Source organism: Aquitalea sp. USM4, assembly GCF_004328945.1.
Taxonomy (GTDB): Bacteria; Pseudomonadota; Gammaproteobacteria; order Burkholderiales; family Chromobacteriaceae; genus Aquitalea; species Aquitalea pelogenes.
Genome location: NZ_CP029539.1, coordinates 1662707 through 1773872 on the forward strand (window position 1 = coordinate 1662707; position 111166 = coordinate 1773872).

Below are 111166 nucleotides of genomic sequence, written 5' to 3' on the forward strand. Positions count from 1 at the left end.
CAGGGTGGTGACCCCGGCTGGCGCAGCCAGTTATTGGCGCTCTCCATGCCGCGCAGTGTGGTGGTGGGCGAGCGCTCCTTGCCTCAGCCGGGGCTGACCAGTCTTGCGCAAGATGGAGTGAGCGTGCATGTGCTGGCTGATGCCGGCCATGCCATGAGTGAAGACAACCCTGCCGGCCTGGCGGCTTTGCTGGCAGACATTCTGGAGCAAGACCATGTGGCGTGAATGCCGCTGTTACTGCTTGGTCATCTTGCTGGCTCTCGGTCTGGTGCTGCCGGTACGGGCTGCCAGTCTGCCTGCCCCTCAGGAAGTCAGCATTCCACTGCCCGGCGCCGGTCTGTTTGGCAGCACACTGGACATGCCGGCACTGCTGTACCGCCCGGCAGGGGACGGACCGTTTCCGGTGCTGCTGTTTTCCCATGGCCGTGCCGGCAGCACGCAGGAGCGCCATCAACTGAAATACCCCATGGGCCGCAGCCAGATTGCCTACTGGCTGGCCAAGGGCTTCATCATCGTGGCGCCCATCCGGCCGGGCTATGGCAGCACCGGCGGTGGCGACCCGGAATATCACAGCGCCCGCATGCAGGCTCCGGGCCAGTGCAGTGGCCATCCGGATTATCGCCATACCGCCGAGGCAGGCGGTGCGGCAGTGCAGGCTGCCATCCGCTGGATAGCGCAGCAGCCTTGGGGCGCGGGGCAGCCCATCGTACTGGAAGGCCAGTCGGTGGGCGGCCTGCTGACGGTGGCGGTGGGGGCCAGCTCACCGCCTGGCGTGGTGGCCTATATCAACTTTGCCGGTGGTGCCGGTGGCAACCCGGAAAAATCGCCCGGACAAAGCTGCGAGCCACAAGCCCTGACGGCCTTGTATGCCGACTTTGGCCGCCACACCGTATTACCCAATCTGTGGCTGTATGCCGAAAACGACCAGTACTGGGGAGCGGATGAACCCGTCGCCTGGCATCAGGCCTTCGCTGCAGGCGGCAGCCCCACCCGCTTTGTCCATGCGCCTGCGGTGGCAGATGGCGATGGCCATGGCCTGAGCCGTCACCCGGCCGCACTGTGGGCGGCAGCGCTGGATGACTTCTTGCAAAGCCTGCCGGTGCTGGCCGGGCGCATGAATCGCGTCGCTGCAATACCCTGATGTCCGGGTGCTGCCAACGTCGGCAGCAATAAATGAAAAGCCGCCAGTGGATGTTGCACTGGCGGCTTTTTTCATGCGGCAGATGGCCACGTTGGATGATCAGGGATACACGATGCGCAACAGGTTGGTGGCTCCCGGCGTACCGAATGGCACACCGGCGATGATCACCATCGGCTTGCCTTGTTCGGCCAGCCCCAGCTTGGTGGCGCAGAAGGTGGTTTTCACCACCATGTCTTCCAGGTTTTCCGCATCCGGCCCGTTATAGGCCACCACGCCCCATACCAGGGTCAGGCGGCGGGCGGTGCTCAGTCGTGGCGAGATGCCCATGATGGGGGTGTGCGGTCGTTCGCGCGCCAGGCGCAGGCAGGTGGAACCGGAGGTGGTGAAGGCGGCGGATACGGTGACCGGCAGGATGGCGGCCACCTTGCGCACGCAGGCGGCAATGGCATCGGCCTGTTCCGGGGCATCGGCGGCGCTGTAGTCCAGTGCCATCACGCGGCGGTAGTCCGGTGCGCTTTCCACGCGGCGGATCACCCGGTCCATGATCTGTACTGCTTCCACCGGGAAGGAGCCGGCGGCGGTTTCCGCTGACAGCATCACCGCGTCGGCACCTTCATACACGGCGGTGGCCACGTCGTTGGCTTCGGCACGGGTAGGGGTGGGGGCGGTAATCATGGATTCCAGCATCTGGGTTGCCACAATCACCGGACGGCCCAGGTGACGGCACTGATGCACGATGCGGCGCTGTACCACCGGCACGTCTTCCGGCGGCAGCTCCACGCCCAGGTCGCCACGCGCCACCATCACCGCGTCGGCCAGCTCGGCAATCTCGTCCAGCTGGTCCACGGCCGACGGTTTTTCAATCTTCACCACAATGCCCACGCTGCTGCCTATCATCTGGCGCAGTTCGCGTACGTCTTCAGCTGTTTGCACAAAGGACAGCGCAATCCAGTCTGCCCCTTCCTGCAGGGCGAATTCGGCGTCCTTGCGGTCTTTCGGGGTAATGGCCGACAGCGGCAGGATGGTTTGCGGCAGGTTGAACCCCTTGCGGTCGGACAGCTCGCCGCCTACCACCACGGTGGTTTCAATCACCCGGTCCTGTACACGTTCCACGTGAAACGACAGCTTGCCGTCGTTCACCAGGATGTGATGGCCGTGTTCCAGCGCGGCAAAGGCTTCAGGGTGCGGCAGGGTGACCTGGCTGGCATCGCCGTCCACCTGGTCCAGCACAAAGCGGTAGGGCTGGCCCACGCGCACGGTGACCGGCCCTTGCGGGAAGGTGCCAATGCGCAGCTTGGGGCCTTGCAGGTCCACCAGCACGCCAATGGGGCGACCAAGCTCGGTTTCGGCGGCGCGGATGGCAGCCAGCCGGGCACGGTGATCGTCGTGGCTGCCATGACTCATGTTCAGACGGAATACGTTCACCCCGGCGCGGGCCAGCGCCAGGATTTGCTGCGGGGTGCTGGATGCCGGGCCCAGCGTGGCGAGAATCTTGGTATTGCGGAGCATGTACTTGTCCTTGTCGATGCCGGCCTGCGTGGCCGTGGCGCGGTGTTGTCCGGGGACCTGATCTGCTGGCGGATTGCCAACGGCTGTCTCTTGGTTTTTGCCATGCTGCCACAACTGGCATGTAGTGGCTTTGCTACCTTGCAGGCACTTGGGCGGGGTGTTGCCACCTTGTCAGTCGGGAAATATTCCGGGTGCGTGATATGTGCGTTTTGCTTGCGTTGTCTGACGCTGGTGTTGTTATTTTGCCTCGTCCGGCGAATGGTGATGTTTGCTGCAAAGCAAGAAAATGCAAAATCCTTGTAGTGAAAGGCTTACAGACCATTTGCATTTCGGCTATCTTGCGCTGCAAAAACGGCATTGCCAGGCCGGTACGTGGTCGGAATCAGGCTGGTGGCGAAAGTTTCATGCGTATTGATTGACAGCTGAAGCGTGTTAACTAGAATGAGCCGAAAATAAAACGAACAATATAAATACAAAAAACAACATAACAAAGATTGCCCGCCCACCCCGTCTTGCGCAGGGCCTGTGGCGTTGCCGTCAAAACCAGTCAGCAAAAACGCTCGGCCAGCAACGGCCTTTGGATTGCCAAGGAGACACCTCACATGAAGAACCAGTTCATTCTGGCGCTGGATCAGGGCACGACCAGTTCGCGTGCCATTCTGTTCAACCAGGCTGGCGACATCGTATCGCTGGCGCAAAAGGAATTCCGCCAGATTTACCCCCAGCCGGGCTGGGTGGAACACGACCCGCAGGAAATCTGGGGCGGGCAGGCCGGTGTGGCTGCCGAAGCCGTGGCCAAGGCCGGTATCGATGGCCGCAGCATTGCCGCCATCGGCATTACCAACCAGCGTGAAACCACCATTGTGTGGGACCGCGAAACCGGCCTGCCGGTGTATAACGCCATCGTCTGGCAAGACCGCCGCACCGCCGCCTTCTGCGACCAGCTGAAGGAACGCGGCCTGGCCGACACCATCCGCAGCAAGACCGGCCTGCTGGTGGATGCCTATTTCTCCGGCAGCAAGATCAAGTGGATTCTGGACAATGTGCCGGGTGCACGTGCCCGTGCCGAGGCCGGCAAGCTGGCCTTCGGCACCGTGGACAGCTGGCTGATCTGGAACTTCACCCACGGCAAGGTGCACGTTACCGACGTGTCCAATGCCTCGCGCACCATGCTGTACAACATCCACACCCTGGAGTGGGATGCCGAACTGTTGGACATCCTGAGCATTCCGGCCAGCATGCTGCCGGCAGTAAAAAGCTCCAGCGAAGTGTACGGCCACACCCATGCCGCCCATCTGGGGGTGGAAATCCCGATTGCCGGCGTGGCAGGCGACCAGCAGGCCGCCTTGTTCGGCCAGCAATGCACCCGTCCGGGCATGGTGAAAAACACCTACGGCACCGGCTGCTTCATGATGATGAATACCGGTGAACAGCCGATTGAATCCACCAACAAGCTCTTGACCACCATTGCCTGGCAAGTGGATGGCAAGGTGCATTACGCGCTGGAAGGTTCCATTTTCATTGGTGGTGCGGTGGTGAAATGGCTGCGCGACGGCCTGGGCATCATCCGCCATTCGGCCGATGTCGGCCCGCTGGCGCAGGAAGTGGCCGACAGTGACGGCGTCTACCTGGTTCCGGCTTTTGCCGGCCTGGGTGCGCCGCACTGGAATCAGGATGCGCGCGGCACCATCGTCGGCGCCACGCTGGGAACCAAGGCCGCGCACATTGCCCGCGCCGCGCTGGACAGCATTGCCTACCAGACCATGGACGTGCTCAAGGCGATGGAAGCCGATGCCGGCATGGCCATTGCCGAATTGCGCGTGGATGGCGGAGCCACCGTCAACGAACTGCTGATGCAGTTCCAGTCCGACATTCTCGGTGTGGACGTGGTACGGCCGAAAATTACCGAAACCACCGCGCTGGGTGCGGCCTATCTGGCTGGTCTGGCAGTGGGTTACTGGGCCGGGGTGGAGGACATCCAGGGCCAGTGGCAGCTGGATCGTCGCTTCCAGCAAGGCATGGCGGCTGAACAGGTCGATGCCAATGTCCGTGGCTGGGTGCGCGCCGTCAATGCCGCCAAGGCCTGGGCCGACGCCTGATGACCGTCCCTCGCACGGCGGCTGTCCGTGCTGCCCGCACCAATGCCCGGGGTGTGTGCAGCTGGCCTGATGCCGCCAGCCCGGCCGTGTGAATTTCCTGTGTGATGTATGGCAGCAGCCGGTGGCCGGACGACAGCAAGATCGTCCCGCCCGGGCCTCCTGCCAGTAACTGACGCCATGAAAGAGCAGCCATCAGCCAGAGTAGCCGGTGGTAGCGGGAATCATGGCGCGGAGACCCTGCATGAACCCTTTGTTTGGTGAATTTATCGGAACGGCCCTGCTGGTATTGCTGGGCAATGGCGTGGTAGCCAATGTGCTGCTGAGCAATACCAAGGGCCATAACAGCGGCCTGATCGTGATTGCCTTTGGCTGGGCGATGGCGGTGTTTGTCGGTGTATTCAGCGTGGCGGCCATCAGTGGTGCGCACCTGAACCCTGCAGTCACCGTGGCGCTGGCGGTGGCCGGCAAGTTTGAATGGGCACGTGCTCCGGGTTACATCCTGGCGCAGATGCTGGGCGGCATGATGGGTGCGCTGCTGGTGTGGGTGATGTATCGCAAGCATTACGAAACCACCGACTGCGCGGATTTGAAGCTGGCCACCTTCTGCACCGGCCCGGCTATCCGCAGCCTGCCGGGCAATCTGCTGTCCGAGGTGCTGGCCACCTTCGTGCTGGTGTTTGCCATTCTCAGCATGGTGGCGCCCAAGCTGTCGCTGGGTGCGATGGATGCGCTGCCGGTGGCCTTGCTGGTACTGGGTATCGGTGTGTCGCTGGGCGGCACCACCGGCTATGCGATGAGCCCGGCGCGCGATCTGGCGCCGCGCATCATGCATGCGCTGCTGCCCATTCCGGGCAAGGGTTCCAGTGACTGGGGCTATGCCTGGGTGCCGGTAGTCGGTTCCTTGCTGGGTGGCACGCTGGCGGCGCTCACTTATACCCATCTGTAAACCTGTTGCTCCTGGTGCCCCGCTGCTGGCGGGGCCGGCAAGCCACCTGCGGGTGGCTTTTTTTCGTCCGCGGCATGGCTGCTCCAGCGGATGGGCGATAAATGGAATGCAAAACAAAGATTGTTGTGGTCAATACGCACATTGCAACGCACAAAACGAACATAAACGAACATTATGTGTTGAATTGATCTTCGTATGACGCTACGCTAACACCATCAACACACGCAATCCGCCTTCTTGCCCTGTAGTGACAGGCGCAAGCCGGATACAGACAAGACCGAGGATGAAACTGTGAAACCCTACGACCTGATGGTGATTGGTGGCGGCATCAATGGAGCCGGCATTGCCCGCGATGCAGCAGGCCGCGGCCTGTCGGTGCTGCTGTGCGAAAAGGACGATCTGGCCGCGCATACCTCGTCGGCCAGCACCAAGCTGATTCATGGCGGCCTGCGCTATCTGGAATATTACGAGTTCGGTCTGGTGCGCAAGGCGCTGCAGGAGCGCGAAGTGCTGCTCAAGGCCGCGCCACACATCATCTGGCCCTTGCGCTTTGTCATGCCGCACGACCAGGCCCAGCGTCCGGAATGGATGATCCGCTGCGGGCTGTTCCTGTACGACCATCTGGCCCGGCGCGAAGTACTGCCCGGCTCGGAAACCATCAGCTTTGCCAAACATCCGTCCGGCGCACCGCTGAAAGCCGCATTCAAGCGTGGCTTTGTCTATTCCGACGGCTGGGTGCAGGACGCCCGGCTGGTGGTGCTCAACGCCATGGCGGCCGCCGAGCACGGTGCGCGCATTGTCACCCGTACCGCCTGTGTGGCGGCGCGGCGCGAAGGCGAAAACTGGCTGTGCACCTTGCAACACGAAGATGGTCGTCAGGAGCAGGTGAGGGCGCGCGCGGTGGTGAATGCCGCCGGTCCCTGGGTGGAAAGCCTGCTGAAAGACACCTTGCAGCTGCCGTCGCCCAAGTCCATCCGTCTGGTGAAAGGCAGTCACATCGTGGTGAAAAAGCTGTTCGATCACCCCTATGCCTATATTTTCCAGAACCCGGACAAGCGCATCATTTTTGCCATCCCGTACGAAAACGACTTCACCCTGATCGGCACCACCGATGTGGAATACCACGGCGACCCCGGCAGCGTGCAGATTGATGGCGACGAGGTGGACTACCTGTGCCGCATGAGCAACCGCTACTTCAACAGCCAGATCGGCCCGGACGACGTGCTGAGCACCTATTCCGGCGTGCGCCCGCTGCTGGACGACGAAGCCAGCAATGCCTCCAGCGTGACGCGTGATTATTCGCTGGAACTGGACCATAACGGTGCGCCGATGCTGTCGGTGTTTGGCGGCAAGATCACCACCTACCGCAAGCTGGCGGAAGAAGCCGTGGACCGCCTGGCACCGCTGCTGGGCAATCAGCAGCCCACCTGGACGGCCGGTGTGCCGCTGCCCGGTGGCGACATGCCGAATGCCGATGCGGCGGCTTTCCTGGCGGCCAGCCAGCAGCGCTATCCATGGCTGCCTGCTGCTCTGGTGCAGCGCTATGTGAAAAGCTACGGCACGCGGCTGCATACGCTGATCGGCAGTGCCCGCAGCCTGGCCGACCTGGGCGAAGAAGTGCTGCCCGGCGTGTATGAGGCCGAATTAAGTTATCTGGTGGATCAGGAATGGGCGACCAGTGCCGAGGACATCCTGTGGCGACGCAGCAAGCTGCGTCTGCACCTGCCAGCCAATGCCAGTGTCGTGCTGACTGACTGGCTGGCCCGTTATCGCCAGTGCGCGGTGCAGCCGGACAGTACCGTAGTGCACAGCACCCAGCCGGGCTAAGCGTCACGATTTGTTGTGGTCGTATCTTGTTGTATCAGGGCTTGCGCCCATCTCCTCCCGTAGGCCCAGGCTGCTGACAAAGTGATTTGGTGCGATTGCACAGGACCCGGCAAAGCCGGGCCTTTCGACTCACAGATTGATTCCGCAGCCTTTCTATCTATTCCCGATTCCCCCGCCCTTGCCCTGCAAGGGAGCCTCGCTTTCCTTGCAGAAAGCGAGAGTAATCTGTGACCAACACCCTGGTTGGTGGGGCATTTTTTTTGTACGAACATGCACCCAGCCCCAGCCCGCCCCGCTACCATAGCCGGATGTCCCGCCATGACGACCTGTTGCTGGAGCTGCGCAGTTACCAGCAGGAAAGCCACCAGCATCAGCATGATTACCATCAGCTGGTGCTGCCGGCGCATGGCTGCCTGGAGCTGGATGTCGAGGGCCGTGGCGGCGTGGTGCAGGCCGGCCAGCTGGCGGTGATTGCCGCAGGTAACAGCCATGGCTTTGCTGCACCCGGTGACAATGCCTTCGTGGTGGCCAATGTTCCGGCCACGCTGGCACCGCAGTTGGCCAGCCTGCCTGCCTTTTTGCCGCTGGACGCCGGCATGCTGGCTTATGTGGAGTTTCTGCGCGCCGAGCTCTCCCGGCCTCATACGGGTGAAAACGGCAGGCGGCAGATGCTGCTCTTGCTCACCCAGTTACTGGCGGAGCGTGCCGGGGCCGACAGCAGGCTGGACCGGCGGGTGGCCGCTGCCCGCGCAGTGCTGGATGCGCGCTTTGCCGAGGACATCAGCCTGGCGCAGCTGGCGGCGGCGGCCCACCTGAGCGTGCGCCAGCTGTCGGAGCTGTTCCGCCGCCAACTGGGCATGAGCCCCGGCCAGTACCAGCTGGAGCAGCGTATGCAGCATGGCTGGCTGTTGCTGGAGCAGGGCAGCTTGCCGGTGCAGCAGGTGGCCGAGCAATGCGGCTATGCCAGCCTGTCCGCCTTCAGCGACCGCTTCCGCCGCCATTTCGGCATCGCGCCCAGCCATTTCCGCCATCCGGCCAAATAAGCCCGCCAGCCCGGCAAAGTCGCCGCGCGCCATCCTGCCTACACTGCGCTTTTGCTTGTCTGGGAGTATTGCCCATGCTTACCCGCCACCAGGCTACGCTGATCGGCAGCCTGTCCATCCTGCTATGGGGCAGCCTTGCGCTGCTGACCCGGCTGACGGCCGGAGTGTTTCCGCCCTTTCAGCTATTGGCCATGACCTTTGCGCTGGCCTTTGGCCTGATGCTGGCCAAATGGCTGCGCGCCGCTCAGTCGCCTATCCGTTTTCTGCGTCAGCCGCCCCTGGCCTGGGCGCTGGGAGTGGGCGGCTTGTTCGGTTATCACTTTTGCTATTTCCTGGCCATGCGGCTGGCCCCGGCGGTGCAGGTCAGCCTGCTGGCCTATTTGTGGCCGCTGCTGATTCTGCTGTTTTCCGCCTTGCTGCCCGGCCATCGCCTGTCACGCTGGCATCTGTTGGGCGGCCTGCTGGCGCTGGGTGGCTGCTGGCTGTTGCTGGGTGGCGGGCAGGGCGGTTTTGCCCGCCAGTACCTGCCCGGCTACCTGATGGCCTTGCTGTGCGCGCTGATCTGGTCGCTGTACTCGGTGGCCAGCCGTCTGGTGGCACAGGTGCCGACCGATGCGGTGGGCTGGTTCTGTGCCGCAACTGCCTTGCTGGCGGCGCTGTGTCATCTGTACGGGGAGAGCACGGTATGGACTGCACCATGGACGGCCTGGCTGGGCGTGCTGGCCCTGGGGCTGGGGCCGGTGGGTATTGCCTTCTTCACCTGGGATATCGGCATGAAGCAGGGCAATCTGCCGCTGCTTGGCGTGCTGTCCTACGCCGCACCGCTGATCTCCACGCTGTTGCTGCTGGGCGCAGGCCTGGCCACGCCCAGCTGGAGCCTGTTGCTGTCCTGCTTTGCCATTATCGGCGGAGCGGCGCTGGCGGCGCGGGCTGGCTGAGACCGGTTTAGAGCCGCTCACAAAACCTCGTAGAGCACCCGAGTCAAGGCGCGCTGACGCAGACAGTACAGTGAGTACGGCAAGTCGGCGCTACGCAGCATCGGGGAGTGTGAGCGGGTCTTAGTGCCCCGCTGCCTTCCACGCTTCCAGCGCCTTCAGCGTATTGCTGACATGCTGGTCTGGGGCCATGGCGTTATAGCTGTACCAGACTTTATGGTCCGGCGTGATGACGTAGGAGACGCGGCTGGCGTAGCTGGTGCCGGGAATCATCACCGCGTCGTAGGCTTTCATGATCTTGCGATCCTTGTCCGCCGCCACCGGGAATTTACTGCGGCATTCGGACACGGAAAAGCGTTGCAGCTTTTCGATGTCATCGCCGGACACGCCGATCACCGTGGCGCCCAGCGCCTTGAACTTGTCGGTGGCTTCGGCAAACAGGTGGGCTTCCACCGTGCAGCCGCTGGTAAAGGCCGCCGGGTAGAAGTACAGCACCACCGGGCCGTGGCTCAGCGCCTCGTTCAGCGAGTAATGAAAGCGTTTGCCGCCCAGCGAAGCTTCGGTGCTGAAGTCGCTGGCCGGGGCACCTTTGCTCAGTTCGGCCTGGGCCGTGGTGGCCAGCAGCAGGGCGGACAGGCCGATGGACAGGGTGTGGCGGGTGAATGCAGACATGGGGGGCTCCTCGACATTCGGGCTGGAACAGTTTTTGGCAGCTTGATGTGGCAGAGGTTCGCACAGCGCGGCTGGCAAAACCTCGCAGAAAATCCGGGTCAGGGCCTGCCGACGCAGACAGTACAGCAAGTACGGCAAGGCGGCTTTTTAGCAGGTCTCAGTCGGCGACAAACAGCTGGGTGCCCGCTTCGGCAATCACCGCCTGCATTTCCGGCGGCACCGGCTTGTCGGTAAACAGCGCATGCACCTGTGACAGATGGCCCAGTTCCACCAGCGCCGGGCGGCCGAACTTGGAATGGTCCGCCGCCAGCAGCACCTGGCGCGATTGCTGGATGATGGCTTCCGAAGTGCGTACTTCACGATAGTCGTAATCGCGCAGCACGCCATCGTTTTCGATGCTGGAAATGCCGATGATGCCGTAGTCCACCTTGAACTGGCGGATCAGCTGCACCGTGGCTTCGCCGGTGATGCCGCGGTCGCGCTTGCGCAGCACGCCGCCCAGCACGATGACTTCGCAATCCGGGTAGTCGCACATCATGTCGGCCACGTGCAGGTTGTTGGTGATCACCCTGAGGCCGCGATGGCGGTGCAGTGCCTTGGCCACTTCTTCAGTGGTGGTGCCGATATTGATGAACAAGGAGGCATTGTCGGGAATCTGCTTGGCCAGCAGCGCGGCCAGACGGCGCTTTTCCTCGATGCACAACACCTGACGGGCGTTGTAAGCCACGTTTTCCACGCTGGACAGCACGCTGGCACCACCGTGATAGCGCTGCAGCAGCTGGTGTTCCGCCATCAGCGCAATGTCGCGGCGTATGGTCTGGTGGGTGACGCCAAAATGGGCGGCCAGCTTTTCCACGGTGACATAGCTTTCGCGATGGACGATGCCCAGCAGTTCCTGCTGGCGCTGATTGAGAATGATCATGGTGGCGGGTCGTTTGTCAGTATGCTGCAGTGTTGGAGGCTGTCTGATTCTACATGAGCGGCGCATTTCGCCAAATGCTGTCGGCTTATGCGGTGGCTTCAATCCAGTCGGCGCAAGCGGCGGCGGAAGGCGTCGGCCATGCTCAGCTCTCGCGGGCCGGGCAGGATGCGGAAGCTTTCCCCGGCGCGCAGCGTGCCGGTTTGCAGTACCGCCAGATAAAAGCCGCAATGCCCGCTTTGCGCCATCAGCTTCACCGCCAGGCGCATGTCCATGTGTGCCTGGAACTTGAAGCAGGGCTGGCGTGGTTCGGTAATCTGCAGTCGGCAATCGGCAAATTCCAGCACATCGCCCACGTAGGCATGCTGTTCCAGCAGGCCGCTGATGGTGAGGTTTTCTCCCAGCATGCCGTGGTGTAAAGCACTGCCGGCATGGCGCGAACCATGCTGCTGGCAGGCTTGCTGCCAGAACGGGTAGTGCTCCAGCGGATAGGCGTAGATGGCCTTGGCCAGCCCGCCGTGTACGGTGGGGTCGGCCTGCTCGTCGCCCGCCAGCCCCAGCTTGCCCACCGCAATGGACTCGGGCCGTTGCAGGGTGCTGACCGGCAGCTTGTTGATGCCGCTCATGATGCGGCGGCCTTCGATCAGCATGGGGCTGACTGCCGCCAGATTGATGGAGTGCAGGGTGGGGCTGTCTGTCATGTCGGTCTCATATGTGTTGATTGGCCATGGCACCCACCAGCGCCGCCAGCGCCAGGCAACTGGTCAGGCCGGGGGATTCGATGCCGTACAGATTGATCAGCCCGGCCACGCCATGCTGTGCCGGGCCCTGGATGACAAAGTCGGCATCCGGCGCGCCCGGCCCTGCCAGTTTGGGGCGCACCCCGGCATAGCCCGGCTGCAATGCACCGTCCGGCAACTGCGGCCACCAGCGGCGGATGCTGTGATAGAAGGCAGCGGCGCGCGCCGGGTCCAGCCGGTAGTCCACGCCGTCTATCCATTCCACATCCGGGCCGAAGCGCGCCTGTCCGGCCAGATCCAGCGTCAGGTGGCAGCCCAGCCCGCCCGCTTCCGGCAGCGGGTAGATCAGCCGCGAAAACGGCGAACGCCCGCTCAGGCTGAAATACACACCACGGGCATAGTGGGCGGTCGGGATGGTTTCACGTGGAACACCGGCCATGCTGGCGGCCATGGCAGGTGCCCAGGCACCTGCTGCGTTGATGACCAATCTGGCCTTGATGGTGATGTCGGCGATTTCCAGTTCCATGCCATCTGCCACTACCCGGCCACGGCTGAGCGGGGAATGGCAGGCCAGTTGCGCGCCGTGGGCTTCGGCATCAGCCAGCAGGGCTTGCAGCAAGGCGTGGCTATCGATAATGCCGGTGGAGGGAGACAGCAAGGCGGCATGTGCTTGCAGTTGCGGCTCCAGCGCACGCACCCCGGCGGCATCCAGCCATTGCAGATCCTCCACGCCATTGGCGACAGCGCGGCGGGCAATATCCTGCAAGCGCGGCATGTCGGCAGCTGTGTTGGCCAGCAGCAGCTTGCCGATACGCTGTTGCGGGATGTGCCGCTCGGCACAATAGCGGTACAGCATGGCGCGGCCCTGCACGCACAGCCGCGCCTTCAGGCTGCCCGTGGGGTAGTACAGCCCGGCGTGAATCACCTCGCTGTTGCGGCTGCTGCAATGCTGGCCAATCTGGCCTTCTGCCTCGCAAACCAGCACCTCGCGCCCGGCCATGGCCAGTTGGCGGGCAATGGCCAAGCCCACCACGCCCGCGCCTATCACCACGCAATCCACCTGATCCATCACAGCCGTCCGGCCAGTTGTTCTGCTGCCAGCCAGCCCAGCAGGTGGATGTCCTCGGCCAGCTGGGTGGACCAGGGCTGGCCGCAGTTGATACGCAGGCAGTGGCCAAAACGCGGCTCGGCAGAAAATACCAGGCCGGGAGCAAAGCTGATGGAGCGGGAGAGCGCGGCTTCCAGCAGGGCCTGGCTGTCCAGCCCTTCCGGGCCTTCCACCCACAGCAGCATGCCACCCTGTGGCCGCCGTACGCGGGTGCCACGCGGGAAGGCGTCCAGCACGGCATCGCTCAATTGTTCCATTTGCTGTTTCAGCTGCTGGCGAATGCGCTGGCTGATGCGGGCGTAGTCGCCGCTGGCCAGCATCTCGGACAACACGCCAAGCAGGATGGCCGGGCTGACCAGGCTGCTGCTTTCGCGCAGCCGCTCCAGCGCGGCGTGGTGACGCCCGCCGGACAGCCAGCCCAGACGGAAGGCCGGGGCAAAACTCTTGGTGAAGGACGAGCAGTAAATCACGTCGCCGTCATGGTCCCAGGCCTTGAGCGGGGCCGGATGCTGGTTGCCGAAATACAGCTCGCCGAATACATCGTCCTCGATGATGGTGAGGCCGTGACGGCGCGCCAGTTGCAGCAGGCGCTTTTTGTTGTCGTCCGGCATCAGCGCCCCGGTGGGGTTCTGGAAGTTGGTCACCGTTACCAGGCATTTCACCGGCGCACCGTGGCGCAGGGCGAATTCCAGCGCCTCCAGCGACAGCCCGGCATCCGGCGTGCACGGAATCTCCAGCGCCTTCAGGCCCAGTGATTGCAGGGTTTGCAGCAGGCCGAAGTACACCGGAGTTTCCACCGCCACCACATCGCCCGGGCGGGTGAGGTGGCGCAGCGACAGGCTGATGGCTTCGGTAATGCCCTGGGTGAACAGGATGTGGTCGGCCGGAATATCCAGCTGCCAGCCAGAGGCCAGACGGCGTATTTGCTGGTACAGCTGTTGCTGGTCGGCGGTGGGCAGGTAAGCGCCAATCAGCTCCGGCTGGCGGGCCAGCCGCATTTGCATGCGTCGCGACAATTCCTGCGCCGGATACAGGCTGTGGTGCGCCTCGGCCATGTGCAGCTGCTGGCGGATGGACGAGGCCGACAGGCGGATCAGATTGCTCATGCGGCTGTCCACGTCCACCAGCGCGGCGGCAGTGGGGCCGGGCGGGGTGATATGGCCGCTTTCCGCTACATGGCGCGGCAGCGCAGCAAAGAAACCGCTGCGTGGACGCGCCACCACACGCTGCTGTTCTTCCAGATGGCGGTAGGCCGCCAGTGCTGTCAAGGTGTTGACGCCGTGTTCGGCTGCCAGCTGACGCACAGCAGGTAGGCGGCTGCCCGGCGGCCATTCGCCACTGTCCAGCCGCGCTTGCAGCTGGCGGGCGATATGCAGGTAGAGCGGAGTGTCGGTCATCGCTGTTCTATATAACAGATTCAGCCCAGTCTACGCTGTTTGCCCGCCGTGTGGGAAGGCAGACCGGCCGACATTGTTTACCCTGTGTGCATTGACGCATCCTGGAGTTCATCCATGTCCACGCTTTCCCCGCGAGAGTCTCCTGCCAGCCAGACGCATGCTGATCGTGTGCCGTTCAGCTGGTCCCATTTCTCGCCTTCGGCCGGGCTTGCCGCAGTGCTGGCACTGCTGGTGGGTTATTCCGGCCCCTTTCTTATCATTGTGCATGCCGCCCAGTCTGCCGGGCTGAGTGCCGCCCAGCTTGGCTCCTGGGTGTGGGCGGTGTCCATTGCCTCCGGCGTGGCCGGTATCTGGCTGACGCTGCGCTGGCGCGTTCCGGTCATTACCGCCTGGAGCACCCCCGGCGCGGCGCTGCTGCTGGCAGCGCTGCCCGGCGTGCCCTATGGCGAGGCAGTGGGGGCGTTCCTGGCTGCCGCCGTCATTGTCACCCTGGTGGGGGTGAGCGGTGCCTTCGACAAGCTGATGAAGATTTTCCCGGCCTCACTGGCGGCCGCCATGCTGGGCGGCATCCTGTTCCACTTTGTTGCCGACGTGGCCGCTGCCGCCAGCCAGCAGGCATTGCTGGTGGTGCCGATGACGGTACTGTTCTTCATCGGCCGCAAGCTGTTTCCGCGCTTTGCGCTGCTGGCCGCCATTGGCCTGGGGCTGGCCATTGCCAGCTGGCAAGGCATGTACGGTACGGCGGGCAGCTGGCAGGGCAGCAGCGGCCCCTTGTTCACCATGCCGCAGTGGTCGTGGACGGCTTTCGTCAACCTGGCCTTGCCGCTGGCCTTGCTGGCACTTACCAGCCAGTTCTTGCCCGGCATGGCGGTGCTGTCTGCTTCCGGTTACCACATTCCGGCCCGCTCGCCGGTCACCGTGCTGGGTCTGGCTTCAGTCATCACCGCGCCGCTGGGCGGACATGGCGTGACGCTGGCGGCTATCATCGCCGCCATCTGCACCGGGCCGGAGGCCCACCCGGACCCGCAACGCCGCTACATGGCCGGGCTGGTGTGCGGAGTGCTCTACATCGTGCTGGGCATTGCCGGTGGTGCACTGGCCGGCCTGGTGCTGCTGCTGCCCAAGGCACTGGTGGTGACTGCCGCCGGGCTGGCGCTGTTCGGCACGCTGGCGTCCTCGCTTACCGCCGCGTTGATGGACGAAGGCCACCGCGAAGCCGCCTTGCTCACCTTTGTCGTGGCAGCATCGGGTGTCACCATCGCCGGACTCGGCTCGCCGCTGTGGGCGGTACTGGCCGGTGGCAGCGTAAGCTGGCTCTTGAAAGCGCGCCCCAAAAGCACGCCGGCCAGCAAGCCGGTGATGCAGGGCAAAAACTGAGTGTTGAGTCAGACAAGACAATGGCCGCCTGCATGCGCAAGCGGCCATTTTTTATTGGTAGGACAGGGTGAAGGTGGCCGTGGAGGATAAGCTTCCAGGAGTCACAGTGCCGGTACGAATATATGAGGCGCTGAAAGGGAAGCTTTGCACGCCGGCGAGGTTGGAGTTCAGCACAATCTGGTTGGTGGTGCCGGGTTCGGCTAAGTCCGGACCAAAACTGATGATCTTACCGTTGTATTGCAATTGAATGCCCACGCCTTTGGCGGTCGATGTTGTAGCAGGGGTCAGAATATTCGTGGTTTGACCGATATTGTTGTTGTCGGTAAAGGTGATATTCAGATTGATATTGCTTGGGCAGGTAATGGTCAAACGGAAAGGGGTGGAGCCAGCAATACTATTGGTATTGGGTAAGCTGGATCGTGCTATTTGCGGGAGATTAATATTAGTAATGCTACCTGATAGCAAGCTGCAAGTGTTAACGGTCAGGTTGAATGGATTGAAATTTATGGCCATGGTCGTGATTACGTCATTAACCCCTGAACGATTTTCCCATATTATGAAATTTTTTGTGTTTATCGAAATACTACTGGCACTTTTTATTGGTCCTGTTTTATAAAATTGAATACGTACTTTGGCGTTGAAGTTGAATGCTTTTGTTGTTGTTTTACAGGTGAGAAATGGTACCCATTGCAAGGTGTTAGAGCAAAAGTTGGTTGGCTCGATGGCCAATGCATAGCCAATGCCAGGGGCAGATGTTGAGAAAATAGTTCTACCATCAATGCTAATGGCGGTTGTGGTCTGATTCCCGATATCCCGGCCGGTAACGCTGGTTCCTCCGGTATCTGTGCATTTGAAAATATCGGTTGCGGCAGAGATCAATTCGCTGCCAATTTTTCCGTTAAGCGGAATAGCGTTGAGATTAAATTGCTGATCAGGAATAGAGAAGGTAATGTTGGTGGGCGTGCATGCGGCAAATGCAGCTGATGCCGGAACGATAGTAAAGAAAATGAATGCATATAAACTGGTACTTGGTGCTTTAATGCTGAGGCGAAACATGCCAAATATCCGGGATATGGTGCTGATAATCTGCGGTGTAGTGGTAATGTATTTCATTTTCATATACTCTAAGCTAAATTTGCCTGGAAAATGTAAATAAATAAGTGAGGAAAATGTGGGGAAATCCCAATAAATATTTGGCAATTTCTTTTGCCGAGAATAGGGTGCTCGATGTAATGCATGGTGTATTAGCGACCGGCAAGGTGATATGGCTGTTGGCAAACACTCGTACCGGATAGGATGCAAGAGTATTAGGATGAAAAAATGTTTCCTGTGTCAGCAGCGGCATGTTTAATTGTTTACCGGTAAAATACTTCATATTTTTTCCTGTTAATTGAGTTTGATGAGTGATGTTGTCATTTTTATTGATGATGCGAGGAGGCTGGCCTGCGTGTCTGATTTGATCTTGTCAAGGCGGAATCAGGTTTTGAATTCTAGTTAAATAAAATAACGCTACATCAATGTTTTTTCCTGAAAATCATTGGAAATTTCCTAGTGTTACATATTGATCGGCAGTAATATGTTAAATAAGTTTTTTGGTATGGAATAAAATAATGGTCATATTTCATGCAACAAGCTGTCATATTTCAGGTGCTTGCATTGATGGAATAGCCAAGTAAAAAGCGTGGGCGATGTTGTCTGAGGGTGCCTGTCAACACTGCCGCAGCAGTCCAAGCCGGCCTGCCAGTTGTTGTTTGTCGGCAATGCTGATGCGCGAACGAACTACCTCGACAACATCTTTCCCTTTGTCAGGGTTCCCGTTTTTGCTATTTCTTTGGCCAGAACCGGCTGGGCATGAGGGTGCTCTCCGGTGGAAGTGTCAGCTGGCTCTTGAAGGCGCGACCCAAAAGCACGCCGGCCAGCAAGCCGGTGATGCAGGGCAAAAACTGAGTGTTGATTCAGACAAGACAATGGCCGCCTGCATGTGCAAGCGGCCATTTTTATTGGCAGGACAGGGTGAACGGGCTGCTGACGGGCAGCGAAGACCGCGCGGTCATTCAGGCTGCTGTGCCCAGCAACAGTACATCGACCTGCAATCTGCTGCGTCTTGAGGCAATCCGGGCGGCTCAGAGCTTCAGCAGCCCCAGTACCAGCGCAACCACGCCGCCGGCAATCAGCGGCCCCACTGCCAGCCCACGGAAAAAGCACACGCCGATGAGCGTGCCTATCATCAGTGCCGTTACCGCTTCGGGTGAAGACTTCATGAAGGGCACGCCCTGCCCGGCAATCCAGGCCACCAGCAAACCGGTCAGCACCGCGATGATGCCGGCGGGCGACTTGAACACATTGGCAATGCTGTTGCCATCCACCCGGCCGGATACCACTGGAACCAGCACGGCGGCGGTAAGGATGGCGACGCCAACATTGATGCCTTTGGATTCGATTACCGGCAACCAGCTGTCCAGCCCCAGCAGCTTGATCAGCAGCAAGACCAGCGCGGCAATGGATACCGTGAAATTGTTGCCCATCAGCGAGATGGCCAGGATGAACAGGATGGGGAGATTGTCAAAATGCATGCGTATCACTTGAGAAAGAAAGGCGTGAATCCGGCCAAATGAGCACGCTGGCAAGGCCTGCCGGGGCAGCTGCCGTGCCAGAACAAAAGCCATGCAATTATACGGCGGTCAGCCCGACAAGCTGCCGGCAATCAGCAGCTAAATATTGATTGCATGCCACTGCTGCTGGCCGTGTGCCAGCTTCTGCACAGAGAGGTTGCAGCTGTCTGCACACACCATGAGAGCTGCCTGGTGGCAATGCTGGTCATGTTCCGGCTTGCCGTGTACAGTGTCTGCTCTGTATACAATCCGCAGTTTGCGTGATTTTTCGCCATAAAATGCCAGCTGGCCGGTAGTTGTGCGGATGGCATGGCCAGATAAAGGAGTGTGAGTGATGTTTTCTGCTGCCACCTATCAGCAGCGCCGCAGCGCGCTGCAGCAGTCCATGCCGGACAGCCTGTTGCTGTTTGTCGGCAATGTGGATTCGCCGATGAACTACCACGACAACATCTTTCCCTTTGTGCAGGATTCCAGCTTCCGCTACTTCTTTGGCCAGAACCAGCCGGGCATGGCGGCGCTGATCGACACTGCCGCAGGCACTACCACCCTGTTCGGCAATGACCCGGACGTGGCCGACATCGTGTGGACCGGCCCGCTGCCAACGCTGGCCGAGCGCGCCGCCTCTGCCGGTATCAGCCACAGCCAGCCTTATGCTGCGCTGGAGCAAGCGCTGGCTGCCGCCCGTGCTGCCGGGCGCACTGTCCACTATCTGGCACCCTATCGCGGCGAGACCAAACTGGAGCTGGGCCGCTTGCTGGCTGTGCATCCGGCCGAGGTGGCGGCAGGTTTTTCCGCTGCGCTGACCCGCGCGGTGGTGGCGCTGCGTGAAATCAAGAGCGCGGAAGAAGTGGCGGAAATGGAAGCGGCGCTGGCGGTGACCGGTGCCATGCATGTGGCCGCCATGCAGGCCTCGCGCCCCGGTGTGGTGGAACATCAGGTGGTGGGCATCATGGAAGGCATCATGCGCCGTCACGACTGGCAGCTGGCTTATCCGTCGATTTTCTCGCGTCGCGGCGAAGTGCTGCACAACCATGCCCACGACAATGTGCTGCAAAAGGGCGACCTGGTATTGAACGACACCGGCTGTACTTCTGGTGGCGGCTACGCCAGCGACATTACCCGCACTTTCCCGGTGGGCGGGCGGTTCAACCAGCAACAGCGCGAGCTGTACAACATCGTGCTGGACATGCAGTTGCAGGCCATTGCCGCGATCAAGCCCGGCGTGCGTTACCTGGACGTGCACAAGCTGGCGGCGCGGGTGATGGTGGAAGGCATGAGCGCGCTGGGCTTTTTCCACGGCCCGGTGGCGGAGATTGTCGAATCCGGAGCCTATGCCATTGCCTTCCCGCATGGCCTGGGGCATCAGATCGGCATGGACGTGCACGATATGGAAGGCCTGGGCGAGGACCTGGTGGGCTATGACGACAGCGTGCAGCGCAGTCCGCTGTTCGGCCTGGGCTATTTACGGCTGGGCAAGGCATTGAAGGCGGGCATGGTGCTGACGGTGGAACCGGGCATTTATTTCATTCCGGCGCTGATTGCCGCCTGGCAGGCCGAGGGCCGTCACAGCCAGTACATCAACTATGAACGCTTTGCCGACATGAGCGGTTTTGGCGGCATCCGCATTGAAGACAATGTGCTGGTGACGGAAACCGGCAGCCGCGTGCTGGGCGAGCCCATCCCCAAAACGGTGGAAGAGCTGGAAGCCATCATGCAGATGTAAGCTGTTTTGCTATCGCTCCAGCAAAGAAACCGCCTTCACGGCGGTTTTTTCATGTCCGGCGTGGCAGGAGGGGAGGGGGTATGACCGCGATCACTGGTCGGTCGGGCAGGGATGCAGTACAAGAGGCAGGTCTGGCGGGCTGGGCTGGCCACCTTGATTTTTCAGCACGGCTTGTGACTGTATTAGCGGTTGCAGAAGCTGGCCGCTTGCGGGCAACACTTATTTGCAGCTTGGGCCATCACGATGGCCTTGCATCTGGAAAATCCTGCCTAGAATGAAATCTGGGCCGGAATAGGGGAGACAGTTCCGGTGCAACCCGTCAGCGACGTGACAGCCTGCCTGCCGCGCCACTGTGACCAGGCAACAGCCTAGCCAGACAACAACATCCATCAGCTGGAGAGTCACATGGAAACCACATTCCAAGCGCTGCCATCCATGGCCATGCCCAAACATACCGATCTGGTTCATCTGGACCAGCGCCCGCAGCGGCCCATCAATCTGAAAAGCCCGGCGCTGGAGGTGATGACCGACCTGCGCATCATCGACCCGGTGAGCATTGGCGAGGACGAAGCCCTGCGCCATGCGCACAACCTGATGATCAGCCGCGGCATTCGCCTGCTGTTTGTACAGGACGACGAAAGCAGGCTGGTGGGCCTGATTACCGCGTCGGACATTCTGGGCGAACGCCCGGTGCAGTGCATGCTGGAGCACGGCAAACGCCACGATGAAGTACTGGTGCGCGACGTGATGACTCCGCGCAGCGAGCTGGAAATGCTGTCGCTGGCCGATGTGCAGCACGCTACCGTCGGCCACATGGTGTCCACGCTGAAGCAGCAGGGCCGGCAGCATGCGCTGGTGGCCGAGCTGGACCTGAACACCGGCCATTACCAGCTGTGCGGTATGTTTTCTTCGTCCCATATGGCACGGCGACTGGGCATGCCGCTCAATTTCATGCGCGTGCCGCAGGCCTTGTCGGAAATCCAGCACGCCTTGCTGCACGAAGGCTGAACCGGTTACGGGCTGGCCCGGCTTTCAGTTGCCTTCGCCCGCCGTGTCTTGTGGCACGGCGGTACTGTACTTGGTGGTTTCCATCACCACCAGCGATTCAAACTCGCGCACATTGTCATTGCTCATGATGTGCTCGCGGCAAAAGCGTTCGTAATCGCCCATGTCGCGCACCAGTACCACCAGCACAAAGTCCGGCCGCCCGGTCACGTGGTAGCACTCCACGACTTCCGGCGCGGCGCGGATGGCCTGCTTGAAGGCATCCACCAGCGCAATGCGCTCGCGTTCCAGAATCACATTCACCACCAGCCGTAACGGGCGTCCCAGCACGGCCGGGTCCACCAGGGCCACTTCGCGGCGGATGATGCCCTCGCCGCGCAGCCGTTTGAGCCGCCGGGTAACCGCAGTGGGCGACAGGCTGACGGCTTCGGCCAGTTCGTCGTGGGTGCGGCGCGCGTCTTCCTGCAGCAGGGCCAGCAGTTTACGGTCGTAGCTGTCCAGCTGTTTATCTTCGGCCATGTCAGTTTTCCTGCATTGAATATTCAAAATCATCAGTTTGCGTGCATTCTGGCGCAGTAAAACGCATCAGTGCAAGCCAGGGGGCTGCTTAAACTGGCAGCATCCATCGGAGATGCACCATGTCGGCTTCCAGTACCACCCTCAATCCCTTCCTGTCCCGCACCACCACGTCCGCACGCTGGCTGCCCATGCTGCTGTTTGCCGCACTGGTGACGCTGTGGGCCTACAACTATGTGGTGATGAAGCAGACCTTGCAGGCCACCACGCCCATTACCCATCTGATTTTGCGTACCACGCTGGGCAGCCTGACCCTGTTTGGCGTGCTACTGGCGCGTGGTCGTGCCATCCGGCCACAGCGTCTGGCGCAGGCTGCACAAGTGGGGCTGAGCACCACCTGCCTGTACAGCCTGTCCATTACCCTGGCGCTGGTGGCGGGAGCGGCGGGGCGTACCTCGGTGCTGGTGTTCACCATGCCGTTCTGGGTGGCGCTGCTGTCACGCTGGCTGCTGGCCGAACCGTTTGGCCGGCGTACCGGCCAGGCCTTGGCCGCCGGTTTTGTCGGGCTGATGCTGATTGTGGCGCCATGGCAGCTGCATGGCGGGGTATTGCCCATGTTGCTGGCGGTACTGGCCGGTTTCTTCTGGGCCTTGGGTTCGGTACTGAGCAAGCGGGCGACGCGCTGTGGTCAGCTCGACAGCCTGAATTTTTCGGCCTGGCAGGCGCTGATCGGCCTGTTGCCGATTCTGGCCCTGTGGCCGTGGGCGGATTTTGCCCATATCCACTGGTCCGGCAGTTTTGTGCTGGGGCTGTTGTATGCCGGGGTATTGTCCAGTGCGGTGGGCTGGCTGGCCTGGTTGTGGCTGCTCAAGCGTTTGCCTGCCAGCACGCTCAGTTTCAATGCGCTGGTGATTCCACTGCTGGCGGTGGCCATGGCGGCGGTGCAGCTGGGGGAATGGCCTTTGGCGCGCGAGCTGGCCGGCATGCTGCTGGTGGGGGTGGGGATTGTGCTGATTGCCCGGCGCTGAACGCCGCTGAGCTGGGTTTGCAAAGCAAACAGGCCGCTGCAAAGCGGCCTTTTGCATGTTGACGATGCAGTTGGATGCAGACTCACACCACCAGCGAAATCAGCGTACCCACCGTCACTGCGGCTGCGGCCCAGCGGCCTGCGGTGAAATAGCTGTTTTCTGTCTGGGCGGGCACCGGGGCGGGGTCGGCTGCCGGGTCGGGCAGGTTAAGCACACCGTAGGTAAAGGATTTGACGGCGGATGGCGCGTTGTCATCCGTGCTGGCGGCATTGCTGTCGCTGCTGGCCTCATCCGCCTTGCCCTTGCTTTGAAGTTTCACGATGGTGGACGGCGAGGCGCTTGCCGCCTTGCCATCACTGTCCAGCGTGTTGCTGTCTTTACCTGCCCTGGCGGCAGTCTTGCCGCTGCTGCCCAGTGTGCTGGTTCCGCTGGTGTTCACCGAGTTTGTTTTGCTGATATCCATCACGGTCTCGCTGCATACAAATGATGATCGGATGCTTCATTATCGGCATGCCAGCGCGCAGGCATGAGGCCGCTGGATGTAAAGATCGGGTAAAGAAAGGTTAAGCGTGCCGGTTTGTACTCAGCCCAGCTGCTGCACGGTGTCACCCTCGGCCGGCTGGCAATCATCCGCCATGTCGTCCCAGCCACGGTGAGTGACCAGGGTCTTGCCACGCAGGCACAGCTGTATGCGTTCGGTCCCGGCGGCCTGCTGGCGCACAAAACCTTCGATTGCCGCGGGCAGGCTCACCTGATAGCGGTTTGCCGCCAGTTCGCTGTCCGGGTGGTCGCCATTGTGCACCAGCGGCACCACATTGGCCGCCCACACCATGTAGCGGTGTTTCACATCAACGGTATCCGGGCGGTAGCCCTGTTGTTGCAGCCAGTCCTGTGCCAGCTTGCGGCCATCGCCTGCGCGCGGTAACTGCCCCCAGGCGTGGGCCAGCAGCTCCACCAGCCACTGGTTGCAGTTCTGGTAGCGGGTGGAGAAGGGATAGGCGTTGGCGCTGTAGTCCGCACCCAGCAGTTGCAGCGACAGCTTGTTGTCCAGCGCGGCTGTTACCAGTTGTTCTTCCTGTTTTGCCGGTAATAGCAGGATGGACAGGTAGACATTGCTGCCTTGCGGCTGGTCGATCAGGAAGCCCGGCAGGCCCTGGTCGTACAGGTGCGGCCGCTGTTCCTCACAGGCGTAGTACAGCTGGCGTACCGACCAGGGCGAGTTGGCATTGTTGCGCAGGCTGATGCCAGCGTGCGACAAGCGAATGTGAAAACGCTCCAGGTCCAGCCCGGAGCGAGAGATGATGGCCGCCTGATGGCCGGATTCATCCAGCAGCTGGCGTACCTGCTGGCTGAACAGCAGCAGGTCGCTCTTGCGTGCCACGCTCTGCTGTGAGGCCTGTTCGCAGAACATCAAGGAAGATGCCGCCGCCGTGTTGGCCAGTGTGGCCGACACGGCAAACAGCCCTGCCATCAGCAGGGCTTGCAGCCATCGGCCGGTGTGACGGTGCAGCAGGATCAGGACACCACCTTGGGCTGCACTTCGGACTTCCATGCCTGATCCAGCAGCAGGGCAAACGGTTGCTGGTTGTCAGCGCGGGCAAACACCAGGCCATAGGCCTGTTTTTGTGCATGCACGATCTGGCCGGTTTCCACGCCGCTGTGCTTCACATCAGCCTGTGCCACAAACAGATTGAAAGGCTCGGTATTGTTGGCGGCGGCTACCGGCACCAGGGTGAGCCGGGTTTTGCCCGCTTGGTCGGCCTGGGCCACGGCCACCACCTTGTAGTCGCCTTCGGCGATATTGCCGATGGCCTTGGAAGAGTTCTGCAAGGAGGTGGAAATGCTGCCCACCGTGGCGCTGACACTGTCGGATACCGACAGCATGGAGACGGCGGCATTAGCCTGGGTGCATAGCAAGCCCAGCATCAGGCAGCAGGAAGAGGCTAGGGTTTTGTGCAGTGTGATCATGGTATTGGCTATGTCCATCCGGAACGGAGTCTTGCGAAGAGAAAGCGCACTGCCGCAACGGCCCTGTGCGGGTAAGCAACCTGCCGGAGTGAAGCCGTGGCAAGGTCGGGTTTGCGCCAGCCATGTATTCATGGCCTGCAGTTGGTCTGCGTGCGCAGCCGTATTGTTCCGGGCATGGCGGGCCAGCGACAAGCAGATTTACAAAATTTGATGCGTCAGCCAGCTGCCCGTGCCGGGGTGCAGTGCTCTTGTCAGTCAGCAGGCAAGACGGCAAGATCAGGCGATTGTCCCCAGTCGGAGACAGCACATGGCCTGCCGGCCATGGCTGAATACAACGATGCACCCGGAGCGGCCCGCCAGTCCTGACCCTGTTGCCCCACCCGGCCACGACAACCCTTCCAGTCGGCCGGTGTCCTTGCATGCCATTGTCACCACAGTGAATGTACTGGCCGAGCAGGGCATTGCCGCGGCCGAGGTGCTGGCCGGCAGCGGCATTCCGCCGGAGCGCCTGCTGGAACCGGCGCGGCTGATCAACCACCATCAGGAACTCACCGTCTTCGACACTGCGCGTCGCCTGTCGCAGGACGATGCCCTTGGCCTGCGGCTGGGCCATGCCATGCATACCTCCAACTACGGCATTCTGGGTTACACCATGCTGGTGAGCCCCACCTTGCGGGTGGCACTGGAAACCGCCATCCGCTTTCCCTTGCTGCTGGCCAGCTATTTCACTCTGCGGCTGGAAGAGCGGGGCAAGGATGCCTGCCTGCTGGCCGAAGGCTACCGCTACCGCGAGGATCTGCTCAGCTTCAATGCCGAAATGTGCCTGTCCTCGATGTGGACCATCGCCCGCGACTGCATGGGTGTGCGCTGGTCGCCCAAGGCGGTGCACATGTGTTTTGCCCCGCCCGCGCATGCCGGGCTTTATCCGGCCATTTTCGGTCAGGCGGGCAGCTTTGGCATGGCGGAAAACGCGCTGCTGTTTCCGGCCAAATGGCTGGACCGGCCCCAGCCGCTGGCCGATGCGGTCAGCTTTCACATGGCGCTGGAGCAATGCCAGCGCCAGCAGCAGCAATGGGCCAGCAGTCACGGCTCGGCACTGGTGGCGCGGGTGTTGCGCCTGATGCAGTCCGACCCGGTGCGCTTTGCCCGGCTGGACGAGCTGACCGCCACCTTGCACATGTCCGAGCGCACCCTGCGGCGCAAGCTGTCAGCACTGGGAACCTCCTTCCAGGCCTTGCTGGATCAGGCGCGGCACCAGCAGGCACTGCATCTGCTGCAGGAAAGCAGCCTGTCCATCGGCATGATTGCCGAGCGGCTGGGTTTTGCCGAATCCGCCAGTTTCCGCCACGCCTTTGCCCGCTGGACCGGCAAGCGACCCTCCGATTTGCGGCGCTGACGCCGCTGTGTATTCCTGCCTTTCTGCCCCTGCCGACCTTGCTGCCGGACCGTAGGGCTGCCCTGTCCTGAATGGCCTGTCCAAAGCGATAGCTGTTGTCCTAAGCGCGGTGCGCACGCTATTTTTGGCCGTATTTATCCCATAGTTGACCGCTTTGTATCTTTTCGTCGTAGCACTTGTTGGCAGAATGAATAAAAAAAAGACGGACCACTCGATGTCATTGCCAAGGCCAGTTCTCCCTCGCCAGGAGAGTGCCACGCGGCGCATGCCCGGCCTGCAGGCAATGCCATGTCCGATCACACAACACGGAGGAGAAACCATGAGCAAGCCAGGCTTTGCCGCCCGCAAGATGGCGCAGCCCCCGGCCTCGTACCAGCCGCAGTGCCCATCCGGCAGCCTGCCCGGGCGAGACCGTTTCCCGATCTGCCACGGCAGTTCCTTCCTGTGCGATGACCCGGCTGCACGGCTGATGCCGTGCGGTCATGCCCGCCCGCCCGGCGTGTAGCGCCAGGCTTTTCCTGATTCTGACAGCAACCCGACACCATCGCCGCGCGGCGTGGTGCGGGGGCGTGTTTTCACAGCATTTGCACCGGAGGACTGCCATGACCGGCAATCGTGTGGCAATTGACGTCGACCATGTCTGCAAGCGTTTTGGCCATGATGAACATGCGGTACTGGCGCTGGATCATATTGCGCTGAGCATCCGCGAGAACGAATTCTTCACCCTGCTGGGCCCGTCCGGCTGTGGCAAGACCACCTTGCTGCGCATGATTGCCGGTTTCGAGGACGTCAGCAGCGGCGACATCCGCCTGTATGGCGAATCGCTGTCCGGCAAGCTGCCCTTCCAGCGCCCGGTAAATACCGTATTCCAGAGCTATGCCTTGTTTCCACACCTGACCGTGGAAGAAAACGTGGCCTTCGGGCTGGAAATGCGCGGTGTCAAAGCCGTCGACATCAAGCCCATCGTGGCGGAAAAGCTGGAGCTGGTGAAGCTGTCCGGCTTTGCCCGCCGCCGTCCGCACCAGCTGTCCGGCGGTCAGCAGCAGCGGGTGGCGCTGGCCCGTGCGCTGGCACCGTCACCCAAGGTCTTGCTGCTGGACGAATCCCTGTCCGCACTGGATTTGAAGCTGCGCAAGGAAATGCAGGTGGAGCTCAAGCGCTTGCAACGCGAAACCGGCATCACCTTTGTATTTGTCACCCACGATCAGGAAGAAGCGCTCACCATGTCCGACCGCATCGCGGTGATGTCGGCGGGCAAGCTGCAACAGGTGGGCAGCCCGGAGGACATTTACGACCGTCCGGCCAACCGCTTCGTGGCGGACTTCATCGGCGAAACCTCCTTCCTGCAAGGCCGGGTGGCTGATGGCCTGCTGCATTTCGGTCAGGCAGGCAGCCTGCCCGGCACCGTGCTGGACCAAAGCCACGACGGCCATGCCGCGCTGGCGGTGCGGCCCGAGCGCCTGCAACTGTCCACCAGCGGTAGCGGCCTGCACGGCGTGGTTTCCGAGGTGGTGTATCGCGGTGTGGATACCGTTTACACCGTGCAACTGGCCGATGGTCAGCCCTGCCGGGTGCGCAATACCAATGACAGCGGAGCAGTGCGGCTGGCCCGGGTGGGCGAGCGCGTGCAGCTGTCGGCGCAGCCGGGTGCCTTCCACCGTTTGCAGGAGGCCGACCATGTCGCTTGATCCGCATCGGCGCTGGCGTCGTCGCCTGCTGCTGGCACCCACCACGCTCACCCTGTTGCTGTTCATGCTGCTACCCATGCTGCTGATGGCCTGGATGTCGGTGTTGGCCCCCGACACCTACGGCGGCGTGCGCTGGCATGAATGGAGTGTGGATGCCTATGTGCAATTCCTGTACGAGCGCGATCTGGACGACAGCCTCACGCTCAACAGCGATTACCTGCAAATCTTCGGTCGTTCGTTTTTGCTGGCCGGCTTTGCCACCGTGGTGACGTTGCTGATCGGCTTTCCCACTGCGCTCTACATCGCTCTGAAAGAGGAAAAAACCCGCCAGCGGCTGATCCTGCTGATTTCCATCCCGTTCTGGACCAACCTGCTGGTACGCACCTACGCCTGGATGCTGCTGCTGCGCAACGGCGGGCTGATCGACAGCAGCCTGTCCGCGCTGGGCCTGAGCCAGGGTGCGCTGGATGTGCTGTACACCCCCACGGCGGTGGCCATCGGCTTTGTCTATTCCTTCCTGCCCTTCATGGTGCTGCCCATCTACACCAGTCTGGAAAAAATGGACTGGCGGCTGGTGGAGGCGGCCTTCGACCTGGGCGCCAACCGCTGGCAGGCGCTACGGCGGGTGATTCTGCCACTGGCCATGCCCGGCATCGTGGCGGGCTGCCTCTTGGTGTTCATTCCGGCCATCGGCTCCTATTACATCCCCGAGCTGTTGGGCGGCGGCAAGAGCCTGATGATAGGCAACCTGATCCAGAACCAGTTTGGCACTGCGCGTAACTGGCCGTTCGGTGCTGCCTTGTCCTTCATGTTGCTGGCGCTGGTGCTGCTGGCGATGTGGGTTTACACCAGGCGCTTCCAGCGCCCTCCGGGAGAATGACATGCAGGCATCCAATACCTTGTGGCGCTTCCGTGGCGTCACCCCCACTGCCATGCTGGCCTTTGTCTACCTCTACCTGCCCATCGTGGTGCTGGTGGTGCTGTCCTTCAACGCCAACCGCATTGCCACCTTGTGGACCGGTTTTTCCTTCGACTGGTATCTGAAGGTGATGGACAACGACAACATCCTGCGGGCCACCAAAAACTCGCTGATCATCGCCTGCGGTGCCACGGTGCTGGCCACCAGCTTTGCCACCATGGCGGCGCTGGCCATGGCGGGCAGGCGCTTTCGCGGCCAGGCCTTCATCAATGCCATGCTGGGCCTGCCGCTCTTGGTGCCGGAAATCGTCACTGCCGTGGCGTCCTTGCTGTTTTTCCTCGCGCTGGGGCTGGACCTGGGGCTGATGACAGTGCTGATTGCCCACACCGTGTTCTGCATTCCCTTTGCCTACCTGCCCATCCGCGCCCGGCTGGAAGGGCTGGACCCACGGCTGGCGGAAGCCGCGGCGGACCTGTACGCCGGGCCGTTTGCCACCTTCCGCCGGGTGACCCTGCCCTTGATCCTGCCGGGTGTGCTGTCCGGCGCCATGCTGGCCTTCATCGTGTCGCTGGACGATTTCGTCATCACCTTTTTTGTGGCCGGTGCCGGTGCCACCACGCTGCCGGTGTACATCTTCGGCCTGATCCGCATGGGCATCACCCCGGAAGTGAATGCGGTGTCGGCGCTGATGCTGCTGGTGTCCATTGCCTTTGTCGCGCTGTCCTACTGGATGGGCCAGCGCAAGTCCTGAACCGGGTCGGCGGCTGTTCCGCCCCTCATGTTTCGCTTGTTGCACAACATACGAAGGAGAAATGCCATGAAAGTCTGCAAACTGCATTCGCTGGCCCTGGCGGCTGGCCTGCTGGTATCCGCCTCGGCCATGGCCGGGGGCGAATTGAACCTGTACAACTGGTCCGACTACATCCCGCAGGATTTGCTCAAGCGCTTCGAGAAGGAAACCGGCATCAAGGTGAACCTGGATGTGTTTGATTCCAACGAATCCCTGCTGGCCAAGCTGAAGGCCGGGGCCAAGGGCTATGACGTGGTGGTGCCGTCCGACTACATGGTGAAGATCATGCGCGACGAAGGCCTGCTGGAGAAAATCGACGTCAGCAAGATGCCCAATTTCAAGCTGGTGCAGGCTCCACTCAACAAGCCGGATTTCGACCCGCAACGCGAATACTCCGCGCCATACATGTGGGGGGTAACCGGCTTTACCTATGACGCCAGCCGTGTGCCGGGCGGCAAGCTGGACAATAGCTGGAAGAGCTTCTTCACCCCGCCGGCCGCGCTCAAGGGCAAGGTGGTGGCGCTCAATGACGTGGCCGAGCTGTACAAGGCCGCCGCCATCTACCTGAAAGTGGACCAGTGTACCGAGGACCCGAAGCAGGCCAAGCGCATCCAGGACCTGCTGGAAGCGCAAAAGCCCATGCTGGCCATGTATAACTCCGACGGCACCATCGAGCGCATGCAGGCGCAGGAAGTCATCATGCACCAGCAATGGAACGGTGCCGCCTACCGTACCCGCCAGAAGCTGAAGTCCGCCGTGTTTGTCTATCCGAAAGAAGGCATCCCGTTCTGGAACGACAATCTGGTCATCCCCAAGGGTGCCAAGAACCGCGATAACGCGCTCAAGTTCATCAACTGGATGATGGAGCCGAAGAATATCGCCGAGGCCTCCAACTTCACCGGCTACAACAACGCCATCAAGGGCAGCTCTGCCTATTTTGTCGCCGACCTCAAGGCCGACCCGGCCATCAACCCCACCGCCGCCATGCGCGCGCTGTTTGTGCCCAACAAGAACTGTTCGGCCAAGGCCAATGCCCTGCGCGACCGGGTGTGGACCAAGCTGAAGAAATAAGTGTCGCCGGCTGAGGCCGGCTTTCCCTTGCAAACACAACACAATGCCGCCGGTTCCCCACCCGCGGCAAGGAGACCTGCATGCTGACGATTTACAGTGACGACCACCACCTGCACCACGGCAATGCCGAGCTGATCGACGGCACCCTCAAACCCTGCTTCGAGATGCCCAGCCGCGCCGACATGGTGTTGCAGCGGGTAAGGCAAACCGGGCTGGGCGACATCATTGCTCCCACCGAACACGGGCTGGAGCCGCTGTTGCGCGTGCATGACGCCGGCTATGTGCGTTTTCTGGAGCAGGCCTGGAGCCTGTGGCAGGCCGAAGGCCGCAACCACGACGCGCTACCGCTGGTATGGCCGGTGCGCGGCCTGCGCACCGACCGCATTCCGCAGGACATCGACGGCCTGATGGGCTATTACTCCTTCGATGCCGGGGTGCCCATCACCGCCGGTACCTGGCAGGCCATCCGTTCCTCGGCCAATGTGGCGCTGACCGGGCTGGATACCATGCTGGCCACCGGGCACAGTACTTTTGCGCTGTGCCGTCCGCCCGGCCACCATGCGGCAGCGGATTACATGGGCGGCTATTGCTACCTCAACAACGCCGCCATTGCCGCCCAGGCCATGCTGGACCGTGGTGCCAAGCGCGTGGCCATCCTGGATGTGGACTACCACCACGGTAACGGCACACAGAGCATTTTCTATCAGCGCAGTGACGTGCAGTTTTTGTCCCTGCATGGCGACCCGACGGTGGAATACCCCTTCTTCCTGGGCCATGCCGACGAGACCGGGGAGGGCGCCGGGCTGGGCTTCAATCACAACTACCCGCTGGCCCATGGCACGGACTGGTCGCACTACGGCCCGGCCCTGGCCGATGCCTGCAGCAAGATTGCCGCCTACGCACCGGACGCACTGGTGGTGTCGCTGGGGGTGGATACCTTCGAGCAGGACCCGATCTCCCGATTCAAGCTGAAAAATGCCGACTACCTGCGCATGGGCGAGGCCATTGGCGGACTGGGCCTGCCCACGCTGTTCGTGATGGAAGGCGGCTATGCAGTGGAGGACATCGGCGTGAATGCGGTGAACGTATTGTCTGGCTTTGAAAGCGTGGCAGGCTGAGGATGACGGGGAGGCCGGCTGGCCTCCCTGACTGCTGTTTCAGGCATGGGCCGGCGCAAAGCTGCCCGCTTGCGCCATACGCCACATGCGGCCATAGAACTCGGCCTTGATGTCACTGCCCAGCAGTTCGCCCGGCTGCAAAAACACATGCAGCTGCGAGAACAGGCGGATTTCGGTATCGCTTACCCTGCGTACCAGATGGTGGGCTTCCAGTTGTTCCGGATGGGTGAGGCCGGCGGCGGCCAGCATCTCGGACAGCGCATGCAGGGTGTTGCGGTGGAAGTGATACACCCGCTCGGCCTTGTCCGGTACTACCAGAGCGCGCTGGCGCAGCGGGTCCTGCGTGGCCACGCCGGTGGGGCAGCGGTTGGTGTGGCAGCTCTGACTCTGGATGCAGCCCACGGCAAACATGAAGCCACGGGCGGAATTGGCCCAGTCCGCCCCGATGGCCAGCACGCTGGCAATGTCGAAGGCGCTGATGATCTTGCCGCTGGCACCCAGCTTGATCTTGTCGCGCAGATTCAGCCCCACCAGGGTGTTGTGCACGAACAGCAGGCCCTCGCGCAGCGGCACGCCAATGTGGTCGGTAAACTCCAGCGGAGCCGCGCCGGTGCCGCCTTCCTTGCCGTCCACCACGATGAAATCCGGCAGGATGCCGCTTTCCAGCATGGCCTTGGCAATGGCCATGAATTCCCATGGATGGCCCAGGCAAAACTTGAAGCCTACCGGCTTGCCGCCGGACAGTTCACGCAGCCGGGCAATGAAGGCCATCATCTCCAGCGGGGTGGAAAATGCGCTGTGGCTGGAGGGCGATACGCAATCCTGCCCCAGCGGCACGCCACGGGTGGCGGCAATTTCCGGTGTCACCTTGTGCTTGGGCAGAATGCCGCCGTGGCCGGGCTTGGCTCCCTGGCTGAGCTTGATTTCAATCATCTTCACCTGCGGGTTTTGCGCCTGTCGGGCAAAGCGCTCCGGGTCGAAACGGCCTTGTTCGTCGCGGCAGCCAAAGTAGCCGCTGCCCAGCTCCCATACCAGGTCGCCGCCGTGTTCCAGATGATAGGGACTGATGCTGCCCTCGCCGGTATCGTGGTAGAAGCCGCCCCGGCTGGCACCCTGATTGAGGGCGCGGATGGCATTGGCGCTGAGCGCACCAAAGCTCATGGCCGAAATATTGAATACCGAGGCCGAGTAGGGCTGCGCGCATTGCGGCCCGCCAATCTGCACCCTGAAACCGGCCGGGTCGCTGCGCGGGGCCGGGCGGATGGAGTGACTGATGAATTCGAAGCCGCTGCCATATACATCCAGCAGGGTGCCGAAGGGCTTGTCGGCCTGGGTGTTCTTGGCGCGGGCGTAAACCAGCGAGCGCTGGTCACGCGAGAAGGGCAGCTGCTCGCCATCGGCTTCCAGCAGGTACTGGCGGATTTCCGGGCGGATGGCCTCCACCAGATAGCGGATATTGCCCAGCACCGGGTAGTTGCGCCGTACCGCATGGCGGGTTTGTGTGAGGTCCAGCACGCCCAGCAGGCTGAGCGCGATGGCGGTAAGGGTGAAGGGCCACAGCCATTCGATCTGGTGCAATACCAGGCCGATCAGGCTGAGCAGGATGCAGGCGGCGAAAAAAGCATAGCGGCTGAGCAGGGACAGGTTCATGCGGGCTCCGGCAGGCGTGGGCTGAATGCGATGGGGAACAGGACAAGGCTTGAGACTTGTCCTGCCTGATCGGGTTCAGCTTAGCGCCCAGGCCGGGGCAGTGCCATGGCTGATGGCAGCGCAGTGACGGTGTTAATGAAAGCGCACGATGTCGCCGTCGCGATCGAACGCCAGATAACGCGACACATCGCCACCGGTCTGGATGGTCTGGATCATGCGCTTGAGCGCCGCTTCGATATCGGCTGCTGCGGGCGGGCCACCGGCGCTGCCGTCCAGACAGGCGACAAACACGATTTGCCACGGCTCGCCCATGCGGGCGGATTCGGCTTGCAGGCTGGCAAAGTCCACCAGCTCTCCGGCGGCGCGGTCCAGGCACATGATGGGCAGCAGGATGCCGCCCTGGCCGCGGGCAAAGCGTTCGGCCTCCTGCGGCTGGTGGTCGTCATGCAGTACTGCCTTGGCAAATACCAGCAGCAGCTGTTGCGGGACAGGCTGCTGGCGGGCGGCAGCCAGCAGGGTGTTGAAATCGTGGATATCCATGGTCAGGCACTCGACAAGGTGGGCGCACACAGTGTGGCTGCCGGCATGACAACTGGCCATTCTCCGCAGGAACTAGTCTGGCCGCGCAGTGGAATTAGACCGCAATAAAGCGGATGCGCGGGCGGGGCTGCCCCTTTATGCTGACAGCCATCACAACAAGGGAGGCGCGACGATGAATCGCGACATGGTGGGACTGGTGGTGCTGGCGGCCCTGTGGGGCGGCTCGTTTCTGTTCATGCGGGTGGCCGTGCCCGAACTGGGAGCCGTGCCATTGATCGCCTTGCGCCTGGCGCTGGCGTCCCTGGTGCTGTTACCGGTCTTGCTGCTGCGCGGTGGCCTGCCCCTGTGGCGACAGCACTGGCTGCGCATTGCCGTGGTGGGGGTGTTTCTGTCGGCCCTGCCGTTCTGCCTGATTGCCTGGGCCAGCCACAGCCTGCCGGCGGGCGTGGCGTCGGTACTGAATGCCACCACGCCGTTGATGACTGCCTTGTGGGCCATTCCGCTGGCGGGGGAGCGCATGCGTTTTGCGCGCGCGGCGGGCTTACTGCTGGGTTTGGCCGGGGTGCTGGTGTTGATGCTGGGGCGTGGCGCGGCATTCGACGTGCAGTCGCTGCTGCCGGTACTGGCCATGCTGGGGGCCACCGCCTGTTACGGTTGGTCCGGTCATATGGCGCGGCGCTGGCTGCCCGGCCTGCCGCCGCTGGTCACCGCCACCGGCAGCCTGTTCAGCGGTGCCGTGCTGGTGGCACCACTGGCCTTGTTCTCGCTGCCGGCACAGGCACCCTCACCCATGGTGTGGGGCGCGGTGCTGGCCCTGGCCGTGGGCTGTACCTCGCTGGCTTATCTCATCTATTACCGTCTGATTGACCGGCTGGGCGCGACACGCGCCAGCACGGTGACCTATCTGGTGCCGGTATTCGGCGTGCTGTGGGGGGCCTTGTTTCTGCAAGAGGCGGTCAGCTGGCCGATGCTGCTTGGCGGGGTACTGATTCTGGGCGGGGTGTTGCTGCTGGGCTGGCGACCCCGGTCCTGAGTCGCCAGTCGTTTGCCGCCGGTTTCAGGCGGTAGCGGCTGCAGTGGTGAGTGGCAACAGGATGCATACCCGGAAGCCACCGTCCGCTTCATCCACAAAGCGCAGTTGTCCGTGGTGCTGCTTTACCACGCGCGAGACGATGGCCAGCCCCAGGCCGCTGCCGCCATCGGTGCCGCGGTGTTCGGCCAGTCGTTCGAACGGTGCCAGGGCCGATTCGCGCAGCGCTGCCGGAATCCCCGCACCATGGTCGATCACACTGAGCATGGCCATATTGTCCTGGCTGGCCACTTCCACCCGGATTGGCGGTTTGCCGTAACGCCGGGCATTTTCCAGCAGATTGGACAGCAGGCGTTCCAGTGCCAGCGCATCGACATAGAGTTCCGGCTCGGCCAGACGATCCAGGTGAACATCCAGCCCGCTGCGGCCAAAGCGCGCCACCACGCTGTCGGCCAGCTCGGCCAGGGCAACCGGCTCCAGCCGGGCCGATTCCTCGGCGCGGGCAAAGTCGATGAACTGACGCACAATGCGTGACAGCTCGTCGATATCCGCCAGCATGTCCGGGGTGTCCGGGCTGCTGTCCTGCAGCTCCAGCATCAGTTTCAGCCGGGTCAGCGGGGTGCGCAGGTCGTGCGACAGGCCGGCCAACATCAGCCGGCGTTCCCGCGCAGCATTGTCCAGCGCGCTGGCCATGTGGTTGAAACCGCGCGCCAGGGCAATCAGCTCGCGCGGGCCATCTTCGGCCAATGGCGACGGAAGTTTGCCACCAGCCAGTTCGCGCGAGGCCATCACCACCTTGCTGATGGGACGGGTGATGCGCCAAGCCACCACGGATGCCAGCAGGATGGCCAGCACGGTGGCCAGCAACGCAGCCTGGATCAGCGAATAAATGGGGCGATCGCTATAGCGGCCAAACGGAATCACCAGCCAGTACGGGGTGTCCAGCACATGCACGTTCACCCACAGCTCGTTGCGGTCTTCGCGGTGCACCATGTAGCCGTGCACGGTGTCTCCCAGGCCCTTGCTCAGCCGGCTGACCAGGCTGTCGGCCACGCGGGGCAGTTCCTTGTCAAACTGTTGGCGTGGGGCAGACTCCTGCGGCAGCAGGCGTGGCAGGCCGGGGCGGTTGTAGCTGGCCAGAAAAGCGGTGCGCTGGGCCGGGCTCATGTTGTCCATCGAACCCTCCAGAAACGCCAGGGTGTCCACCACCTGGGCATACAGCTGCTTGTCCATCAGCTTGTGGCGCTCGCCTGCGGCAATGTAGACCGTCACCACCTGGGTAGTGACCACCACCACCACTACCAGCACGATCAGGCGAAACAGCAGGGAACCGGCAAGGCGTCGCAGCACGGCTTACTCCCGCTCGCTGCCGTCAGGCACAAAGACATAGCCATAACCCCACACCGTCTGGATGAAGCGCAGCGGGCTGTCGCCAGCTTCCAGTGCCTTGCGCAGGCGGGAAATATGCACGTCGATGCTGCGGTCCAGCGATTCGCCATTGCCCTTGCCCAGCGCCATTTCCATCAGCTGTTCGCGGGTGAGCGGGCGGCGCGGATGGGTGGCCAGTACGGTGAGCACGGCAAATTCCGCCGTGGTCAGCGGCAGCACCTGCTGGTTTTTTTGCAGCTCGCGGCGGCCCAGATTGAGCTGGAAGTCGCCAAACTCGATGATTTCGTCGGATTCGTGCCGGGCGGCCAGCGCCGGCGTGGCATGATGGCGGCGCAATACCGACTGGATGCGGGCGGTCAGTTCACGCGGGTTGAACGGTTTGGGCAGGTAGTCGTCCGCGCCCATTTCCAGGCCCAGGATGCGGTCGACGTCTTCACCGCGCGCGGTCAGCATGATCACCGGCACGGTTTCGCCCTGGGCACGCAGGCGGCGCACCACGGCCAGACCGTCATCACCCGGCATCATCACGTCCAGTACCATCAGGTCGGGGCGGTTACGTGCCAGTTTGCGGTCCAGTTCGCGCGCGTCCGGCAGGGTGTCCACCACATAGCCTTGCTGGCCCAGATAGCGGGTAAGCAGTTCGCGCAGCTTGGCGTCGTCGTCGACGATCAGAATCTTGTTGTGTTCCATGATATTTTCCTTGATGGCGCGGCGGAGTGTGACAGCCGTCATGCTGATGGCAAAGCTTAACGTGCCTCGGCGCTGGCGGCGATGGGGCTTCATGAATTTCTGTTAAACCCTGATGGCCATTCACATTAGTTAACATTTGGTAACATACGGCACACGGTTGGGCAAAAACGGGCTCCTACACTGTCATTGTGTCCTGCATGCCGGAGTACATCATGAGCAACAAATCCCTGATTTGCATGACAGTCATCCTGTCTGCGCTACTGGCGCCAGCACTGGCGCGTGCCGATGAACGCGGTGGCAATGGTGCGGATATCCGCGAGGCCCGCCAGCAAGCCCATGCCCAGGTCAGCCTGGCAACGCCATCTGCCACCACCGTGGGCGAGCCGGCAGTCAGCCCGCCGTACAGCATGCGCCGTCCAGCAGACGAGAAATGAATCCCGCGGCATTTGCCGTGTGTCCCACCCGCCTTCTGCCCCGATTCCCAAGCATCGTCGTGGCAGGAGGCCTGATGTCAGGTTAAAATACAGCCATGAAGTACCATGCCATTTATGTCCTGCTGTTTGCTTCGGTGACGGCATTTGCCTTGCCGGCAGCTGCACAGGGCCCGAATGGCATGCAGGACGGCGCAACCGAGTTTCCGCATCAGGGCCGGCCACCGGCTGGCGAAGAGCGTCGCTTGCGTAATCTGCGCCTGAAGGAGGCCGTGCAAGCCGGTGACTTGTCGCCGGAAGATGCGCGCCGCTGGCAGCACCGGCATTATGGCCCGCCATTGCCTCCGCCAGCCGGAAACGGCATGGAGCGGTATGGCCCGGATGGTTTCTCCCGTCCGCCTCCGCCCCCGCCGGCTCAGCGCAATTTCTGGCGTGACAAGCGGCAAAAGGCGCAGGAGCAATACCAGAACGATTGACCCGGTTGCATGGTGCGCCGGGAATTGCCAGTGGCAAGGACACGGCTTTGAACTCAGCTTGGGGAAAACGGATTCGTATGCGCAGCTTGTCCTGCTTGATCGGGCTGCTGCTTTTGCCGACGGCGCTGGTCCAGGCGGGAGTTCCCGACTGTGACAAGGCCATGGCACCACAGCGCTGTGCCAGTTATCGCCAGGCCTGGCTCAGCTGTAACGATATGACTGACGGTGCGGCACGCGCCTGTATCGAACAATACACGCCTGCGCTCAGTTGCAAGCGTAGTCGCGATGCACGGCAGTGCGAGGCCTTGCAGGCGGCTCAACAGGCTTGTGACGGCACGGAAGGCGCGGCACGGCGGCTGTGCGTGCGCGAACGCATGCCGGCAGCCGATTGCAGTCATGCCAGCAACAAGGCGCGTTGCGAGCAACGTGCCGCTGCCGAGTGGCAATGTGCCGAAACCGCTGGCCAGCAGGGCCGTGAATGTGTACGCAAGGCACTGATTCCGGCACCGGCCGCAGCCAGTCGTCCGGCACCACGCCGTTAACCTTGGTGTGATTTATCCGAAAAGACCCGGCAGCGCCGGGTCTTTTGCATGTTGCCTGCCACTTGCCTTGGCCCCCGTGGCATGGTTTCAGGGCAGCAGGATCAGCGAGCCGGTGGTGCGGCGGCTTTCCAGGTCGCGGTGTGCCTGTGCCGCATCGGCCAGTGCATAGCGGGCCGACGGCGTCACCTTGATGCTGCCGTCGCCAATGCGGGCAAACAGCGCCTGGGCAGAGGCTTCCAGTTCGCTCCGGCTGGCCACATAGTCACCCAGTTTGGGGCGGGTGAAGAACAGCGAACCCTTTTGTGACAGCAGCAGCGGCTCGAAGGCCGGTACGGCACCGGAGGCATTGCCGAAGCTGACAAAAGTGCCGCGCGGCGCCAGGCTGTTGAGCGACATTTCGAAAGTACTTTTTCCCACCGAATCGTAAACCACCGGTACGCCTTGCCCGCCGGTAATCTCGCGCACGCGCGCCACCACATCTTCCTGGTTGTAATTGATGACATGCTGGCAACCCAGTTGTCGTGCCAGTTCCCCCTTGGCGGCGGAACCGACGGTACCAATCACGTTTACCCCCAGCGCATGCAGCCATTGCACGGCAATCTGGCCCACGCCTCCTGCGGCGGCATGCCACAGCACGGTCATGCCGGGCTGCACCGCAAAGGTACGGCGGATCAGGTACTCCACGGTCATGCCCTGCAGCATGATGCAGGCAGCCACCTCGTCACTGATATGGTCCGGCAGTTTCACCAGTACGCCGGCCGGAATCAGCCGTTCGCTGCTGTAGGCACCCAGCGGGCCGCCGGCATAGGCCACCCGGTCACCCACTGTCACATGACTGACGCCTTCTCCCACCGCCAGCACGGTGCCCGCGGCTTCACTGCCCAGGCCGCTGGGCAGCGAGACCGGATACAAGCCGCCACGCTGGTAGGTATCGATGAAGTTGATGCCGATGGCACTGTGGCGCAGCAGGACTTCACCCGGCCCGGGCTGGCCTGTCGTCACGTCCTCCAGTTGCAGTACTTCCGGGCCTCCATGTTGATGGAAACGGATTACCTGGCTCATCTTGCCTCCCTTGTCTGGCCGATTGAGGAAGTGCCGAGTCTGCGCCTGCCTGCTTTGCACCGGCAAGCGCCTTGTACTGAACAGTCTGTTTTTTAAGGATTACTGCTTGGTATTTGGCTGTATTTGTTTCTACATTGAATCAATCCCTGACATTGCGCGGTGCGGTGAAAGGACAAGGGGTGACGGGCGGGAAACAGGAAAGGGCAGGACATGAAAGGCGTGGTATTTACCGAATTCATGGAAATGGTGGAAGCGCGTTTTTCCGCCGAAATGGTGGATGACATCATCGACGATGCGCAGATCAAGTCCGGCGGTGCATATACCGCAGTGGGCAATTACCCGTTTGCCGAGCTGGTGGCGATGATCACCGCGCTGTCGCGCCGCAGTGGCATGAGTGCATCAGAGCTGATCTTTCACTTCGGCCATTACCTGTTTGGACGTTTTGCCCTGCTCTATCCGTACAGCATTCAGTCCTGTAGCAGTTCTTTCATGGTATTCGAGGGGATAGAAAAACATATCCACGTGGAAGTGCAAAAGCTGTATCCCGATGCCCAGTTGCCGGATATCCAGGTTGTGGAGCGTGACGATAGGCGGATGATACTGCTGTACCGCTCGCCACGTTGTCTGGCACCACTGGCCACCGGGCTGATCCAGGGTGCACTGGACCACTTTTCCGAACAGGGCCGCATCACCACGGAGCTATTGAATGCAGAAGGCAGTGAGGTGCGCTTTACCGTGGAGTTGCTATGAGCCAGAGCGAGCTGTCCCAGTTGCAAGAACAATTGCAGCGCTATCAAAAGCGGTATTTGCGCGAGAAGACCGCCCGCAAGGAAGCCGAAAGCCTGCTGGAGCAGCGTAGCCGAGCCTTGTATGACGCCAATTTCGAGCTGTCCACCGTGGCGGCGCAGCTGGAAAAGATTGTCGAATGGCGGATGGCCCAGCTATCCGAGGCCTTGCTCAAGGCCGAAATGGCGGCCAAGGCCAAGTCCGAATTCCTGGCGGTGATGAGCCATGAAATCCGAACCCCGCTCAATGGCGTGCTGGGCATGGCCGAGTTGTTATCCCATAGCCAGCTGACAGCCGAGCAGGGCGATCAGGTGGCTACGCTGAAAGAATGCGGCAGTTCCCTGCTGGCCCTGATCAACGACATTCTGGACCTGTCCAAGATTGATGCCGGCAAACTCACGCTGGAGCAGCGGCCGTTCAATCTGTTCAGCTTGCTGGATAGCGTGGTCAACCTGTTTGAACCCAAGGCCATGGAAGCCGGGCTGACCGTCACCTGGCAGCGCCCGACCGGCCACGCCTGGCTGCTGGGGGACGCCACCCGTCTGCGGCAGATCACCAGCAATCTCTTGAGCAATGCCATCAAGTTCACCCATCAGGGTGGCATTACGGTGACGGTGTCGATGGCACCGCTGGAAGATACTTTCGACATGCTGCGCTTGCAGCTGGATGTACGCGATACCGGCATCGGCATGACGCCGGAGCAGATGAACAAGGTATTCACCGCCTTTGAGCAGGCCGATTCCACCACCACCCGCCGCTATGGCGGTACCGGCCTGGGACTGGCCATTTGCCGCCGCCTGGCCGAAGCCATGGGCGGACGGATTGATGTCAGCAGCACGCCGGGCGAGGGGAGTTGTTTCAGTGTCTACTGGGTGGCCACCAAGGTGGCGGCCCCGGCGCAAGAAGCCGCGGAACAGCAGCCGGTGGCAGCGCCGGTGGCGGTATCAAGCCAGCCGGTATCGGTGCTGGTGGCCGAGGACAATACGGTCAACCAGAAGTTGATCCTCAAGCTGCTGGACAAGCTGGGTTACCGCGATGTGCAACTGGCGGCCAATGGACGTCAGGCACTGGAGCAAGTCTGTCAGGGCGGGATAGAGCTGGTGTTGATGGACATGCAAATGCCGGAAATGGATGGTCTGGATGCCACCCGTGCCATCCGTCAGGCTGCGCTGGCGCAGCAACCACACATCATTGCGCTGACGGCGAACGCCTTTGATGAAGACCGCGAGCGCTGCCAGCAGGCCGGCATGGATGACTTCCTGTCCAAACCGGTCAGCCTGGAGCGCCTGTCCGCCGCCATGCAGCGCGGGCTGGGACGGCTCAATCCGCCTGCTGCATCCACGCAAGCGTAGCCGGAAGGCACTCCGGCCAGCGTGCCAGCCGGTGATCATCACCGTTGAACACGGTCTGCCGTTGACCGCTATAACAGCGTGAAGCCTGCTGCCACGGCAATACGGCATCGGCACTACCCAGCCACAACCAGTAACGACCCTTGGCAATCCCTTGCGGACGCATGTCGCGCAGGGCATGCATGTCGGCTGCGTCCAGCACGTATTGTTCCCCGGTGTAAGGGTTGGTTTGCGCGCCCAGATAGTGCTGCAAATCCAGATGCGGGGTGATGGCCGGGTTGATCAGCGCGGCTTTCCTGCCGTGTTTTTCAGCCAGTACCGTGGCATAGAAGCCCCCCAGCGAACTGCCGATCAAGGCGGTATTTGCCGGCAGGGACAGCAAGAGCGCTTCCGCCTCGGCAATGGCCTGGGCCGGATGGGAAGACAGGCGCGGGCAGTGCAGCTGCACCTGCGGTGCGTGCTGCAGCAGGAAACGCCGGGTTTCCTCGGCCTTGAGCGATTGTGGACCGGAATTGAATCCGTGCAGGTAAACGATATCCATGAGCTGAAATCATCATCAAAAAACGGCAAGCCCAGAGGGTTGCCGTCAAACCCCTCTCGCTTTCTGAAATGAAAGCGAGGCACCCTTGCAAGGCAAGGGCGGGGGGATTGGGAATAGATGGAAAGGCTGCGGAATCGCTAAGTTAACCGAAAGGCCCGGCTTTGCCGGGTCCAGTACCATCGCATCGGATAACTTTGTCCGCAGCCTGAAGGCAAGCCCAGAGGGTTGCCTTTTTTGTCTGGCTTGGCAAGCATTGTCTGTTTCACGTGAAACAAACTTGATGCACCGCAAGCTTGCCGGAAGCGTAAGGCTATTCGGCCTGCCAGGAGTAGGACTTGAGAATCGATTTGAGCTTGCCGCTGCGACGCATGGCGTCAATGCCCTGATTCAGGCGGTCGGTGCTGATGTGCGATTGCGGTGCAACGGCGCACATGGTGGGCATGTAGGTGACGGTAAGCGGATGTTGCTTGAACTGACGGGCTTCATCCGGATTGGTTTTGGCCCACCAGGCAATTTCCAGTTCCGATGAAATGGCCAGGTCGGTCAGCTTCTTCTGCAAGGATTTCACCAGCAGGTCCAGTCGCGGTTCGTCCACCCGCGTGGTGCGCCCAACCGCCCACAGGTGCTCCAGCGTCGGGTAGCTGTAACCGCGGATGGTGCCAATGCGCTTGCCCACCATTTCGTCGGCCTGATGGATATCCGGTACGCCCTTGAGCGACAGCACCCGTTCGATCTGCGGATAGAATTCGCGCGTCCAGCCCAGCCGCGTGGCATTGCCATACCATTCCGGGTTGGCATTGCACACGATATTCACCTTGCCGGTTTCGATGGTGCTTTCCACCCGCTTGCGGGCAATCACCACATACTGTGCCTTCATGCCCAGCTCGCCGGCCAGGGCATCGCCCAGTTCCTTGATCAGCCCGCTGGCCAGGTTCTGGTTATCCGGGGTCAGCACCACGATGGGTGGTGCATCGGAGTCGGAAACGCCAATCTTCAGTATGCCCCCTGCATGGATTGGCAGGCTGAGTACTGCTCCCGCAAGCAGTAACGGCCAAGTCTTATTCAAAGCAACCATAAGCTTGTACTCTCTTCTTCTTAGTTAGTTGTCTGACAGTTCCAAGTGCAATGGTAAACTGTTCGGCCGCACCATGAGTGTGCCACCTATCGTTCTTCACCATACAGCCTGTTTGCCATGACCAAAAAACCCACGCATCCGGTATTTTCCCAGCTGTCCCAGCGCATCCTGATCCTGGATGGAGGCATGGGCACCATGATCCAGCGCCATGCGCTGCAAGAAGCGGATTACCGTGGCGAGCGGTTTGCCGACTGGTCCTGTGACGTAAAAGGCAACAACGACCTGCTGGTGCTGACCCGGCCGGATGTGATTGGCGGCATTCATCAGGCGTATCTGGATGCCGGGGCCGACATCATTGAAACCAACACTTTCAATGCCACGTCGATTGCCATGGCCGACTACCGGATGGAAAGCCTGGTGTGGGAAATCAACCACGCCGCGGCCAAGCTGGTTAAAGAGCTATGTGTTGCGCAAACCGCAAAGAACCCGGCCAAGCCGCGCTTCTGTGCCGGCGTGCTGGGGCCGACCAACCGTACCGCCAGCATCAGCCCGGATGTGAACGACCCCGGCTATCGCAATGTCAGCTTTGACGAACTGGTAACGAGCTATACCGAGGCCATTGACGGCCTGGTGGCGGGCGGGGCGGACTTCCTGCTGGTGGAGACCATTTTCGACACACTGAACGCCAAGGCGGCGGTGTTTGCCATCCATCAGTATTTTGACGATCACCCGGACATCGCCCGTCTGCCCATCATGGTGTCCGGCACCATTACCGACCAGTCCGGCCGCACCCTGACCGGCCAGACCACCGAAGCCTTCTACAACAGCCTGTCGCACGCCGATGCCATGTCCTTCGGCCTCAACTGTGCGTTGGGGCCGGACTTGCTGCGTCCCTATGTGGAAGAACTGTCGCGCGTGTCCGCTACCTATGTGTCGGTGCATGCCAATGCCGGCCTGCCCAATGCCTTTGGCGGTTACGACCTGGAACCGGCAGCCATGGGCGAGTTCGTGCGCGAATGGGCTGAATCCGGCCTGATCAACATCGTCGGTGGCTGTTGCGGCACCACGCCGGAGCACATTGCCGCCATTGCCGCCGCGGTGGACGGCATTGCCCCGCGTGCCTTGCCCGAGATCGAGGCCAAGTGCCGCCTGTCCGGGCTGGAGCCGTTCAACATTGGCGACAACGACCTGTTCGTCAACGTGGGCGAGCGTACCAATGTCACCGGCAGCCGCGCCTTTGCCAAGCTGATCCTGAACGGCGACTACGCCACCGCGCTGGATGTGGCACGCCAGCAGGTGGAAAACGGCGCGCAGATCATCGACATCAACATGGACGAGGGCATGCTGGATGCGTTGGCAGCCATGGACCGCTTCCTCAAGCTGATCGCCGCCGAGCCGGACATCGCCCGCGTGCCCATCATGATCGACTCCTCCAAGTGGGAAGTGATCGAAGCCGGCCTCAAGTGCATTCAGGGCAAGGGCATCGTCAACTCCATTTCCATGAAGGAAGGGGTGGACAAGTTCAAGGAACAAGCCCGCCTGCTGCGCCGTTACGGCGCGGCGGTGATCGTGATGGCCTTCGACGAAAAAGGCCAGGCCGACACCTACGCCCGCAAGGTGGAAATCTGCGAAAAGAGCTACCGCATCCTGGTGGACGAGGTGGGTTATCCGCCGGAAGACATCATCTTCGACCCCAATATCTTTGCCGTGGCCACAGGTATCGAAGAACACGCCCGCTATGGCCTCGATTTCATCGAAGCCACCGGCTGGATTCACCAGAATCTGCCGCATGCCAAGGTATCCGGCGGCGTGTCCAACGTGTCCTTCTCCTTCCGTGGCAACAACAAGGTGCGCGAGGCGATTCACGCCGTGTTCCTCTACCACGCCATCCAGCGCGGCATGACCATGGGCATCGTCAATGCCGGGGCGCTGGAAGTGTATGACGAGGTAGACCCGGAGCTGCGCGAGCGCATCGAGGACGTGGTGCTGATGCGCACACCCAAGGATGGCGGCGATGCCACCGAGCACCTGATTGCGCTGGCCGAACGTTTCAAGGGTGAAGCGGCGGGCGAGAAAAAGGGCGAGGACCTGTCCTGGCGCGAGTGGCCGGTGGAAAAGCGGCTGGAACACGCGCTGGTCAAGGGCATCACCACCTATATCGTGGAAGATACCGAAGAAGTCCGTCTCAAGAGCGCACGCCCGATCCACGTGATCGAAGGCCCGCTGATGGACGGCATGAACGTGGTGGGCGACCTGTTTGGCGCTGGCAAGATGTTCCTGCCGCAGGTAGTGAAATCCGCCCGCGTGATGAAGGCCGCCGTGGCGCACCTGGAACCCTTCATCGAGGAAGAAAAGATTGCCCTCGGTCTGGCTGATGCCCCGGCCAAGGGCGTCATCATCATGGCCACGGTGAAGGGCGATGTGCACGACATCGGCAAGAACATCGTCGGTGTGGTGCTGCGCTGTAACAACTACAAGGTGATCGACCTGGGTGTGATGGTGCCGTGCCAGACCATTCTGGACGCTGCGCGCGAACACAAGGCCGACATCATCGGCCTGTCCGGCCTGATTACCCCCAGCCTGGAAGAAATGAGCCATGTGGCCAAGGAAATGCAGCGACAGGGCTTTGATATCCCGCTGCTGATTGGTGGTGCCACTACTTCCAAGGTCCATACCGCAGTGAAGATTGCGCCGCACTACCAGCATCCGGTGGTGTATGTGCCGGATGCCAGCCGTGCGGTGGGCGTGTGCTCCAACCTGCTGTCCGATACCCTGCGCGATGGTTTTGTGGCCGAAGTGGCGGCCGAGTACCAGCGTGCCCGCGAAGGCCATGCCAACAAGGCCAGCCGCAAGGTGGTGAGCCTGGAGGCCGCGCGTGCCAACAAGCAGGCTACCGACTGGACCAGTTACACCCCGCCCAAGCCGCAGTGGCTGGGTGTGCGCCGCTTCGAAAACTACCCGCTGGCCGAGATTGCCACCTTCATCGACTGGACGCCCTTCTTCCAGAGCTGGGAGCTGGCTGGCCGCTTCCCGCGCATTCTGGACGACGAGATCGTCGGCGAATCGGCCCGCAGCCTGTATGCCGATGCACAAACCATGCTCTCGCAAATCATCAGCGAGAACTGGCTCAGCGCCAATGCGGTGATCGGCCTGTTCCCAGCCGCTACGGTGAATGATGACGATATCGACATCCGCAGCGTGGACGGCAGCGCCAGCCAGATGACCTGGGTGGGCCTGCGTCAGCAGCTGCCCAAGGCGGACGGCAAGCCCAACTGGGCACTGGCCGATTACATTGCCCCGGCCGACAGCGGCGTGGAAGACTACATTGGCGCTTTTGCCGTTACCGCCGGCATCGGCATCGAGCCGCATGTGAAGCGCTTTGAAGAGGCCAATGACGACTACTCCGCCATTCTGCTCAAGGCGCTGGCCGACCGTCTGGCCGAAGCCTTTGCCGAGCTGATGCACCAGCGTGTGCGCCGCGAGTTCTGGGGCTATGCCGCCGACGAGGCACTGGACAACGAAGCCTTGATCGACGAGAAATACCGCGGCATCCGCCCGGCACCGGGCTATCCGGCCTGCCCGGACCATACGGTGAAGAAGGAACTGTTCGCCTTGCTGGACGCACCGGGCATCGGCATGACCCTGACCGAAGGCTATGCCATGCTTCCCACGGCAGCGGTGTCCGGCTTCTACTTCAGCCATCCGGAATCACGCTATTTTGGTGTGGGCAAGGTGGAGAAGGACCAGGTTACCAGCTATGCCCAGCGCCGCGGGGTGACGCTGGAGCAGGCCGAGCGGGATCTGGCACCCAATCTGGGTTACGACGCCTGAGAGTCCGAACGCGTCACCGACAAGCCGCCTTGGGGCGGCTTTTTCTTTGCCTCCATCCTGGCTTGTGTTGCCAGCTGAGGTACGGTGTATTCGGCGGTCATGGCAAAGACATGACGGTTCTTGCCATGGCGCTTGGCCTGATACAAGGCCCGGTCGGCTTCCCGCAGCGCGGCACTCAGCCCGATGCGTCCGTCCATGCTGACGATGCCGATGCTGATGGACAGCTGGCGTTGCTGGATGCGGCATTGATTGACCTGCTGGATGAGCTGGCAGGCCAATGCATGCACCTGGCCATGGTCGGTCAGGCGGGTGAACAGGCCGAACTCCTCCCCGCCCAGCCGTCCGCATAGCGATACCTCCGGATGCCGGCTCAGCACGGTGGCCACCTCTTGCAATACCTGGTCGCCGACATCGTGACCAAAATCGTCATTGACGCTTTTGAAGTCATCAATATCCACCATCAGGAAATGCCCCATCTGGGCCGGGTACCAGGCTTGCAACTTCTCCAGCAGACTGCGCCGGTTGTCGATGCCGGTCAGGGCATCCTGAAAGGCCAGGGTTTCCAGTTCGCGGCGCAAGGTGAAGTCGCGCAGCCGCAGGCGGCGGAACAGGATGTTGAGCATCAGGCCGGAAGTGGTACAGATGAAGACCAGCAAGGCCAGCCAGGAGTCCTGTGCCCACAGTCGCTGATCTCCTTGCGTGCTTTGCAGCATGAGCAGCCAGATCCCGCTGCTGGCCAGCAGGAAGGCTGGTGTGCGATGGAATACCGGGGCCATGGTGAGGGTGATGCACACGGCGATGGAAATGGCCCACGGTGCAGGATCGGCCACCGTCATGATGTTAAGGCGGAACCCCAGGGTCAGGCCCGCCAGGTTCAGCAACATGCCCAGCAGCAGGGTGCGGTGATGGCTGGCCAGCGAGGAGAACAGGATGCCGGCCAGCATGATCAGCAAGACCAGAACGGAATTAAGGCTGTCAACCTGCCGGTAGCGGTGACTGAACAGCAGTGAGGCCAGCCAGGCAAATACGCCGAGCATTTGCAGGTATACCGCGATGGGACGCAATTCAAGAAAGGACTGATGCAGGAAATCGGCACCGTCTGCCTGGTCGTGAGGCATGGGATCTCCTTGTGAATGGGTACACGGTAATGGTGCTGGTGAAGGGCATCGCAGCATCGTGGCTGCTTGCACAGAGGTGGTCGACTGGACATAGGTGCAGGAAGTCGCACCGCGCCGACTTGCGTTGCCGGCATGGGCGGGCACAATGCAGATGTCTGCCGCGCATCTGTTCTGGATCAAGAAAGCCGGCTGGCACCGGGTCTAGCATGAAATCGTAATCAGGTGGCATGACGCCACCCAGGACACCCACCAGGAGAAGCCGATGTTTCCAGAATTCCGTGAACTGATCAGCAAACTGAAAACCGAAGACGACCACTTCAGCCGCTTGTTCAACAAGCACAATGAATTGGACCAGACCATCAAGAACATCGAGGCCGGCATTGAAAAGGGCAGCCAGTTCGATGTGGAAGTGCTGAAGAAGGAAAAGCTCAAGCTCAAGGACGAGTTGTACGTGATCCTGAAAAAGGCTGATGCCTGATCACCACACAGGCAAGAAACGAAAAACCCGCCAGTTGGCGGGTTTTTGTTTGCTGCCACAAGGCGGCATCAGGCTGGGTCAAGCTCGCCGGGGCGGACATCCTCATCGGCATCCTCACCCAGGAATCCGCCACTCTGGTGCGCCCACAGCCGGGCATACAGCCCGCCTTTGGCCAGCAGGCTGGCGTGGTCGCCTTCTTCCACCACCCGGCCCTGGTCCAGTACGATCAGGCGGTCCATGGCGGCAATGGTGGACAGGCGGTGGGCAATGGCAATCACCGTCTTGCCTTCCATCAGCCGGTACAGGCTGCCCTGGATGGCGGCTTCCACTTCCGAATCCAGCGCGCTGGTGGCTTCGTCCAGCAGCAGGATGGGCGCGTCTTTCAGCATCACCCGCGCAATGGCCACGCGCTGGCGCTGGCCGCCGGACAGCTTGACGCCGCGCTCACCGACATGGGCATCGTAGCCGCGCCTTCCCTTGGGGTCGGTCAGTGACTGGATGAAGTCATGCGCTTCCGCCTGGCGCGCGGCATGGATCATTTCTGCGTCGCTGGCATCCGGCCGGCCATACAGCAGGTTATCGCGTACCGAGCGGTGCAGCAGCGAGGTGTCTTGCGTCACCATGCCGATTTGCGCCCGCAGGCTGTCCTGGGTGACGGCGGCAATATCCTGGCCATCAATCAGGATGCGGCCATGCTCGACATCGTAAAAACGCAACATCAGGTTGACGATGGTGGACTTGCCCGCGCCGCTGCGCCCGACCAGACCGATTTTTTCACCCGGGCGGATGGTCAGGTTCAGCCCGTCCACGATGGTGCGCTCGCCACCATAGGAAAACCGCACCTGCTCGAAGCGTACTTCGCCGCGGTTCACCTGCAAGGCGCGGGCATCCGGGCGGTCCACAATGGCCACCGGGCGCGACAGGGTGCTGATGCCGTCATGCACGGTGCCGATGTTCTCGAACAGGCTGGACATTTCCCACATGATCCAGTGCGATACGCCATTCAGGCGCAAGGCCATGGCGGTGGCGGCTGCCACCGCACCAATGCCGACTTCGCCCTGGGTCCACAGCCACAGGGTGGCACCGGCGGTGCTGGCAATCAGCCCCATGCTCAGGATGTGGTTGACGATTTCAAAGCCACTGACCAGCCGCATCTGGCCATAGGCCGTCTGCATGAATTCCTGCATGGCGCTCTTGGTGAAGGCGGCCTCACGCTGGCCCTGGGAAAACAGCTTCACCGTGGCGATATTGGTGTAGGCATCGGTCACCCGGCCGGTCATCAAGGAACGGGCATCAGCCTGGCGCGTGGACGCCTTGCCCAGCCGTGGCACAAAAAAGGCCAGGGTGGCGACATACAGCAGCAGCCAGCCGACAAAGGGCAGCAGTAGGACGCGATCGAAACTGCCCACCACGGCCACCATGGTGATGAAGTAGATCACCACGAATACCAGGATGTCGGTGATGATCAGCACGGTATCGCGTACCGCCAGTGCAGTCTGCATTACCTTGGCGGCCACCCGCCCGGCAAATTCGTCCTGATAAAAGCTCATGCTTTGCCCCAGCAGATGGCGGTGGAACTGCCAGCGCAGCCGCATGGGGAAATTGCCGAACAGGCTTTGGTATTTGAACATGGCCTGCAGCGCGATCAGTACCGGACTGGCCAGCAAAATACCGCCCAGCAGCAGCAAATGCTCGCGCTCCTGCGTCCACAGGCGGGAGGGCGCCACATGGCTTAGCCAGTCCACCACCGAGCCCAGCATGGAAAACAACAGTGCTTCAAAGGCACCAATGGTCGCTGTCAGCAGGGTCATGCACAGGATGTAGGGGCGCATGCCACTGGTGGCGGACCAGACAAAAGGAAAGAAGCCCTTGGGAGGCTGTACGGGAGGGGTATCCGGGTAGACTTCCACCCGTTTTTCAAACCAGGAAAACATAAAGATCGTCCTTGTCCGGACATGAGGTCCGTTGAGGTTGTATGGGTGTATGACCTTAGCTTGAAGCGAAGCAATCAGCAATGCTTTTTTTGCATGGCAGATGGCGGGGCGGGTCAGCCGGGCAGCCAGATCGGCAGGAAGTAATATGTTTATGGCATGGTTGCCTGCAGGCGTGGCAAGGGTGCGGGACAAACAAAAACGCCTTGCCGGGTGGGCAAGGCGTTGTGCCTGGTCAGGCGATCAAACGTGTAGCTGCACGATCTTGAGCGGATGCTGGCCATCCAGGCTGGGGAAGTCTTCTTCCGGGGTGATCCACTCTACCGCCTGAATCGGACGGCCGGCTTTTTCTGCACTGCGCTTGAGCGCTTCCAGCCAGGCGGCACCATCCACCTGGGCAACGTTATTGCAGCAGATCAGCACCCCGCCCGGCGCGGTGCACAACAGCGCAGGCTTGAACAGGGCCTGGTAGTCGTTGATCAGGTCCACCACGCCGAAGGGGCTCTTGGCGTAGCGCGGCGGGTCGAGGAAGACCACATCGAACTGGCGCGCTTCCAGCGTGGGGAAGGGCGGCATTTTCTTGCCGCGTACCATCTTGGGCTGGCCGATGCCGGACAGCTGGCGCAGGGCGGCAAAGGCATCGCTTTGCACGCAGCGCGGACGGGTGGTCAGGCTGTTGAGCTTGGCATTGGCACGGCCTACGGCCAGGCTGGATTCGGCAAAATCCACATTCATCACGAAGCTGGCACCACCTTTGGCGGCGGCCAGGCCCACACCGCAGGTGTAGGCAAACAGATTGAGCACGCTCTTGCCTTCGGCCAGCTGCATCACGCGGCGGCGACCGACGCGCAGGTCGAGGAACAGCCACGGGTCCTGGCCGCTGTGGCGGGCGCGGATGTGATAACGGATGCCCAACTCGTGTGCCACGCGGTTTTCTTCGGCCACGGCCTGTTCCGCCAGGCTCAGGGTATTGCTGATGCGCGAGTTGGCATTGCTGCGGTCGTTGTAGACCAGTTGCAGTTCAGGCAGGCTGACGGCGTAAAACTGGTGGATTTCGTCCAGCTCTTCGTCGCTCAGCGACTGGTGGAAGCTCTGCACCAGCAGCAAATCGCCATAGCGGTCTATGGTCAGGCCGGATACCCCTTCCACACTGCCATGAAACAGGCGGTAGCTATTGGTATCTTCTGCCAGCAGGCGGCTGACAAGCTCGCTGCGGCGATCGGCGGCGGCTTGCAGCAGGGTGCTCAGGGTGTGGGACATGAGGGGCTTTCTTTCTGGAATGAGGGCAATTGTAAGCCCTCGGGGGGCATGCCTCAAAATTAGCACTAAGCTGTAAGAATTCATTGGCTGGCTCGACCCATGACAGACAGCCAGATCACGGCCAGTGTGTGGCCATTTTGCGGAGCAGAGCATGCAGGCAGCGCAGGAATTACTCAAAACCCTCTACACCATGGCCATGATGGTGGAAACCCGTGATGCCTATACCGGTGGCCATTTATGGCGGGTGTCGCGTTTCTCCGGCCTGCTGGCGCAGGAAATGGGGCTGTCGCGCGGCGAGGTACTGCGTATCATGCTGGGCGGTTTTCTGCATGATCTCGGGAAAATCGGCGTACCCGATGCCATTCTCAACAAGCGCGACCGTCTGACTGACGACGAGTATGCGGTGATCAAGACCCATCCGCAGCAGGGGGCAGATTTGCTGCGTGAGCATCCGCTGGCCGCCCTGGCCATGGAAGCGGTGCTGATGCATCACGAAACCCCGGATGGCCGAGGCTATCCGGCAGGCCTCAAGGGCGAGGCCATTCCCATGGTGGCGCGCATTGTCGGCATTACCGATGCCTTTGACGCCATGACCAGCCACCGTCCCTACCGGGCAGGCATGCCGATTGCGCGGGCGCTGGACATCATTCGCGAAAATCTGGGCAGCCAGTTCGACCGCACTTGCGGCGAGCACTTCATCGCGCTGGGCGAAGCCGGCAAGCTGGAGCACATCGTCGGTCACAGTGAAGCAGGCATTCCATTGCAGCAATGCCAGGCCTGCGGTCCCATCATCGCCATCCCGCGGCGCATGCAGGATGGGGCCACCGTGAATTGTCCCTCCTGTGGTGGCGGCTATCGCCTGCATCGGCAAGGTCAGGGGTTGGCACTTGCCCCCACCGGAGAGCAGGACCCCTTGCAGGTGCAACGGCCGGTGGTGGACCACGAACTGGTGGCCGAGCTGGTGCAGGAGGCATCCGCCTGTTTGCCGCCGGTGCGTCAGGCCGGCTGGCTGGCGCGGCTGTTTGCCTGAGGTAGGCCGCATGCCGTGCCGGAGGATTGTGTCAGCAAGTGTTAAGCGCGGGGTGTAAGGCTAGAGTTACAGACGTTTAGCCGGTAGGCTTGAGTTCTTTGTCATGGCCATTCCGGCCGTCTTTACTGCTTCCATGAACGACGCGTCTGCATCCTTGCGGCATTGCCGCCCTTTCTGGCATTTCTGGTTGGCCCGTGTATTGCTGACGGCCGGTTTTCAAATTCTTACCGTCGCCATTGGCTGGCAGGTGTATGCCCTGACCGGCAGTGCGCTGGATCTGGGCCTGGTGGGCCTGCTGCAGTTTTTGCCACGGGTGCTGTTGGTGCTGGTGACCGGCGCGGTGTCCGACCGTTTCGACCGGCGTCGGGTGGTAGCTGTCAGTCTGGCCATTCAGGCGGTGGCGGCAAGCGTGCTGCTGCTGGGTAATCTGGGCGCAGGCTGGCAGGTCAGTCGCGGGCTGATCTTTGCCCTGTCGGTGGTGGTGGGCTGCTGCCGCGCCTTCGACATGCCGGCCATGCAGTCCTTGTTACCCAATATCGTGCCACCGCGTCTGCTGGGGCAGGCCATTGCCATGGCAGCCTCGGCCAATGAGGCCGCCACTATCATCGCCCCCGCACTGGGCGGTTTTCTGTATGCGCTGGGGGCGGAACTGACTTATGGGCTGTCTGCCGCCAGCTTCCTCGCTTGCCTGCTGCTGGTCAGCCTGCTGCCTTCCAGCCGGGTGTTGCCTACCGGCCAGCGCGTGTCGCTGGACTCCCTGTTGATGGGGGTGCGTTTCATCCGCAGTCGCCCGGATATCCTGGGGGCAATATCGCTGGACCTGTTTGCCGTGCTGCTGGGCGGGGCCACGGCACTGTTGCCCATTTTTGCCCGCGACATCCTGCTGACCGGCCCCTGGGGTCTGGGCCTGTTGCGCTCGGCACCGGCGGCCGGGGCCTTGCTGATGTCAGCCTGGCTGATGCGCCACCCCATCAGGCGGCGCTCCGGTCACATCATGTTTGCGGCGGTGGCGGTGTTTGGCTTCGCCACCATCCTGTTCGGCCTGTCCAGCAGCTTCCCGCTGTCCTTGCTGGCGCTGATGCTGCTGGGTTCGGCCGATGTCATCAGCGTGGTGATCCGCGGCACGCTGGTGCAGCTGGAAACACCGGATGACATGCGTGGCCGCGTCAATTCGGTGAACTCCCTGTTCATTGGTGCCTCAAACCAGCTTGGTGAATTCGAATCCGGTGTGACGGCGGCCTGGCTGGGTGCGGTTCCGGCCGTGGTGCTGGGTGGTGTGGGGACCTTGCTGGTGGTGGTGCTGTGGATGCGCTGGTTTCCACAACTGGCACAGCGCGACCAACTGGCACCCTGACGCGTGCCGCGCATGCTGGCATCATTCATGACTTTGGTATATTAATGTCGGCCTGATGCGCTATCAGACCGACTCAGCACCCGACTCAGGAGAAGTGCCATGCATGCTGTCAGCCCAAAGCTGACTGACTGGTTGTCGCAATTGAACCAGCTTATTCGCCGTTTGCAGGACAGCGGCTACAAACCTACCGCCATTGGTGCCCGCGAGGCCCTGGCCAATGTCACCCGTACGCTAGTGAGCCCCGGCCCGGATATTGCCTGGGTGAATGATGAAATCGTTCATGGCCGCGATTACAGCGTGCCGGTGCGCATTTATCATCCGGCACCGGACGAGGCGCGCCCGGTCTTGTTGTTCTTGCACGGCGGCGGTCATACCGCGGGCAGTGTCAGCGTGTATGACCCCATCAGCCGCAGGCTGGCAGCCGCTACCGGTTGCGTGGTGGTGGTGCCGGAATACCGGCTGGCACCGGAGAACCCTTATCCGGCGGCATTGCACGATGCTTATGCCGCTGCGCGTGGCGTGTTTGCCGCACTGGATGCCCGTGGCCTGCCCTTTGTGCGGCAACTGGCCCTGGCGGGCGACTCGGCCGGGGCGGCGCTGGCTGCCACCGTCAGTGCGCGTTCGCAGCACGATACCGCCTTGCAGATTGCCGCCCAGATACTGATTTACCCCAGTCTGGACTACAGCATGAGCCTGCCGTCGATTACCGAGAATGGCGAAGGCTATTTCCTCAACAGCGATCGCATTGCCTGGTATTTCGACAATTATTTCCAGCGTGGCGAGGACCGGCTGGCAGCGTCCCCGCTGCACATGACCGTGACGCCGCGCATGCCCGCCACCCTGGTGGTATCCGCCGGCTTCGACCCGCTGCGCGACGAAGCACTACGCTATCTGGACAAGTTGCAGGCTGCGGGCGTGGTGTGCGAGCACCTGCATTTTGATGATCTGATCCATGCCTTCCTGAACATGGAGCAGCTGGTCGCAGATGAGTGCGCCCGCACTTACCGGCACATTGCCGGCTTCCTTACGCGCCAGTTGGCGCAGGTGGAGGCCTGAGCCGCCTTGCGGCATGCTCAGCCCTGCGGCAGTTCGCGCAGGGTGAGCCATAGCCGGGTGTCGAACTCCAGCTGGTGGTAGTCCGGTTCCATATGGCAACACAGCTGGTAGAAGGCCTTGTCGTGGTTCTTTTCGCGCAGGTGGGCCAGTTCGTGCACCACGATCATGCGCAAAAACGGCTCTGGCGCGTCGCGGAACAGGCTGGCAATGCGGATTTCATGCTTGGCCTTGAGCTTGCCACCTTGTATGCGGGAAATCTGGGTATTGGTGCCCAGCGTGCCCTTGACCGGATGCTGCTGGTTGTCGAACAGCACCTTGGTGGGCGCCGGGGCATTCTTCAGGTAGCGCTGCTTGAGCGCGCTGACATACTGGTACAGCGCATTATCGCTTTGTACCTGATGGCTGGCGGGGTAACGGGCAGCCAGCCACTGGCCGAGGCTGCCGTCATCCAGACGGGCCTGAACCTGGGCAAGCAGGGCGGGCGGGTAATGCAGCAGATATTTGAGGGCAGACATGCCGCCAGTGTAGCAAAGCGCTGGCGGCTGCGGCGGATCAGGCTGCCACGCTGCCGCTGCCGGCCAGCAGTGCCGGCTGCTTCCAGCGGTAGCACAGCGCAACGGCCTTGCTGCCATCCGGAGCCAGCACACTTTCGCGGTCTACCATTTCCCCACCCATGCGGTTGTAGAAGCGGCGGGCATCGCTATTGGCTTCGTACACCCACAAGTGCATGGGGGTGCCGGCTTGCAGGCGATGCGCCTCGGCGGCGGCAGCCAGTAACAGGGTGCGTCCCACGCCACGGCCTTGCTGACCGGGCAGCACATGCAGATTGTCCAGCAACAGGCCGCGCTCGGTTTCGCCATCGGGCAGCAGGCAGACAAAACCTACCGGCTCACCATCCCACAAGGCCAGTTGTACCCACAGGTGATTGTCGTAATGAAAGCGGCGGGTCCACATGGTGTGCCGTTCCGTCGGGGCGACATGGTCCAGATAGTCGTCGGACAGGATTTTGCGATAGCTGTTTTGCCAGCTTTCGGTATGCAGCCGGGCAATCAGTGCGGCGTCGTCGAAAGTGGCAGGGCGCAAGGTCAGCGAAGTCATGGAGCGTGTCAGAGGGGTGTGGATCTTGGGATTTTACGACAGGCAGATGACATTAAGGTTCGGCTTACATACAAATTAACGTGGTTGACGCAAGGCTTGCTGGCTGATGGGGGTGGACAGGATGATGGAGGTGCGGGTTTCGCCCAGATGGTTCACCCGTGCCACCAGCGCTTCCAGATGCGCCACATCGCGCGCCAGCAGTCGGAACAGGTAGGAATCGGCACCGGTGACGTGATGACATTCCATCACTTCCGGCATGCTGCCCAGCAAATCCAGCAGTTTCTTCTTGTAGGGCTGCGGCACGGTGATGCCCACCATGGCCGACAAGGTATAACCGGCCTTTTGCGGTGCCAGCCGCGCATGATAGCCCTGAATCACGCCGGACTCTTCCAGCCGCCGCACCCGTTCGGATACCGCCGGCACTGACATTTCCACAGCCCGCGCCAGCTCGGTGAGCGACAGTCGTGCGTCCTGTTGCAGGCACTCCAGAATCTTCCATGACTTGCTGTCTATTTCCATACTGTGCCTCTTTTGCTGCCATCAAGGGAAATTGCCTTAATTTATCAGCTCTGATTGGTATTTAGCCTGAAAAACAGCATGTGCAGGACGGATGTGGCCGGGCAGACTATCAGTATCAAGCGGAGGAAATACCATGTTGCTTGCAGAACTGTTTGTCCAGGCCGTGCTGGTGGGGGTGGCCATTGCCGCACCGGTAGGCCCCATCGGCCTGCTATGTATTGAGCGTACCTTGCAGCAAGGAGCGTGGATGGGACTGGCCACCGGACTTGGGGCCGCCACAGCGGATGGTATTTACGCCACGCTGGGGGCGATGGGGATGACGGTGTTGATCAGCCAGCTGACGGCACTTGCCCTGCCGCTGTCGCTGGCGGGCAGCCTGTTTCTGGCCTGGATGGCAGTGGGCATGCTTGGGCGTTCTGTCCGGCCGGAGGCAGACACCGGCGGCAGTGTGGCGGCCAGTCTGCTACGGGCTTATGCCTCCACCCTGGCGCTGACGCTGGGCAACCCGATGACCATCTTGTCCTTCGTGGCGGTTTTTTCCAGCTTGTCCGGCCATGCCCGGCCCGGGGCGGCAGAGGCATGGGTGATGGTGCTGGGTGTGGTGGCCGGCTCGGCATTGTGGTGGTGTGTGCTGGCGTTTGGTCTGGGCAGCGTATTGCGGCGCGTGGGGCCGCGTGGCAGGCAATGGCTGGACCGTGGCTGTGGCCTGTTGTTGCTGGGCATGGCCGGCTGGATGTTGTGGCAGGCATGGCCGCACTGAAACCGCCGTGCGATGCCGGCAGATTGGTTCCTTTCAGATAAGCATGATTGGCTCTGTGATGGAGCCGCTCATTGCCCGGATAATGAGCCGGTCCCGTTGAGGAGTCACCAATATGTCAAATTTGCGCCTGCCCTATGTCGAGCTGTCTGCCCCTGCCTTGCAGCATTTGCGTGCCATCAAGCAACAGCTGGCTGAAAGCCCGCTGGGGCGTAATCTGGTGGAGCTGGTTTACCTGCGGGTCTCGCAGATCAATGGCTGTGCATTCTGCCTCGACATGCACAGCCGGGCGCTGCGCAGCGGCGGCGAAACTGCGGCGCGGCTGGACACGCTGGCCGGCTGGCGACTGAGTCCGCACTTCAGTGCGCGGGAGAGGGCTGCGCTGGCCTGGGCCGAGTCGGTGACGCTGATTGCCGGCACACAGGCGGATGACGCGGCGTATACCCCGTTGCTGGAACACTTCAACGCCCAGGAAATCTGCGACCTGACCATGGCCATCGCCAGCATGAATGCGCTGAACCGGCTGGCCATTGCCATGCGCCAGTAGCGACACCGGGTGGTGAACCGGATTGGTTCTTGATCAATCGTGTTGATGGAGTATTGCGATGAGCCTGTATTGCCCGTCTGCTTTTCGTGCCGAAGCTGGGTATGCCGCGCGCGTGATGGCGGATAATCCGCTGGCCACCCTGATTACCCCGGCGGCAGACGAACCGTGGATCAGCCATGTGGTGCTGTTGCCCGATCCGCAACATCCTGATTGCCTGCTGGGCCATCTGGCGCGGGCCAATCCGCATGCCGGGGTGCTGTTTGCACAAGACAGCGTGGCGGTGTTTGCCGGTGCGCATGGCTATGTGTCACCGCGGTGGTATGTGTCCGATGGCATGGTGCCTACCTGGAATTACCGGGTGGCACATGCCCATGGCCGGGCAGAACCGGTGGACGGCGCGCAGCTGGGTGAACTGTTAAGCCAGCTGGCGCGTCATTTTGAAGGCCCGGATGGCTGGAGTACCGATGCCATGCCGCCAGCGGCGATGGCCGCCATGCAGCGCGGCATTATGGGTTTCCGTTTGCGGGTGGCGCGTTGGGAGGTCAAGGCCAAGCTGAGCCAGAACCGGCTGCCGCAAGACCGGCAAGGGGTGATCCAGGCGCTGGAAAGTGGTGACGAGGCGGCACGCCAGCTGGCTGCCGCCATGCCGCGGCCTTGATGGATTGAATGGTTTAGTGGGGCACTTTCAGGGCTTCCACTTCCACCAGCACATTGCGGCTTTCATCAGCCAGCCATAGTTGGCCGTCCTGCACGGTGGCAGTCAGTTGCATGCCGCGCTGGCATAGCTCGGCCAGCTCGGTCTGGGTGGCGGTACTGATGCGGTAGACGCTGAGCTTGTCCAGCTTGGCCAGCTTGTTTTCGATTTGCGGCCACCATACCTCGCTGGAGCGGCCGCCATAGGTGTACAACACGACCTTGTCGGCGCGGCTGCAGGCCTTCTTCAGCCGCTTTTCATCCGGTTCGCCCAGTTCTATCCACAGTTCGATTTCATCGCTGTAATTCTTCTGCCACAGTTCGGCCTCGTCGTCGGCACTCAGGCCACGGGTAAAGCTGAGGGTTTCGCTGGCATTGAGCACAAAGGCCACCAGGCGCACCATCAGGCGCTCCACGGTTTCGGACGGGTGTTGTGCCAGGGTCAGGTTATGGCTGGCGTAATAGCCGCGGTCCATGTCGGAAATCGACAGACCGGCTTTGTAAATGGTGGCGGTAAGGGCCATGAGTGATATCCGGGTTGCAATGTTGGCTGCACACGGCCCGGTGCGGCTGCCGGCCGGTGCAAGAGTATGGACTTATTGTTCAGGCTGGCTGATGCACAGCAGGCTTTCGCCTTTCCAGTTGATGCTGGCTTCCTTGCCGCGGATGGTGAATTCGACATTCTGACCGGCATAGCGGGCACCGCCGGTGACCAGTTCCTGCTGGTGCAGGATGGCCTGGCTCTTGCCACGTACCAGCCGCGCGGTGGCGGGTTTGGTACGGTAAAAGGTGGCCAGCACGTCGTTGTTGCCGCCACCGCCGCACAGATAATGCAGCGGGGTCAGCGAGGGCGCCAGTTCCCAGGCGGCCTGTAGTTCGGTAATGCGCAGGATGTAGGTATCCCCCAGGCACATATGGGGGTTGTCGTTCTTCATGCAGTCTTTCAGGTTGTGCGCCCAGTGGCGCTGCTCCTGTTGCAGCTTGCTGACGCTCAGCCCACCTGCCGGCATCTGGCGGGCCTTGTCCATGGCCTGGGTGTAGACCTTGTCCAGCCGGTTGCCCAGCCGGATCATGCCTTCATCCTGGCACAGCATGGTTTCCATGGGGTTGGCCGGCTTGTTGCAATCAAATTCGGTGGCCGCAATGGTGGCAATCGGCGGCGTCACCGCGGCGGGTGGCGTGCGTGTGCTGCTGGTGTTGCCACGGCCTCCGCTACGGTCCTGTCCGGTACCAAGCGAATGTGCACCGTTCAGGGCATGCGCCAGGCCGGGTGCAAGCAGCAGCAAGCAGATTGCAGTGGGTACGGGACGGAATTTGAGCATGCAGTATTGTGCCACGTGCAGCCCCGTCCTGCTGCATCATTCCGCAGGATGATTTCCCAGCATGGGCAATTGTCTGTAAACTCGCCCGCTTTCGCGTCTTGCCAATCGGCGCACAATGCAGGCCTCATCCCGCGGCCACCCGCATTCAATTCAATTGTTTACCGTCAGCCTAGATTGGTGTCGCTTACTGCGATCAGGCAGTCGCAGGAGTGTTGTATGTCCGATTTAAGCTTTGCTGACCTTGGCCTGGCCCAGGATTTGTTGCGTGCCGTGGCCGATACCGGTTACACCGTGCCCACCCCCATCCAGGCGCAAGCCATTCCGCAGGTACTCAAGGGTGGCGATTTGCTGGCCGCCGCGCAAACCGGTACCGGCAAGACCGCCGGTTTCACCCTGCCTTTGCTGCAATTGCTGATGGGCAAACCGTCGCGCCAGGCGGGCAAACCGCGCGCGCTGGTGCTGACCCCCACGCGTGAACTGGCCGCCCAGGTGGAAGAGTCGGTCCGCGAATACGGCAAATACCTGCCGCTCAAATCCATGGTGATGTTTGGTGGTGTCGGCATCAACCCGCAGATTGCCGCCTTGCGCAAGCCGGTGGACATTCTGGTGGCCACGCCGGGCCGCCTGCTCGACCATGTCAGCCAGCGCACGCTGGATCTGTCGGCCGTGGAAATCCTGGTGCTGGACGAGGCCGACCGCATGCTGGACATGGGCTTCATCCACGACATCCGCAAGGTGCTGGCCCTGCTGCCGGCCAAGCGGCAGAACCTGCTGTTTTCGGCCACCTTCTCCGACGAGATCAAGGCACTGGCCGACAAGCTGCTGGATCAACCCAAGCTGGTGGAAGTGGCGCGCCGCAACACCACCAACGAGCTGGTGGACCAGCGCGTGCATCTGGTGGACCGCGACAAGAAGACCGATCTGCTGATCAAGCTGATCCGCGATCACAACTGGTATCAGGTGCTGGTGTTCACCCGCACCAAGCACGGTGCCAACCGTCTGGCGGAAAAGCTGGACAAGATCGGCATTCCGGCCGCAGCCATTCACGGCAACAAGAGCCAGAATGCCCGTACCCGCGCCTTGGCCGACTTCAAGAACTCCACCCTGCAAGTGCTGGTGGCCACTGATATCGCCGCCCGCGGCCTGGATATCGATCAGCTGCCGCACGTGGTCAACTTCGAACTGCCCAATGTGCCGGAAGACTATGTACACCGTATCGGCCGTACCGGCCGAGCCGGCAGTCCGGGCGAAGCGGTATCGCTGGTGTGCGTCGATGAATTCAATTTCCTGCGTGACATCGAAAAGCTGACCAAGCAATCCATCGCCCGCTTTACTGTACCCGGCTTTGAAGCCGACCTGAACGTGAAGCCGGAACCCATCCCCATGGGTGGCAATAGCGGTCGTGGCCGCGGCCAGGGTGGCGGTGGCCGTCAGGGTCAGGGCGCACGTCAGGGCCAGGGTGGCGGCAAGCCGCGCCATGAGCAGCAAGCCAAGCCTACCGGCCATGGCCATCGCAGCCCGACGGGCAACACACCGCGCAACAAGCCGGCAGCGGCTCAGCCGCAAGGCTCGCGTCAGACACAAGCCGCCAAGCCTGCCGGTGGCCAGACGCAGCAACGTCGCAGCCAGCCTGCACGCCAGGTTTCGGCCTTGCTCTCGCCGGGCAAGCGCTAAACTGACAGGACATGGCAGCGGCACCTGCTGCACGCTGCCCATGCTTGCTGTCCATGGCCCGGACTCGTATCCTCTTGGATTGGTCGCCGGGCCATTTTTCCATCATAAACAAAGGCATATCCCGGCTGACGCGGGGAAGCCCGGCACAAGGTGGCCGGTTGTCAGGCACTCCTGATTCGGAGCAGGACATGATTGCAGCATGTGCAGCACCTTGGTGGTGGATGGCCAGACGGCTGGTCTGGCTGGTCCCGTGCGCTGCCGTCTTGTGCGGCCTGCCGGGGCCGGTGTATGCCCAGCGTTCAGCCCCCTTGCCATCGGGGCAGATGGCCATTGTGCTCAGTGCAGATGACTGGCCGCCTTACATCGGTGCCAATCTGCCTAATAACGGCATTTTGTCCCGCGTCGTGAGTGCTGCCTTTGCCCGCAGCGGCGTGACGGTGCGTTACCGCTTCATGCCCAATAACCGCAGTCTGCAATCGGCCCGCAACGGCATGGTGGATGGCAGCCTGGGTTGGGCGCCCAGTCCGGACCGTCTGCAGGACCTGCTGTATACCAAACCGGTTCTTTCCGCGCGCATGGTGTTTTTCCAGCAGCGCAGCCATGTGGTGAGCTGGAAACAGCTGGCCGAGCTGTCCGGGATGCGTATCGGCATCACCATTGGCAACTATTACTCGGATGAATTCGACCGGCTGGTACGTCAGGGGGTGTTGCATACCGACGGTGCCGCCGACGACCTGAGCAACTTCCGCAAGCTGCTGGCGCGGCGTATCGACCTGTTTCCCATTGAAGAAGAAGTCGGCCTGTTTCTGCTCGGTCGTCACTTCTCCCGCGCCGAGACGGCAAAACTGCAGCATTCCCAGCCCTTCTGGCTGGCACCGCTGCATGTGGTGATCTGGAAGAAGCATCCGCATGGTGCCGAGCTGATTGACCGTTTCAACCGCGGTTTGCTGGCCATACAGCGCAGCGGTGAACTGGCACGTCTGGTGCAGGAAACCCGACAAGCCTGCCTGCGCAGTGCTCAACCGGCTGCTGAGCCGGAATGATGGGCGATCAGCGCTTCGGCTTCCGCCAGCAACTGGCCGGATAGTGCCGGGTCGGTCACCGCCCGTGCCAGCAGCATGGCACCCACCATCAGGCTGAGCTGGGCGCAGGGTGTCAGGGGGGGGGCATCAGAATCACCATCCTGTCCGGCGGCGCTTGCCAGGGTGGCCAGCTGTCGTTGCAGGCTGGCGGTGAAGGCCTGACGCGTGGCCGGTGTATGCCGACTGAGTTCCCCGGCCAGTGCCGCAGCCACGCAGCCGGTGTCCGGGAAGTCCCGATGCTGGATGCTCAGATAATGCTGTGCCACCGACAGGCGTTTGCTGCCAGGTGTTGCCAGCTGCATCTGTTGCTGCCATTGCTGATCGACAGATTGCATGGCCTGCTGGCAGGCTTGCGCCACCAGGTCTTCCTTGTCCTTGAAATGCCAGTAAAAGCCGCCATGGGTCAGGCCCAGATCCGCCATCAGGTTGGCGATGCCAACCGCGGCAATGCCTTCGGAACGGAAGCGTAGTGTTGCCATGTCCAGAATGCGCTGGCGGATGGCGGTCTTGTGCTGTTTGTCGTAGCGCATGCTGAATTCTTTAGCCGGATGATATTTATATTATGGACATAATATAAATAATTGCCATGTGAATCAGCAAGATAGCGCTTAACAATAAACATGTCCCAAGTGACAGGATGGCTTGCTTTAAGCCGGTCGGGTTTCTATTCCTAAGCGTCAGGACTCACGCACATGTCCAGGAGTGTCCAGATGGTGCTCAAGCTCAGGGATTTCCGCCTTATCGTCGAACATGCCAGCGATGCCATCATGGTGACCGAAGCAGCTCCACACCGTGCTCCCGGGCCGAAAATCGTCTACGTCAATCAGGCATTTTGCCAACTGTGCGGCTACGAAAAGTCAGAAATCCTGGGCCGCAATCCACGCTTCCTGCAAGGGCCGCAAACCGATCCGGCGATGCTGCACGATATCCGTGCGGGGCTGGAGCTGGGGCGTCCGCTACGCATGCAACTGCTCAATTATCACAAGTCCGGGCGCAGCTACTGGGTTGAAATGAGCATCATGCCGCTGCATGACGATAACGGGCTGGTCAGCCACTTTGTCGCCATCGAACGGGATGTCACGCACTGGCACAGCGTGCAGGATGCACTGTATCTGCTGGCGGTCACCGACGAGCTCACCGGCCTGCCCAATCGCCGGATGTTTGCCGAACTGGGTAACAAATACCTGCACCTGGCGCAGCGTCAGGCAACGCCGCTCAGTGTGGTGATGCTGGACCTGGATCACTTCAAGCAGGTGAACGACCGCTTTGGTCACCAGATGGGTGACAGCTTGCTTCGCGTGGTGGGCCGGGTCCTGAGTCAGGGAATACGTGAAAGTGATGTTGCCGGCAGGCTGGGTGGCGAGGAGTTTGGCCTGCTGTTACCTGAAACCAGTCAACAGGAAGCCTTGCAGGTGATACACCGGGTACAGGCCATGCTGGATGCCGCATGCCGGGCCGCCAGCTTGCCTGCGGAGGCCTGTGTCACGCTCAGCGTGGGCCTGGCCATGCTCGGCGCGAAGGACAAGGCGCTGGATGACATTTTGCACCGTGCAGACGAGGCACTTTACGCTGCCAAGAAACTTGGCCGGAACCGGGTGGAAATCAGCCTTTAGCGGTGGCATGCCGTCATTTTCCGGCGCAAGGCCCGGACTGTTCCGGGCTGTAACGCCTCCAGTGTCAATTCGTTACCACACAAGGGCTTGGGCTCGCAGGAAAGCGTGGATTTATCCCGATGTCTTGGCTATTCTTGCTGCCCATACCGCACTACAAACGACGGATAAGGTTTCGTCTTTTGCCGCGGCATGGGAGAAACCGTGTTCTCATCTGGCAAATCTGCACAGCCCTGGCTGACACGGGCGAAACAAGCCCTGTGGCAGGCCCTGTCACTGTGGCTGCTGACATGGTTGTCGGTCTGTTTGCCGTACTCGGTGGACTTTGGCAGGCTGGCCCCGCCCTTGTGGCTGCCGGCCGGTTTCTGTCTGGCGCAGGTCATGTTGCGCGGCTGGTCTTGCTGGCCCGGCTTGCTACTGGGCCTCTGTCTGGGCCAGGCATGGTTGTTGCCGCAGCATATGGTGCTCGCGGTGGGCATGGCTGCAGGGCAAACCGTGGCCGCCTTGTTGGCCGGGCAGTTCCTGCGCGTGCACAGCGGGCAGGAGCCGCCATTTCACCGCTTGAGTGGTGTACTGCTGTTCCTGTGGTGCGGTGTGCTGGCCAACACCCTGCTGGCCAACCTGCCGGCTTATCTGCTTGTCACCCCCTCCTTGCTGCCTTCTGCCGGGTCACCCTGGCCGTGGCTGTTTTCCCGCTGGCTGGGCGAGGTCAATGGCATCCTGACGCTGACGCCTGCCTTGCTGTTTCTCAGCCATGCGTCTTACCGCAAACAGCAGCTCAATCCTGCCGGCTGGCTGGAAACCGCCTTGCTCAGCCTCAGCACCCTGAGCCTGGCACTGGTAGAGTTCATCTGGGCTGATTTCCGCCACGGGGTGGCGGCATCGCTGTGGCCATTGTTTCTGATTGCCTTGATGTGGGTGGCGTTTCGCTGTCGTCTGGCGCTGGCTTATTGCCTGCACGCAGCGGTGGTGGTGCTGGCCTTTGTCGGTGTGCTGCTGCATAACGGCGCGGCATATCAGGACCCCGGGCTCAGTGGCATTGCCACTGCCGGCATGTTGCTACTGGTGCAGTCGCTGGGTTTGCTGGTGTTTGGTGCACTGGTGGCTGAGCGGCGTCATGCCGAAGACTGGCTGCGCCGTTCCAACCAGACGCTGGAAGCCAAGGTGGCGGAGCGCACCCGGCAACTGGCTCAAAGCGAAGCCCGGCTGAAGCTGATGGCAGATGCATCCCCCTTCCCGCTGGTGATGAGTCATCTGGACGGCGGCACGCTGATTTATGCCAATGCGCAGGCGGAAAGCCTGTTCCAGTGCCAGCTCAATGACACGGGCCGCCGGGTGCAGGATTTCTATATCGATCAGGAGGCTCGCAAGCAGGTGTCGCGGCTGCTGCATGGCGAGGGTGCGGTGCGCGATCATGAAGTCCGCTTGCATGACGCGCATGGCCGTCAGTTCTGGGCACTGATTTCCTGTTCGCTGGTACATAGCGACCAATCGCTGTATGTCATCAGCGGTATCAACGACATCAGCGAGCGCAAGCGGCTGGAACACAGCCTGCACGAGGCAAACGACGCCTTGCGCCAGCATGTGGCGGAAATCGAATCCATGCACGTCGGCCTGCGCGAGCAGGTGCGGCGCGACCCGCTGACCGGCCTGTTCAACCGCCGTTATCTGGATGAAATCCTGCCGCGTCTGCTGGCGCACATGCTGGCACTCAATGGCACGGTGGCGGTGATGATGGTGGATGCCGATCATTTCAAGCGCATCAATGACAATCACGGCCACCCCTGCGGTGATGCGGTATTGGCGGCACTGGGCGCCTTCCTGCGTGACCGCTTCCGCAGTGGCGACGTGGTATGCCGTTATGGTGGCGAGGAGTTCTGCGTCCTGATGCCGGGAATGGCGCTGGACGTGGCCAGTGAAAAAGCGGAACAACTATGTGCCGACGTACGGCAATTGCCCATCCAGGCGCTGGGCCAGCGTTTGCACATTACCCTGTCCATCGGCCTGTCGGTTTGCCCGCTACATGGAGAAGACCCGGCCAGCCTGATACAGGCTGCGGATGCCGCGCTGTACCAGGCCAAGGCACAAGGCCGCGACCGGGTGTGTCTGGCAGGCTCCAGTCAGCCCGCCCTGTTTTGAAGCAGCTGTTGTTTGACGCCCATTTCCAGCCACCAGGCCAGGCTGCCCAGCAACACACCCACCAGCAGGGTATCGGCCACCCGCTCCACCACGCCATGCTGCACCTGTGCCACCGGCATGACGGAAAGCACCAGCAGGGTCAGCCCGGCAATAAAACCGCGGAAGCTGCGTTGCATCAGCATCAGCGCCGTGGTGAGAACCAGACACATGATCAGCATGTGGATGGCCGGTGGCGGCTGCCACCAGGCCAGCAGTGCCGCCAGCACGCCACCCAGCAAGGTGCCGTATACCCGCTCCTTCACCAGCCATAACATGCGCTGTGGCGAGGGATCGATAATGCCGACCACCAGCACCGGCAGCCACCAGGTATGGGGCAGATGCCATCTTCCCCCGGCCAGCCAGGCCAGACATCCGCACAACAGCAAGTGCCAGGCATAGCGCCGGACATCATCGCGCGCGGCACCTGGTAATACCCGGTGCCAGTCCGCCAGACCGTATCGACCCAACAACAGGCCGTAAGCCGCCCCGCAAAACGCCAGCAACGCATGTTTCCCGGCGGGCAGTGTGGACGCGGGCATCATATTGGCCAGCAGCAGGCTGAATACCCAGAACTGCATGCCCTTGTGCAAGCCGCGTCGCGAGACCGTGGCCATGATCAGCAGCATGCCCGCCAGCACCGGCAACATCAGCCAGTCCTTGCCGATACAGGCCTGACCCAGCCATTGCATGACCGGCAAGCCTGCGAGGGAGTACAGACTCAGGCGCTTGGCCAGCAGTACGATCATCATCGAATAGGCCGCGCTCAGCGTGAACGGAAAAATCCAGCTGGCGGGTTGATCGCTGAGGGCAAACAGCATGGCCGGAACAAACAGCAGCGTGCTGGTGCTCAGCGCGTGCAGTAGCCGGAATCGTACATGGCGAATGGTGGCAAGGCCGCGCAGGGCGAGGCGTGGATAAGTCATCAGGGCTGTCCCCGCAGGTGGGTGGGATGGCGACTGTTCCATCATAGGCAAGCCTGCGGACCGGGTCATGGCCGGGCGGTAGCCATGCCGGCGGGCGGGGGGCGTGCTAACATTTCGCCATGGAACTCTACAGATTATTGCAACAGCAGGGCTTCGGCAGCCGCAAGGAATGCCGCAAGCTGGTGGAATACGGTTTGGTGGAAATCAATGGCGAAGTGGCCGAGGACTACCGCCAGGAATACTTGCCCGCCGACATCGAAGAACTGGTGGTCGATGGCGAACCGTGGCCATTGCAGGATGGCGCCATTTATCTCCTGCTGCACAAGCCGGATGGCTATGAAACCTCGCACAAGCCCATGCACCATCCCAGTGTGTATACCTTGCTGCCCTGGCAGTTTGGCAATCTGGGCATATCAGCAGTCGGACGACTGGACGTCGACACGACCGGCCTGCTGCTGCTGACCAATGACGGCCAGTTTGTGCATGCCCTGAGCTCGCCCAAGCGCCATGTGCCCAAGTGCTATGAAGTAACCCTCAAGCATCCGGTGCTGGACGATCTGGTACGGCATCTGCTGGCCGGGGTGTTTCTCAAGGACGACAACGAAAAGATTGCGGCAGACCAGGTCGAGGTGGTCGATGAAATCACCATCCGCATGACCATCACCCAGGGCAAATATCATCAGGTGAAGCGCATGGTGGCTGCGGCGGGTAACCGGGTGATGGATTTGCACCGCCTGAGCGTGGGTTCAGTTGTGTTGGGCGATCTGGACGAAGGGCAGTGGCGCTACCTGGAAGCGGATGAACTGGCCAGTTTCGGCTTTGGTCCAGACAAATAGGTTCAACAGCGCGCGCGTTTACAACAGCTGGTGCAGCTTCTGCATGGCTTCGTGCATGCCGCTGACACTCTCGATATGGGTGTAGCCAAGGCTGCGCAAGCGGGCGGCGGCCAGCCTGGCGCGCTCGCCGGTGCGGCAATACAGGGTGAACGGGGTTTCCGGTGTCGGAATGGTGCTGGCAGCCTGTTGTTCCAGCTGCTCCAGCGGGAGTGAACGTGCGCCTGGAATATGCTCGGCATGAAACTCCTCGCTCGAGCTGACATCAATCACCAGTCTGCTGGAGCCGCTCAGCAAGCGGTGTGCGAATGCCGCAGCAGTCACGCCACCAAGCAGTGCACCAAATAGATGTTTCATGATCTTGCCTGTCTCCTGACCGTGCTATCTGAACAGCAGGCACGTTCTTGTTCCATATTGCAGTTTTGCATGCCTTTGCCATAAAGCGCATTGTGGCAATTACCTAGTCAGCACTTTATTTCAAACGCCCGTTTTTTCTGCATGCACAGGGCGTGCGCAGTGTCAGGCCCAACTCCCAAGCCAACTCCCAAGCCAACTCCCAAGCCAACTCCCAAGCCAACTCCCAAGCCAACTCCCAAGCCAACTCCCAAGCTGGTTTTTGAGCCCCTGTTCCTGCGTGTGCCAATTTTCCGACTAGCCTGCCCGGCCATTGCACTGGCCGGGTGTTTTTGTCCCCGTCTTTCCGGCGAATTGTTGAGTGATGAGTGTTTGATTCTGGAATTTCTTGTTTTTCTGCTTCTTATTCATGACAAGTTTTTCCGTATTTTTTGGATGAAAAAATCTATCGAATTCAATTTTGTTATTTATGTAATGAAATACATGAGATATTTACGTATGTTTGGATTTTTCTGGTGTTGGAGAGGAACAGATCGGGATAGGTTTGCGCATCGCTATGTATGGCAGGTCTGCTGCCGGGGCGGCTAGGTGAAGAGGAGTAAGTGGGTGGTTGGGAAAATTCGCCTGTTCAATCAGAAAAGCAGGCTTGCCCGGAGGGAGTGAGAAAAATAGCTTCTCACAAGCAGCGTAAGCCACTGGATGCTGTCCCATTTTCTGAGGAGATGTCCTGTCATGACCCAAGCAACACACACACCGGCCCTGCATGCCCATCCCGATGCCGCCTTGCATACCCCCAGCGACCTGGATTCAACGGCTTCCCGCGACATCAGCGCCGCCTTGAACGGCTTGCTGGCAGATGCCTTTGCGCTTTACCTGAAAACAAAGAACTTCCACTGGCATGTCAGTGGGCCGCATTTCCGCGATTACCATTTGCTGCTGGATGAGCAGGGCGATCAGCTATATGCGATGACCGACCCACTGGCGGAGCGGGTGCGCAAGGTGGGTGGCACGACATTGCGCTCGATCGGCCACATTGCGCGTCAGCAACGTATCAAGGATAACGATGCCGTTTATGTCACACCGGAAGATATGCTGGCGGAACTGCGCGAGGACAATGCAGCCCTGGCTGGCAGGCTGCGCGAGGCACATGCGGTATGCGAGGAGCACCGCGATATCGCGGCGGCCAGCCTGATTGAGAACTGGCTGGATGAAACCGAGCGCCGTTGCTGGTTCCTGTTTGAGGCCGGGCGACGTTAACAGCGCAGGCAGAATGAAAAACAGCCCGTCAGGGCTGTTTTTCATTATTGGCCGGGTTCAACTGCCATCAACTTCTCCAATCATGACCAATTGGCCGCAGGAGGGTGATGGAACGGGGATGGTCAGCCCGTGAAATCAAACGGCGGGCACAGTGCAATGGAAGCGGCAAGCCCCGCAGCAAGCTGGTCAGTGCAGATGCTTTTCTTCCACCATGCGGTCCAGTAGCTGCAGGATCTGGGCACTATCCTGTTCCAGCACCCGCATGTGCTGGATGATGGCGTCTTCGTCCAGCGTCTGCTTGTTGCTGGCGGTGGACAGTGCCAGTTCAACGCCTTTGCCGACACGCTCGTCCGCTGGTGCCAGCTGACCGAAGGCGCGGGTCGCGCCGAAGCTGTTCCGGCCTTCGCCCTGACACCAGGATGTCAGGTCATTGCCCAGTGGCAGCCCGGCACCTTCTTCAATGGCGTGATAGGCCATTTGCTTGTACATGACGTGGCCGACTTTTTGCAGCGATACCTGCGACATGTCGCGCACTCGCTGGACCTGTCCCAGTACGGTATCGGACTGTTCGGCCAGTGTGGCAAAACGCTGGTGGAAGGTTTCTACCGAAGCCTTGACTTCGGCGGCTACCGTGCCTGCTTCACTGGCACGGGCATGCATGTCGCTGATACGGCTGGACAGGCTGCCCAGCACCGACTGTACCCGGTGTGCGGTGTCCTTGCTGCGTTCGGCCAGCTTGCGTACTTCATCCGCCACCACGGCAAAGCCGCGTCCCATTTCGCCGGCGCGGGCCGCTTCAATGGCGGCATTCAGCGCCAGCAGATTGGTCTGGTCGGCAATGGCGGAAATGGCCGCCAGCGAGGATTCAATGCCCGTCCACTCCTGAGCAAGAGCGGTGCTGGCTTCGTTCATGCTGACCACGCTGCCGGCAATCGTATCCATATGGCCGGTCAGCAGGGTGGCACTTTCCAGGCTGTCACGCGAGGTACTGGCCGTGTCGCGCGTGATGCTGGAGACCTGATCCATGGCGGTACTGATCTGGGTGAGATCGTTCTGATTGCTGGCCAGGTTGTTACGCAGATGCGGGTTGTTCAGGGCTGCCAGCTGGGAAGACAGGCGATTCTTGCGGATGTAACCATCGTTGTCCGCCATGGCCTGGATGGCGCTGTCCACATTCTGCAGCGATTCGGCAAACATGCCGGGCAGGCCCTGGCTGAGCGGACGTCGGCTGTAGTCGTTCTCGCTGACGCGACGGAAGCTGGTATTGATTTCCTTGAAATAGGTTTCCACCAGATCAAGAAAATCGTTCAGCTCCCAGGCCACCAGGCCGACTTCACCCATGTCGCGGGTGCGCGAGGCACGATGGTGCAATTCGCCATCACAGGCATAACCCAGTTGTTCGTGCAGGGTGTTCAGCACGGCAAAAATGCGCCCGCTGCCCAGCCAGATCATGCCCGAGAGCAGTAGCGACAACAAAACCAGGAACACTTCTACCGCCAGACGCCAGCTATCGGGCAGCAGCAAGGATGCCAGTACGGTGCAGATGGTGAGTACATTGAAGCCGATCAGCCAGAAGCCCAGCCGGGTTCGCAGGAAGGGTGAGGAGCGGCGGGCCATCAGGCAGACCTCCCGGTGGAAAGGTGGGGGTCCAGCAAGGACAGCACAAAGCTTTCATAGCTGTGGCCCTGCTTGTCCAGTTCGGCCAGCAGCCATTCCATGGAGGCGTCCGGTGCGCTCGCCTTGTTCAGTGTGCTTTCCAGCTGGCACATACGGGCGTAAATGGGAATCACGGTTTCCACTGCGCGCCGGCCGGGCGGACGCCGTACCGAGAAATAACCTTCCAGCTTGTTCTTGCTGTCGTAGTCCGGCGTGACATTGGCCAGCACCCAGTAGTAATTGCCGCTGGCGGTATAGTTTTTGACCACGCCGAAAAACTCGCGCCCGGCTTGCAGGGTTTTCCACATCAGCCGGTATACACCGCGTGGCATGTCCGGGTGGCGAATCAGATTGTGTGGCTTGCCCAGGAGCTCGCTTTCCGGATATTCGGCCAGCTGCATGAAGACGCGGTTGGCATAGGTAATGTGGCCGGTGCTGTCCGTCTTGGTGACAATCAGCTCATCTTCCTTCAATTGCACTTCCCGGCTTTGGGATGGGTGGATCTGGCTCGCCATGGTGGGCTTCCGCATAGATATCCGTGCTGGATATGTCGATTAAGTAGAGTTCTTGGTAACTTTACTTAGTCATGCCGAAATTTTTCATGACAGCGATCAGGTTTTTCCAATCTTTTGACCAGAAAACAGTTGTGCGGTCAGAGATCCGCCCACATGCGCAGCAAGTTGTGATAACTGGCAGTCAGGGTCACCAGTTCCTTGGTGTCGCCGTGCTGCTGGCGCAGCTGTGAAATGGCCATGTCCATGTCAAACAGCAGGCTGCGTTTGGCGTCGTCCCGGATCATGCTTTGGGTCCAGAAAAACGAGGCAATGCGCGCGCCGCGGGTAACCGGTTCAACGCGGTGCAGGCTGGTGGAGGGGTAGAGCACCATGTCGCCGGCAGGCAGCTTCACACTGTGCAGGCCATAGGTATCTTCCACCACCAGTTCCCCGCCGTCGTATTCATCCGGCTGGCTGAAGAACAGGGTGCAGGACACATCGGTGCGCACCCAGCTCTGGTCGAAGGGGTGGCTGCGCACCGCATTGTCCACATGATTGCCAAAGTCCATGCCGCCCTGATAGCAGTTGAACAGAGGGGGAAATACGGTTTTGGGCAGGGCTGCCGAAAAAAACAGGGCATTGCGTTTGAGCGCTGCTTCCACCATGGCTTGCAGCTCGCGGGCAATGTCCAGGTGCTGGGGCAGTTGCAGATTGCGCTTGACCTGGGCGGACTGGCTGCCCGCGGTGATGCGGCCATCGGCCCAGTCGGCCTGGGAGAGCAGCATGCGGCCATGGGCCAGTTCTTCGGGGGTAAGGACGTCGGGGATGTGAAGCAGCATGGGTTTGACTCCGCGTGTACCGGGCGCTGGTTGACGACAAAAGCGCTGGCGCCGGTCAGGTAGAAAAGCGCCAGCCGCAGTGAGGGGCGGCCGGCGCAGAGGCTTAGTATTTCAGGCCGATGGTCAGCTGTGCTTCGCGTGGGGTACCCACGGTGGCATGGCCGGTATAGGCTCCGTCGTAGTAGGTCTTGTTACCCAGGTTGTTCAGGTTCAACTGCAGGCGGTAATGCTTGGTTTCATAACTGAGCATGGCATTGGCCACCGTGTAGGACGGCAGATACAGCGTGTTGGTCTCGTTGGCATAGCGCTTGCCCACATAGGTGGCACCAATGCCGCCGGTAATCTGGTCGGTGAACTTGTACGTGGTCCAGATATTGCCGGTGGCACGCGGTGTGTAGCGTGGCATCTTGCCGGTGGTGCTGTTCAGGCCGGGTGCGGCTTTGTCGATCTTGGAATCCATGAAGGTGACACCGGCAAAGATTTCCCAGCGCTCGGTCAGGCGGCCGCTGCCTTCCAGTTCAATCCCGTTGGTGTGCCGCTTGCCGGACAAGGTGACCAGCGTGGTGTCGTCCGGGTCGGTATTGCGCTCGTTGGTTTTTTCAATGCGGAACAGTGCCGCACGCAGGCTGGCATCGCCATCCAGCAAGTCCCACTTGGCACCCAGCTCGATATTGCGGTTCTTTTCCGGGTCTACCTTGGCGGTAGCCTTGTCCAGCGAATAGGTTTCGCCAGAGGGGTTGAACGAGGTGCCGTAGCTGAAGTAGTAGGACTGGGCCATGTCCGGCTGCCAGATCAGGCCGCTGCGCCAGCTCCACACATTATCCGTGCGCGACAGGTCGTAGGTGTTGCTGCTGTTCACGCTGCCGTTGGAATTGAAGCCGCGCACATTGTAATCCCCCTCGAAGCGGTCAAACCGTGCACCCAGCACCGCTTTCCATTGGCGGGTCAGTTCGATGGTGTCCATGCCGTACAGGGCAATGTCGCTGGCCTGGAACTTGGTATTGCTGCTGCGATAGCGGGCCGCGTTATAGGCGGTGGAGGATACCGGGTTGCCAATGGTGGTGGTGGGCAGGGTATTGAGCAGGGCGTAACGGCTGGTGTCGGACAGCTCGTAAGTCAGTTCCAGCCCGGTCAGCAGGGTGTGGCGGATGTCACCCGTGGCAAAGCGGGTGGTCAGGTCGGTCTGGTTGTTGACGGACTGGTCCACACCGTCGCGCATCGGCTTGCTGCGACGCATCAGGCCGGTGGTGCTGGTGTCGCTACTGGCCAGGCGCGGCGCGGTGGGGCTGACATCACGCCAGAAGCGGTTATAGCGCAGCTGGTTGCTCAGCTCGGTGCCATTGCCAAAATCGTGGGTGACTTTGGCGGTGACGATATCAGCGCTGGTCTTTTCGTAGTCACTGTCAAAACCGTAGAACTTGCTGCGATCCACGCTCAAGGGTTGGCGTGTGGCCGAGTTATACGGCACGCCGTAGTCCGGCACATTGTTTTCTTCCTGATGCATGTAGGACAGCACCACGGTGGTGGGCTCTCCCAGGCCAAATGCGACGGAAGGCGCAATGCCCCAGCGCTCGTTTTTGGCCGCACCGCGGTCGCTGCCGTCGTGCGTGTCCATCAGGTTCAGCCGTACTGCAGAGTGATCGCCGGTCATCTGGTTGATGTCGGCCGTCACGCGCTGGTAGTCATTAGTGCCGATGGTGAGGTCGCCCTCCAGCTTGCTACCCAGATACGGCGATTTGCTGACCTGATTCACCACCCCGCCGGTGGAGCCACGGCCAAACAGCATGGAGCTGGCACCCTTCAGGACTTCCACCTTTTCGTCGTTGAAGGCATCGCGGTTGTACTGGCCGATGTCGCGCATGCCGTCGCGATAGGTATCGGTGGCGGCGGAGAAGCCGCGAATCACCACCTGGTCGCCACTGCGGCCGCCTTCACCCGCCGCAAAGGTGATGCCCGGCACGTTGCGCAGCGCATCCTTGAGCGTGGCCACGCCCTGGTCCTGCATCAGTTGCTGGTTTACCACGGTGATGGATTGCGGAATGTCACGCAGCTGCTGCTTGGTTTTGCCAATGCTGGTGGTTTCCGTCTTGTAGGTGTCGCGTACCGGGGCCTCGCCCTCCACGGTAACCGTCTCCAGGGTCTGGCCGGTTTCTGCCGCCAGTGCCAGGCTGGGGCTCAGTGCCACCGCCAGCATGCCGACTGCCACGCGTGTGGGCAGCTTGCGCTGCGCAAGGTGAGGCGATTGTTGCAAGCTTTGTTTCATTTAATCCTCTTTTATTGTGTGCCAATCACAGAAAGCAACTGCAGAAAGCAAAGTCCCGGTCTGCGCATGGGCGTGACGCAGCCGTTCCCGCATGCTGAGTGGGCAGCATGGGGTGCAGCAGACAAGGACGGGGGAGTACAACAACCGGCCAGCCACCCCCGTGACGGGCCGGTTGTCAGAACAGCGGTAGGTGGCGGCTAGGGCGCTTCGGTCAGAAAGCCGATGCGGCTGATGCCGTTTTGCTGGGCGGTGGCCAGCGTGGTGGCCACCAGCTCGTAGCGCACGCTCTTGTCGGCGCGCAAGTTCAGTTCCACCTTGGGGTTAGATTGCACGGCAGCGGCAAAGCGGGCGGCCAGGGCACTCTGGCTGACCGGCTGGTCATTCCAGAACAAGGCCCCGGCGGCATTGATGGACAGGCGGATCTGCTCCGGCTTGTCCTGATGCGCCGCGGCGGCAGCCTGGGGCAGGTCCAGCTTCACGCTATTGGTCAGCAGCGGCGCGGTAATGATGAATACCACCAGCAGCACCAGCATCACATCCACCAGCGGGGTGGTGTTGATCTCGGCCATGGGTGCGCCGGGTCCTTTGTCGAAACTACCGAATGCCATGGCCAGACTCCGGCTGGGTCAGCAACTGGGCGTGCAGGTCATGGGCAAAATGGTCCAGCTGCTGCGACAGTACCCGTTGCGTACGGGTAAACGTGTTGTAAGCCAATACCGCAGGAATGGCGGCTGCCAGGCCTGCCGCAGTGGCAATCAGCGCTTCACCGATGGGGCCGGCCACCGTGGCAATGCTCACCTGGCCTGCCGTGCCGATATTCACCAGCGCGTGGTAAATCCCCCATACCGTGCCAAACAGGCCGATGAACGGCGCAGTCGAGCCGACGGATGCCAGCACGGTCATGCCGCTTTCCTGACGGGCATTTTCCTGTGCCAGTGCCTTGCGGATGGCGCGGGTGACAAACTCGTTCAGGTCACAAGCCTTGCCCAGAGAACGTTCGGCATGCTGCTGGTGATGGCGCAGCGCGGCCAGGCCTTCACGGGTGATATGCGCCATCGGCGCGGTGGAGTCAGCCAGTGCCTGTTCGGCGCTCGACCAGTCAGGCGCATCCCACAACGCGGCTTCCGCCTGGCGGTTGGCGCGTCGCAGGCGGTAAGTCTGCACCCCGCGCTGCAAAATGAGCGACCAGGTTGCAATAGACATGAGAATGAGAATCATGAACGTCGTGCTCAGCACAACGTCCCCTTGTTGAAAGACAGTCAGTAGCTTCATGGTTTGCGCAAGTTCTTCAGGGAAAATTCGACGGGAACAATAAAGGTATAAGGAATGGCTTCATCACCACGCTTGGCCGGAATGAATTTCCAGCCGCGTACCGCAGTCTGCGCGGCGCGGTCCAGCCGGGGGAAGCCGCTGCTGTGCTCCAGCTCCACCGACACCGGCAAGCCTTGGGCGCTCACCTGCACCCGCAGGCGCACCGTGCCGGTTTCTTCCATTTCAATGGATAGCGGCGGGTAGGTCGGCTTGGGGTTATTCAGATAGCCGCCGCGGTACAAGGGCTCCTGCACCTGTGGCGCCGGTGCCGCTGGCGTCGCCACCGCTGGTGCAGCAGCAGGTGCCGCCACATGGTTGCTTGTTTCCGCCGGGGCCGCCGACGGGCTTGGCGCGACGGACGAACGTGCGACAGGCTGCGCTGTGGGCTTGGCTGCCGTCTTGGCAACAGGCCGGGGCGTGGCCGGTTTCGCTACCGGCGTTGGCTTGCTTTGCTTGGGCGGTGTCACCGGAACCGCAGCAGAAGGCGCTGGCGCGCTGGGCGCTGCCAGGGTCATGGCCGGCAGGCTGGCCAGCTGCGGCAGGGTCACCGGAGGCGTGGTGGCCAACCAGCTTGCCAACAGCAGCAATGCCAGCCCGTGCAGGCTGCAGCTTCCCAGAAATGCCGCAGAGGGCAGTCTGTTTGCAGTAGTTTGGAGTCGGAGATTCATGGTAAAAAATGATAATGCAAATTATTATCATTAGCAATTATTAAGATCAGTAGCGCCTTCACCACAATAAGCCATGTGTGCCAAAGGGTTGTCTTGTAATCGCCCTGAATGGCTGCATATTGCACATTACGCGTCAGTCTGGCGCAGACACATTCAATAGACTGGAACAGAACATGCAGCAGTTTGACGGAACCACCATCGTCTCCGTCCGTCGCGGCGAGCGCGTGGCGCTGGGCGGCGACGGCCAGGTAACCCTGGGCAATATCGTGATCAAGTCCACGGCGCGCAAAATCCGCCGCCTGTATCAGGGCAAGGTACTGGCGGGCTTTGCAGGCGGCACGGCCGATGCCTTCACCCTGTTCGAGCGTTTCGAGGCCAAGCTGGAAAAACACCAGGGCCATCTGGTGCGTTCGGCGGTGGAGCTGGCCAAGGACTGGCGTACCGACCGCATGCTGCGTCGGCTGGAAGCCATGCTGATTGTGGCTGACAAGGAAGCCACCCTCATCATTACCGGTAACGGTGACGTGCTGGAGCCGGAGCAAGGCATTGCCGCCATTGGCTCGGGCGGAGCTTTTGCCCAGTCTGCCGCGCGTGCACTGTTTGAAAATACCGAACTGGACCCGGCCGTGGTGGTGAAGAAGTCGCTGGAAATCGCTGGCGACATCTGCATCTACACCAACCAGAACCACCTTATCGAAACGCTGGGAGAAGAAACCCAGCCGGCGGCGCAATAAACCCAGCCTTCATTCCCACAGATTCACAGGCCAGCGCAGGCATGCCGGCGTGGCCGGGAGTACCGTCATGACGCAAATGACCCCGCAAGAAATCGTTCACGAACTCAACAAGCACATCATTGGCCAGGATGCCGCCAAGCGCGCCGTCGCCATTGCCTTGCGCAATCGCTGGCGTCGCCAGCAAGTGGCCGAGCCGCTGCGCAGCGAAATCACCCCCAAGAACATTCTGATGATTGGCCCCACCGGCGTCGGCAAGACCGAAATCGCCCGTCGTCTGGCCCGTCTGTCCGGCGCCCCCTTCATTAAAGTGGAAGCCACCAAGTTCACCGAAGTCGGTTATGTCGGCCGCGACGTCGACACCATCATCCGCGACCTGGTGGAAGTCGCCATCAAGGAAACCCGCGACGCTGCCATCAAGCGCAACCGCGTGCGCGCTGAAGATGCCGCCGAAGACCGCATCCTCGACGTACTGCTGCCACCGGCGCGCAGCGCCCCCGGTTTCTTTGGCGAACCGCAGGCCGAAGACAGCAAGCCCGAAGACGGCCACACCAGGCAGAAATTCCGCAAGATGCTGCGGGAGGGCAAGCTGGACGACAAGGAAATTGAAATCGAAGTGGCTGCACCGCAGTCCAAGATGGAAATCTTTGCTCCGCCGGGCATGGAAGACTTCTCCAGCCAGTTGCAAAACATGTTCCAGGGCATGAATGCCGGCAAGAAGAAGGCCAGCAAGCTTAAAGTGGCAGAAGCCTTCAAGCTGCTGATCGACGAAGAAGCCGCCAAGCTGGTCAACGAAGACGAACTCAAGGCCGAAGCCATGAAGAACGTCGAGCAGAACGGCATTGTCTTCCTCGATGAAATCGACAAGGTCACCAGCCGCTCGGAAGGGCAGGGCGCCGATGTCTCCCGCGCCGGTGTGCAGCGCGACCTGCTGCCGCTGGTGGAAGGCACCACCGTCACCACCAAATACGGCATGGTCAAGACCGACCACATCCTGTTCATTGCCTCCGGCGCCTTCCAGCTGTCCAAGCCGTCCGACCTCATCCCGGAACTGCAAGGCCGTCTGCCCATCCGGGTAGAACTCTCCTCGCTGTCGGTGGACGACTTCGTGCAAATCCTCACCAGCACCGATGCCTGCCTCACCCGCCAATACCAGGCGCTGCTGGCGACCGAAGGTGTAGGGCTGGAATTCGAGGAGTCCGGTATTCGTCGCCTGGCCGAGATAGCCTGGCAGGTGAACGAAAAAACCGAAAACATCGGCGCGCGCCGTCTGTATACCGTGATGGAAAAACTGCTGGAAGAAGTCTCCTTCGATGCGCGCAGTGGCAGCTGCAAGATCGACGCCCACTATGTGGATGGCAAGCTGGACATGCTGTCCCAGCGTGAAGACCTGGCCCGCTACGTACTGTAAGCCCCTATCTGCTTCCGCAAACAACAGCGCCCAGCGGGCGCTGTTCAGGCTGCTGACAATGTTATTTGGTGCGCTTGTACTGGACCCGGCAATGCCGGGCCTTCCGACCAAGCATTTAATTCCGCAGCCTTCCCATCGATTCCCCTTTCCCCCCGCCCTTTCCCTGAAAGGGAGCCTCGCTTTCTATCCAGAAATCGAGAAGGGGTTGCTGTCAGTAAGCAGAAAAATGAAAAATGCGTATAAACAGCGAAATGATTTGCTGATTTGACCATCCTGCACGATTTTCCTGCCGGGAAATCCCGGTAGTCACCAGCAAATGGCGGGGCATCAGCATCGACATTCAATTTGTTTCAGTTTTTATTCTTTTTTGAATCAATGCCTTGCGATGAAATCTGTAAAAACAGCACATATTTTGAAAATAAGGTGTTGACGAGGTCAGGCCGCGGGCGTATAGTTCGCCTCCTCAGCAGACAACGCAGCGACGGAAACGAAACGCAGCGACCTGCACCGCTCTTTAAAAAACAGAATAACCGATAGGTGTGAGTGCTTGGCGAAAGCCACACTTGCACTGCGAGAGAAAAAGTAAACAGTCCAAGAAGTACTTGTTTATTCTTTGATCTTGCGTGCCAGAAATTTGCTATGAGATTGAACTGAAGAGTTTGATCCTGGCTCAGATTGAACGCTGGCGGCATGCTTTACACATGCAAGTCGAACGGTAACAGGGAGCTTGCTCCGCTGACGAGTGGCGAACGGGTGAGTAATGCGTCGGAACGTGCCGAGTAGTGGGGGATAACTATCCGAAAGGATAGCTAATACCGCATACGCTTTGAGAAGGAAAGCAGGGGATCTTAGGACCTTGCGCTATTCGAGCGGCCGACGTCTGATTAGCTAGTTGGTGAGGTAAAGGCTCACCAAGGCATCGATCAGTAGCGGGTCTGAGAGGATGATCCGCCACACTGGGACTGAGACACGGCCCAGACTCCTACGGGAGGCAGCAGTGGGGAATTTTGGACAATGGGCGCAAGCCTGATCCAGCCATGCCGCGTGTCTGAAGAAGGCCTTCGGGTTGTAAAGGACTTTTGTCAGGGAGGAAATTCCTAGCGCTAATATCGCTGGGGGATGACAGTACCTGAAGAATAAGCACCGGCTAACTACGTGCCAGCAGCCGCGGTAATACGTAGGGTGCAAGCGTTAATCGGAATTACTGGGCGTAAAGCGTGCGCAGGCGGTTGTGTAAGTCTGATGTGAAAGCCCCGGGCTTAACCTGGGAACTGCATTGGAGACTGCACAGCTAGAGTGCGTCAGAGGGGGGTAGAATTCCGCGTGTAGCAGTGAAATGCGTAGAGATGCGGAGGAATACCGATGGCGAAGGCAGCCCCCTGGGATGACACTGACGCTCATGCACGAAAGCGTGGGGAGCAAACAGGATTAGATACCCTGGTAGTCCACGCCCTAAACGATGTCAACTAGCTGTTGGGGGTTTGAATCCTTGGTAGCGTAGCTAACGCGAGAAGTTGACCGCCTGGGGAGTACGGCCGCAAGGTTAAAACTCAAAGGAATTGACGGGGACCCGCACAAGCGGTGGATGATGTGGATTAATTCGATGCAACGCGAAAAACCTTACCTGGTCTTGACATGTACAGAACTTTCCAGAGATGGATTGGTGCCCGAAAGGGAGCTGTAACACAGGTGCTGCATGGCTGTCGTCAGCTCGTGTCGTGAGATGTTGGGTTAAGTCCCGCAACGAGCGCAACCCTTGCCATTAGTTGCTACCATTCAGTTGAGCACTCTAATGGGACTGCCGGTGACAAACCGGAGGAAGGTGGGGATGACGTCAAGTCCTCATGGCCCTTATGACCAGGGCTTCACACGTCATACAATGGTCGGTACAGAGGGTAGCCAAGCCGCGAGGTGGAGCCAATCTCATAAAACCGATCGTAGTCCGGATCGCACTCTGCAACTCGAGTGCGTGAAGTCGGAATCGCTAGTAATCGCAGATCAGCATGCTGCGGTGAATACGTTCCCGGGTCTTGTACACACCGCCCGTCACACCATGGGAGTGAGTTTCACCAGAAGTGGGTAGGCTAACCGTAAGGAGGCCGCTTACCACGGTGGGATTCATGACTGGGGTGAAGTCGTAACAAGGTAGCCGTAGGGGAACCTGCGGCTGGATCACCTCCTTTCTAGAGAAGGCGATCGTCGAGTACTCACAACCTATCGGTTGTTCTGAAAGAGGGCAAAGCTTTCGATGAAAATCATCGTCACTCAGCGTTGCGAACCTCCTCGTGTACAAGAAGTACACGACGTCGGTCCACGCCTTGATTGACGCGATTTTGATCGAAAGAACATCGCAGACGCAAAACTGCGGTGTAAGCGTCAACTGGGTTTGTAGCTCAGCTGGTTAGAGCACTGTGTTGATAACGCAGGGGTCGAAGGTTCGAGTCCTTCCAGACCCACCAGTTTTTATCTGGGTGCTGTAGACAGCACTACGGATAATCCATTTTTGTTTCAGATGCTATCTGGGACAAAAAGATAAAGCCGAAAGACAAGGCGCAGCGCGACGACGTGTACATCATGTACACGAGGAGCGATGTAACGCGGTATTTCGGGTTTAGAGGGGGATTAGCTCAGTTGGGAGAGCACCTGCTTTGCAAGCAGGGGGTCGTCGGTTCGATCCCGTCATCCTCCACCACCACCTTACAGTGCAAACAAAAGCGCACACAGCATGATTGATTGCTGCGTGGATTTTTGTTTGCGTTGTGTAGACAATGCCCGATCTTTAACAAACTGAAGAAGCCGAATTAATTAGACGGCGAGATGAAACACCTGCAGTTAATTCTGCAAGTGGGACAAATCGTCATCTTGGGAATTTGATTGTATCTAATGTCATGTCGCCATACCAAAAGGGGCGGTGTGACATGTCGCACAAACACAATCCTGTCGGATTGGTAACTCAGGTTACTGAAATGATAGGGTCAAGCGACTAAGTGCATCTGGTGGATGCCTTGGCGATCACAGGCGATGAAGGACGTGTAAGCCTGCGAAAAGCGCGGGGGAGCTGGCAATAGAGCTTTGATCCCGCGATATCCGAATGGGGAAACCCACCCGCAAGGGTATCCCGTACTGAATACATAGGTACGTGGAAGCGAACCGAGTGAACTGAAACATCTAAGTAACTCGAGGAAAAGAAATCAACCGAGATTCCGTCAGTAGTGGCGAGCGAACGCGGAATAGCCTGTATGTGATAGAGATTGAGATAGTGGAAGGACCTGGAAATGTCCGCCATAGTGGGTGATAGCCCCGTACACGAAATTTCATTCTTGGTACTGAGCATACGAAAAGTAGGGCGGGACACGCGAAATCCTGTCTGAAGATGGGGGGACCATCCTCCAAGGCTAAATACTCGTGATCGACCGATAGTGAACCAGTACCGTGAGGGAAAGGCGAAAAGAACCCCGGGAGGGGAGTGAAATAGAACCTGAAACCGGATGCATACAAACAGTGGGAGCCTCGCAAGGGGTGACTGCGTACCTTTTGTATAATGGGTCAGCGACTTACGTTCAGTAGCAAGCTTAACCGCATAGGGGAGGCGTAGGGAAACCGAGTCCGAACAGGGCGTCTTAGTTGCTGGGCGTAGACCCGAAACCGAGTGATCTATCCATGGCCAGGATGAAGGTGCGGTAACACGCACTGGAGGTCCGAACCCACTAGTGTTGCAAAACTAGGGGATGAGCTGTGGATAGGGGTGAAAGGCTAAACAAACTCGGAGATAGCTGGTTCTCCCCGAAAACTATTTAGGTAGTGCCTCATGTATCACTTCCGGGGGTAAAGCACTGTTATGGCTAGGGGGTCATTGCGATTTACCAAACCATGGCAAACTCTGAATACCGGAAAGTGCGAGCATGGGAGACAGACGGTGGGTGCTAACGTCCATCGTCAAGAGGGAAACAACCCAGACCGCCAGCTAAGGTCCCAAATGATCAGTTAAGTGGTAAACGAAGTGGGAAGGCCCAGACAGCCAGGATGTTGGCTTAGAAGCAGCCATCATTTAAAGAAAGCGTAATAGCTCACTGGTCGAGTCGTCCTGCGCGGAAGATGTAACGGGGCTCAAACTGATAACCGAAGCTGCGGATTTGCACGTAAGTGCAGATGGTAGGGGAGCGTTCTGTAGGTCTGTGAAGGTGTCTCGTAAGGGATGCTGGAGATATCAGAAGTGCGAATGCTGACATGAGTAGCGATAAAGCGGGTGAAAAGCCCGCTCGCCGAAAGCCCAAGGTTTCCTACGCAACGTTCATCGGCGTAGGGTGAGTCGGCCCCTAAGGCGAGGCTGAAAAGCGTAGTCGATGGGAAACGGGTTAAAATTCCCGTACTTTTGTGTAGTGCGATGTGGGGACGGAGAAGGTTAGGTCAGCGGCCTGTTGGAATAGGTCGTTCAAGCCGGTAGGCGTGAAGGGTAGGCAAATCCGCCCTTCTTTAACGCCGAGAAGTGATAACGAGGGTCTACGGACCTGAAGTGACTGATACCACGCTTCCAGGAAAAGCCACTAAGCTTCAGCTACACAAGAACCGTACCGCAAACCGACACAGGTGGGCAGGATGAGAATTCTAAGGCGCTTGAGAGAACTCAGGAGAAGGAACTCGGCAAATTGATACCGTAACTTCGGGAGAAGGTATGCCTGTTGTGGTGAACACCCTGCGGTGGGAGCTACGACAGGTCGCAGAGAATCGGTGGCTGCGACTGTTTATCAAAAACACAGCACTGTGCCAACACGAAAGTGGACGTATACGGTGTGACGCCTGCCCGGTGCTGGAAGGTTAAGTGATGGGGTGCAAGCTCTTGATCGAAGCCCCAGTAAACGGCGGCCGTAACTATAACGGTCCTAAGGTAGCGAAATTCCTTGTCGGGTAAGTTCCGACCCGCACGAATGGCGTAACGATGGCCACACTGTCTCCTCCTGAGACTCAGCGAAGTTGAAGTGTTTGTGAAGATGCAATCTCCCCGCTGCTAGACGGAAAGACCCCGTGAACCTTTACTGTAGCTTTGCATTGGACTTTGAAGTGGTTTGTGTAGGATAGGTGGGAGGCTTTGAAGCAGGGACGCTAGTTCCTGTGGAGCCGACCTTGAAATACCACCCTGACCCCTTTGAGGTTCTAACCTTGGTCCGTTATCCGGATCGGGGACAGTGCATGGTAGGCAGTTTGACTGGGGCGGTCTCCTCCCAAAGTGTAACGGAGGAGTTCGAAGGTTACCTAGGTACGGTCGGAAATCGTGCTGATAGTGCAATGGCAAAAGGTAGCTTAACTGCGAGACCGACAAGTCGAGCAGGTGCGAAAGCAGGACATAGTGATCCGGTGGTTCTGAATGGAAGGGCCATCGCTCAACGGATAAAAGGTACTCCGGGGATAACAGGCTGATACCGCCCAAGAGTTCACATCGACGGCGGTGTTTGGCACCTCGATGTCGGCTCATCACATCCTGGGGCTGTAGCCGGTCCCAAGGGTATGGCTGTTCGCCATTTAAAGTGGTACGTGAGCTGGGTTCAAAACGTCGTGAGACAGTTTGGTCCCTATCTGCAGTGGGCGTTGGAAGTTTGACGGGGGCTGCTCCTAGTACGAGAGGACCGGAGTGGACGAACCTCTGGTGTACCGGTTGTCACGCCAGTGGCATTGCCGGGTAGCTAAGTTCGGAAGAGATAAGCGCTGAAAGCATCTAAGCGCGAAACTCGCCTGAAGATGAGACTTCCCTGAGGGCTAGACCCTCCTGAAGAGTCGTTCGAGACCAGGACGTTGATAGGTCGGGTGTGGAAGCGCTGTGAGGCGTTAAGCTAACCGATACTAATTGCTCGTGAGGCTTGATCCTATCATTTGAGTGGCTTGGGAAACCGAGACCGGATGGATAGTGAATGTGCGACGCGATCAAAGATCCAAGACTAATTAAGGCGGGAGTAGAGAGTGGGGAGTGGAGAGTAAAACCCTGCAACTGACGAACTACCCCCGAAACGGAGAGCAGAACAAGAGCGGGCAGAGACAACTCCCGACTCCCTACTCCCCACAAGGCTTCTTCAAGTTTGTTGACAGTTTATGTCTGGTGGCCATAGCGAGGTGGTCCCACGCCTTCCCATCCCGAACAGGACCGTGAAACGCCTTAGCGCCGATGATAGTGTGGCATTCGCCATGTGAAAGTAGGACACTGCCAGACTCCCCCTTCGAAGCCCAGCTCAAACGAGCTGGGCTTTGTGCTTTTGGGCAGCGGTAACGGCCATGCGTCATGCTGGCTGTCCTGACTCCTGTTACTGCCTTCCTGCTGCAGACCGTCCCTCCGCACAACGGATTCTTTTGCCCTCTGCGCGCCGCTGATCAGAAAAAAACTATCGTCTGTCGGAAAATTCTTTGCTGTTTTGCTGACGGTTTACGCTAATGGCGTAGAAATTTCTTGAGAATCGCCATGGCCGGGACGCGCTGCCTGCGTGGCTTTACCTTGATTGAGGTGGTGGTGGTGATGGCGGTGTTTGCCATTTTGCTGACCATTGCCCTGCCGTCGATGTCGCAGTTTGTGACGGAGAACCGGATCAAGCAAGCTGCCACCGATTTCGACATGACCTTGCTGAATGCACGCAGCAACGCCATGCGCATGGGTGTGCCTGTGGTGGTGTGCGCTTCCACCGGGGCCACCAGCAATAATGTCCCGAGTTGTGACGCATCCAGCTGGAGTTCCGGCTGGGTATCCTTTGTTGACTATCAGCGTACCGGTAGCCCGACGGCTTCCGGGGTGCTGGTAGTGCATGGTTCGATTCCGTCTTCCTTGTATGTCACCGTGACCCCGAGTGCGACCACGGCCTTCCAGTATCTGCCCGGTGGCCAGTTGCAATTGCAGGCCAGCGGTTCTGGCGGATCGGCAGCCACAACCACCACCAAGATTGCCATTTGTGATGTGACAGGCAAGAGTTCGACCATGGCGCAACAGGTCAACATCCTGGCCAATGGCCGTCCGCAGCGCCTGAACCTGGGGACCTGTCCATGAACCGTCCCATGCCAGGAAATATCCGGCATGAGGCCGGGGTGACCATGATCGAGGTGCTGGTCGTACTGGTGATTGTGGCTATTGGCTTGCTGGGCGTTGCCGCCTTGCAGCTGAATAATCTGCGCTATTCCAGCATGAGCAGTGGGCGTCAGCAGGCGGCACTGGTGGCCGAGCAGCTGGCAGACCGTATCCGGGCCAATGCGGCGGCGGACTACTCCACTGCATCCGGCAGTTACAGCGGTAATTGTTATGCGGCTTCCGGCAATTGTCCGTCCACCACGCCGGCCAATCGTGCGGCCTTCGATCTGGCCGAGATGCAGGCCATTGCTGCCAGCAGTGGCCTGAGCAGCCCGGCATTGGCAGTCAGCAAGGTGTCCAGTGGCGGTGTGACATTCGGTTATCAGGTGACGGTGAGCTGGCAGGAGCGGGCAACCAGTGTGGCTTCGCAGACCGCGACCGCGTCCATGTCGGTATTGGTGAAACCATGAGCAAGCATCCTGTGTCCGCATTGCATGGTGGTGGCCGTTTTCAGGCGGGCTTCACCATGCTGGAGTTGATGGTGTCGGTGACCATCAGCTTTTTCATCCTGCTGGCCGTGACCAATATCTTTATTGCCAACCAGCAGACCCTGGCTGCGCAGTCGGGTAATGCGCTGATGACAGATAACGGCCGCATTGGCCTGGCGGTGATTGGCCGTCTGTTGAAGCAGTCGGGTTATTGTGATGAAGCGGCATATAGCAACACCAATGCCAGTGGTAACTGGGTGGTGCCCTGTAATCACATCAATTCTGCCGCTGCATCGGGTAGTGCCGGGTCGGATGGTTTCAGCCAGATCAGCCTGAGTGCATCGGCTGCGGTGAGTATTGCCAGTGGCACCAGCAGTTTTACCCTGAGCAATGGCAATAGCACCAGCCTGAGTGCCATGGGGCAGAAGAGCGATGAATTGACCATCAGCTACATCACCGGCCCGCAGGCTTCTTCCAATACCGCCATGCCGGATTGTCTGGGTAATCCGTCGCCGGCGGCCAGCAATGTGATTGTGACCAACCGCTTCTACATCAAGGTTCAGGGTGTGGGGACCGGCAGTAGTCCGCAGGTGGTGCGACCGCAGCTGATGTGTGATGTCAGCTGGACCGACATCAATGGCAACGCCCTGTCCAGCGCGCTGACCAGCAGTCTGGTTTCATCGGGCATTGTGGCGGAGAACATCGAACGAATCGGTGTGCTGCTGGGTGTGGACAGTGCCAGCGATGGTCAGCCCGACTATTACACGCCGCCCAGCGCTTCCATCAGCATGAACAAGGTGTATGCGGTGCGTGTGGTACTGCTGGCCAGGCAGGACCCGGTTTACAACCAGGCGCGGGCCGAGGCTTTTGGTGGTGCCACCTTCAATATGTTCGGTAGCAATTACGGTGCAACGGTGTCGTCCAGCGACAACTCCTGGGTGGCACCGCTGGCCTCGGGCACGGTGGCGTGCAGTGCCAGCAATCCGTGCTGGGCGCGTCGCCTGTATGACTCCACCTTTGTCTTGCGCAACAGGATGTCGTGATGCGAGCGCTTCCAATCAATCCTGCGCAACGCGGGGCCGCCCTCCTGGTGGTGCTGGTGCTGCTGGTGGCCATGATGCTGATCGGCCTCACTGCGTTTTATTCGTCCAAGCAAGAGGAACGATTGGCGCGCGCCGGGCGTGATGGCCTGCTGGCGCGGGAGGCCGCGGAGGCGGCCTTGCGCTATGCCGAGGGGCAGATTGCCAGTGGCGTGATCAGCGGCAACCTGGGTTTCAACAGCTGTCCCAATAGCGCATCCACCGGGCTGTGTTCCAACTATGCCAGTGGGCCGATGAGTGTTTTGTTGGCCTCTACTGCGATTTCCACCTCGCCCACTACGGTGGCTACGGTGCCCAGCAGTGCCTGGAATGGCGGCAGCCTGGGCAGTTTCAGCTTGCAAGCCCCGCGCTATGCCATTGAAGCCATTCCGGATCAGGCGCCGGGCAGTGATGCGAGCACGGAAAGTTATCTGTACCGGATTACCGCCTGGGGTTTTGGTTTCAACAGCAATATCGTGACGGTGACCGAGTCGGTTTACCGCCCGTCGAAGTAAATGGAGTCGGCAATGAAAACCAGATTTGGCATGTTGGGAATGTTGCTGTGGGCTTGCTGCCTGTCGCTGGCGCAGGCTGCTTCGGCGGTGTCCATCGGTTCCCTGCCGCTGGCCGGTATCGGCTCTTCCTATGGCCCGAACGTGATGTTTGCCCTGTCGGTGGAATTTCCGACCGCAGGTTCGGCATTCAATACCAAGACATCCATCAGCAGCGTGGCGGGCCTGGATGTTTCCGGTGTGGGTAATACCCCGTTTCTGGGATATTTTGATTATGCCAAGTGCTACAAATACAGCGGGTCGGGATCGACCGGCTATTTTTCGCCCTATGCCAGCGCCACGCTGACATCGGTCACGTATAACTCCACTGTTTACAAGATTTATACCTGTGATGGCACGGCCTGGAGCGGCAATTTGCTGAACTGGGCCACCATGACGGCGATTGATATTTTCCGTGCCACCCTGACCGGCGGTAACCGCGCGCTGGGAACCGGGGGCTGGTCATCGGGCAGCACCACAGCATCAACGCTGGTGAGTGATTATTCTGCCGGCGACTCCACCACCACCACCTATTTGCGCCGTGCTGCCGTGGTGCCCGGTCAGAACCAGAGCTATAACCTTACCGGCAAGGCAGTATCCGGCCTGACGGTAAGCGGTACCAATTATCTGGCCAAGGTCACGCCATATGCCAGTACCTATACCAATGTGTGGTTCAGCAACGGCCCCAATTACGGTAGCGGCTCTCATCCGTGGAGTGTGTCCATTTATCGGGCCAGCAGTAATAGCCAACCCAGCACCCCTTATGAAATTGATAACGCCATTGCCAAAGTATGTGTCAGCGGCATGGTGGAAACCGGCAGCACCACGCCTTACACCTGCAAGCAATATGGCAGCAATTACAAGCCGGAAGGGCTGATTCAGTCCAATGGCAGCAAGATGCGTTTTGGTGCTGCCAGTTATCTGGTGAACACCCAATACACCCAGGATGGTGGCGCCTTGCGAGCACGTCTGAAATACCCGGGTATTTCCCAGGCAGTGACGGGTGGATCCGGCAGCAGTTACACGCTGGGCGCCGAGTGGAACAGCGATGGGACTTTCGTGGTGAATCCGGATGCCAACGACGCCGTTGCACATACCATTACCTCCACCGATACCTCAACAACCTATGGCAGCACCCTGGCGGTGTCCAATAGCGGGGTAGTCAATTACCTGAACAAGTTTGGCGATACCATCACCAGCAATATCGGTTACAAGCAATACGACCCTGCCGCCCATCTGTACTATGCCGCGTTGCGCTATTTCCGCAATTACGGCAATTACTCCACCTTTACCAGTTCGCTCAGTTCCAATACCAGCTGGCAAGGTGGCTTTCCGGCTATTACCGACTGGGATGATCCCATCCTGAATTCCTGCCAGAAAAACTTCATCATTTATATTGGTGACACCAATACGCACAATGATATTGATGTGCCCGGTTCCAGCTGGTCCGGCGCTTCCGTGCCGACCGACGATACCGCTTTCAACGTGACGACCTGGACCAAGAACCTGGGCACGGATGAGGGCATGACCGGCACCCAATACCAGACGGTGAATACCGGTTCCACCAACTCGCCACCGTATATCGCCGGCATGGCCTGGTGGGCGAATACCAACAATATCCGTACCAAGTCCGGGGACAGCAAAACGGCCAGTGTCAGCTCCTTCATGATTGATGTGGTGGAGGGCGGTAACTACAAAGGGGTTGGTAACTCTCCATGCTCCTCCAATTGGAGTTCCAATGTCTGCAATGCCTTCTTCATGGCGGCAAAATATGGCGGATTTACCGACTCCAATGCCAATAGCTGGCCAGATCTTCCCAAGGAGTGGGCGTCGGCGGCCAGTAGCAGCACATCCACTACCGGTACCAGCTCCATTTCGGTGTTCCCCAGCCCGGCCACCGGTTATACCGGCACACCCACCAACTATGCCCCGGCCAATAATCCGGCTGCCATGGTGAGTGCGCTTACCAATGCGCTCAGTACAGTGTCCGGTGCTGCCAATGCATCGCAGGCAGGCCTGGCGGGTTCCTTCGCTGGCAGCAAGGTGTATACCGGTAGTTATATCTTCCAGCCGGCATTCAACTCCACCGACTGGAGTGGGGATCTGATTGCCAGCACCCTGTCGACGACGACCAGCAGTAGCGGAAATATCAGCGTGACTGCCACGACGGCATGGCAGGCCAAGCAGACACTGGAAACCCAGCTGAACAACAGTGTGAGCTCGCGTAATGTATTGACTTACGACTACACCACCATGAGCGGTGCCGCATTCAACACGACCTGGTATTCCGCTCTCAGCACCAAGACCGATGTTCCGACCGGTACCACCAGTTTCCAGTACACCGGGCTGAATACCGGTGGTTACGGTACTTACCGGGTGAATTACCTGCGCGGTGACAAAACCCAGGAGGGCAGCTCCGCTTCGCCACAGTTCCGCACTCGCAACTACCGCATGGGCGATGTGGTGCATTCCACGCCGGTGTCCATTCCCACGCCGACGGCGGATCCGAGCGGTTGTTCCTACGATGCGAATCTGTCCAGTCCGGCAACGGACCGGGCGACCATTTTTGCCCGGCCGGCCGCAGTGGCCGTAGCCGCCAACGATGGCTTCCTGCACATTTTCAACGCCACCTACGGTAGCAGCAGTGTGGGTAATGAACTGGCGGCGTTCCTCCCTGCCAGCATTTACCCCAGCCTGCCCAATCTGAGTTCCACCACGTACGCGCACCAGTACTTCAATGACGGCTCGCCACTCTACAAGGATGTGTGCTTCCTTTATGGCAGTAATGGTTCGGCATTGGCCAGCCCGGAAGCCCGTTCGGTGGTGGTGGGGACGACCGGGGCGGGTGGCAGCAGCGTGTATGCACTGGATGTCACCCATGTGGACAGCCTGGGCAGCAGCAATGTGCTGTGGGAGTTCTCGGCCAAGGATGATGCCAAGCTGGGCTATACCATTGGCAGTCCTGTCATCACCAAACTGACCAATGGCCGGCCGGCAGTGATATTCGGCAATGGCTACAACCAGAGCAGCGGCACCACGGCCTCGCTGTTCGTGCTGTATCTGGACAAGCAGCCCGGTACAGCCTGGACAAAGGGCAGTAATTATTTCCGTATCGACCTGCCCACTCCCACCTTGCTCACTACTTCGCCCAATGGCTTGTCCGCGCCGGGCATCATCATCAGTAATGGTGCGGTGAAAACAGCTTATGCCGGAGACCTGAACGGCAATTTGTGGAAGTTTGACCTGTCATCCACTACGCCGGGCAACTGGACGGCACCGACTGCGCCGTTGTTTACCGCCTGCACTGGCGCATCCACCGGCCAGACCAGTGGCACCCAGTGCACCGCCAGCACGCTACAGCCGATCACATCTGGTGTTGCCGTGACGCGCGATCCACTGCGTGGCTACATGGTTTATTTCGGCACCGGCCAGTATCTGTCGGGTAATGACCTGATCCAGAACAATACCCAGACCCTGTACGGCATCCGCGACGATGGCACCTTGTCCGGCAAGACCACCATTTCGGCCAACCTGCTCGCGCAAAGCATTGGATCGCAGGTCACCACCAGTACCAATAACGGTAATACACTCACCTATTACTCGGTGAGCAACGCGACCACGTCGACCATTTCTGCCTGCTCAGGTGCAAGCAATTATCTACCTTACGGTTGTAATGGCTGGTATCTGCCGATGACGGCTACCGGCTTTACCAATGCCCGGGTGGTGACCACGCCCACCTTGTACCAGAATACGCTGGCTAACTTTACCGCCGTCATTCCATCGTCCAGCAGTGTGTGCGGCAGTGGTGGGAGTACGGCACAGCTTGGTCTTAACTATGCTACCGGGGCGGGTACCACTTCGGCCATTTACGACACATCAGGTAATGGCATGATGAATAGTGCGGACCTGGCTGGCAATGTAATGGTGATGAACGGGATTGCTCCCGGAGGGCAATTGACGGTTTATATCAATGGCCAGTACTACAAATGCACTGTGGGCTCCTCTGGCACCATGACATGTGTTGCGATTCCCAACTACAGCACCATGTATGGCCGCCTGTCCTGGCGGGAAATCATTCAATCCTGGTGAGCAAGAACATGACGGATAAAAACAGCGGTTTTACCTTGATCGAAATGATGATCACCGTGGCCATCGTCGGCATTCTGGCGGCGATTGCCCTGCCTTCCTATCGCAACTACATCATTCGTGGCCACCGTAGCGAGGCGGAAACCGTGATGTTACAAGTGGCGCAGGAGCAGGAGCGTTACTACACCATGAACAACCAGTACAACATCGGTGCCACCCAGGTCAGCCCGCTGGGGGCCACCGGCACCTCCATCCTGTACAACATCACCGTGGCCAGCGGCACGGCCCCGGCCGGTTTCCAGGTGAATGCGGTGCCGGCCAACAGCCAGTCTCCCGAGAGCCAGTGCGGCACGCTGACGCTGGATTCATTGGGCAACAAAGGGTCTAGCGGCACCTATTCCACCGCCGATTGCTGGAAGTAGGGCCGCCGCCGCATTCCGGCGCATTGTTTCTGTGTCGGCATGCAGCCTGAGGGCGTGACTACCGTATAATGTCGGCCAGTCACGCTCCTTACAGGCCTTGCCATGTCCTACCCCACACCTGCATTCGAAGACAAGATCTGCCCGCCGGAACAACTGGCACAGCGACTGGCGGCATTGCCGCGTCCCATCGTGTTCACCAATGGCTGTTTCGACATCCTGCATCGCGGTCATGTCACCTACCTGGCACAGGCCCGGGCGCTGGGTGCCAGCCTGGTGCTGGGGCTGAATACCGATGCCTCGGTCAAGCGTCAGGGCAAGGGCGAGGACCGGCCCATCAATAACGAGCAGAACCGGGCCGCCGTGCTGGCCGCGCTGGAAAGCATCAGCCTGGTGACCTGGTTTGACAGTGACACCCCGGCCGAGCTGATCGAGCTGGTCAAGCCGGATGTGCTGGTCAAGGGCGGCGACTGGGCGGTGGACAAGATTGTCGGCAGCGCTGAAACCCTGGCCCGTGGCGGCCAGGTGCATTCCATTCCCTTCCTGTTTGCCACCTCCACCACGCAAACCATCAACAAGATCCGCGCAGCCGAGGATCAGGCGTGAGCGAACATGCATTTGCCGTACTGCGCCAGCTCAGCGATGGCCGCTTCCACTCCGGTGCCGACATCGCCCGCGAGCTGGGCTGTTCGCGCACACTGATCTGGCAGGCGGTGCATGCCATCGAACAGGAATTCGGCCTGACGGTATTCAGCGTGCGTGGCCAGGGCTACAAGCTGGCCGAGCCGTTCGAGTGGCTGGACGTTGCCCGCGTGCGCGAGGCGCTGACCTCCCCCGCAGCGGAAACCTTCACGCTGGCGGTGACCGAACGTACCGACTCCACCAACAGCCAGCTGATGGCGCGGGCGGCCAGCGGCGGCCTGCACGGCCTGGTGCTGGCGGCAGAAATGCAGACCGCAGGCCGTGGCCGACTGGGGCGACGCTGGCAAAACCGGCTGGGCGCAGGGCTGACCTTCTCGCTGCTGTGGCGCTTTGACCGCGGGCTGGCCGAACTGGCCGGCCTGTCGCTGGCGGTGGGCCTGGCGCTGGCGCGTGCCCTGCACCGGCTGGCCGTGCCGGTGCAACTCAAATGGCCCAATGATGTGCTGCTCAATGGCCGCAAGCTGGCGGGCATCCTGATCGAGCTATCAGGCGATGCGCTGGGGCCGGCTGCGGTGGTCATCGGCATCGGCCTGAATATCGACAACCCCGGCGCAGTGGATCAGCCGGTGGCCTCGCTGGCCGAAGCGGGCATCCAGCTGGGGCGCAACCAGTTGCTGGCTGCCTTGCTCAGCGAACTGGCCGTGGTACTGGATACCTTCAACCGCGAAGGCTTTGCTGCTTTCCGCGAAGACTGGATTCGCTGCTCCAGCCACGAAAACGCACCGGTGCGGCTGAGTTTTTCCCATGGCGAACCGGTGGACGGCATTGCCCGAGGCGTAGCGGAAAACGGTGCGCTGCAAGTGGAAATGGCAGATGGCAGCCTGCGTATCTTCCATGCCGGTGAAGTCAGCCTGCGGAGCCGCGCATGAAGCTGCTGCTGGATGCAGGCAACAGCCGCCTGAAATGGGGCGTACATGATGGCGAATGCTGGCAGGCACAAGGTGCGGTCAGTCATGAGCAGATTGCACAGCTGGCCACGCAATGGGCTGCCTGGCCGGTAGACAGCGTTTACGCCGCATCAGTGGCCCGTCCGGCGGTGGCCGATGCCATCACCCAGGCCGCCCCCTGTCCGGTGCAATGGGTGCGCTCTGCAGCCAGCTTTGCCGATGTGCGCAATCACTACCGCAATCCCGCCGAGCAGGGCGCTGACCGCTGGCTGGCGGTGCTGGCAGCCCGCAGCCTGTGTGCCGGTGATGTGGTGGTGGCCTGTGCCGGTACGGCACTGACGGTGGAAGCCCTTAGTGCAGAAGGCGATTATCTGGGCGGAATGATTTTGCCCGGTCAGGCGCTGATGCTGCGCAGCCTGGCGCAGGGAACCGCCCAGCTGGACCGCATTGCAGGCCAGGTGACAGCCTTCCCGCAAGGCACTGAAGACGCGCTGGCCAGTGGTGTGCTGGCAGCCCAGTGTGGTGCCATCGAGCGCATGTGCCAGCAGCTGGCTGTGCATACCGGGCGCACCGGGCCGCAGCTGCTGCTGACCGGTGGCGATGCCGCCTCCATTGCTGCGCAACTCGCCGTCCCGGCGACGATCGTGGATAATCTCGTGCTGATGGGACTCTTGAGAGTAGCGTGCGAATCATGAAGTGGTTTCTGGTACTGATTGTGGTGCTGAATCTGGCGGTGGCCGGTTATGGCAGCTTCAAGCAACGCCCGCCGGCGGACGTGCATGCGCAGGAAATCAGCCCGGAGCAGGTCAAGCTGTTACCGGCCGACTGGCAGCCGGCCTCCGCCCCGGCCGGTGAGGCCAGTGCGCCGCTGAAGGTGTTGGCATCCATGCCGCAAACCGAAGCGCTGAAGCCGGAAGACCTCAGCAAGGCTGCGTCGCAGCCGGTGGCCGCCAAACCGGCCAAGGCTGAGGCATCGGCAGCCACCGCCAAGGCTGAAGCAAAGAACCTGCCGCCAGCCAAGCCGGTGGAAAAGCCCGCCGGGAAAACGGCTGAAAAACCCAAGACCGAAGCCATCAAGGCCGAGCCGAGCAAGGCATTGGCCTGCTACGACTGGGGCACGCTGGATGCCAGGCTGCTGACCCGGGTGAAGGGTGGTTTGCCCGGCCTCAAGCTCAAGCCCGAGCAACTGGTGGAAAGCAGCAAGGGCGAGGCCAAGGGCAATGGCAAGTTCTGGGTCTATCACCCGCCGCTGGCTACGCAGTCTGAAACCCAGACGCTGTCTGCCGAATTGAAAGACAAGGGTTTTGACAATTACATCGTGCACAGCGCGGAATTCAAGGGCAGCGTATCGCTTGGCCTGTTCGGCCAGGAGTCTGCTGCCAAGGCCATGCAGGCAAGGGTGAAAGCCGCAGGCTTTGACAAGGTGGCCATCGAGCAGAAAGGGCAGAAGTCTGCCGCGACGGTGCTCAGCTTCAAGGCGCTGGAGCCGCAGCAGGCCGAGCGTCTGCAAGCGCTGCAAAAGCGTCTCACACCTGGGATTGCCTTGCAGCCTTGCCATTAATCGCGGCGGTCAAGACGGTGTGCTGTTGCCGACCTAAGCGGTACTGACGAAGCAGGGCGCAACGCCAAAGCATTGCGCTGCCGCAAGCGCGCTGGCAATCAGGCTTGTCAGCAGGGGCTTGCAGGATGGATGATGAACGGCAATGGCGGTTGTCCCGCCTTGCCGTTTTTTCATGGTTCGCTATGTCCCGACGTTCAAGCAATATCACCCGCCTGCTGGACCGTGGCGCGTTCAACGACCGCGTCCTGCGTCAGCTGGGCGGCTCAATGGCCTTTATTGCCGGCGCGCTCAATGCCGGTGGTTTCCTGGCGGTGCAGCGTTACACCTCGCATGTATCCGGGGTGGTGTCCGGCATGGCCGACGACCTGGCTCTGGGTGAAGTCCGCCTGTCGCTGTCCATGCTGATCATGCTGCTGTGCTTCATTGGCGGTGCCATGCACTCCACCTGGCTGATCCTGTGGGCCAGACGCCAGCGCCTGCGCGGTGGCTATGGGGTGTCGATGATGGAAGAGGCCGGTTTCCTGCTGCTGTTTGGCGTGCTGGGGGCCGGGCTGGCCAGCCACAAGGGCTTGTTCACGCCTCCCACCGTGATGCTGCTGTGTTTCATCATGGGCATGCACAACACCATTGTCACCAAGCTGTCCGGCGGCCTGCTGCGCTCCACCCACATGACCGGCATTGCCACCGATATCGGTATCGAACTGACCAAGATGAGTTACTACAACCATCTGCACAGCCCCAAGATCAAAGACATCAAATCCAACCGCAGCCGGCTGTGGGTATACAGCATGATTCTGACGGCCTTCTTCCTGGGCGGTGTGGTGGGTGCGCTGGGTTTCAAGCATCTGGGCTATGCCTTTACCCTGCCGCTGGCCTTGCTGCTGTTTGCGCTGGGCTTGCGCCCGGTGTGGTACGACATGCGCTTGCGCTGGCGCTGGTGGCAGCATCACCACGATTTGCGTCAGCCCTGAGTCCTCAGCCAGCCTGCGCCGCGCAGTGGCTGGCCGTGTCTGCCTGGCGGTTGCCGGGGTGGGCGGCCAGCAGGGCGGCGGCGCTATGGTCCGGCCCGTCCAGCCGCACGAGCAAGGCATCACGCGCGCACAGGCTTTGTGTACCCAGCAGGCGACTGGCATAGGCGTCGGCCTCGGCCTCAAAGTCGGCCGGATATTTCATGTCCGCCAGCAGAATGGGTGCCACGGCCAGCAGGGTCGAGCGGTCGCCACCAAACAGATTGACTGCCAGCGACACGCCACCGGAGCGGATCAGGCCGCGCAAGCCATGCCGCGCCTCGATATGGCCCACCGCATGGGCCAGCATGGCCTGCATTTCCAGCGGGCTTTTGCTATTGCGTACCAGCTGGTCGGTGACAATGATTTGCCCGCCGGGCAAGGGGATGATGTCCGGACCCAGCTCGCGCGCATCCACCAGCTGCAAGTGATAACGATAGGGGCTGTTGCCCGGCACCAGCTGCTGCAATTGCTGTTGCAGTGCTTGCTGACGGCTGTCCGGCAAGCGGGAAGGGCGCAACGTGCTGGTTTTCTCCAGCAGGCCCAGGGTGGCGCTGGCCATCGCCTGTTCCACCGCTGGCGGGGTGCGGCGTGCCGCTTCGCTGGCAAGCCAGGGCAGGCCGTTGCGGTAGCCAAACCAGCAGGCCAGCAGCAACAACAGCAAGCCAGCCAGCCGCAGCTGCGGCCAGCAGCGCCGCAGGCCCTCCAGCAGGCGCGCGGCCAGTGGCAGGTGGCCGGTCAGTTGCTGGCATTGATAGGCGCTGGCCACTTCGATAATGCCGCCGTCCGGCAATTGCAGCCGGTCTGGCCGACCGGCCCGTCCGGGGTGAAAACTGACCTCCCGTGCCGGATAGCGATGCGTGTGCACCCCGTCGGTGAACACCAGATGATGGACATTGCGTTGCAGCATCACGGCTTTGCCGATCTGGCTGCGACCATCCAGATAATTGCCTGGCAGACTCATGGCAGATGAATCCTGTTGCGTGCAACCCGCGAACGGGTGGCCGGCTGGTAAAGGGCTGTGTGTTGTTCTCTTTCCTAATCTGTAGCGCAAGCCGACTGCTTTGGCAACGGTGCGCTCACGCCGGGCAGGCCTTGTCCGCCGCTATGGGCAGCTTGCGGTCTCTGCCAGCTTGCATGCTGCCTGCAGGCTATCGTTTTCTGTGCTGTACTGACAGCATTGTGCCGCTGTGGCACGGTGTGCTTGAAGAAGGGGGTAAGGATGATGCGCAAGCTGGGTGGGTTACTGTTGCTGACACTGGCGCACGGTGTGCTGGCGGCACCGCAGTTATTGCAAGGCAAGGTGGGACAGGCTGCGGTGGTGATGGAGCTGGACATTGCCAAGGACGGTGCGGTGGAGGGGCGCTATTTCTATCGCAAGCATCACCGCGATATCGCCCTCACCGGCAAGCAGCAGGCTGATGGCAGCCTGCAACTGGGTGAAAACCTGCAATACGACGAACAGCGCAATGATATTACCCTGCGCCCGCAAAACGGTGGCTGGGTGGGGGAGTGGCATGGTCCCAAGGCTGCCAAGCCGGTGCCGGTCAGCCTGAGTGCCTATCCTCAGGCGCAGTGGCCGGCCAGTAGCGATAGCGCGCTCAATCCGGTGCGCCAGCGTTCCGGCTACGACTATGCCCGCATGGTGGACTTGCCACTCAAGGCCGGCAAGCGCGAGCGGGTGCAGGGTTATACCCTGCAATGGTGGGACGAGCCGGTCAGCAAGATCCGCCTGTTCCGCGTGGTGGATGGTTATCCACAGGCCAGCCTGCAGCGCATCAACCAGTTGCTGGCCGAGCGGCAGTGGCAGGAAGTCGCCAGTTATTTTGACTGCCAGCTGGGCGGCGCACGGACTGCCGGGGCCGACTTCGAACAAACCGTGACGCCGCGTCTGCTGGGTAGCAAGCTGCTGAGTGTCAGTATTTTCACCAGCTATTACTGTGGTGGCGCGCATCCTGATTTTGCTGATAATCCGCTGACGCTGGAGGTAGCCAGCGGCAAGCCGCTGCAACTTGAAGACCTGCTATGGGCAGGCAAGGGCAAACCGCAACTGGCGCGTAAGGCCAGTGGCGAGCGGGCTGACTATCAGTACGAGGAGAAGGTACTGGCGCCCTGGCTGGTGAGCACCATGACGCGGCTGTATCCGGCACAAACCAAGCCGGGCAAGGAGGACGAGTGCGATTACCGCGACCCGCAGGTGTGGCAGTTTGTCAGCTGGTATGCCACGCCGCAGGGGCTGACGCTGGGGCCGTCTTTCGCCCGCGTGGCGCGTGCTTGCGAATATCCGGAATGGAGTGTGCTGCCATGGAGTGTGGTCAAGCAGCATCCGGGTGCGCGGCCCGACCTGCTGCCCTGATCAGGCCGCCTGGTCTGCCTTGGGCTGGGCGCGGTGGCCACGCAGCCAGCGCCCTTCTGCTGCACCGCGCTGCCATTCCATATAGCGTTCCCCGTGTTGCAAGGGCGTAAAACCCAGCTGGCGGTAAAAGCCGCCGGCATCACGCGAAACCAGCAAGAAACGGCGTAACTGTTGCAATTGCGGATGATCCTGTGCGGCGCGGATCATCGCCTGTCCCACGCCCTGACCGCGCCAGTCGGGCAGCACGAAGACATCAGACAGATAGGCAAAGCTGGCGTAATCGGTAATCACCCGGGCAAAGCCGATCTGCCGCTGCTGCTGATAGGCGGCAATGATCAAGGAATGCTGGATGGCGCGTTCCAGCAGCGCAGCATCCATGCCGCTGGCCCAGTGCGCCTGGGTGGTGAGGAATTGCAGGATCATGGCGCGGTCCAGCCGTGCCGGGTCGTGCGAGATGTCCAGTTGCATGCGCGCTCCTCCCTCAAGGTGGATGCGGGCAAGTATCCGGCGCTTACATCACCACACCGTGACGGCAGGATGACAAGTCTTTTACCACGACCCCGGCTGGTGTAGCGGCAGCAGCAACAGGCCCAGCAGCAGGATTTCACACACTTCGATGCCTGCGCCCAGGCAGTCGCCGGTCATGCCACCCAGCTTGCGCTTGAGCCAGCCGCGCCACAGCAAGGCGGCCAGTGGTGCCAGCAGCAAAGCCGGGGCCAGCCACAGCGACAGACCCAGCAAGGCCAGCAGGCCGATGACCTGTGCCCGCCATTGCGGCTGCCAGGCAAAGCGTTCACCGCTGCCGGGTGCCAGTGCAGGCAGGGTGGCCGACCAGAACAGGGCAAACAGCCGCGCCCAGGCCGGTAACAGCAGCAGGCCGGGTAGCTGCTGTGGCTGACTGGCCAGCAACATCAGCAGCACCAGTTTGCTGACGATGGCGCAAATCAGCGCAATCACGCCAAAGCTGCCCACGTGCGGGTCTTTCAGTACCTCGAAAAAGCGCTCGCGCGAGCGATGGGCGGCGCCCATGGCATCGCTCAGGTCGGCCAGGCCGTCCAGATGCAGGCCGCCGGTAATGCCTATCCACAGCAACAGGCCGGCCAGTGCCCCCAGCCAGGAGTCGTGCAGGCTGCCCAGCCACACACCCAGCCACAGCAGGCTGCCCAGCAACAGGCCGACCGGCGCAAACCAGCAGGCGCTGGCTGCCAGCCATTCCGGGTGGAAGCTGCGCAGCTGCGGTGTAGGCAGACGGGTGAGGAACTGGATGGCCAGAATCAGGCTTTGCCACCAGCGGGCGCGAGGGGCGGCTGTCGGCTGGCTCATGCTTCGCCGGGGCTTTCCAGATGCATCAGATAGGCCGGGTGGCCTTCCAGAATGGACAGCTGGGCAAAGCCGCCGCGCTGCACGGTCATCAGCTTGGCCACGTCGAATTCGGTGCCCAGCAGCTCGGCCAACAGGGCGGTAATCACCCCGCCATGGCATACCAGTACCCGGTGGCTGCCACGCGCGGTCTGAATCCATTCGCTGAATCCGCTCAGCACCCGGGTGCGGAAGACTTCATAGCTTTCCCCGCCGGGCGGAATCAGTTCGCCCGCCGCCACGCGGCTGCCCCAGTCCGGATGCTGACCGGACAGCACCGCGCGCGACATGCCGTCCCAGTCGCCAAAATCGAATTCGGCAAAGCGTTCGTCCACCTTCAGCGGCAAGGAGCCATGCAGGGCCTGATGCACGGCAAACTCGCGACAGCGTTGCAGCGGCGAGGTAGCCATGCTGGTGACCGGTGCCAGCTGGTTCAGCCGTTGCCAGCTGCGGCTCATCTGCTCGCAGCCCAGCTCATTCAGTGGCAGGTCGGTGCGGCCGATCAGGCGGCCGTCGTGGTCGATTTCGCCGTGGCGCAGCAAGGTGAGCGTATAGGGGTTCATGCCTCAGTCTTTCTCGGTGACACCGGCCTGGGCAAACGTGGCCATTTCGGCGTGCAGCTTGATGGCCAGTTGCAGCAAGGGCACGCAGGTGGCGGCACCAGAGCCTTCGCCCAGCCGCATGCCCAGTGCCACCAGCGGGTTCAGTTGCAGTGCTTCCAGTGCCAGCTTGTGGCCGGTTTCTTCCGAGCAATGGCTGGCCAGCAGCCAGTCGGCCACTGCCGGGTCGATGGCGCGGGCCGCCAGGGCGGCGGCGCTGGCAATGAAACCATCCACCAGCGCAGGCACACCCAGTGCCGCGCCTTCCAGATAAAAACCCGCCATGGCGGCAATTTCCAGCCCGCCCAGTTCGGCCAGCACGGCCTGACCATCCAGTGACTGGCCGTGCAGACGGTCCAGCGCCTGTTGCACCACGCGGCGCTTGTTGACGAGGCCGGCATCGTCGATGCCGGTGCCACGGCCGACAATGCTGTCCACGCTGTAGCCCGTCAGACGGCAGATCAGCGCGGCAGACGGCGTGGTATTGCCAATGCCCATGTCACCGGCAATCAGCAGATTGGCACCGTGTTCCACGGCGCGACGCGCCGCAGCGCGGCCCACTTCCAGTGCGGCAGCGCATTGTTCTGCCGTCATGGCGGCTTCCACTGCCAGGTTGGCGGTACCAGCGGCTACCTTGGCCTGCACAATGGGCAGTTCCGGCAGTTGACCCAGCACACCCACATCCACCACTTCCAGCCGTGCGGCAATGGCGCGGGCCAGCACGCAGATGGCAGCGCCACCGGCAGCAAAATTCTTCACCATTTCGCCGGTCACGATGGACGGATAGGCGGACACGCCTTCCGCTGTTACGCCGTGGTCACCGGCAAACACGGTGATGGCCGGCTGCAGGGACACCGGAATGGTTTTGCCTTGCCAGGCAGCAAAGCGACAGGCCACCGTTTCCAGTACACCCAGGCTGCCAGCCGGTTTGGTCAGCGAATTCTGGCGTTGCAGGGCGGCTTCATGAAAAGCGTGGGCAGGAAGGGCAATGGCCTGGGACATGGTGCGGTTTCTCGAGGTTGGCATGGACTAGAGCGCGACTCTAAGACATGGGGGGGCAGCACGGCAAGCTGAATGCCGCCATGGCATTGGCATTGCTTGTTGCATATCAAGACTGTTCGTGCCAGATTGCCGCGGTTTCGCTGCATTCTGCCGTATAATCGCTGCCGGACAGGTGTCCGGATTTGCATGATCCGGATGAAACGGGAAGCCGGTACAAGCCGGCGCTGCCCCCGCAACGGTAAGGTCTGGCTGGTGGATACCGGCCCAGTTGTCGCCATTGCCACTGTTGCCCATCAGCAACGGGAAGGCGCGACAGCGCAAGACCAAGCCCGGAGACCGGCCTGTCCCTTATCGTCTGCCGCATGGCAGGCGGTCGCTGTATATCGCGGGGAGGCGATCTGGCAAACAGCAGGCGGACCTGGCGGTCCGTCCCGATGTCATCCATTCTCATGGCGCAAGCCATCCTCTTCGCACTTCTTGTGGCAGTGGCAAATAGGCCCTGCCGGATCCTTGTTCCAGGAGTGTGTTCCATGTTCAAACCCCAACCACTGGCCCTGCTGGTGTCCTTGGCCTGCATCGCCTTGGCCCAGGCCGATAGCCTGCCTTCATTCCAGGGTGAGGAGGTCGTTGTCAGTGCCGACCGTGTGCCGCAGGCCGTAGCAGATCTGCCAGCCAACGTCACCGTGGTCACCGCCAAGCAGATTGCCGGCAGTGCCGCCACGACGGTGCAGGATGTCCTGTCGCAACTGGCTGGCGTGCATGTATTCAACAACAGTGGTTCGTCCAGCGCCGCTGCCGTGGATATGCGCGGCTTCGGCATGACCGGCATCAGCAATACCCTGATTCTGGTAGATGGTGTGCGTCAGAATACCAATGATCTGTCTGCACCCAATCTGAGCGGTGTGGCCCTGGCGAATATCGAGCGCATCGAAGTGGTAAGAGGGATTGGCAGTGTTGCCTATGGCGGCGGCGCCAGCGGTGGGGTGATCAACATCATCACCAAGTCCGGTGTGGCCAATGGCACCAGCGGCAGCATCAGTGTGACCGGTGGCAGTTATGATCTGCGCCAGCTGGACGCGGACCTGCATGTCGGTGCCAACGGCCTGGCGCTGGATGGCTATGTGCATTCGATGAAAACCGACAATTACCGTCAGAACAATCAGGAACGCAATGATACCGGTGGCCTGACGCTGACTTTCCGGCACGATGGCGGTGACATCAAGTTGTTTGCCAATACCAGCTCGCAAGGCCTGCGCTTGCCCGGCTCGCTGGATGCTGACCCTGCCAGTGGCAAGAATCCGTTGGCAAGCAATCCTACCGCTACGTCCACCCCCAAAAATTATATGGACGCCAGCAGCTCCACCACCGGAGCATCGTTCAGCCAGGATATCGGCCCCGGTACGCTGTATGGTGATATTTCCCACCGCAGCAAGAATACCTTTAGCGACTATGTTTCCACTAGCAGTACCGACCAGCGCTGGCTGAGTGAAAACAATGCCAGCCTGCGTTACAAGCTGCCTATTGGCCAGAACAATGTGACGCTGGGCGCAGACTGGCTGAACAGCACGGCAAATGTGCAAGGTTATTCCAGCTACAGCACCACTCAGCGTCATCAGGGCTTGTTTGTCGATAGCATGTTCAAGCCCTGGACCGGTGGCACCCTGACCCTGGGGGCGCGCCAGCAAGAAGTGAACGATATCATCAAGCAGTCGGCCAGCAGCGTTCCGGCGCTGGATACCAGCCTGCATTCCTGGTTGCTGGGGCTGAAGCAGGATCTGTCTCCCAGCTGGTCGGTTTATGGACACTGGGGTCAGAGCTTCCGCCTTGCCAATGCAGATGAAGCTACCTTCACCGGCGGTACCGTCTTGCTGCCACAGCAGTCCCATGATGCCGAAGTCGGGGTGGAATGGAAAACTGCGCAGGCCAGTGCCAAGGCAGCGCTGTTCCGCAGCGACCTGAGCAATGAAATTGCCTACAATCCGTTTGCAGACAACGGCAATGGTGCCAATGCCAACCTGGCACCCACCCGCCATCAGGGGCTGGAGCTGGAAGGGCGTTGGCGTCTGAGCCCGCAATGGGAATTGAATGGCAACCTCAGCTGGACTGAAGCCACCTTCCGGCAAGGCAGCGGCCTGGCCGGCAACACCATTCCCATGGTGCCCAAGTGGCTGGCCAATCTTGGCCTGAGCTGGCAGGTAAACAGTGCCAGCAAGCTGGGCGTGGTTGTGCAGTATGTCGGAAAGCAGCGCATGGATAACGACCAGTCCAATACCTTCCCGTATCAACTGCCTTCTTACACTGTGCTCAACGCCAAGCTGAGCCATGACTTCACCAAGAACATCTCGGCTTCGCTGGCCATCAACAACCTGCTGGGCAAGCGCTATGCCAGCTACGCCGGTACTGCGACCTACACTTCGTCTACCGCGTCTTACCTGTATCCGGCAGATGGACGCAACATGCAGGCCAGCCTGCGCTATGCTTTCTGATTGAACTGGCGGCAAGCACAACATCCATGGCCGAATCCGGTGTGCAGCATGCTGCCGGATTCGGCTTTATTGTTTGATTTCATGGACAACACAGCATGACCCACCTGATCACCGGCGGTGCGCGTTCCGGCAAAAGCCGCCATGCCGAACACCTGGCCATCCAGCATGGCGGCCCGGTCTGCTATATCGCTACCGCCGAAGTGCGTGACGAAGAGTTTGCCGAACGGGTGCGCCAGCATCGCCTGCAACGGCCTGCGCATTGGCAAGTGCAGGAAGCCGGGCGTGACCTGGCCGGGCTGATTCTGGGCCACGACCAGGAAGACGGCCTGTTGCTGGTGGACTGTCTGGGCATGTGGCTGATGCGCTTTTTCGGTCCGGACGATAGCTTCGACGAAGTGGAATTCGCCCGGCAGCGGCAGTGGCTGCTGGAAGCCATCGATGCAGTACAGGGCCGCTTGCTGCTGGTGACCAATGAAATCGGCTGGGGCGTGATGCCGATGAGCCGCATGGCACGCCTGTATGGCGACCTGCTGGGGCGGCTGAACCAGGACGTTGCGGCCCGCTGTCAGCATGTCACCCTGGTAGCCTGCGGGCTGCCCTTGTCGCTCAAGGGCGGCTGATGCTGTTGCGCGCTTTTGCCCTGTGGCTGCTGTTGTGCGTCGGCCCGGCCCGGGCGGCAGTCAGTGCACCCGATGCCAGTGGCAAACTGCTGACCCTGCCGCAGGCGGCGCAGCGTATTGTTTCCCTGTCGCCCCATGCCACCGAAATGCTGTACGCCATTGGTGCCGGCCAACGGCTGGTGGCCACGGTGGACTACAGCAATTACCCGCCGCAAGCGCGTGCCCTGCCGCGGGTGGGCGGCTATAGCGGCATCAGCCTGGAAGCGGTACTGCGCCAGCGGCCGGACCTGGTGGTGGCCTGGCAGGACGGCGGCAACCTGCGCGAGCTGGAGCGCTTGCGCCAGCTGGGCGTGGCCGTGTTCATCAGCCATCCCTTGCAACTGGATGATGTGGCCGCAGAAATGCAAAGCCTGGGCCGCCTTACCGGGAACCCGGCCACGGCTGCCGCAGCGGCCTCTGCTTACCGCCAGCAACTGGCCACGCTGCGCCAGCGCTATGCCCGCCGTACACCGGTCAGCGTGTTTTACCAGATCAGTGCCGCGCCCATTTTTACCGTCAGCCAGCGCAGCTTCATGGGTGCCATGATGCAACTGTGTGGCGGGCGCAATGTGTTTGGCAGCCTGGGGCAAGCCGCACCGCAAGTAAGCATGGAGGCGGTTGTGGCGGCCCGGCCACAGGTGATGCTGGCTGCACGCGCTGACATCCTGCGCATGTGGGATCGCTGGTCCGCCCTGCCGGCCGTGGCGGCAGACACCCGTTACGTGCTGGATGAGGACCTGCTGACCATTCCGGGGCCACGTTTGCCGCAAGGTGCAGCGGCACTGTGTGCCACGCTGGACACAGCACGGCACAGACTGGGTTTGACGCTGGACTAGCTGGCCGTTATCCTCGCCGCCATGGACAAGGAACTGGAATATCTCGAATCCCGCGTGCAGGCCCTGGTTGCCCGCATCAAGGAACTGGAAACCCAGAACGGCCGTTTTGCCCAGGCGCTGGCTGAAGCGCTGAAGGAAAACGCCGAGCTGAATTTCCGCGTGAACGAAACACGCAGCCGCGTGGCCGCGCTGGTAGAACGTCTGCCCAAGGCAGAGGAACCGGAGCAGGCTGAAGGAGAGGCAGAATGAGCGATATCGTGCAGGTCGACATTGAACTCCTGGGCCGTCATTTCACCATCGGCTCGCCGGTGGATGAGCGTGAAACCCTGCTGGAGGCGGTACGTCTGTTGCAAGGCAAGATTGATCTGATCCAGCAGCACGGCAAGGTGATGGATGCCGACAAGATCGCCATCATGGCTGCTTTGAACATTGCCCATGATTTGTTGCGTACCAAAGTGGGAGAGGGCTTGGAAATGGCTTCATTCCAGCGTAAAATACGCAACATGAGCGAAGCAGCTGATACAGCGCTTCGCGAAAGCCAGCAAGCCCTGTTCTGATTTCTTACTCTCAGGCAGGAACTGGCAGACACCCAGATCAGCTTATCCCCTGCGGTGTTCGTGAAGGCTAACAATTCCTTTGTACCAATGCGTTCGCTTTTGGCCGCCAGCGTGAGTTACGGGTGTGTCGCGTCCCTCGAGGATGCGCCCGAAGTGACTGGCAGGTAGCCCTCCCTGGAAACAGGGTACAAGCGAATTATGCCCAAACGACACTCGCGGGGGTCTCCCTTCCACGACCCGGCGCATCTTGCTCCGGGTCGTTTTCATTTGTCCCTTGATTGTCAGGCTTGCGCCATGTCCACTCCCGACACTGCCGTTAACGACAAGATTGCCCTGCGCAAGGCCGTGCGTCGCCAGCGCATGGCACTGACGCCCGCTTACCGTGCACAGGCCATGCGTGCGGTGGCACGTCATGCCAGCCGCTTATTGCGGCGCGGGCGGCGTATTGGCGGTTATCTGGCGGCCGGTTCCGAGCTGGATGTGGAAATCCTGCTCAGTAGCGCGTTACAGCGTGGTGCCAGCGTATGGTTGCCGCAAATTCCGGCCCGTGGCCGCCGCATGTGGTTCTCGCGTCTGACGGGGGACGGGCGGTGGTATCGCCATGCACGCTACGGCATCGTGGAGTTTGACGGCCCCTGCTTGCGGGCGGAAAAGCTGGATGTGCTGCTGGTGCCATTGCTGGCGGTGGATGAGGACGGTTATCGCATGGGGCAGGGCGGCGGTTTTTACGATAGCAGTCTGGCTTTCCGGCAGCGGCCACGTCGCTACGGCAAGCCCTTGCTGGTGGGCGTGGCTTACGATTGCCAGCGGGTGCAGCAGGTGCCGCGTGAAGCCTGGGATGTGCAGCTGGATTATCTGCTGACCGAAAGCGGCCTGCATCGTTTTGCCCGTCGCCAGCGCGCCAAAGCCTCCTGACGGAGGCTGTGGGCGGGATTGTGGCAGGTCGTGGCGGTTGTTTATCGCTCCCAGTGGTGGCCATAGCCATAGGCCGGGACGGCTACAACCGGGACAACGACTTCAGGTCGGTAGGCAACCCGTGGTGGAACAACGACGCAGGCGCTCAATGCACTGGCCAGCAATACGCCAATCAACAGGCTTTTCATGATTCTCTCCGGTGTACAAGGGCCAGACGGCCGCAGTTGTTTGTCTGCTTTCAAGCTTAATCGAACACAGCTGCTGCAAGATGGCGTAAATTGTTAAGACCACCTTCCATTGATTAACAGACATTTCCCATGCGTTATTGGCTGATGAAGTCCGAACCGGACGAAACGTCGATTGATGACCTGATGGCCGAGCCACAGCGGGCATTCGAGTGGACCGGCGTGCGCAATTACCAGGCGCGCAATTTCATGCGTGATGACATGCAGGCAGGCGACCGGGTGCTGTTCTGGCATTCCAGCTGTGCCGAGCCAGGCATTGCCGGTCTGGCCGAGGTGGTGGGCAGCGCCCATGCCGACTCCAGCCAGTTTGACCCGGCCAGTCCGTATTTCGACGCCAAATCCACGCCCGAGGCCCCGCGCTGGCAGTGTGTTGACGTGCGCTTCCTGAGCAAGACCCCGCTGCTGACACCTGCCCTGTTACGGCAGCACCCACCGCTGGAGCAGATGCAGGTGCTCAAAAAAGGCAACCGCCTGTCGATTACCCCGGTCAGCCAGACCGAGTGGGAATACATCACCACCCAGCTTTGCTGAGGCAGTCTGTCTGGAGCGCAATGCTTTATCCGCCGATTGAACCTTTCAGCCAGGGCATGCTGCCGCTGGATGGCCTGCATCAGATGTACTGGGAACAATGTGGTGCGCCGGATGGCCAGCCCGTGCTCTACCTGCATGGCGGGCCGGGCGATGGCTGTGCCCCGGCCAGTCGCCAGTTGTTTGATCCCTCCCATTACCGAGCCATCCTGTTTGATCAGCGCGGCAGTGGCCGTTCGGTGCCGCGTGGTGAATGGCGGGACAACACCACGGCGCATCTGATTGCCGATATCGAACGCTTGCGCGAGTATCTGGGCATCGAGCGCTGGCTGCTGTTTGGCGGCTCCTGGGGCAGTACGCTGGCACTGGCCTATGCCCAGGCTTACCCGCAGCGGGTGACAGGCCTGGTCCTGCGCGGCATTTTCCTGGGGCGGCAAAGTGAAATCGACTGGTTCATGCACGGCATGGGGCAGTTTCACCCGGAAGCCTGGCAGGAATTTGTCGCACCGATTCCGCCCGCCGAGCGCGGGCAGCTGCTGCAAGCCTATTACCGCCGCCTGTGCGACCCCGACCCGCAAGTCCACCTGCCCTTGGCGCGCAGCTGGGGCCGTTACGAGGCCAGTTGCGTGGCCTTGCGTCCCCAACCCGACACCATGCTGCGTGCCGGCAGCGAGTATCTGGCCTTGCCACTGGCGCGGCTGGAAGCCCATTACTTCATCCACCGCATCTTTCTGCCCGAAGGGCAGTTATTGCAACAGCTTCCGCGCATCCGTCACTTGCCGGCCATCATCGTGCAAGGCCGTCATGATGTGATCTGCCCGCCGGCCACGGCGCACGAACTGGCCCGCCACTGGCCGGAGGCCGAATTCCAGCTGGTGGAAGCTGCCGGTCACTCCTTGTGGGAAGAATGCATTTTGCAGCGGCTGTTGCAAGCACTGGAGCGCTGCAAGCAGCTGCCGCGCTGAACTGCCGGCAGCCAGCTGCCGGTAAAAAAATGCAAACGCCTTTGTGATGGCCCGCTGCCTGGTGCAGCCTGTGTGGCGACTGGCCGGCACCGGGTTTGCCAGGGCTGGCGGCAACGGGGGCAAGCGTTTGTTTTTGTGCAGCTCTTATCGACATGCCCCTCTGGCCGCTATAATGGCCCGATTGAATTTGCGACGGACTGCCCAAGCTGCCCTGCAAGGCGGGGACTTGGGCAGTCCGCCATTTTGTTTTCAGCCTTTCCAGACTAAAGATCGCCATGCAAGAAACCTACAGCCCGCGCGAAGTCGAAGCCGCAGCGCAACAAAAATGGCAGCGCACTGCCGCCTTCAAGGCCGTCGAAGACGCCAGCCGCCCCAAGTACTACGCCTTGTCGATGTTCCCCTATCCGTCCGGCAAGCTGCACATGGGCCATGTGCGCAACTACACCATTACCGATGTGCTGGCCCGCTTCAAGCGCCTGCAAGGCTTCAACGTACTGCAACCGATGGGCTGGGACGCCTTCGGTCTGCCGGCTGAAAACGCCGCCATGAAAAACGGCGGTGCTCCGGCAGCCTGGACCTACGCCAACATCGAATACATGAAGACGCAGCTGGACAGCCTGGGCTTTGCCCTGGACTGGGAGCGCGAGCTGGCCACCTGCAAGCCCGATTACTACCGCTGGGAGCAGTGGCTGTTTACCCGCCTGTTTGAAAAAGGCGTGATCTACAAGAAAAACGGTGTGGTGAACTGGGACCCGGTGGACCAGACCGTACTGGCCAACGAACAAGTGGTGGACGGCCGTGGCTGGCGCTCCGGTGCCGTGGTGGAAAAGCGCGAAATCCCGATGTATTACTTCGCCATCACCAAGTACGCTGACGAACTGCTCACCAGCCTGGATACGCTGGATGGCTGGCCGGAACAGGTCAAGACCATGCAGAAGAACTGGATCGGCAAGAGCCACGGTTCTGACGTGGTGTTTGCTTACGACCAGGACAGTATCGGCCATGGTGGCGAACTGAAGGTGTACACCACCCGTCCGGACACCCTGATGGGCGCAACTTACGTTGCCGTGGCGGCGGAACACCCGCTGGCCACCCAGGCCGCGGCCAATCATCCGGCGCTGCAGGCTTTCATTGCCGAATGCAAGGCAGGTTCCGTGGCCGAGGCTGACGTGGCCAAGATGGAAAAGAAGGGCATGGACACCGGCCTGTTCGTCATCCATCCGCTTACCGGTGCCAAGCTGCCGGTATGGGTGGCCAACTATGTGCTGTGGGGCTATGGCGAAGGTGCGGTGATGGCCGTACCGGCGCATGACGAGCGCGACTTCGAATTCGCCAACAAATACAGCCTGCCGCTGCTGCAAGTGTATGCCAAGGTGGCTGGCGATAATGATTTCGATGCCAGCAACTGGCAGGACTGGTATGCCGCCAAGGACGACAGCGTACGCACCGTCAAC

Annotated in this window: 106 protein-coding genes, 2 tRNA genes, 3 rRNA genes and 1 riboswitch (2 of these 112 cut by a window edge); of the genes, 67 read left to right on the forward strand and 44 right to left on the reverse strand. The window is 60.8% G+C overall.

All coding sequences use genetic code 11. The annotated features are described in order from the left end of the window. Both DKK66_RS07895 and DKK66_RS07900 read left to right on the forward strand, forming a co-directional pair. Window positions 1-225: the end of an alpha/beta fold hydrolase gene (locus DKK66_RS07895; RefSeq protein ID WP_131356907.1), read on the forward strand. Its footprint begins 549 nt before the window's first position; only the last 225 of its 774 coding nucleotides appear in the window; its start codon lies off the left edge, out of view; its stop codon occupies window positions 223-225. Continuing rightward, window positions 215-1141 (forward strand): dienelactone hydrolase family protein, encoded by a 927-nt coding sequence (locus DKK66_RS07900; RefSeq protein WP_131356910.1) that lies wholly within the window; start codon window positions 215-217, stop codon window positions 1139-1141. The genes DKK66_RS07895 and DKK66_RS07900 overlap by 11 nt, the downstream gene beginning before the upstream one ends. Before the next feature lie 99 nt (window positions 1142-1240). Here DKK66_RS07900 and pyk read toward each other — a convergent pair whose 3' ends face one another. Then, complete coding sequence (gene pyk / locus DKK66_RS07905; protein WP_131356913.1) at window positions 1241-2650, reverse strand: pyruvate kinase; 1410 nt, start codon at window positions 2648-2650, stop codon at window positions 1241-1243. A 602-nt stretch (window positions 2651-3252) separates the two neighbouring features. Here pyk and glpK point away from each other — a divergent pair. From glpK to DKK66_RS07930, 5 genes are all read left to right on the forward strand, one after another. Beyond that, complete coding sequence (gene glpK, locus DKK66_RS07910) at window positions 3253-4749, forward strand: glycerol kinase GlpK (RefSeq protein WP_062786996.1); 1497 nt, start codon at window positions 3253-3255, stop codon at window positions 4747-4749. 241 nt (window positions 4750-4990) lie between these two features. Then, on the forward strand, window positions 4991-5695 hold the full coding sequence (locus DKK66_RS07915; RefSeq protein WP_045845980.1) for an MIP/aquaporin family protein: 705 nt from the start codon (window positions 4991-4993) through the stop codon (window positions 5693-5695). 291 nt (window positions 5696-5986) lie between these two features. Continuing rightward, window positions 5987-7522 carry a glycerol-3-phosphate dehydrogenase gene (gene glpD, locus DKK66_RS07920; RefSeq protein WP_131356916.1) on the forward strand — a complete coding sequence of 512 codons (1536 nt, stop codon included), beginning with the start codon at window positions 5987-5989 and terminating at the stop codon, window positions 7520-7522. 308 nt (window positions 7523-7830) lie between these two features. Beyond that, complete coding sequence (locus tag DKK66_RS07925) at window positions 7831-8565, forward strand: AraC family transcriptional regulator (protein WP_131356919.1); 735 nt, start codon at window positions 7831-7833, stop codon at window positions 8563-8565. Window positions 8566-8639: 74 nt separating this feature from the next. Next, entirely contained in the window at window positions 8640-9503 is an 864-nt protein-coding gene (locus tag DKK66_RS07930; RefSeq protein ID WP_131356923.1) for a DMT family transporter, read from the forward strand. A gap of 120 nt (window positions 9504-9623) precedes the next feature. On the opposite strand, the gene DKK66_RS07935 is transcribed toward DKK66_RS07930, so the two are convergent. The 5 genes from DKK66_RS07935 to DKK66_RS07955 all read right to left on the reverse strand — a co-directional run bounded on the left by DKK66_RS07935 (window position 9624) and on the right by DKK66_RS07955 (window position 14336). Further along, the gene (locus tag DKK66_RS07935; RefSeq protein WP_045845983.1) at window positions 9624-10172 is read right to left on the reverse strand and encodes a peroxiredoxin; all 549 of its coding nucleotides are present in this window, start codon (window positions 10170-10172) and stop codon (window positions 9624-9626) included. A gap of 157 nt (window positions 10173-10329) precedes the next feature. Beyond that, a complete protein-coding gene (locus DKK66_RS07940) occupies window positions 10330-11091 on the reverse strand; it encodes a DeoR family transcriptional regulator (protein ID WP_204376859.1) in 762 nt (253 codons plus the stop codon). Between the two features lie 101 nt (window positions 11092-11192). Beyond that, complete coding sequence (locus DKK66_RS07945; RefSeq protein WP_131356926.1) at window positions 11193-11792, reverse strand: MOSC domain-containing protein; 600 nt, start codon at window positions 11790-11792, stop codon at window positions 11193-11195. 7 nt (window positions 11793-11799) lie between these two features. Further along, window positions 11800-12900, reverse strand: coding sequence for an NAD(P)/FAD-dependent oxidoreductase (locus DKK66_RS07950; protein ID WP_131356929.1), 1101 nt, complete (start codon window positions 12898-12900; stop codon window positions 11800-11802). Next, window positions 12900-14336, reverse strand: a complete 1437-nt coding sequence (locus DKK66_RS07955) for a PLP-dependent aminotransferase family protein (RefSeq protein WP_045845987.1) — start codon at window positions 14334-14336, stop codon at window positions 12900-12902. The genes DKK66_RS07950 and DKK66_RS07955 overlap by 1 nt, the downstream gene beginning before the upstream one ends. A gap of 114 nt (window positions 14337-14450) precedes the next feature. Here DKK66_RS07955 and DKK66_RS07960 point away from each other — a divergent pair, with 114 nt between their 5' ends. Then, window positions 14451-15713, forward strand: coding sequence for a benzoate/H(+) symporter BenE family transporter (locus tag DKK66_RS07960; protein ID WP_131356932.1), 1263 nt, complete (start codon window positions 14451-14453; stop codon window positions 15711-15713). Between the two features lie 51 nt (window positions 15714-15764). Here the strand turns inward: DKK66_RS07960 and DKK66_RS07965 are convergent, their stop codons facing one another. From DKK66_RS07965 to DKK66_RS07975, 3 genes are all read right to left on the reverse strand, one after another. Then, entirely contained in the window at window positions 15765-16769 is a 1005-nt protein-coding gene (locus DKK66_RS07965) for a fimbrial protein (protein ID WP_165494124.1), read from the reverse strand. A gap of 73 nt (window positions 16770-16842) precedes the next feature. Continuing rightward, the gene (locus DKK66_RS07970; protein WP_131356938.1) at window positions 16843-17088 is read right to left on the reverse strand and encodes a hypothetical protein; all 246 of its coding nucleotides are present in this window, start codon (window positions 17086-17088) and stop codon (window positions 16843-16845) included. A gap of 748 nt (window positions 17089-17836) precedes the next feature. Further along, window positions 17837-18286 carry a DUF441 domain-containing protein gene (locus DKK66_RS07975; protein WP_131356941.1) on the reverse strand — a complete coding sequence of 150 codons (450 nt, stop codon included), beginning with the start codon at window positions 18284-18286 and terminating at the stop codon, window positions 17837-17839. A gap of 373 nt (window positions 18287-18659) precedes the next feature. Here DKK66_RS07975 and DKK66_RS07980 point away from each other — a divergent pair, with 373 nt between their 5' ends. Continuing rightward, entirely contained in the window at window positions 18660-20048 is a 1389-nt protein-coding gene (locus DKK66_RS07980) for an aminopeptidase P family protein (RefSeq protein ID WP_131356944.1), read from the forward strand. A 405-nt stretch (window positions 20049-20453) separates the two neighbouring features. Further along, a complete protein-coding gene (locus DKK66_RS07985) occupies window positions 20454-21056 on the forward strand; it encodes a CBS domain-containing protein (protein WP_045845992.1) in 603 nt (200 codons plus the stop codon). 24 nt (window positions 21057-21080) lie between these two features. Here the strand turns inward: DKK66_RS07985 and DKK66_RS07990 are convergent, their stop codons facing one another. Next, window positions 21081-21572: an Lrp/AsnC family transcriptional regulator gene (locus DKK66_RS07990; RefSeq protein ID WP_131356947.1), complete on the reverse strand. Its 492-nt coding sequence runs from the start codon at window positions 21570-21572 to the stop codon at window positions 21081-21083. A 119-nt stretch (window positions 21573-21691) separates the two neighbouring features. Between DKK66_RS07990 and DKK66_RS07995 the strand changes: the two genes are divergently transcribed. Further along, window positions 21692-22597 carry a DMT family transporter gene (locus tag DKK66_RS07995; RefSeq protein WP_131356950.1) on the forward strand — a complete coding sequence of 302 codons (906 nt, stop codon included), beginning with the start codon at window positions 21692-21694 and terminating at the stop codon, window positions 22595-22597. Window positions 22598-22679: 82 nt separating this feature from the next. Here the strand turns inward: DKK66_RS07995 and DKK66_RS08000 are convergent, their stop codons facing one another. The 3 genes from DKK66_RS08000 to DKK66_RS08010 all read right to left on the reverse strand — a co-directional run bounded on the left by DKK66_RS08000 (window position 22680) and on the right by DKK66_RS08010 (window position 24565). Further along, window positions 22680-23060: a hypothetical protein gene (locus DKK66_RS08000; protein ID WP_131356953.1), complete on the reverse strand. Its 381-nt coding sequence runs from the start codon at window positions 23058-23060 to the stop codon at window positions 22680-22682. A 120-nt stretch (window positions 23061-23180) separates the two neighbouring features. Next, window positions 23181-24149 carry a DUF2145 domain-containing protein gene (locus DKK66_RS08005; protein ID WP_131356956.1) on the reverse strand — a complete coding sequence of 323 codons (969 nt, stop codon included), beginning with the start codon at window positions 24147-24149 and terminating at the stop codon, window positions 23181-23183. Beyond that, window positions 24113-24565: a hypothetical protein gene (locus DKK66_RS08010; protein ID WP_131356959.1), complete on the reverse strand. Its 453-nt coding sequence runs from the start codon at window positions 24563-24565 to the stop codon at window positions 24113-24115. Before DKK66_RS08010 ends, DKK66_RS08005 begins: the two co-directional genes overlap by 37 nt. Before the next feature lie 307 nt (window positions 24566-24872). On the opposite strand from DKK66_RS08010, the gene DKK66_RS08015 reads away from it, so the two are divergent. The 7 genes from DKK66_RS08015 to DKK66_RS08045 all read left to right on the forward strand — a co-directional run bounded on the left by DKK66_RS08015 (window position 24873) and on the right by DKK66_RS08045 (window position 31547). Next, window positions 24873-25961, forward strand: a complete 1089-nt coding sequence (locus DKK66_RS08015; RefSeq protein WP_131356962.1) for an AraC family transcriptional regulator — start codon at window positions 24873-24875, stop codon at window positions 25959-25961. Between the two features lie 319 nt (window positions 25962-26280). Further along, window positions 26281-26466 carry a hypothetical protein gene (locus tag DKK66_RS08020; protein WP_045846305.1) on the forward strand — a complete coding sequence of 62 codons (186 nt, stop codon included), beginning with the start codon at window positions 26281-26283 and terminating at the stop codon, window positions 26464-26466. A gap of 97 nt (window positions 26467-26563) precedes the next feature. Beyond that, complete coding sequence (locus DKK66_RS08025; RefSeq protein WP_131356965.1) at window positions 26564-27649, forward strand: ABC transporter ATP-binding protein; 1086 nt, start codon at window positions 26564-26566, stop codon at window positions 27647-27649. Continuing rightward, entirely contained in the window at window positions 27639-28529 is an 891-nt protein-coding gene (locus DKK66_RS08030; protein WP_062789550.1) for an ABC transporter permease, read from the forward strand. The genes DKK66_RS08025 and DKK66_RS08030 overlap by 11 nt, the downstream gene beginning before the upstream one ends. Window position 28530: 1 nt before the next feature. Continuing rightward, entirely contained in the window at window positions 28531-29319 is a 789-nt protein-coding gene (locus DKK66_RS08035) for an ABC transporter permease (RefSeq protein ID WP_045846308.1), read from the forward strand. A gap of 66 nt (window positions 29320-29385) precedes the next feature. Beyond that, on the forward strand, window positions 29386-30429 hold the full coding sequence (locus DKK66_RS08040) for an extracellular solute-binding protein (RefSeq protein WP_045846309.1): 1044 nt from the start codon (window positions 29386-29388) through the stop codon (window positions 30427-30429). 80 nt (window positions 30430-30509) lie between these two features. Beyond that, window positions 30510-31547, forward strand: a complete 1038-nt coding sequence (locus tag DKK66_RS08045) for a histone deacetylase family protein (protein WP_131356968.1) — start codon at window positions 30510-30512, stop codon at window positions 31545-31547. Window positions 31548-31586: 39 nt separating this feature from the next. Here the strand turns inward: DKK66_RS08045 and DKK66_RS08050 are convergent, their stop codons facing one another. Beyond that, window positions 31587-33197, reverse strand: coding sequence for an FMN-binding glutamate synthase family protein (locus DKK66_RS08050; RefSeq protein ID WP_131356971.1), 1611 nt, complete (start codon window positions 33195-33197; stop codon window positions 31587-31589). Window positions 33198-33329: 132 nt separating this feature from the next. Next, window positions 33330-33737, reverse strand: a complete 408-nt coding sequence (locus DKK66_RS08055) for a hypothetical protein (RefSeq protein WP_045846339.1) — start codon at window positions 33735-33737, stop codon at window positions 33330-33332. A gap of 172 nt (window positions 33738-33909) precedes the next feature. Between DKK66_RS08055 and DKK66_RS08060 the strand changes: the two genes are divergently transcribed. After that, complete coding sequence (locus DKK66_RS08060; RefSeq protein ID WP_045846312.1) at window positions 33910-34770, forward strand: DMT family transporter; 861 nt, start codon at window positions 33910-33912, stop codon at window positions 34768-34770. A 24-nt stretch (window positions 34771-34794) separates the two neighbouring features. On the opposite strand, the gene DKK66_RS08065 is transcribed toward DKK66_RS08060, so the two are convergent. Both DKK66_RS08065 and ompR read right to left on the reverse strand, forming a co-directional pair. After that, a complete protein-coding gene (locus DKK66_RS08065) occupies window positions 34795-36117 on the reverse strand; it encodes an ATP-binding protein (protein ID WP_242673588.1) in 1323 nt (440 codons plus the stop codon). 3 nt (window positions 36118-36120) lie between these two features. Continuing rightward, a complete protein-coding gene (ompR, locus tag DKK66_RS08070; RefSeq protein WP_045846341.1) occupies window positions 36121-36846 on the reverse strand; it encodes a two-component system response regulator OmpR in 726 nt (241 codons plus the stop codon). A 212-nt stretch (window positions 36847-37058) separates the two neighbouring features. On the opposite strand from ompR, the gene DKK66_RS08075 reads away from it, so the two are divergent. From DKK66_RS08075 to DKK66_RS08085, 3 genes are all read left to right on the forward strand, one after another. Continuing rightward, window positions 37059-37280, forward strand: coding sequence for a hypothetical protein (locus DKK66_RS08075; protein ID WP_131356974.1), 222 nt, complete (start codon window positions 37059-37061; stop codon window positions 37278-37280). Window positions 37281-37375: 95 nt separating this feature from the next. After that, window positions 37376-37753, forward strand: a complete 378-nt coding sequence (locus DKK66_RS08080) for a hypothetical protein (protein WP_131356977.1) — start codon at window positions 37376-37378, stop codon at window positions 37751-37753. Between the two features lie 161 nt (window positions 37754-37914). Then, window positions 37915-38295, forward strand: coding sequence for a hypothetical protein (locus DKK66_RS08085; RefSeq protein WP_131356980.1), 381 nt, complete (start codon window positions 37915-37917; stop codon window positions 38293-38295). An 87-nt stretch (window positions 38296-38382) separates the two neighbouring features. Here DKK66_RS08085 and DKK66_RS08090 read toward each other — a convergent pair whose 3' ends face one another. Next, entirely contained in the window at window positions 38383-39357 is a 975-nt protein-coding gene (locus DKK66_RS08090; RefSeq protein ID WP_131356983.1) for a quinone oxidoreductase, read from the reverse strand. 210 nt (window positions 39358-39567) lie between these two features. On the opposite strand from DKK66_RS08090, the gene DKK66_RS08095 reads away from it, so the two are divergent. Next, window positions 39568-40107, forward strand: a complete 540-nt coding sequence (locus DKK66_RS08095) for a heme NO-binding domain-containing protein (RefSeq protein WP_131356986.1) — start codon at window positions 39568-39570, stop codon at window positions 40105-40107. Beyond that, window positions 40104-41495 carry an ATP-binding protein gene (locus tag DKK66_RS08100; RefSeq protein ID WP_131356989.1) on the forward strand — a complete coding sequence of 464 codons (1392 nt, stop codon included), beginning with the start codon at window positions 40104-40106 and terminating at the stop codon, window positions 41493-41495. The genes DKK66_RS08095 and DKK66_RS08100 overlap by 4 nt, the downstream gene beginning before the upstream one ends. Here DKK66_RS08100 and DKK66_RS08105 read toward each other — a convergent pair. Together DKK66_RS08105 and DKK66_RS08110 are read right to left on the reverse strand one after the other, a co-directional pair. Then, complete coding sequence (locus DKK66_RS08105; RefSeq protein ID WP_131356992.1) at window positions 41464-42033, reverse strand: YqiA/YcfP family alpha/beta fold hydrolase; 570 nt, start codon at window positions 42031-42033, stop codon at window positions 41464-41466. The two genes, DKK66_RS08100 and DKK66_RS08105, sit on opposite strands and share 32 nt — an antisense overlap. Before the next feature lie 310 nt (window positions 42034-42343). Further along, window positions 42344-43108 carry an ABC transporter substrate-binding protein gene (locus DKK66_RS08110; protein WP_131356995.1) on the reverse strand — a complete coding sequence of 255 codons (765 nt, stop codon included), beginning with the start codon at window positions 43106-43108 and terminating at the stop codon, window positions 42344-42346. 117 nt (window positions 43109-43225) lie between these two features. Here DKK66_RS08110 and metH point away from each other — a divergent pair, with 117 nt between their 5' ends. Beyond that, window positions 43226-46939 (forward strand): methionine synthase, encoded by a 3714-nt coding sequence (metH, locus tag DKK66_RS08115; RefSeq protein ID WP_131356998.1) that lies wholly within the window; start codon window positions 43226-43228, stop codon window positions 46937-46939. Here the strand turns inward: metH and DKK66_RS08120 are convergent. Beyond that, window positions 46927-48057, reverse strand: coding sequence for a diguanylate cyclase (locus tag DKK66_RS08120; RefSeq protein WP_165494125.1), 1131 nt, complete (start codon window positions 48055-48057; stop codon window positions 46927-46929). The genes metH and DKK66_RS08120 overlap by 13 nt on opposite strands. A 262-nt stretch (window positions 48058-48319) precedes the next feature. Between DKK66_RS08120 and DKK66_RS08125 the strand changes: the two genes are divergently transcribed. After that, window positions 48320-48535, forward strand: coding sequence for a YdcH family protein (locus tag DKK66_RS08125; RefSeq protein WP_045846319.1), 216 nt, complete (start codon window positions 48320-48322; stop codon window positions 48533-48535). Between the two features lie 68 nt (window positions 48536-48603). Here the strand turns inward: DKK66_RS08125 and DKK66_RS08130 are convergent, their stop codons facing one another. Both DKK66_RS08130 and DKK66_RS08135 read right to left on the reverse strand, forming a co-directional pair. Beyond that, a complete protein-coding gene (locus tag DKK66_RS08130) occupies window positions 48604-50469 on the reverse strand; it encodes an ABC transporter ATP-binding protein (protein ID WP_131357004.1) in 1866 nt (621 codons plus the stop codon). Window positions 50470-50709: 240 nt separating this feature from the next. Next, window positions 50710-51726, reverse strand: coding sequence for a class I SAM-dependent rRNA methyltransferase (locus tag DKK66_RS08135; protein WP_131357007.1), 1017 nt, complete (start codon window positions 51724-51726; stop codon window positions 50710-50712). A gap of 151 nt (window positions 51727-51877) precedes the next feature. Between DKK66_RS08135 and DKK66_RS08140 the strand changes: the two genes are divergently transcribed. The 3 genes from DKK66_RS08140 (at window position 51878) to DKK66_RS08150 (ending at window position 55166) form a co-directional block, all read left to right on the forward strand. Continuing rightward, window positions 51878-52756 (forward strand): HD domain-containing phosphohydrolase, encoded by an 879-nt coding sequence (locus DKK66_RS08140; RefSeq protein WP_131357010.1) that lies wholly within the window; start codon window positions 51878-51880, stop codon window positions 52754-52756. A gap of 103 nt (window positions 52757-52859) precedes the next feature. Then, window positions 52860-54110 carry an MFS transporter gene (locus tag DKK66_RS08145; protein ID WP_233161032.1) on the forward strand — a complete coding sequence of 417 codons (1251 nt, stop codon included), beginning with the start codon at window positions 52860-52862 and terminating at the stop codon, window positions 54108-54110. 99 nt (window positions 54111-54209) lie between these two features. Next, the gene (locus tag DKK66_RS08150) at window positions 54210-55166 is read left to right on the forward strand and encodes an alpha/beta hydrolase (RefSeq protein WP_131357013.1); all 957 of its coding nucleotides are present in this window, start codon (window positions 54210-54212) and stop codon (window positions 55164-55166) included. 17 nt (window positions 55167-55183) lie between these two features. Here the strand turns inward: DKK66_RS08150 and DKK66_RS08155 are convergent, their stop codons facing one another. The 3 genes from DKK66_RS08155 to DKK66_RS08165 all read right to left on the reverse strand — a co-directional run bounded on the left by DKK66_RS08155 (window position 55184) and on the right by DKK66_RS08165 (window position 56783). Then, complete coding sequence (locus DKK66_RS08155; RefSeq protein WP_045846323.1) at window positions 55184-55681, reverse strand: M48 family metallopeptidase; 498 nt, start codon at window positions 55679-55681, stop codon at window positions 55184-55186. A 37-nt stretch (window positions 55682-55718) separates the two neighbouring features. After that, window positions 55719-56264, reverse strand: coding sequence for a GNAT family N-acetyltransferase (locus tag DKK66_RS08160; RefSeq protein WP_131357016.1), 546 nt, complete (start codon window positions 56262-56264; stop codon window positions 55719-55721). A gap of 75 nt (window positions 56265-56339) precedes the next feature. Further along, window positions 56340-56783, reverse strand: a complete 444-nt coding sequence (locus tag DKK66_RS08165) for an Lrp/AsnC family transcriptional regulator (RefSeq protein WP_045846325.1) — start codon at window positions 56781-56783, stop codon at window positions 56340-56342. A 133-nt stretch (window positions 56784-56916) separates the two neighbouring features. Between DKK66_RS08165 and DKK66_RS08170 the strand changes: the two genes are divergently transcribed. The 3 genes from DKK66_RS08170 (at window position 56917) to DKK66_RS08180 (ending at window position 58745) form a co-directional block, all read left to right on the forward strand. Next, the gene (locus tag DKK66_RS08170) at window positions 56917-57543 is read left to right on the forward strand and encodes a LysE/ArgO family amino acid transporter (RefSeq protein WP_131357019.1); all 627 of its coding nucleotides are present in this window, start codon (window positions 56917-56919) and stop codon (window positions 57541-57543) included. A 112-nt stretch (window positions 57544-57655) separates the two neighbouring features. Continuing rightward, entirely contained in the window at window positions 57656-58087 is a 432-nt protein-coding gene (locus tag DKK66_RS08175; RefSeq protein ID WP_131357023.1) for a carboxymuconolactone decarboxylase family protein, read from the forward strand. A gap of 58 nt (window positions 58088-58145) precedes the next feature. Continuing rightward, window positions 58146-58745, forward strand: coding sequence for an FMN-binding negative transcriptional regulator (locus DKK66_RS08180; protein ID WP_131357026.1), 600 nt, complete (start codon window positions 58146-58148; stop codon window positions 58743-58745). Window positions 58746-58758: 13 nt separating this feature from the next. On the opposite strand, the gene DKK66_RS08185 is transcribed toward DKK66_RS08180, so the two are convergent. Next, window positions 58759-59304, reverse strand: coding sequence for a YaeQ family protein (locus DKK66_RS08185; protein ID WP_131357029.1), 546 nt, complete (start codon window positions 59302-59304; stop codon window positions 58759-58761). 72 nt (window positions 59305-59376) lie between these two features. Then, entirely contained in the window at window positions 59377-60066 is a 690-nt protein-coding gene (locus tag DKK66_RS08190; RefSeq protein ID WP_165494126.1) for an MliC family protein, read from the reverse strand. 252 nt (window positions 60067-60318) lie between these two features. Between DKK66_RS08190 and DKK66_RS08195 the strand changes: the two genes are divergently transcribed. After that, the gene (locus tag DKK66_RS08195; protein ID WP_131357035.1) at window positions 60319-61776 is read left to right on the forward strand and encodes a DEAD/DEAH box helicase; all 1458 of its coding nucleotides are present in this window, start codon (window positions 60319-60321) and stop codon (window positions 61774-61776) included. A gap of 188 nt (window positions 61777-61964) precedes the next feature. Continuing rightward, on the forward strand, window positions 61965-62819 hold the full coding sequence (locus tag DKK66_RS08200; RefSeq protein ID WP_207389863.1) for an ABC transporter substrate-binding protein: 855 nt from the start codon (window positions 61965-61967) through the stop codon (window positions 62817-62819). On the opposite strand, the gene DKK66_RS08205 is transcribed toward DKK66_RS08200, so the two are convergent. Continuing rightward, window positions 62795-63388: a TetR/AcrR family transcriptional regulator gene (locus DKK66_RS08205; RefSeq protein WP_131357038.1), complete on the reverse strand. Its 594-nt coding sequence runs from the start codon at window positions 63386-63388 to the stop codon at window positions 62795-62797. The two genes, DKK66_RS08200 and DKK66_RS08205, sit on opposite strands and share 25 nt — an antisense overlap. Before the next feature lie 162 nt (window positions 63389-63550). Between DKK66_RS08205 and DKK66_RS08210 the strand changes: the two genes are divergently transcribed. After that, window positions 63551-64471, forward strand: a complete 921-nt coding sequence (locus DKK66_RS08210; RefSeq protein ID WP_131357041.1) for a sensor domain-containing diguanylate cyclase — start codon at window positions 63551-63553, stop codon at window positions 64469-64471. A 201-nt stretch (window positions 64472-64672) separates the two neighbouring features. Further along, window positions 64673-66607, forward strand: coding sequence for a sensor domain-containing diguanylate cyclase (locus tag DKK66_RS08215; protein ID WP_165494127.1), 1935 nt, complete (start codon window positions 64673-64675; stop codon window positions 66605-66607). On the opposite strand, the gene DKK66_RS08220 is transcribed toward DKK66_RS08215, so the two are convergent. Next, window positions 66589-67569, reverse strand: a complete 981-nt coding sequence (locus tag DKK66_RS08220) for an FUSC family protein (protein ID WP_165494128.1) — start codon at window positions 67567-67569, stop codon at window positions 66589-66591. The genes DKK66_RS08215 and DKK66_RS08220 overlap by 19 nt on opposite strands. Before the next feature lie 119 nt (window positions 67570-67688). Here DKK66_RS08220 and DKK66_RS08225 point away from each other — a divergent pair, with 119 nt between their 5' ends. Then, on the forward strand, window positions 67689-68405 hold the full coding sequence (locus tag DKK66_RS08225) for a pseudouridine synthase (RefSeq protein WP_131357050.1): 717 nt from the start codon (window positions 67689-67691) through the stop codon (window positions 68403-68405). 18 nt (window positions 68406-68423) lie between these two features. On the opposite strand, the gene DKK66_RS08230 is transcribed toward DKK66_RS08225, so the two are convergent. Then, on the reverse strand, window positions 68424-68759 hold the full coding sequence (locus DKK66_RS08230) for a rhodanese-like domain-containing protein (protein WP_045846335.1): 336 nt from the start codon (window positions 68757-68759) through the stop codon (window positions 68424-68426). A gap of 159 nt (window positions 68760-68918) precedes the next feature. Between DKK66_RS08230 and DKK66_RS08235 the strand changes: the two genes are divergently transcribed. Then, complete coding sequence (locus DKK66_RS08235; protein WP_165494075.1) at window positions 68919-69344, forward strand: hypothetical protein; 426 nt, start codon at window positions 68919-68921, stop codon at window positions 69342-69344. Between the two features lie 144 nt (window positions 69345-69488). Then, window positions 69489-70013, forward strand: coding sequence for a Dps family protein (locus DKK66_RS08240; protein WP_131357056.1), 525 nt, complete (start codon window positions 69489-69491; stop codon window positions 70011-70013). 186 nt (window positions 70014-70199) lie between these two features. Here DKK66_RS08240 and DKK66_RS20660 read toward each other — a convergent pair whose 3' ends face one another. The 7 genes from DKK66_RS20660 to DKK66_RS08275 form a co-directional block, all read right to left on the reverse strand. Further along, entirely contained in the window at window positions 70200-71630 is a 1431-nt protein-coding gene (locus DKK66_RS20660) for a methyl-accepting chemotaxis protein (RefSeq protein WP_131357059.1), read from the reverse strand. After that, entirely contained in the window at window positions 71630-72184 is a 555-nt protein-coding gene (locus tag DKK66_RS08250; protein WP_045848458.1) for a PAS domain-containing protein, read from the reverse strand. Before DKK66_RS08250 ends, DKK66_RS20660 begins: the two co-directional genes overlap by 1 nt. A gap of 137 nt (window positions 72185-72321) precedes the next feature. After that, window positions 72322-73002 carry a Fe2+-dependent dioxygenase gene (locus DKK66_RS08255; protein WP_131357062.1) on the reverse strand — a complete coding sequence of 227 codons (681 nt, stop codon included), beginning with the start codon at window positions 73000-73002 and terminating at the stop codon, window positions 72322-72324. A 103-nt stretch (window positions 73003-73105) separates the two neighbouring features. Further along, window positions 73106-75265: a TonB-dependent siderophore receptor gene (locus DKK66_RS08260; RefSeq protein ID WP_131357065.1), complete on the reverse strand. Its 2160-nt coding sequence runs from the start codon at window positions 75263-75265 to the stop codon at window positions 73106-73108. Window positions 75266-75462: 197 nt separating this feature from the next. Next, complete coding sequence (locus DKK66_RS08265) at window positions 75463-75873, reverse strand: biopolymer transporter ExbD (protein WP_045848452.1); 411 nt, start codon at window positions 75871-75873, stop codon at window positions 75463-75465. Next, a complete protein-coding gene (locus tag DKK66_RS08270; RefSeq protein ID WP_231588933.1) occupies window positions 75860-76468 on the reverse strand; it encodes a MotA/TolQ/ExbB proton channel family protein in 609 nt (202 codons plus the stop codon). Before DKK66_RS08270 ends, DKK66_RS08265 begins: the two co-directional genes overlap by 14 nt. Window positions 76469-76533: 65 nt before the next feature. Then, window positions 76534-77154 carry an energy transducer TonB gene (locus DKK66_RS08275; protein ID WP_131357068.1) on the reverse strand — a complete coding sequence of 207 codons (621 nt, stop codon included), beginning with the start codon at window positions 77152-77154 and terminating at the stop codon, window positions 76534-76536. 263 nt (window positions 77155-77417) lie between these two features. On the opposite strand from DKK66_RS08275, the gene hslV reads away from it, so the two are divergent. From hslV to DKK66_RS08365, 18 genes are all read left to right on the forward strand, one after another. Further along, window positions 77418-77978 (forward strand): ATP-dependent protease subunit HslV, encoded by a 561-nt coding sequence (gene hslV / locus DKK66_RS08280; RefSeq protein ID WP_045848450.1) that lies wholly within the window; start codon window positions 77418-77420, stop codon window positions 77976-77978. Window positions 77979-78045: 67 nt separating this feature from the next. After that, complete coding sequence (gene hslU / locus DKK66_RS08285) at window positions 78046-79386, forward strand: ATP-dependent protease ATPase subunit HslU (protein ID WP_131357071.1); 1341 nt, start codon at window positions 78046-78048, stop codon at window positions 79384-79386. Window positions 79387-80033: 647 nt separating this feature from the next. Further along, window positions 80034-81569, forward strand: a 16S ribosomal RNA gene (locus tag DKK66_RS08290). Window positions 81570-81768: 199 nt separating this feature from the next. Then, window positions 81769-81845, forward strand: a tRNA-Ile gene (locus DKK66_RS08295). A gap of 157 nt (window positions 81846-82002) precedes the next feature. Beyond that, window positions 82003-82078, forward strand: a tRNA-Ala gene (locus tag DKK66_RS08300). A gap of 281 nt (window positions 82079-82359) precedes the next feature. Further along, window positions 82360-85246: ribosomal RNA gene (locus DKK66_RS08305) — 23S ribosomal RNA — on the forward strand. A 224-nt stretch (window positions 85247-85470) separates the two neighbouring features. Then, a 5S ribosomal RNA gene (gene rrf / locus DKK66_RS08310) occupies window positions 85471-85585 on the forward strand. Together the 16S, 23S and 5S rRNA genes with 2 tRNA genes alongside form the textbook arrangement of a ribosomal RNA operon. A gap of 234 nt (window positions 85586-85819) precedes the next feature. After that, entirely contained in the window at window positions 85820-86407 is a 588-nt protein-coding gene (locus DKK66_RS08315) for a GspH/FimT family pseudopilin (RefSeq protein WP_165494129.1), read from the forward strand. A gap of 8 nt (window positions 86408-86415) precedes the next feature. Beyond that, window positions 86416-86895 carry a type IV pilus modification protein PilV gene (gene pilV / locus DKK66_RS08320; RefSeq protein ID WP_165494130.1) on the forward strand — a complete coding sequence of 160 codons (480 nt, stop codon included), beginning with the start codon at window positions 86416-86418 and terminating at the stop codon, window positions 86893-86895. After that, window positions 86892-87956: a PilW family protein gene (locus tag DKK66_RS08325; protein ID WP_131360906.1), complete on the forward strand. Its 1065-nt coding sequence runs from the start codon at window positions 86892-86894 to the stop codon at window positions 87954-87956. The genes pilV and DKK66_RS08325 overlap by 4 nt, the downstream gene beginning before the upstream one ends. Next, window positions 87956-88507 carry a PilX N-terminal domain-containing pilus assembly protein gene (locus DKK66_RS08330; RefSeq protein WP_131357074.1) on the forward strand — a complete coding sequence of 184 codons (552 nt, stop codon included), beginning with the start codon at window positions 87956-87958 and terminating at the stop codon, window positions 88505-88507. The genes DKK66_RS08325 and DKK66_RS08330 overlap by 1 nt, the downstream gene beginning before the upstream one ends. Window positions 88508-88519: 12 nt before the next feature. Next, window positions 88520-92632, forward strand: a complete 4113-nt coding sequence (locus tag DKK66_RS08335) for a pilus assembly protein (protein ID WP_165494131.1) — start codon at window positions 88520-88522, stop codon at window positions 92630-92632. 8 nt (window positions 92633-92640) lie between these two features. Continuing rightward, entirely contained in the window at window positions 92641-93051 is a 411-nt protein-coding gene (locus DKK66_RS08340; RefSeq protein WP_045845874.1) for a type IV pilin protein, read from the forward strand. A 102-nt stretch (window positions 93052-93153) separates the two neighbouring features. Continuing rightward, window positions 93154-93654 (forward strand): D-glycero-beta-D-manno-heptose 1-phosphate adenylyltransferase, encoded by a 501-nt coding sequence (gene rfaE2, locus DKK66_RS08345; protein WP_062791484.1) that lies wholly within the window; start codon window positions 93154-93156, stop codon window positions 93652-93654. Next, complete coding sequence (locus DKK66_RS08350; RefSeq protein ID WP_045845847.1) at window positions 93651-94619, forward strand: biotin--[acetyl-CoA-carboxylase] ligase; 969 nt, start codon at window positions 93651-93653, stop codon at window positions 94617-94619. The genes rfaE2 and DKK66_RS08350 overlap by 4 nt, the downstream gene beginning before the upstream one ends. Next, complete coding sequence (locus DKK66_RS08355) at window positions 94616-95332, forward strand: type III pantothenate kinase (protein ID WP_131357083.1); 717 nt, start codon at window positions 94616-94618, stop codon at window positions 95330-95332. The genes DKK66_RS08350 and DKK66_RS08355 overlap by 4 nt, the downstream gene beginning before the upstream one ends. After that, on the forward strand, window positions 95329-96198 hold the full coding sequence (locus DKK66_RS08360; RefSeq protein ID WP_131360908.1) for an SPOR domain-containing protein: 870 nt from the start codon (window positions 95329-95331) through the stop codon (window positions 96196-96198). Before DKK66_RS08355 ends, DKK66_RS08360 begins: the two co-directional genes overlap by 4 nt. Window positions 96199-96380: 182 nt before the next feature. Continuing rightward, window positions 96381-97169: a YoaK family protein gene (locus tag DKK66_RS08365; protein ID WP_082086342.1), complete on the forward strand. Its 789-nt coding sequence runs from the start codon at window positions 96381-96383 to the stop codon at window positions 97167-97169. A 4-nt stretch (window positions 97170-97173) separates the two neighbouring features. Here the strand turns inward: DKK66_RS08365 and DKK66_RS08370 are convergent, their stop codons facing one another. Beyond that, window positions 97174-98169, reverse strand: a complete 996-nt coding sequence (locus DKK66_RS08370; protein ID WP_131357086.1) for a M48 family metallopeptidase — start codon at window positions 98167-98169, stop codon at window positions 97174-97176. A 258-nt stretch (window positions 98170-98427) separates the two neighbouring features. Here DKK66_RS08370 and DKK66_RS08375 point away from each other — a divergent pair, with 258 nt between their 5' ends. Next, entirely contained in the window at window positions 98428-99561 is a 1134-nt protein-coding gene (locus tag DKK66_RS08375; protein WP_242673589.1) for a hypothetical protein, read from the forward strand. Here DKK66_RS08375 and DKK66_RS08380 read toward each other — a convergent pair whose 3' ends face one another. The 4 genes from DKK66_RS08380 to cobT all read right to left on the reverse strand — a co-directional run bounded on the left by DKK66_RS08380 (window position 99562) and on the right by cobT (window position 102521). Beyond that, window positions 99562-100029 (reverse strand): GNAT family N-acetyltransferase, encoded by a 468-nt coding sequence (locus tag DKK66_RS08380; RefSeq protein WP_131357088.1) that lies wholly within the window; start codon window positions 100027-100029, stop codon window positions 99562-99564. Window positions 100030-100110: 81 nt separating this feature from the next. After that, on the reverse strand, window positions 100111-100884 hold the full coding sequence (cobS, locus tag DKK66_RS08385) for an adenosylcobinamide-GDP ribazoletransferase (protein ID WP_131357091.1): 774 nt from the start codon (window positions 100882-100884) through the stop codon (window positions 100111-100113). Further along, entirely contained in the window at window positions 100881-101483 is a 603-nt protein-coding gene (locus tag DKK66_RS08390) for a histidine phosphatase family protein (protein ID WP_131357094.1), read from the reverse strand. Before DKK66_RS08390 ends, cobS begins: the two co-directional genes overlap by 4 nt. 3 nt (window positions 101484-101486) lie before the next feature. Next, window positions 101487-102521, reverse strand: a complete 1035-nt coding sequence (gene cobT, locus DKK66_RS08395) for a nicotinate-nucleotide--dimethylbenzimidazole phosphoribosyltransferase (RefSeq protein WP_131357097.1) — start codon at window positions 102519-102521, stop codon at window positions 101487-101489. A 153-nt stretch (window positions 102522-102674) separates the two neighbouring features. Next, window positions 102675-102881: riboswitch (cobalamin riboswitch) on the forward strand. 170 nt (window positions 102882-103051) lie between these two features. On the opposite strand from cobT, the gene DKK66_RS08400 reads away from it, so the two are divergent. The 6 genes from DKK66_RS08400 (at window position 103052) to DKK66_RS08425 (ending at window position 107974) form a co-directional block, all read left to right on the forward strand. Beyond that, window positions 103052-105007 carry a TonB-dependent receptor gene (locus DKK66_RS08400; protein ID WP_165494132.1) on the forward strand — a complete coding sequence of 652 codons (1956 nt, stop codon included), beginning with the start codon at window positions 103052-103054 and terminating at the stop codon, window positions 105005-105007. Window positions 105008-105102: 95 nt separating this feature from the next. Further along, on the forward strand, window positions 105103-105627 hold the full coding sequence (gene cobU / locus DKK66_RS08405) for a bifunctional adenosylcobinamide kinase/adenosylcobinamide-phosphate guanylyltransferase (protein ID WP_045845839.1): 525 nt from the start codon (window positions 105103-105105) through the stop codon (window positions 105625-105627). Next, window positions 105627-106502 carry a cobalamin-binding protein gene (locus tag DKK66_RS08410; RefSeq protein ID WP_165494133.1) on the forward strand — a complete coding sequence of 292 codons (876 nt, stop codon included), beginning with the start codon at window positions 105627-105629 and terminating at the stop codon, window positions 106500-106502. The genes cobU and DKK66_RS08410 overlap by 1 nt, the downstream gene beginning before the upstream one ends. Before the next feature lie 21 nt (window positions 106503-106523). Beyond that, window positions 106524-106751, forward strand: coding sequence for a hypothetical protein (locus DKK66_RS08415; protein ID WP_045845837.1), 228 nt, complete (start codon window positions 106524-106526; stop codon window positions 106749-106751). Further along, window positions 106748-107059, forward strand: coding sequence for a cell division protein ZapA (locus tag DKK66_RS08420; protein WP_045845836.1), 312 nt, complete (start codon window positions 106748-106750; stop codon window positions 107057-107059). The genes DKK66_RS08415 and DKK66_RS08420 overlap by 4 nt, the downstream gene beginning before the upstream one ends. A gap of 294 nt (window positions 107060-107353) precedes the next feature. Next, window positions 107354-107974 (forward strand): 5-formyltetrahydrofolate cyclo-ligase, encoded by a 621-nt coding sequence (locus DKK66_RS08425; protein WP_131357103.1) that lies wholly within the window; start codon window positions 107354-107356, stop codon window positions 107972-107974. Window positions 107975-108015: 41 nt separating this feature from the next. On the opposite strand, the gene DKK66_RS20140 is transcribed toward DKK66_RS08425, so the two are convergent. Continuing rightward, entirely contained in the window at window positions 108016-108162 is a 147-nt protein-coding gene (locus DKK66_RS20140; RefSeq protein WP_165494134.1) for a hypothetical protein, read from the reverse strand. 129 nt (window positions 108163-108291) lie between these two features. Between DKK66_RS20140 and DKK66_RS08430 the strand changes: the two genes are divergently transcribed. The 3 genes from DKK66_RS08430 to leuS all read left to right on the forward strand — a co-directional run. Next, window positions 108292-108750 (forward strand): EVE domain-containing protein, encoded by a 459-nt coding sequence (locus tag DKK66_RS08430; RefSeq protein ID WP_131357106.1) that lies wholly within the window; start codon window positions 108292-108294, stop codon window positions 108748-108750. 20 nt (window positions 108751-108770) lie between these two features. Continuing rightward, a complete protein-coding gene (pip, locus tag DKK66_RS08435) occupies window positions 108771-109712 on the forward strand; it encodes a prolyl aminopeptidase (RefSeq protein WP_131357108.1) in 942 nt (313 codons plus the stop codon). 275 nt (window positions 109713-109987) lie between these two features. Next, a protein-coding gene (gene leuS, locus DKK66_RS08440; RefSeq protein WP_131357111.1) for a leucine--tRNA ligase crosses the window boundary here: on the forward strand, window positions 109988-111166 show its start. 1440 nt of this gene lie beyond the right edge of the window; the window shows 1179 of its 2619 coding nt (coding positions 1-1179); its start codon is at window positions 109988-109990; its stop codon lies off the right edge, out of view.

What these genes read in the sequence shown, in the direction of transcription:
- DKK66_RS07900 (WP_131356910.1), top strand. Translation starts at nt 215, where the DNA reads ATGTGGCGTGAATGCCGCTGTTACTGCTTGGTCATCTTGCTGGCTCTC.
- pyk (WP_131356913.1), bottom strand. Translation starts at nt 2,650, where the DNA reads ATGCTCCGCAATACCAAGATTCTCGCCACGCTGGGCCCGGCATCCAGC.
- glpK (WP_062786996.1), top strand. Translation starts at nt 3,253, where the DNA reads ATGAAGAACCAGTTCATTCTGGCGCTGGATCAGGGCACGACCAGTTCG.
- DKK66_RS07915 (WP_045845980.1), top strand. Translation starts at nt 4,991, where the DNA reads ATGAACCCTTTGTTTGGTGAATTTATCGGAACGGCCCTGCTGGTATTG.
- DKK66_RS07925 (WP_131356919.1), top strand. Translation starts at nt 7,831, where the DNA reads ATGTCCCGCCATGACGACCTGTTGCTGGAGCTGCGCAGTTACCAGCAG.
- DKK66_RS07930 (WP_131356923.1), top strand. Translation starts at nt 8,640, where the DNA reads ATGCTTACCCGCCACCAGGCTACGCTGATCGGCAGCCTGTCCATCCTG.
- DKK66_RS07935 (WP_045845983.1), bottom strand. Translation starts at nt 10,172, where the DNA reads ATGTCTGCATTCACCCGCCACACCCTGTCCATCGGCCTGTCCGCCCTG.
- DKK66_RS07945 (WP_131356926.1), bottom strand. Translation starts at nt 11,792, where the DNA reads ATGACAGACAGCCCCACCCTGCACTCCATCAATCTGGCGGCAGTCAGC.
- DKK66_RS07950 (WP_131356929.1), bottom strand. Translation starts at nt 12,900, where the DNA reads ATGGATCAGGTGGATTGCGTGGTGATAGGCGCGGGCGTGGTGGGCTTG.
- DKK66_RS07955 (WP_045845987.1), bottom strand. Translation starts at nt 14,336, where the DNA reads ATGACCGACACTCCGCTCTACCTGCATATCGCCCGCCAGCTGCAAGCG.
- DKK66_RS07960 (WP_131356932.1), top strand. Translation starts at nt 14,451, where the DNA reads ATGTCCACGCTTTCCCCGCGAGAGTCTCCTGCCAGCCAGACGCATGCT.
- DKK66_RS07965 (WP_165494124.1), bottom strand. Translation starts at nt 16,769, where the DNA reads ATGTTTCGCCTCAGCATTAAAGCACCAAGTACCAGTTTATATGCATTC.
- DKK66_RS07970 (WP_131356938.1), bottom strand. Translation starts at nt 17,088, where the DNA reads ATGAAGTATTTTACCGGTAAACAATTAAACATGCCGCTGCTGACACAG.
- DKK66_RS07975 (WP_131356941.1), bottom strand. Translation starts at nt 18,286, where the DNA reads ATGCATTTTGACAATCTCCCCATCCTGTTCATCCTGGCCATCTCGCTG.
- DKK66_RS07980 (WP_131356944.1), top strand. Translation starts at nt 18,660, where the DNA reads ATGTTTTCTGCTGCCACCTATCAGCAGCGCCGCAGCGCGCTGCAGCAG.
- DKK66_RS07985 (WP_045845992.1), top strand. Translation starts at nt 20,454, where the DNA reads ATGGAAACCACATTCCAAGCGCTGCCATCCATGGCCATGCCCAAACAT.
- DKK66_RS07990 (WP_131356947.1), bottom strand. Translation starts at nt 21,572, where the DNA reads ATGGCCGAAGATAAACAGCTGGACAGCTACGACCGTAAACTGCTGGCC.
- DKK66_RS07995 (WP_131356950.1), top strand. Translation starts at nt 21,692, where the DNA reads ATGTCGGCTTCCAGTACCACCCTCAATCCCTTCCTGTCCCGCACCACC.
- DKK66_RS08000 (WP_131356953.1), bottom strand. Translation starts at nt 23,060, where the DNA reads ATGGATATCAGCAAAACAAACTCGGTGAACACCAGCGGAACCAGCACA.
- DKK66_RS08005 (WP_131356956.1), bottom strand. Translation starts at nt 24,149, where the DNA reads ATGGAAGTCCGAAGTGCAGCCCAAGGTGGTGTCCTGATCCTGCTGCAC.
- DKK66_RS08010 (WP_131356959.1), bottom strand. Translation starts at nt 24,565, where the DNA reads ATGATCACACTGCACAAAACCCTAGCCTCTTCCTGCTGCCTGATGCTG.
- DKK66_RS08015 (WP_131356962.1), top strand. Translation starts at nt 24,873, where the DNA reads ATGGCCTGCCGGCCATGGCTGAATACAACGATGCACCCGGAGCGGCCC.
- DKK66_RS08020 (WP_045846305.1), top strand. Translation starts at nt 26,281, where the DNA reads ATGAGCAAGCCAGGCTTTGCCGCCCGCAAGATGGCGCAGCCCCCGGCC.
- DKK66_RS08025 (WP_131356965.1), top strand. Translation starts at nt 26,564, where the DNA reads ATGACCGGCAATCGTGTGGCAATTGACGTCGACCATGTCTGCAAGCGT.
- DKK66_RS08030 (WP_062789550.1), top strand. Translation starts at nt 27,639, where the DNA reads ATGTCGCTTGATCCGCATCGGCGCTGGCGTCGTCGCCTGCTGCTGGCA.
- DKK66_RS08035 (WP_045846308.1), top strand. Translation starts at nt 28,531, where the DNA reads ATGCAGGCATCCAATACCTTGTGGCGCTTCCGTGGCGTCACCCCCACT.
- DKK66_RS08040 (WP_045846309.1), top strand. Translation starts at nt 29,386, where the DNA reads ATGAAAGTCTGCAAACTGCATTCGCTGGCCCTGGCGGCTGGCCTGCTG.
- DKK66_RS08045 (WP_131356968.1), top strand. Translation starts at nt 30,510, where the DNA reads ATGCTGACGATTTACAGTGACGACCACCACCTGCACCACGGCAATGCC.
- DKK66_RS08050 (WP_131356971.1), bottom strand. Translation starts at nt 33,197, where the DNA reads ATGAACCTGTCCCTGCTCAGCCGCTATGCTTTTTTCGCCGCCTGCATC.
- DKK66_RS08055 (WP_045846339.1), bottom strand. Translation starts at nt 33,737, where the DNA reads ATGGATATCCACGATTTCAACACCCTGCTGGCTGCCGCCCGCCAGCAG.
- DKK66_RS08060 (WP_045846312.1), top strand. Translation starts at nt 33,910, where the DNA reads ATGAATCGCGACATGGTGGGACTGGTGGTGCTGGCGGCCCTGTGGGGC.
- ompR (WP_045846341.1), bottom strand. Translation starts at nt 36,846, where the DNA reads ATGGAACACAACAAGATTCTGATCGTCGACGACGACGCCAAGCTGCGC.
- DKK66_RS08075 (WP_131356974.1), top strand. Translation starts at nt 37,059, where the DNA reads ATGAGCAACAAATCCCTGATTTGCATGACAGTCATCCTGTCTGCGCTA.
- DKK66_RS08080 (WP_131356977.1), top strand. Translation starts at nt 37,376, where the DNA reads ATGAAGTACCATGCCATTTATGTCCTGCTGTTTGCTTCGGTGACGGCA.
- DKK66_RS08085 (WP_131356980.1), top strand. Translation starts at nt 37,915, where the DNA reads ATGGCACCACAGCGCTGTGCCAGTTATCGCCAGGCCTGGCTCAGCTGT.
- DKK66_RS08090 (WP_131356983.1), bottom strand. Translation starts at nt 39,357, where the DNA reads ATGAGCCAGGTAATCCGTTTCCATCAACATGGAGGCCCGGAAGTACTG.
- DKK66_RS08095 (WP_131356986.1), top strand. Translation starts at nt 39,568, where the DNA reads ATGAAAGGCGTGGTATTTACCGAATTCATGGAAATGGTGGAAGCGCGT.
- DKK66_RS08100 (WP_131356989.1), top strand. Translation starts at nt 40,104, where the DNA reads ATGAGCCAGAGCGAGCTGTCCCAGTTGCAAGAACAATTGCAGCGCTAT.
- DKK66_RS08105 (WP_131356992.1), bottom strand. Translation starts at nt 42,033, where the DNA reads ATGGATATCGTTTACCTGCACGGATTCAATTCCGGTCCACAATCGCTC.
- DKK66_RS08110 (WP_131356995.1), bottom strand. Translation starts at nt 43,108, where the DNA reads ATGGTTGCTTTGAATAAGACTTGGCCGTTACTGCTTGCGGGAGCAGTA.
- metH (WP_131356998.1), top strand. Translation starts at nt 43,226, where the DNA reads ATGACCAAAAAACCCACGCATCCGGTATTTTCCCAGCTGTCCCAGCGC.
- DKK66_RS08120 (WP_165494125.1), bottom strand. Translation starts at nt 48,057, where the DNA reads ATGCCTCACGACCAGGCAGACGGTGCCGATTTCCTGCATCAGTCCTTT.
- DKK66_RS08125 (WP_045846319.1), top strand. Translation starts at nt 48,320, where the DNA reads ATGTTTCCAGAATTCCGTGAACTGATCAGCAAACTGAAAACCGAAGAC.
- DKK66_RS08130 (WP_131357004.1), bottom strand. Translation starts at nt 50,469, where the DNA reads ATGTTTTCCTGGTTTGAAAAACGGGTGGAAGTCTACCCGGATACCCCT.
- DKK66_RS08135 (WP_131357007.1), bottom strand. Translation starts at nt 51,726, where the DNA reads ATGTCCCACACCCTGAGCACCCTGCTGCAAGCCGCCGCCGATCGCCGC.
- DKK66_RS08140 (WP_131357010.1), top strand. Translation starts at nt 51,878, where the DNA reads ATGCAGGCAGCGCAGGAATTACTCAAAACCCTCTACACCATGGCCATG.
- DKK66_RS08145 (WP_233161032.1), top strand. Translation starts at nt 52,860, where the DNA reads ATGGCCATTCCGGCCGTCTTTACTGCTTCCATGAACGACGCGTCTGCA.
- DKK66_RS08150 (WP_131357013.1), top strand. Translation starts at nt 54,210, where the DNA reads ATGCATGCTGTCAGCCCAAAGCTGACTGACTGGTTGTCGCAATTGAAC.
- DKK66_RS08155 (WP_045846323.1), bottom strand. Translation starts at nt 55,681, where the DNA reads ATGTCTGCCCTCAAATATCTGCTGCATTACCCGCCCGCCCTGCTTGCC.
- DKK66_RS08160 (WP_131357016.1), bottom strand. Translation starts at nt 56,264, where the DNA reads ATGACTTCGCTGACCTTGCGCCCTGCCACTTTCGACGACGCCGCACTG.
- DKK66_RS08165 (WP_045846325.1), bottom strand. Translation starts at nt 56,783, where the DNA reads ATGGAAATAGACAGCAAGTCATGGAAGATTCTGGAGTGCCTGCAACAG.
- DKK66_RS08170 (WP_131357019.1), top strand. Translation starts at nt 56,917, where the DNA reads ATGTTGCTTGCAGAACTGTTTGTCCAGGCCGTGCTGGTGGGGGTGGCC.
- DKK66_RS08175 (WP_131357023.1), top strand. Translation starts at nt 57,656, where the DNA reads ATGTCAAATTTGCGCCTGCCCTATGTCGAGCTGTCTGCCCCTGCCTTG.
- DKK66_RS08180 (WP_131357026.1), top strand. Translation starts at nt 58,146, where the DNA reads ATGAGCCTGTATTGCCCGTCTGCTTTTCGTGCCGAAGCTGGGTATGCC.
- DKK66_RS08185 (WP_131357029.1), bottom strand. Translation starts at nt 59,304, where the DNA reads ATGGCCCTTACCGCCACCATTTACAAAGCCGGTCTGTCGATTTCCGAC.
- DKK66_RS08195 (WP_131357035.1), top strand. Translation starts at nt 60,319, where the DNA reads ATGTCCGATTTAAGCTTTGCTGACCTTGGCCTGGCCCAGGATTTGTTG.
- DKK66_RS08200 (WP_207389863.1), top strand. Translation starts at nt 61,965, where the DNA reads ATGATTGCAGCATGTGCAGCACCTTGGTGGTGGATGGCCAGACGGCTG.
- DKK66_RS08205 (WP_131357038.1), bottom strand. Translation starts at nt 63,388, where the DNA reads ATGCGCTACGACAAACAGCACAAGACCGCCATCCGCCAGCGCATTCTG.
- DKK66_RS08210 (WP_131357041.1), top strand. Translation starts at nt 63,551, where the DNA reads ATGTCCAGGAGTGTCCAGATGGTGCTCAAGCTCAGGGATTTCCGCCTT.
- DKK66_RS08220 (WP_165494128.1), bottom strand. Translation starts at nt 67,569, where the DNA reads ATGACTTATCCACGCCTCGCCCTGCGCGGCCTTGCCACCATTCGCCAT.
- DKK66_RS08225 (WP_131357050.1), top strand. Translation starts at nt 67,689, where the DNA reads ATGGAACTCTACAGATTATTGCAACAGCAGGGCTTCGGCAGCCGCAAG.
- DKK66_RS08230 (WP_045846335.1), bottom strand. Translation starts at nt 68,759, where the DNA reads ATGAAACATCTATTTGGTGCACTGCTTGGTGGCGTGACTGCTGCGGCA.
- DKK66_RS08240 (WP_131357056.1), top strand. Translation starts at nt 69,489, where the DNA reads ATGACCCAAGCAACACACACACCGGCCCTGCATGCCCATCCCGATGCC.
- DKK66_RS20660 (WP_131357059.1), bottom strand. Translation starts at nt 71,630, where the DNA reads ATGGCCCGCCGCTCCTCACCCTTCCTGCGAACCCGGCTGGGCTTCTGG.
- DKK66_RS08250 (WP_045848458.1), bottom strand. Translation starts at nt 72,184, where the DNA reads ATGGCGAGCCAGATCCACCCATCCCAAAGCCGGGAAGTGCAATTGAAG.
- DKK66_RS08255 (WP_131357062.1), bottom strand. Translation starts at nt 73,002, where the DNA reads ATGCTGCTTCACATCCCCGACGTCCTTACCCCCGAAGAACTGGCCCAT.
- DKK66_RS08260 (WP_131357065.1), bottom strand. Translation starts at nt 75,265, where the DNA reads ATGAAACAAAGCTTGCAACAATCGCCTCACCTTGCGCAGCGCAAGCTG.
- DKK66_RS08265 (WP_045848452.1), bottom strand. Translation starts at nt 75,873, where the DNA reads ATGGCATTCGGTAGTTTCGACAAAGGACCCGGCGCACCCATGGCCGAG.
- DKK66_RS08270 (WP_231588933.1), bottom strand. Translation starts at nt 76,468, where the DNA reads ATGTCTATTGCAACCTGGTCGCTCATTTTGCAGCGCGGGGTGCAGACT.
- hslV (WP_045848450.1), top strand. Translation starts at nt 77,418, where the DNA reads ATGCAGCAGTTTGACGGAACCACCATCGTCTCCGTCCGTCGCGGCGAG.
- hslU (WP_131357071.1), top strand. Translation starts at nt 78,046, where the DNA reads ATGACGCAAATGACCCCGCAAGAAATCGTTCACGAACTCAACAAGCAC.
- pilV (WP_165494130.1), top strand. Translation starts at nt 86,416, where the DNA reads ATGCCAGGAAATATCCGGCATGAGGCCGGGGTGACCATGATCGAGGTG.
- DKK66_RS08325 (WP_131360906.1), top strand. Translation starts at nt 86,892, where the DNA reads ATGAGCAAGCATCCTGTGTCCGCATTGCATGGTGGTGGCCGTTTTCAG.
- DKK66_RS08330 (WP_131357074.1), top strand. Translation starts at nt 87,956, where the DNA reads ATGCGAGCGCTTCCAATCAATCCTGCGCAACGCGGGGCCGCCCTCCTG.
- DKK66_RS08335 (WP_165494131.1), top strand. Translation starts at nt 88,520, where the DNA reads ATGAAAACCAGATTTGGCATGTTGGGAATGTTGCTGTGGGCTTGCTGC.
- DKK66_RS08340 (WP_045845874.1), top strand. Translation starts at nt 92,641, where the DNA reads ATGACGGATAAAAACAGCGGTTTTACCTTGATCGAAATGATGATCACC.
- rfaE2 (WP_062791484.1), top strand. Translation starts at nt 93,154, where the DNA reads ATGTCCTACCCCACACCTGCATTCGAAGACAAGATCTGCCCGCCGGAA.
- DKK66_RS08355 (WP_131357083.1), top strand. Translation starts at nt 94,616, where the DNA reads ATGAAGCTGCTGCTGGATGCAGGCAACAGCCGCCTGAAATGGGGCGTA.
- DKK66_RS08360 (WP_131360908.1), top strand. Translation starts at nt 95,329, where the DNA reads ATGAAGTGGTTTCTGGTACTGATTGTGGTGCTGAATCTGGCGGTGGCC.
- DKK66_RS08365 (WP_082086342.1), top strand. Translation starts at nt 96,381, where the DNA reads ATGTCCCGACGTTCAAGCAATATCACCCGCCTGCTGGACCGTGGCGCG.
- DKK66_RS08370 (WP_131357086.1), bottom strand. Translation starts at nt 98,169, where the DNA reads ATGAGTCTGCCAGGCAATTATCTGGATGGTCGCAGCCAGATCGGCAAA.
- DKK66_RS08375 (WP_242673589.1), top strand. Translation starts at nt 98,428, where the DNA reads ATGATGCGCAAGCTGGGTGGGTTACTGTTGCTGACACTGGCGCACGGT.
- DKK66_RS08380 (WP_131357088.1), bottom strand. Translation starts at nt 100,029, where the DNA reads ATGCAACTGGACATCTCGCACGACCCGGCACGGCTGGACCGCGCCATG.
- cobS (WP_131357091.1), bottom strand. Translation starts at nt 100,884, where the DNA reads ATGAGCCAGCCGACAGCCGCCCCTCGCGCCCGCTGGTGGCAAAGCCTG.
- DKK66_RS08390 (WP_131357094.1), bottom strand. Translation starts at nt 101,483, where the DNA reads ATGAACCCCTATACGCTCACCTTGCTGCGCCACGGCGAAATCGACCAC.
- cobT (WP_131357097.1), bottom strand. Translation starts at nt 102,521, where the DNA reads ATGTCCCAGGCCATTGCCCTTCCTGCCCACGCTTTTCATGAAGCCGCC.
- DKK66_RS08400 (WP_165494132.1), top strand. Translation starts at nt 103,052, where the DNA reads ATGTTCAAACCCCAACCACTGGCCCTGCTGGTGTCCTTGGCCTGCATC.
- cobU (WP_045845839.1), top strand. Translation starts at nt 105,103, where the DNA reads ATGACCCACCTGATCACCGGCGGTGCGCGTTCCGGCAAAAGCCGCCAT.
- DKK66_RS08410 (WP_165494133.1), top strand. Translation starts at nt 105,627, where the DNA reads ATGCTGTTGCGCGCTTTTGCCCTGTGGCTGCTGTTGTGCGTCGGCCCG.
- DKK66_RS08415 (WP_045845837.1), top strand. Translation starts at nt 106,524, where the DNA reads ATGGACAAGGAACTGGAATATCTCGAATCCCGCGTGCAGGCCCTGGTT.
- DKK66_RS08420 (WP_045845836.1), top strand. Translation starts at nt 106,748, where the DNA reads ATGAGCGATATCGTGCAGGTCGACATTGAACTCCTGGGCCGTCATTTC.
- DKK66_RS08425 (WP_131357103.1), top strand. Translation starts at nt 107,354, where the DNA reads ATGTCCACTCCCGACACTGCCGTTAACGACAAGATTGCCCTGCGCAAG.
- DKK66_RS20140 (WP_165494134.1), bottom strand. Translation starts at nt 108,162, where the DNA reads ATGAAAAGCCTGTTGATTGGCGTATTGCTGGCCAGTGCATTGAGCGCC.
- DKK66_RS08430 (WP_131357106.1), top strand. Translation starts at nt 108,292, where the DNA reads ATGCGTTATTGGCTGATGAAGTCCGAACCGGACGAAACGTCGATTGAT.
- pip (WP_131357108.1), top strand. Translation starts at nt 108,771, where the DNA reads ATGCTTTATCCGCCGATTGAACCTTTCAGCCAGGGCATGCTGCCGCTG.